We start from the raw sequence: 112,325 nt of genomic DNA on the forward strand, positions 1-112,325 counted from the left end.
CATTCAGCCGGCAAGGCGGCCCGCCTGGCCCCTTCGACACCAGCGCCTCGGCCCCTGCCGTGCGCCATGCCTTGTGCCAGACATAGGCCGACTTACGTGAGACCCGCAGCTTCCTGGCCACCGCAGGCGGCGACATGCCCGCGGCGAACAACCCGGCAGCCTCCAAGCGGACTTGTTCACGCTTGGCTCGCGCCGCCGGGGTCAGACCACCACCATCCGGGTAACGCATCCCACCGGCATACTCCCGAACCCCGCCGCGAGCAGGCAACCGCGCGGTGACACCTCAGTTTTTCAACCTCTGTACCGCTATGGCTACCCCGCGAACCACACCTGGACTACTTGCTACCGACCATTGACCTGCCCCAGCAACATCACCCCCGCCGCTCAGAGCGCGGCAGAGACCAGCCCACTCTCGTAGGCAGCAATCACCAACTGCGCCCGATCCCGAGCCTCCAGCTTGGCCAGCAGCCGGGTGATGTGCGTCTTCACCGTCGCCAAGCTCACTTGCAGATGCAGAGCGATCTCTCCGTTCGACAACCCACGCGCGATCAGCAAAAGCACGTCGCGCTCCCGCTCCGTGACCCCATCGAGCCCTTTCACCTGGGGAACCACCGGACTACGAGCGAACTGCTCAATCAACCGCCGTGTGACCGTGGGAGCCAGCAGGGCTTCTCCGCCGGCCACAATCCGAATGGCAGCCAGCAGATCGGCGGGAGGGGTGTCCTTGAGCAAGAACCCGCTCGCCCCTGCTCGCAGGGCATCGTAGACATACGCATCCAAGTCGAACATGGTCACGACCAGAACCCGAGAGACATCTCTGATCTGTCGCGTGGCCTCAATGCCGTCCATCTCCGGCATCCGTACGTCCATCAGGACCACGTCTGGCTTCTGCCTCAGGGTTACTGCGACCGCCTCCACCCCGGTGGCCGCCTCTCCCACCACAGCGAGGTCCGGCTCGGAGTCGACCAGCACCTTGAAGCTGCCCCGAAGCAATGCCTGATCGTCGGCGATGACCACTCGAATCACGTGATCTCCTCCCCGTACGGCAAGCGTGCGAAGACCCGAAATCCTCGTCCAGGCAGGCCACCGGCCTCAAAGGCACCGCCATACATCATCACCCGCTCTCGCATACCGATGAGCCCGTGACCGGCCCCCGCAGAGGGCAGCGTTCTCCTGCCTGGCCCGTCATCGACGACTTCGATCCTCACGTCCCTTCCATCACCGAGAACGGAGACCCGGCACCGGGCCGGTGCGGCATGTTTGATGACATTGGTGAGCGCCTCCTGCACGATCCGGTACACCGCCAACTCGATACCTTCAGGCAACCGCGCTGCTGAAGACCCGACGGCCCCAGGCGCGCCACCAACGCCCTCACCACCAACTCTTTCCTCAGCAATGCCCTCGCCCTCAGGCGCGCAGCCACCAACAACAGCGCCATCAGCACAGGGGTCGGAAGCCACGACGCCAGAAGCCGCTGTGTCAGAAGCCGCAGCGCCAGAAGTGACGGTTCCAGAAGCAACGGTGCCGGAAGCCGCGGGGCCGGAAGCAACAGTGCCAACTGGTGCACCATTGACCCACGCACCCTTGGTCCGCACACCGTCAACTGCAGTGCCGCCTCCACCAGCACCGTGAGCCGTAGTGCCATCAGTCACAGAGTCACCAGCAGTGGCGCCGCTCATGCCGTTGCCGCCCCCGCCGTTGCCGCGCGTATCGCCATGGTCGATGCCATCGATGCCGTTGCGCCGCTCGACGTCCCGGTCATCGTTATCTCGACCGGCAGCACCTCGGCCTACAGCACCTCGACCGTCAAGACCATTGCCACCGACGTGCTTTCCATCCGAATCGTCCTGGTCTTCACCCCGACTCCCGGCCACGCTTCTCTCCCCAGTGGCAACGTGGAAGCGCGCCTCGAACTGCACCTCAATCCCTGCGGAACGAGCCTGTCGGACAAGACCGTCGAGCCCAGCAAGCCCTGGCGCCGGAGTCCGTTCGGCCGCATCAGAAGTCGATCGCAACATCCCGAGCAGGTGCCGCATCTCGATCAAGGCGCCTCTGCTGGCGGTCTCGATCACGCGTAAGGCGTCCTGCGCTTCCTCCGGCCTGGTCGCGATCACGTGATTCGCCACCCCCGCCTTGACCGCGATCAGGCCGACGCTGTGCGTGACGACGTCGTGAAGTTCTCGGGCAATGCGTAGCCGCTCCTGTGTCACCGCCTGCGCGGCCAACCGCTCGGCGTTGCGTGCCGCGTACAGCCGGCGCTCGTACACGGCTCTGCCGATCGTCCAGGCGCCGCCTAGCGCCGCGATGCCCATCAACGGCTCGTCGAGGTTCAGGACCCATGAGGGGACGGCCTGCGGCGTGCCCGCCACCACCAGCCCCGCGACGGTGAGCAGACTCAGCGACCCGATGGCCGAGACCGGCACCAGACTGCCGGCTCGCTCGTTCAGCGCGACCACGTAGAGCGCGTACGCGGGCGCGAAGTAGGAGAACGTGACAGCGCCCGTGATCTGAGCTACGACCGCGAGCGCCAGCGTGAACAGGAAAACAGGCATCGGCCACACCCTCCGCAACGCCACGGGCAGCCCGAGCCCGAGCGGCAGTGCGACCTTCGCCCACGATGGAAGCTGCGCCGCGGCGGCCGCGGACGTGAGGAACACGAAGGCGATGACGAGCCCCGCCACCAGATCGAGCATGACCAACTGTCCGCGCCCCAGGCGTCTGGCGAAGAAGGGGCCGCGGTCCTTGCTGCTCACGGTGTCGGGGATCTCGTCCACGCGAGGAACCGTAGCCGCTGCGGCGGCGTGCGCACATCAACCCGGGGTCTGACCTTGAAGTTCGGACCGTGGTCCGACGCGCTAGCCACGCGCCGTCCGGCAAGCTGCACGCCGTGATCGAGCTTCAGCACCTCACCAAGCGCTATGGCGGCACTCTCGCCGTCGACGACCTGTCCTTCAACGTCGAGCCCGGCCATGTGACGGGTTTCCTGGGCCCCAACGGCGCAGGCAAGTCGACGACGATGCGCCTGATATTGGGCCTGGACACCCCTACTTCCGGGCAGGCGCTGATCAACGGACACCGCTACACGTCGTTGCGCAAGCCGATGCGCGAGGTCGGCGCGCTGCTGGACGCCGGCGCGGTTCACGGTGGCCGCAGTGCCTACAATCACCTGCTCGCCCTAGCCCGCACCAACGACATCGGCCCGCGGCGCGTTGCCGAGGTATTGGAGGAGGTAGGTCTGGCAGGTGTGGCGCGAAAACGCCTGTCCGGTTTCTCCCTCGGGATGAAACAACGGCTGGGCATCGCCGCCGCGCTACTGGGAGATCCGGGCGTGCTGATGTTCGACGAGCCGGTCAACGGCCTCGACCCTGACGGCGTGCGCTGGATCCGCGACCTCATGCGTTCCCTGGCCGCCGAGGGCCGGACGATCCTGCTGTCCAGCCATCTGATGAGCGAGATGGCCCTCACCGCCGAACGCATCGTCATCATCGGCCGAGGCCGGCTCATCACCGAGGCCACGGTCGCGGACCTGACCAGTCGTTATCCGTCCCTAGAGGACGCCTACATAGCCCTGACGGCCGACAGCGTCCAGTACGGAGCAACCAGATGACGACCGCCATCCCCGCGGAGCGGCTCACGCCACGTTCACTGCCTGCCGCCCTTACCGCCTACCCCGCCTCCGCCCTTACCGCCGGCCACCATCTGCTTCAGGAGAAGAGACGCATGATCCCCCCGGAAGACCGCCGCACGGCCCCATGCCCCGCCGCAGACGGCTTCCAGCACCGCACCCGTCTCGCCACCTTCCAGGGAGCGGCGTCATGAGTGTTCTTGCCGCCGAATGGTTGAAAGTCCGCTCAGTCCGCTCCACCTACCTGATCCTCGGCATGAGCCTGGGGACCATCCTCCTGGGCCTCGGGCTTGCCGCGATGGCCGCGGGGATGTACGACAGCGCGCCAGTGGACAAGCGCCCGGACGCGCGCATCGCGGATCTGGAGGAAGTCCTGGTGATCGTGCCTCAACTGTGCCTGGGCATCCTGGGCGCGTTGGCCGTGACCTCTGAGTACGCGACAGGGCTCATCAGAACAAGCCTCGCGGTCGTCCCCCGACGTTGGCCGGTTCTCGCTGCCAAAGCGGCCACTGTCGGCGCAGTGGGCCTGATCATCGGTCCGATCGCCGTCTTCGGCACTTACGCCGTGTCCCGAGCGGTGCTCGGCGACCGCTTCTCCGGTGCGTACGCCGGCCCGTTCGTGGACAGGTTGCCAATTCTGGCCGTTCTCAGCCTCACGGTTCCGGTCTTCGCGCTGCTCGGGCTCGGTCTGGGCGCTCTGCTCCGCTCCACCGCCGGATCGATCGCGATCATCGCCGGGCTCGTCTATGTGATCCCGATCATCATCGGCAACATCCCCGAGCCATGGAGTGAACGGCTCGGTTCGGTCATGATCGGCGCTCTCCCCCGGCAGATCACCAGCGACGGCAATGCCTCCTCGGTGTTCGGCTCCCTCCTGTCACCCGCGACCGCCACCGCAGTCCTGCTCGCCTATGCGGTCCTGCCTCTTCTCGCCGCCATCTGGGCGATCCGCAGAAGGGACGTCTGACCTGGGCCTGCGCGGCCCATTGCGACACATCGAAGCGGACGTCTGAAGTGGCGTCGAATGGAGGTCTGCATGCATCCACCATCCTCGCAGTCGTGCCTGCTTCCTGGCCGCATGCTCCGGCTACGCGGAACAACGCACCGCCGCATTCGATGCGTTCGGCGCGGCATTCGACGACTCCTCGGATGGGTGTACACGGCTTGTGCCTGGCGGACATCGCCTGCCGGAACTGTCCGCCCCCTGATCAAAGGAATGTTTCGCAGGCTCTCCGACAGTCTCAGCCGCGGTCGCAGTGGCGTCGCCACGGTGTCCGGCGAAGGCCTTGGCGCATGCAGCATGACCGACGGCGGAGGGCTCAGTTCGACGCCGAGGTTCTGTTGGCGTTCTCGTACCGGGATAAAAGCCTGTCGCTGCTCACGAACAGCAGCACGATCGCAGTCCCCGCGGGAAGCAGGGCCGCGCCGGCGGCTCCAGACAGCAGAACTGAGGTGCCCACCGCAAGTGATGGAGTCTCAGATACGGTCTTCCGCGACGCCTGCACAGGCGTGACCATCTGCAGCAGAGTCACCGCGTTGTCCGCCAGCCTCGACATCACTCCACCAGGACTGGACGGCGGCGAGGACCTGCCCTCGGTACGGCAAGAGCGAACGGCGTCGGTACGGCAGACGATGGTGGCGTCTGCCGTACCGCCGGGGTGGTCAGACTTCGACCACCACAGGAATGATCATCGGTCGGCGCCGGTAGGTGTCGCTCACCCAGCGTCCCACCGTACGCCGGACCACGCGGCGGATCTCCTGCATGTCCACCACGCCGTCGGCGGCCTTGTCCTCAAGCGCCCGCTCGATCTGCGGGATGAACTCGTCGAACTGCGCCGGATCGATACCCGAGCCGCGAGCGTGGATCTCGGGACCGGCGGTGAGTTTGCCAGTCGCCGAGTCGACGACCACGACCACGGAGATGAATCCCTCGTCGCCGAGAATCCTGCGATCCTTGAGCGAGGTGTCGGTGATCTCGCCCACGGAGGTGCCGTCCACGTACACGTAGCCGGCATGCACCGCGCCGGCGATCCTCGCCCTGCCGTCGACCAGGTCGACCACGACCCCGTCCTCGGCGATCACGATGTGGTCGTCGGGAACGCCGGTGAGGGCGGCCAGCTTGGCGTGAGCGCGCAGGTGGCGCCACTCCCCGTGCACGGGCATGAAGTTCGAGGGGCGGGTCAGGTTCAGCACGTACAGGAGCTCGCCGGCGGCCGCATGGCCGGAGACGTGCACCTTGGCGTTGCCCTTGTGAATGACCCGGGCACCCCACCTGGTCAGCCCGTTGATCACCTTGTTGACCGCCGTCTCGTTGCCGGGCACCAGCGACGAGGCCAGCAGCACGGTGTCGCCTTGAGCGATGCGGATCGGGTGGTCACGATTGGCCATCCGCGACAGCGCCGCCATCGGCTCGCCCTGCGAACCGGTGCAGATGAGCACCACGTCCTGCGGCGGCCACTCCTCGATGTCCCGGGAGTCGACGATCAGCTCCGGTGGCACCTTGAGGTAGCCGAGGTCGCGGGCCACACCCATGTTGCGCACCATCGACCGGCCGACCAGGGCGACCTTGCGGCCGTGCTTGGCGGCGGCGTCCATGACCTGCTGGATGCGGTGCACGTGGGAGGCGAAGCTGGCGACGATGACCCGTTGCTCGGAGGTGCGGATCACCTCGTCGATGACGGGTGCGATCTCTCGCTCACTGGTGACGAATCCGGGCACCTCGGCGTTGGTGGAGTCGGACATCAGCAGATCGACGCCCTCGCTGCCGAGCCTGGCGAAGCCACCGAGGTCGGTGAGCCGGCCGTCACTCGGCAACTGATCCATACGGAAGTCGCCGGTGTGCAGGACGATGCCGGCCGGCGTCCTGATCGCCACGGCCAGTGCGTCCGGGATCGAATGGTTGACCGCGAGGAACTCGCAGTCGAAAGGCCCGAAGACGTGCCGCTCGCCCTCGACGACCTCCAGCTTCTTCGGCTGGATCCGGTGCTCGCTGAGTTTGGCCTCGATCAGGGCCAAAGTGAGCTTAGAACCGATCAGAGGGATGTTGCGTCGTTCACGCAACAGGTACGGCACCGCCCCGATGTGGTCCTCGTGGGCGTGTGTCAGCACCATGGCCTCGATGTCGTCGAGGCGGTCCCTGATGTACTCGAAGTCGGGCAGGATGAGGTCGACGCCCGGCTGGTCGGGTTCGGGGAACAAGACCCCGCAGTCGACGATCAGCAGCCGGCCGTCGTATTCGAAGACGGCCATGTTTCTGCCGATCTCTCCCAGCCCGCCGAGCGCGACGATGCGCAGGCCGCCGTCAGGCAGCGTCGGCGGGGGGCCAAGCTCAGGATGCGGATGGCTCATGCGCGGCCCCCACTATCAAATGGTCTGTACAAAACTGCCAGTTCCTCCCCGTTCCTATACGTCTGTCAACTTCACCCCGCCGGCCACCAGGCAAGCACGCAGCTCGGCGATTTGCTGTTCTGTGGCGTCCACGAGCGGCAGCCGTACCGGTCCCACCGGCACGCCGACCATGCTCAATGCCGCCTTTGCCATGATCGCGCCACCCGCGCGCAGCATGATGCCGTCCACCACGGGCGCGACCTGAGTGTGTACGGCCAGCGAGCCGGTGACGTCACCGCTCTTGTGCAGGCGGATCATCCGTGCCAGTTCGGCACCCACCACGTGTCCCACCACGCTGACGAACCCGGCCGCGCCGAGCGAGAGCCAGGCGAGGTTGAGCAGGTCGTCGCCGGAGTAGAAGGCGAGATCGGTCGCCGTCATCACCTGGCTTGCGGCGAACAGGTCACCCTTGGCGTCCTTCACGGCCACGATGCGCTCGTGTTGCGCGAGCCGGATGAGCGTTTCTGTCTTGATCGGCACACCGCTGCGGCCCGGGATGTCATAGAGCATCACGGGAAGGTCGGTCGCGTCAGCGACGGCGGTGAAGTGCCGGTAGAGCCCTTCCTGCGGAGGCTTATTGTAGTACGGCGTCACCACGAGCAGCCCGTGCGCGCCGGCGCGAGCTGCCTGTTTGGCAAGCTCGACGCTATGGCGGGTGTCGTTCGTGCCCGCTCCCGCCACCACGGCCGCGCGGTCGCCGACCGCGTCGAGGACTGCGCTGACGATGCGCTGCTTCTCCTCGTCCGAGGTGGTGGGGGATTCCCCGGTCGTCCCGTTGACGATCAAACCGTCGTTGCGCTGCTCGTCCACGAGGTAGGTGGCGAGCCGACGCACAGCACCGTAATCGACTTCGCCGTCGGCGGTGAACGGTGTGACCATGGCGGTCAGCATGCGGCCGAAGGGCGCATCGGTGGTTCCAGTTGGCGATGCCATAGTGCGAACGCTACCTGGATTCGGAAATCCATTGGACGCCGCCACCCCGCTTTGCCTGCCTGGAGCCGCTTTTTGCCCGCTTTCGCGGGCATTTCAGTGAGGGGTCCCCCGAGGCTCGGCTCACAAACCACCCGATCGGGCAATCTGCTCCTGACTCCGTACCAACCGGGCTATGTCCAACAGGTCGATCTGGGGGGCGCCGAAGCACTGGTCATCGGCCGCCTTGGTCGGTTATTGAGGCGCCGCCGCGCCGAGCCGGGCTGGCTTGGGCCCCTCCGGGCCGGCTTGGGCAGGCCGGCCGGACCGCTACGGGCCAGGCCGGTTGGGCCGGCTTGGCCGGGCCGGTTGGGTCGCCTCGCGTCGGCTTAGGCCGGGGTAGTCCGGGCCGGCTGGGCCTGTTCGGGCCGGTTGGGCCGCCTCAAGTCGGGCTGGCTGGGCAGCCGCCAGCCAGGCCGGTTGGGCCGCCTCGCGTCGGCTTGGCCCGGGCTTAACCGGGCCTGCCGGACCGGTTCGCCTGTCCTGAGTGGTTGGGCTGCGCCGGGCTGGTTGGGCTGCGCCGACCTGGACGGTGACGTTGGTTCGCGTGGGTTCCGAGGCAGCCCCGTTCCCGCGCCCCTTCGATCACCGTGGCGCGAAGAGGGCCTGTCTCATGCCCTTGCCTCGCATCTCCGCCCCCGGACAGGCCCTACAGGCAGTCGTCGGCATCAGCCACTTGTGCACACCTAGAGAGGGAACGGACCAGCCTCGCTAGGCTCCGCGGCGTCTGGCTCCGCTCCACCTGTCGACCTCCCTCGAAGGCTGCCTCGGATGTCCGCCTGGAACACATCCCCATCCCTGGCCGACAACTCGTCCGGACTGCATCGCTCGTACAGATGGATGTCCGACTCGAACAGCCCTTACTCGGCATCACAGTCAGCGGGAAGGACGTTGCCTAGGCCGATCGTCACTGTCCCGTACGTTACGGGGAGTCATATGGGCGCAGTTGGAGCAAATAGGGACGAATCACGTTCCTTGGGCGATGTTCATCAACAGCGAGACAAGATGAACGCTTCCCTCTCCGCATGCGGACGGGGAGGACATGCTTGACCGGAACATTACCGCGAACCATTCCATACACAGGGTTACCGGGCCGGTCGTTGAGCGTGGCGTCGTCACGTCCCAGGAGGTCACGGCAGGTCGCGCTGATCAAGCAGACAGGACCGGACAATGGAAGAGGCCGCCGATATGTGCTCGGGGGTACACACATCGACGACCTCTACCGGAGAATCGGGGACCCTTACGGCTGCGTTACAGAGTTTCTCCGATAATTTTCCGCCATCGCAAAGTTGGGGCTCCAGCAGCCTTCGATGACGGTCGGTTACCTGCCGAATACGGCAACATGGGGCAACGCCTCACACGAACCCCCCAGGGATGGACTAGTGGCCACCTCAGATCCGGTCTACCTGCGTGTCGTCGAAGACATCCGGCGACAGATCACCGACGGCACCCTTCCGCCTGGTGCGCCCATTCCCTCGCGGGCGCAGCTGACCCGCAAATACCAGGTGGGCGAGACTGCCGCTCGTCATGCGCTGCGTGTGCTCGCGAGCGAGGGTCTCATCATCGGCCGCGTCGGCTCTGGTCATTACGTCAGGGAACGCCCCGTTCTGACCTCTCTCCACCGTTGGCGTTACCTCGATCACCCGGCCCCGATAGCGGCCGACCTGCAATCTCAGGGCAGACGCGTGACCTGGGAATGGCACAGCGAACCGGCCGAGGCGGGGCCCGAGATCGCACGCCGCCTCCGGGTCAGGGAGACGACGACGCTCACCAAGACGCACTACGTCTTCCGGGGCGACGGAAGACCGCTCCAACTCGCGACCTCGTACGAGCCGATGGACTTCGCGCCGCACACCGAGGAGGAGCGGCGCAGCCTGTTCGCGAGGCTGTACGCGCACGGCATCAAGGTCACCGAGGTCGTCGAGAGCGTCAGCACCCGCGTTCCCCGCCCAGCCGAGAGCGACGCACTTGACCTGTCGGCGGGGGTGCACGTGCTGCATGTGGAGCGTACGCATTGGGCGGGCGATCGTCCCGTCGAGACGAGCGACATCGTCATTCCCGGCGACCGGTTCCGGGTGACGTACAGCATGCCCGCTTAGGAGCTGCTCAGCCGACGCGGAAGGCTCCGGGCGAGCCCCACCATCTCCTCGCCCGGAACCTCCTACCGTCCATACTCCGCATCGGTACGTCGAAGCCCAAGACGAGCAAGGCAGACCTCACCCCCACCCCGCCCATTCATCGCCTGTGATGTCGCAGCGCCGAGGGGCCCTTTGGTCGGCGAGTGCCGGCGGCACGGCACGCCTGAACGTCTCATCTTTCCGCTGAAGATGCGTGAATACGTACTGGCGGGATGGGTGCTTATGCAATCGCCTGACGTTCCGCGGCGCGGGGTTGCGACGCCGTGTCTCCGTGAACGGCAGGTCAGGGAGTTGAAGCTGGTTGCGGTCAGGCCCTCCGCCCGCGTTCAGGGCTCGGGGCAGGGGACGGCAGGAGGTCCGTCTTGTCCGACCGCGCGAGTTGCGTGATCTTATTGAGGCAGACGGTAGGGTGGAGAGGCCCTGCTCGTGGGCAGACTCGGCAGGCGTTGAGGCGGTAGCGAGGCTCCGGTTGGGGCATCAGCTCCTGATCAACTGGCGCCTGGTCGCGGGCCTCCACCCATTCGCGGCGCGGCGACCATCCTGCGCACGTTCATCGTGATCAGGGCCGTACCAGATGAGAGAGTCCGCTGCTCTGCAACGCTCTGGTCGACTTGAGCCGAGCAAAACGACTTCGCACTGCTCAGCGTAGACAAATGACTGATGGCTGTCGCTGCACCTTCCGAGGGCGGCATTTGCCGACATATCTCCGGTAGGCGGCGGGTAGACGATCGTGCACGTCGTCGGCTGATCACTGACGACGGCACGCTTTCTCCGCTCTCCAATGCGCATCGTATCGGCCGCATATTGGGCGCTTCTCTTGATCGTAAACAAAATATACAAGACGTAACAATCGTCCAGTAACGAGCAGAACGCATGGCAGCAGGAGCGGGCCGGAAATTGTCGGTTGTCGTTGATAGAACGGTCGCGGAGGTTGCCGATGCGTCTCAAAGACTTGTCCAAGCAAGACCGGCCCCGCGAACGCCTTATGTCCAGGGGTGCGAGTGCCCTGGCGGACCGGGAGCTGCTGGCCGTGATCCTCGGCTCCGGGTTCCGTGGCTCCAGCGCCCTGGATCTGGCCACACAAGTCATCGATCACTGTGGAGACCTCGACAGGCTGGGCCGTTCCGACCCGCATCGGCTGCTCACCGTACCGGGCATCGGCCCTGCCAAGGCGGCGAGGGTGGCGGCGGCCTTCCACCTCGCCCGGCGGGCCGAGGCCGAGCCCGAGCGCGCACGCATCACCAGCACCACCGACCTGGCCCGTCACTGCGCCCCTCTCCTCCGCGGGCACACACAGGAACGCCTGGTCATGGTCGTGTGTGACACGGGCGGACGGGTGCTGAAACGGTCAGTCGTCACCGAAGGCGGCGCCGATCACACGGCGATGCCGGTTCGGGAGATGATCACCGAGGTGCTCACCACGGGCGGCGCGATGTTCGGCCTCGCGCACAACCATCCGAGCGGATCCCTGGATCCGAGCAGCGCCGATCGGGAGGCGACCGCCCGCCTCATCGAGGCCGCCGAAACAGTCGGATTGCGGCTGCTCGACCACCTGATCATCACGGACACCGCTTGGCGGCGAATCCCCACATAAATGCCATCCACTCGCCCACCGAACGCTAAAGGGAATCATCTTGTGTATAGCGTCGAACGGCTATTTTCCAAGCTCGGCCCATGAGAATCTAATGCCGCGGGTAGGCCGTTACGGACGTCAGCCGGCCAGTGCTCGTCATGGGTGTGGTCCTCCGCCTTCTGGGCGAGGGTCGTGTCCATGCTTCCGCGCCGATCCCAGGCGAAGTGTTCTCGGTCGCGTCGATGGTTTTCTGACCGGGGCGTTCCCGCCTGAGGTTGCGGTGCGAAGGCGCGCAGCGCGTGAAGGATGGTCTACTTCACGTGCGCACGGCAGAGGTGCCCGTATTCCGGGTCCGCGGCTTCGGCTTGGAATACGGGCACCTCTGCCAACACCTACCGGTCGGTGCCGGCAGGTCGTGTTTCGTCAGTGCAGACAGCAAAGAAGAGTGCGATTCCCGCCGCAGTGCGCCCTCCTGGCCTCTGAGAGGGCTAGACCCACCGCGGCGTCGATCCTCATAGTCAGCTGGGCTCGGTGCTGTTTGGGTCGACGGTCCGTTGAGGGGAGGAGGTGATCGTGAGTGGCGTCGGCGATCGCTCTCGTCGGCGAAGTCCCGCCCAGCGTTGAGGTCGGTCGGGCGAGTTTCGAGGCGATCTCCGGTACTGCGGCTGAGCCGGGGCCTCGTGATCGTGGGCGTGGCCGACGGCAGGTGCGGTGCAGAGGGAACACCTGCCGTGTACGGGACAAATGAGTGCAGTTCACCTGTCTCCGTTCAACGGGCGCGGTGGTACCCGCGGCCGTGGAACACGACATCGTGAGCACCTTGATATCCCTGAGTACGAATGTCGTGTCAGACCCGGCTCGGCGGCGGCGGTGGAGCCGGGAAGCGGGGAGCGGGGAGCGGGGAGCGGGGATTTCGTTCCGAATGACCCAGGAGTTCAGTCAGGCAGGGAACCTGGGTCGTTCGAGAAGCCCGGGTACTTCACGGGCATGTTGGTTCGGCGGGTGCAGGGTGCGCACCTGTGTTCCGAACGGCGGGGTCGCTTCGGTTCGGGTGTAGATAGTGCCGACGCAAGAGGTCGAGGCGGCGCAAGAGGTCGAGGCAACGGTCAACGCATAGATTTCGACACAAGACGTTATCGAGACAGCAGGTTTCCGCGCAAAAAGCGTCGGTCGCTACATGCTCAATGGTGTCGGGGTGGGGCCATGGGTTTGATGTGGGGTAATTAGGTGGCTCTGCCCTGTAGGAGCCTCATCCACATCGTCGTTATGCCGGCCGGGCTGAATCGAGGGCACTCATCGATCAGGATGCCTCCATCATCTCTGCGCGTTCTGCGGATGAAGAAGAGGCCGCCTGTCTGGCAGAGCTCATAGGAGACGAGCTGACAGGTACATGTGTAGTCGCGCACGCGTACACGTTCCCAAGGTGCACGGGGTGGCGCCCACTGCAGAGAGACATGGCCGGGGCGGGGTCGCGGGACATGCGCGGCTAGGCAGGCGGCGCGCGGGGAGAGGGCGAGCTCGGTCATGACTTGATCATACGTCTAGTTGTATCTGCTTGTGCGCTCAGTAAGGAGCATCTGTCTAAACGGGCAGGACAATATGCCAGGTCTTGTACCTCTTCGCCTATGTTTCATGTGTGCTCGACTACGACGGCGACACCCACATCTACCTCCAGATCGCCGACATCATCCGGCGGCGCGTTGCCGGGCTCTCGTCCGGACACCCAGTGCCCAGCGAGGCCGACATCCAGCAGGAGTTCGGCGTTGCGAGGACCACGGCCAGACGGGCGATTCACGTCCTGCGCGAAGAGGGGCTTGTCTACACCGTTCAGGGCGAAGGGGCATTCGTCGGCACACCCGACGAAGCTCCTCGCAAGAAGCGAAAAGTGCCGCTGTATCAGCAGATTGCCTCGGACATCGCGGAACAGATCAAGTCAGGTGAGTTCGCCCCTCGGCGTCCTATCCCGGGCGAGGCTGCCCTGGTCAACCAGTACGGCGTGGCGCGTGAGACGGTGCGACGGGCCATGGCGCTCCTGCGAGAGCAGGGCTGGGTCTACACCGTTGCTCAGCGTGGCAGTTATGTCTCACCGAAAGAGTCGTGGCCCCAGGCTTGAACTCACTCAACTGCTTGTATCGAGACGTCTACGCTGGGAACGTGCTCGACCGTAACGGGCCTGTCCCGCTCTACATCCAGGTCGCTGAGGTCATCGAGGAACGGATCGCCAGCGGTGAGCTGACCCATGGCGACGCCGTGCCGAGTGAGGCTGCCATGGAGGAGGAGTTCGAGATCGCGCGCACCACGGCGCGCAACGTGGCGCGGGAGCTTCGCAGGCGCCGGCTGGTTCACACCGTTCAGGGAGAGGGCACGTTCGTGGGGCCGCCCGGAGTGCCGTTGCGGAAGCGTTCGAGGGCCATATACGTACGGATCGCGGACGAGATCGCGCTCCGGATTCGGCGGGGTGAGCTGCGGCCCCACCGGGCGATTCCGAGTGAGGAGTCGTTGATGCGGCGGCATGGGGTCGCCAAGGTCACCGCGCGAAAGGCTGTGGCGCGTCTGCGGGAGTGTGGCTGGGTGTTCACGGTGCCTCAGCGCGGGACCTACGTCTCGGCGCGGGAGGAGTGGCCGGTCGAATGGCGCTGATCGTCGGGGCCGGCTCGATGGCGCCGCAGGGATCGGCCAAATGAGCGTTCATCAGGGCTGAGGCTTGCTGGGCGAGGCGTCGGTCGAGTGCGGACGGCGGGAGGCCTGGCCTGTCAGGTGCTTCTCGACGATTGGTTCGTCGGCCCCGGGAAGGCATCATGCGGCGGGTCTGGGTCGCGGTCGGGCGCTCGGCTCTTCTCGTCCGGATTTCGTTTGTCGGGGATCGGCTGTGCTCCTGCGAGGCAGTGCGCTCAACCGCCGATGGCGGGCCATGGAGCGACGCTCGCTTCGGTGATGTGCTCGATGAGCTCGTCTACGGGGTGTCGACAACGTGGAAGCGTACGCAGACGACGATCGTGGTGTCATCGACATCGAAGCCCTGCGACGACCAATAGTCGCGGTGGACCTCGCGCCAGTTCTCGATCGAGGTGTAGCCCTCGCCTTCCGCGTGGGCGAAGTCCCACGGAACGTTCGCGAACGGGACGAGGTCGACTCGGGTGATCTCCAGTTCGGCCGCCCGGTCCCCGGCGTCGGTCAGCAGGATCAGGCGTTCGCCGACGTGCTCGACCTCCTCGCCCTCGGCCTCGTAGTCCAGGGCGAGGAGGCCGGCCGTCGCGGTCTTACGGCCGATGAGGACCAGATTGGTGAGCCGGGTACGAAGTTCGCCCGGAGTGCCGAGTTCGAGCGTCCGGAGCCCATCGAATCGAGGCCACATGGGCAATACCGTACGGGACCGTACCGGTCAGAAGACCGGGATGATGTCCTCCGGGTCGAGGAAGTCGACCTCGACCCCTTCCAGGTCCAGCTCGGGGATGGCGGGAAAGGCGATGCCCCACCGCTCGACGATGGCGCGGACGCGGGCCATGGCGACGCGCCAGTTCTCCGCCTGCTCCTCGTACGACAGCACCCCCAGCCCCGCCTCCCTCGCGTAGTCCATGAGGACGCGGTGGTTGTGCAGGAAGTACGGCGGCAATTCCCAGAAGCCCCCGGGCGGCTCCCAGAGGATCATGCTGAGGAAGACGAAGCCCGCCCGGAGCTGGCGTGTGATGAGGCCGCGGGTGTCGTCGGTGAGGCCGGGCCATTCGTTGTCCAGGATCGTCATGCAGATCTGGAGATGGCGGGACTCGTCGCGTCCGATGCGCTGGAACATCTCGCTGAAGACCGGGTGCTGCGTGCCCGACGACATGCCTCTGAACAGTGTCGAGGCCGCCATCTCGCCCATCATGAAGCTGGTGAACAGCACCGGCAGCGAGTACTTGCCGACGGCCGAGTTGTAGCCGTTCCAGTAGCGGCCGCCGTTGTGGTAGAGCCAGCCGATGTTGTTGTGGGCGGCGTGTTCCAGGTCGTCGGACGGGGTCCAGTCGAGCGGGCCGCCGGGCCAGAGCTTGGCGATGGAGCGCTGGCAGCACTCCTCGTGGTTCATCTCGTCGCGGGTGATCGAGAAGAAGCACTTCCTGACCGGGTCTTCCTCGTGCTTCTCGAAGGCGCTGATGGTGGCGCGGGCGAAGACGGCGGGCCCCGAGGCGTCGAAGTTGGCCAGGACGGCGAACCAGTACATGATCCCGAGGCGCTGCTCACGGGTGAAGTCCTCGGGCTTGAGCTGGTCCCAGGGCAGGTCGGCCGGGTTCCAGACCATGCGTTTGGACTTCTCGTAGATCGCGGCGAGTTTCTCCGTCTCGACGCGCCACTCCATCGGATAGATGTTGGGCTGCGGGATTTCCGGTGCGGGCCAGAAGCCGCCCTCCGGGATCGTGAGGTCCGCCATAGTTTGTGACACCTCCTCTTCCAATCCTGCGCGGAGGCGTCACGGCTTTCAAGTACGGGCGCGCTGGGTGATGGCGACACAGACGAGTACGGCGAGCGCGGCGGCCACCGTCACCGGACCGAACCGTTCGCCCATGAGGAACCACGCCCAGATCAGGGTGAGGAGCGGCTGGGTGAGCTGGGTCTGGCCGGCGCGGGCGATTCCGCCCTTGGCGAGACCCGCATACCAGGGGAAGAAACCCAGGAACATGGAGATGACCGCGACGTAGGCGAAACCGGCGAGCGCCCCGGGGGTGACGGTGACGGGCGTGAGCACGGTCAGCGCGGCCGTGACGGGGGCGGTGACGGGCAGGGACAGAACGAGGGCGTGGGAGATCACCTGCCAGCCGGGGGTGTCACGGGCCAACCGGCCGCCCTCGGTGTAGCCGATCGCGGCGGAACCCAGCGCGGCCAGGAGAAGCAGGTCGGGCCAGGCCGCGGCTGCCGTACCTTCCTGCTGGAGGAGGGTGAAGGCGGTGACGGCTGCGGCGCCCGACAGGCAGGCCGCCCAGAACAGCGGACGCGGGCGTTCACCGGCGCGCAGCACGGCACAGGCGGCGGTGGCGGCCGGGAGGAGCGCGGTGATCACGGCGGCATGGGACGTGCTGGAGCCCAAGGCCAGGGCCAGACCGCTGAAGACGGGGAAGCCGAAGACGACGCCAAGGGAGATCAGCGCGTACGGGCCCCAGAGGTGGCGCGGCGGGAGAAGAGGGCGGCGGGCGGCTCGCAAGCAGACGACGGCGAGCACGCCGGCCACGGCGGCCCGGCCGATGGCCACCAGCCACGGGTTGAAGCCCTCCATGGCGTAGACGGTGCCGGGGAAGGAGCCGGAGAAGGCGAGCACGCCGAGAAGGGCCAGAAACGTCCCCCCAGTACGGGCCCTACGGGCGTTCAAGGCCCGAGCGTTCAAGGCTCGAGTGTCGAGGTCCTGAGCGTCCTGACCCTGAGCGTCCTGACCCTGAGCGTCCAGGTCCTGAGGGGCGGGCCCAGGAGCACCGGATCTCCGAACGCCGGGCTTTCGGGAGACCCCGGCAGGGACGCGCGGGCCGCCAGAAGCAGCGACTTCCGAAGTGGCCGCTGCGCCGGGCGCAGCGGGCGCAGCGGAGGAGACCGCTACTCCCTCCCCATCAGTAGCGCTATCATCATTCTTCATGACCAACGATAGCAGTATCGCCCACATCGCCGCGATACTGCGCGAAGAGGCCGCCCGCCTCGGCCCCGGCGCCCGCCTCCCCTCCAGCCGGGAGATCATGCGCACCCACAACGTCTCCCCCGTCACCGTCTCCCGCGCGATCGGCCAGCTGGCCGCCGAGGGCCGGGTGGTCAGCAGGCCAGGGAGCGGGGCCTTCGTCACCCACCCCCAGAAAACGACCGGCGGGGAGTCCGCTGACCTCTCCTGGCAGACGGTCGCGCTCGGCGACCGCGTCGTCGACGAGGGTCCCGTCGCCGCCCTCCTGGCCGAGGCCCCCGACGGCGTGGTCCCGCTGACCGGCGGCTACCTGCCGCCCGGCCTGCGCCCCGACCGGCAGCTCGCGGCGGCCGCCGCGCGCGCCGTACGCCGCCCGGACGCCTGGGCCAAGCCGCCGCTCGCCGGTCTCGCCGAGCTGCGGCGCTGGTTCGCCGACCAGACGGGCGGCGACGTGACCGCGGCGGACGCGCTGGTCGTCAGCGGCGGGCAGGCCGCGCTCACCCACGCCTTCCGCGCGCTGGCGGCTCCGGGGACGCCGGTGCTGGTGGAGACGCCGACGTACCCGGGAGCGCTGGCCGCGGCGAAGGCGGCCGGGCTGCGGGCGACGGCCGTGCCCGTGGACGCGTCCGGCGTCCGCCCGGAGCTGCTGGCGGAGGCGTTCGCGGTGACCGGCGCCCGCGTCTTCTTCTGTCAGCCCACGCTGCACAACCCGACCGGCGCCACCCTTCCTCCCGAGCGCCGCCGGCAGGTGCTGGAGGTGGCGCGGGCGGCGGGCGCGTTCGTGATCGAGGACGATTACGCCCACTACCTCAGTGAGCAGCCGCCGCCCACGCTGGCCGCGATGGACGAGCACGGCACGGTGGTCCATGTCCGGTCCCTGACGAAGATCCTCTCCCCCAGCATGCGGGTGGCCGCGGTGATCGCGCGCGGCCCGGCCGCGCACCGGCTGCGGGCCGGGCAGCTCGTGGAGTCGTTCTTCGTGGCCCGTCCGCTGCAGGAGACGGCGCTGGAGCTGGTGGGCTCGCCGGCCTGGCGGCGCCATCTGACGGCCGTCCACGCCGAGCTGCGCGTTCGCAGGGACGCTCTCGCCGCCGCGCTCGCCGCCCGCCTGCCGGAGGAGGCCGAGGTGCACCTGCTGCCCGCGGGCGGCATGCACCTGTGGCTGCGCCTGCCCGCCGGTCTGGACGAGGACGCCCTGGTGGAGGCGGCGCGGCGGCATGGCGTGCTGGTGAGCCCCGGGCGGATGTACTACCCGTCCGAGCCGCCGGGACCGCGGCTCAGAGTGACGCATGCCGCCGCGGCCCACCTGGCGGAGCTGGACGAGGGGGTACGCCGCCTGGCCCGGGCGTTCCAGGACCTCGCCCACCCGGACGCGTGAGCCCAAGACCCGCCCGCACGTACGCGCGACCCCAGGACCTCGTCCGCACGTACGCGGGACCCCAGGACCTCGCCCACCCGGACACATGACCCCCGGACCTCGTGCTGGGCGGAGGCGCGATCATGAGGTTCATGATCGCCCGCTAGAGTAGGGACATGTCGTCCCCCGCGGAGCTCGTCCGAGACTTCGTGAACACCTACGACGTCGCAACCGACACCGACGAGCTCTCCTCCCCCGCCGAGCTGGCCGTCTGGCTGCGCGAGCGTGGCCTGACCGGCCCGCGCGAGCGCGCCACCGACGACGACCTGCACACCGCGCACGCCCTCCGCGAGGGCATGCGGGCGGCGCTGCGGCGCGAGCCGGCCACTCTGCCCGGCCTGCCGCTACAGGTCAGGGTGGGGGCGAGTGGTGAGCCGGAGCTGGTGCCGGCCGGGGCGGGCGTCGCAGGCGGGCTGGCCGCGATCGCGGCCGCGACGCTCGGCGCCGCGTGGGACCGGCTGAAGGTGTGCGCGGAGGGAACGTGTCAGCGGGCGTTCATCGATTCGTCCAGGAACCGTTCCCGCTCGTGGTGTTCTATGCGTGTATGCGGCAACCGCACCAAGACACGGGCTTACCGGGCGAGGAAGCGGGGTTCGCGTCGTCTCCAAGCCTCAAACACCGATACGGTGTAACTCGTGCCTTGTGGCATGAACGGCAGGCGAAGGAGCGGGCCGAGATGGCAGACGTAGGCGTCCGGGCGGCCCGGCGCGAGGATGTGCTCCAGGTTGCGAATTGTCAGATTCGCGCCTGGCGCTACGGCTACCGGGACTTTCTCCCGGAAGGGCCGCTTGAGCAGATGACGGGCCCCGCGGCCGAGAAGATGTGGCTGCGCCAGTGGGACGAGGCGATCGTCGCCCCGCCCAGCCCCATGCACCGGGTGCTGGTCGCGGTGGAGACCATCCTCGACACCGAGGGGTTCCCCGCCCTGGGCGCGGGCGGCAGTGCGGCGCTCGTCACGCCGCGCGGCGGCGAGCGCGTGGTCGGCCTGGCCTCGCACGCTCCCGCCGAGGACCCCGACCTCGACCCCAGCGTCGTGGCGGAGATGCTGACGCTGCTGGTGGACCCCGACTTCGTCCGTCGCGGGCACGGCAGCCGGCTGCTCAACGCCACCGTCGACTACCTCCGCGATGACGGCTTCCGGCAGATCGTCACCTGGGTGTTCGCCGACAACTACGCGGTGCTCGGCTTCCTGGAGTCGGCCGGCTGGGGCGAGGACATGGCGGAGCGCGTGCTCGACATGGGCCGCCCCATCCGCATGGTGAGGCTCACCACAGACATCAGTTAGGCAAGGACGAGGCAGAGGACGACGAGGCAGAGGAAATGGCAACACCCGGCCAATGGATCGCCGGCGCCCGGCCCCGCACGCTCCCCAACGCCGTCGTCCCCGTCATGGTGGGCACGGGCGTGGCGATCGGCGAGGGCGGCTTCGTATGGTGGCGGGCCCTGCTGGCGCTGCTCGTGGCGCTCGCTCTGCAGATCGGCGTCAACTACGCCAACGACTACAGCGACGGCATCCGCGGCACCGACGACCAGCGGGTCGGCCCGATGCGGCTCGTGGGCTCGCGCGTGGCCACCCCGCGCCAGGTGCTGACGGCCGCGCTGAGCTGCTTCGCCGTCGCCGCGGTGCTGGGGCTGGCGCTGGTCGTGGTCACGCGGGCCTGGTGGATCCTGCTGGTGGGCGTGGCCTGCATCGCCGCCGCCTGGTTCTACACCGGCGGCAGACGCCCTTACGGCTATCGCGGGCTGGGCGAGGTGGCCGTGTTCGTGTTCTTCGGCGTGGTGCCGGTGGTGGGCACGACGTACGTGCAGACGGAGTCGCTGAGCTGGGCGGCGCTGTTCGCCTCGATCCCGGTGGGCCTGCTGTCGTGCTCGATGCTCGTCGTCAACAACCTGCGCGACGTGGGCACCGACGGGCAGTCGGGCAAGCGCACGCTGGCGGTCGTGCTGGGCGCGCAGCGCACGAGGGCACTGTACGTGGCCTGCCAGGTGCTGCCGTTCGTGGTGGCGCTGGCGATGATGGCGGTCACGCCGTGGGCGGCGCTGGCGCTGCTGGCGGCCCCGCTGGCGGTGGCGCCGATCCGGGCCGTGCTGGGCCGGGCGGTCGGGCCCGCGCTGATCGCGGTGCTGCAGCAGACGGGCAAGCTGCAGATGGCGTACGGGCTGCTGTTCGCGGTGGGTCTCGCTCTGGTCTTCTGAGGGCGGCGTTCTAGTCTGGGCAGATGAAGGACTTCATCGCCGGGCTGCCCAAGTGCGAGCTCCACCTGCACATCGAAGGAACTCTGGAGCCGGAGCTCAAGTTCGAGCTGGCCGCGCGCAACGGGCTCGGACTGCCCTACGCGTCGGCCGAGGAGATGCGCGCGGCCTACTCCTTCGACAGTCTGCCGTCCTTCCTCACCGTCTACTACGAGGGCATGCGGGTGCTGCGCACCGAGCCCGACTTCTACGACCTGGCCATGGCCTACCTCCGTAAGGCCGCCGCGCAGAACGTCCGCTACGCGGAGATCTTCTTCGATCCGCAGGCGCACACCGGGCGCGGGGTGCCGTTCGACGTGGTGATCCGGGGGCTGCGGCGGGCGCTGATGGACGCCGAGGCGCAGCTCGGGGTGCGGGCGCAGCTCATCATGTGCTTCCTGCGCGACTTCCAGGCCGAGTACGCGATGGCGACGCTGCTGGAGTCGCTGCCTTACAAGGAGTGGATCGCCGGCGTCGGCCTGGACTCCGACGAGAAGGGCAACCCACCTTCGAAGTTCGCCGAGGTCTACGCCCGTGCCCGCGCGGAGGGCTATCTGCTGACCATGCACTGCGACGTCGACCAGGACGACGCGGTCGAGCACATCCGCCAGGCGATCGAGGACATCGGCGTCGACCGGATCGACCACGGCGTCAACATCCTGGAGGACCAGCGGCTGGTGGAGCTGGTGCTGGCGCGGGGCATGGGGCTCACCTGCTGCCCGATCTCCAACGGCTTCGTCACCGACTCGATGAAGGCCGAGGGCATCCGCAAGCTGATGGACCTGGGCGTGCGGGTGACGATCAACTCCGACGACCCGGCGTACTTCGACGGCTACGTTCAGGAGAACCTGATCGCGCTGCACAAGGCGCTGCAGCTCAGCGAGGAGGAGCTGGCGGGGCTGGAGCGCAACGCGTTCGAGGTGACCTGGCTCCCCCGTCCGGTCAAGGACGCCTACCTCGCCGAAGTGGACGCCTACCTCGCCTCACGGGCCCGCTGAGGGGTGGCGTAAGGCCCGTACCGCAGGGCAGTCTTATCGTTACGGACGGTCCGGACAACCGAGGGCGAGGGATCTTCGTTGAACCGGCCTAGTGTCCCCATGGACATCGAGGAGTTCGAACGGGCGCTCGGCGACTGCCTCTCCATCGCCGGCCGCGCCATGCCCGATTCCCCCATGATGAGCATCGCGCTGCGCGACGAGGGCGGGCTGCGTACGGTCGCCTGCTCCGACGCGCGCGCCGAGCTGCTCGACGAGCTGCAGTCGGTCACCGGTCAGGGGCCCTGCGTCGACGCGCTCGACACGGGCGAGCCCGTCACCTCGGCCGACCTGGCGGCCGACCCCCGCTGGTCGCGGTTCTCCGCCGAGGCCGGGCTGCGCAGCCTGCACGCCGAGCCGCTGAAGTCCGAGGGCCTGCTGCTGGGCGTCCTGACGCTCTACTCGGGCGAGCGGGGCGGCTTCGCCGAGGCGACGCGCGTGACGGCGCGGGTGACGGCCGAGCACATCGGCGTGCTGTTCCGCACCGCGCTCGGCGCGGCCCGGATGAAGGAGGTGGCCGCGCAGCTCAAGGAGGCGCTCAACACGCGAGCGGTGATCGACCAGGCGCTCGGCATCGTGATGGCGCAGCGCCGCTGCACCTCGCAGCAGGCGTTCGAGATGCTGCGGCACGTCTCCCAGGACCGCAACATCAAGGTCTACCAGGTGGCGGCGGGCATCGTACGGAAGGTGACCGGGGAGGCGCCGCAACGCCCGCGTTTCGAGGATCCGCCGCCGCGGGTGCGTCCCCGGACGCGGTGAACACCCTTCCGCCCCAAAAATCCACGATATTTATCGACTTTTCCGGGAATGGCGTCATAACCCGGGAGCATTCTTTTCTTGACGTCGTGAATCTTGACTGTTCGGCAAAGTGGGTGAAAATAGAGCGGGGTGCATCACGACGCTAAGAGGTAGCCGTTGTCACTCAGCCCTGAGCCGGAACTCTCGCACGCCACAGGGTTCCCGGACCTCCTCGACGTCGACGCGTTATTGGCGGGAGGCTGGCGCCCGCTCGCCTTCCAGCAGTTCATCCTCAAGGTCCACAGCCGCTGCGACCTGGCCTGCCACCACTGCTACGTGTACGAGATGGCCGACCAGAGCTGGCGCGAGCAGCCGCGCAGGATGTCCGACGCGATCGCCGACCGCGCGATCGAGCGCATCGCCGAGCACGCCGCCGCGCACGACCTCGGCGAGATCGACGTCATCCTGCACGGCGGCGAGCCGCTGCTGGCCGGCCCCGAGCTCATCGCCCGGATCGTACGAGGGGTGCGCGGCGCGGTGGCCACGGGCACCCGCGTCAACGCCCACATCCAGACGAACGGCGTACGCCTGCACGACGACTACCTACGCCTGTTCGAGTCGCTGGAGATCCGGATCGGGGTCAGCCTGGACGGCGACGCGGAGGGCCAGGACCGCCACCGCCGCTTCGCCGACGGGCGCGGCAGCCACGCCCTGGTCAGCGAGTCGCTGCGGCGGCTGAGCGAGGGGCCTTATCACCATCTGTTCAGCGGCCTCCTCTGCACTGTTGACGTGCGCAACGACCCGATCCGCACCTACGAGGCGCTGCTGGAGTTCGACCCGCCGGCGATCGACTTCCTGCTGCCGCACGGCAACTGGGCGGAGCCGCCGCCGTTCCGTGAGCCGGACTCCCCCGGCACCCCCTACGCCGACTGGCTGATCCAGATCTTCGACCGCTGGTACGACAGCCCGGTGCTGCAGACCGACGTCCGCCTGTTCAGGGAGATCATGCGGCTGCTGATGGGCGGCCAATCGCGTGCGGAGAACGTGGGCCTGTCCCCGGTGCGCATGGTCGTCATCGAGACCGACGGCGGCATCGAGCAGTCCGACAGCCTGAAGAGCGCTTTCCAGGGCGCGGCCAGGACCCCGCTGCACGTGCTGCGCGACCCCCTGGACCACGCCCTGCTGCATCCCGCCATCGTCGCCCGCCAGATCGGCGAGCTGGCGCTGTCGTCCACCTGCCGCCGCTGCGACCTCGTCTCGGTCTGCGGCGGCGGCCAGTACGCCCACCGCTACAGCCCGCTCACCGGCTTCGCCGAGCCGTCGGTCTACTGCCCCGACCTCTACCGGCTGATCAGCCACATCGGGGCGCGCTGCGGGCGGGACGTGGCCCGGCTGAGAGCAGGGCGATGAGACCCGTCACGCACCGGTTGTCCGCCGCCGCGTTCGCCGAGCTGGCCACGGGCGGCGGCGGCGCGGACGCCCTGGCCGAGCTGCGCGCCGCCCAGACGAGCAAACATCGCCTGCTGGTACGCCTGGCCGCCGAGGAGTCCGGCACCGCCGCCCGCGCCTACGAGGCGCTGGCCGAGCTGGAGGCGGGCGCGCCCGCCGAGGTGAGCGCCTGCCTGTGCCATTCCGCGGTGGGCGCGTGGGCGCTGCGGGCCTGCCGTGGCCAGGCCGACCCCGGCCGGCTGGCCGCGGTCGCGCTGGCCGCGGCCGTGCGAGCCGGGGCGGCGTGCCGGCTGGAGGTCCCGGTGCCCGGCGGCCGGCTCGTGCTGCCCTCCCTCGGCCTGCTGACCCTGCCGCCCGGCGGCCCGGACCGGATCACGGCCGCCGTCGAGCCGACGGACGGCGGCGCGCGGATCCACGCCGGGGGGCGCGCTTTCCCGGTGCGTCCCGGCCGCGACGGGCAGGACTGGCAGGCCCTGCACCGGATGTCCTTCGGCCCGGACACCACCATGACCGTGGACGACCTCGACCCCTATCGGTGGCTGGGCGACGACGTGGCAGGCCGCCTGCCCCCGGCCCGGCGGCGGCGCTGGAGCACCTGTCTCGGCCAGGCGTGGGAGATCCTGCGGGCGCGCCACGCCACGGTGGCCGAGGAGGTCGGCGCAGTTGTCTCGGTGCTCACGCCGATCCTCGGCACCGCCCTGGAACAGCGCAGCGCCTCCGCGCGCGACCTCTTCGGCACGATCGCCCTGTCCGACCCCGTGGACGGGATCGGCATGGCGCTCACGCTGACGCACGAGCTCCAGCACATCAAGCTGTACGCGCTGACCGACCTCGTCACGCTCACCCTGCCGGACGACGGGCGCCGCTTCTACGCCCCCTGGCGGCCCGATCCGCGTCCGCTGCACGGGCTGCTGCACGGCGCGTACGCGCATGCCGCCGTCGCGGCCTTCTGGCGGCGGCACCTCGCCGACCCGGAGCACGGGGCGAAGGCCGAGGTGGAGTTCGCCCGCTGGCGCGAGGCTTCCACGCAGGTCACGGCGACGCTGCTGGACAGCGGCGGCCTGACCGAGGAGGGCACGCGTTTCGTCGGCACGCTGCGCGACACGCTCGCGGGCCTGGACGGCGAGCCCGTGAGCGCGGGCGCGGCGGCGCGGGCCCGCCTGATGGCTGAGGCCCACCGCCGCTCCCACGGCCCCGGATGAGGCAGGCCGGCTCCGCCCCCGGGGTGAGGTGGGTCAGCCCGGGTGAGGCAGGTCAGATGGGCGGCGGGTCGAAGTCGCAGTTGAGCCGTTCGCCCGCGAGCAGCCCCAGCGCGTCGGGATGCTCGCGCCCCATGGCCAGCTCGAAGCGCTGCGTCGTCTCGGCGAGCAGCCGTTTGGATTCCTCGCTCGCCCCGACGGCCTCCAGGTCGAGGCAGAGGTTGGCCGCGCAGATGAGGCTGAGGTAGTGGTCGGCGGAGAAGCCGGCCTGGACGATCCGCAGGTTCTCCTCGCCGACGGCGCGCGCGTCCTCGTGCCTGCCGAGCGCGGCGAGGTCGTTCTGGAGGTTGATCGCGCAGCTCACGGTGTAGTCGTGGTCGCGGCCGACGCGGGCGGTGAGCCCGGCCAGCGCCCGCTCGTCCAGCGCGAGGGCGGCCTCGGGGTTGCCCGTGAGGCGGAGGAGCAGGGCGTGGTTGATCCGCGCCGCGTGGGTGAACGGGTGATCGTCGCCGAAGACCGCCGGGTAGAGCCGCAGGGCCCGCTCGGTGATCTCCAGCGCCTCGTCCAGCTCGCCGACGGCGCGCAGCACGTTGGCCAGGCCGAAGGCGGCGGCCAGTGTGTAGGCGTGCTCGTCGCCGAACAGCCGGCGCGAACGGATGTGGGTGTCCCGCATGAGCTGCAGGGCCTCGGGCAGCCTGCCCACGCGGCGCAGGCAGACCGCGAAGTCCTTGGCCGCGAGCAGCGTGCTCGGGTGGTCCTCGCCCAGGCTCGCCACGCCGTAGGAGTAGGCCTCCTCGGCCAGGTCGGTGGCCACCTCGAACTGGCCGTTCAGGCGGACGGCCCGGCTGAGGTTGGTCCACGTGAGCAGCAGCACCCGGCGGCCGATGCCCTCCATGCTGCTCTGCTTGAGGTAGACGTCCTGGAGCAGCTCGCTGGCCCGGTCGTAGTCGCTGGTCAGGGTGTAGTCGAGGGCGAGGCTGTGGCGGGCGCGCAGGGTCAGCGGGTCGCTGTCGCCGTAGAGGCGCTCGTAGGTCTCGGACGCCTCCGCGTCCAGCTTCTGGGCCTGGGAGAACTCGCCCCGGCCGCGCAGGGCGCCGGCGTAGCCGATCTTTGCCCACAACGTCTCGGAGTGGTCGGCGCCGAGCGTGTCGGTCATCAGGGCGAAGGTCTCGGCGACGAGCTGGACGGACTTGGTGTACTGGGCGAGCTGCAGGTAGACGTTGGACAGGTGGACGCGGGCGACCAGCACGTCCTTGTGGTCGAGGCCGTCTACCTGGGTCCACTTCGCGATGTACTCGTTGATCAGCGCCTGCGCCTGGCGGTAGCTGCCGCGTACGTACAGGTAGCGCACCAGGTCGAGGGCGAACCTGCGGACGCTCGGCACCGTGCAGTCGATCAGGCCGGACGGCTCCAGGTGCGCGGCCAGCTCCTCGTAGCGGGGCCAGTTGACCGTGTCGTCGGGGTCGGCGGGTGCGGTGCCCGACAGCAGCAGGTGGACCTCGTGGCGCAGCTCTGCGCGGTCCTTCTCCGGGGTCTCGTCGCGCAGCAGGGCCTGGTTGAGCCGGTGGACCTGGAGGGTGCGTACGGACGGCTCCACCTTGACCAGGGCCAGCCGCTCCAGCTGGCTCAGCGCGTTGGTGAGCGTGATCGGGTCGGAGAGGATGGGCCCGAGACGCGGGCCGACCGCGCGGTTGCCCCGGCGGAAGACGTCGCGCGGGATGGGCTCGGGGCCGAAGAACGCGCAGCAGCGCAGCACCTCGACGGCGGCGGGAAGGGTCTTCTGCAGCTGGTCGACCGACAGGCGCCACGCCGCCGTCATGGAGGTCGGGTAGGTGGGTGACTTCTCCAGCTCCAGCAGCCTGCTGGTCTGCTCCTGCAGCAGCTCCAGGTAGTCCTCCACCGGCATCAGGGTGCGGACCAGCAGGGCCGCGGCCTGTTCGAGCGCGATCGGCAGGTCTCCGAGCTGCTCGGCGATGCGGTCGGCCTCGTCGAGGCTGACCGTCTCGTTGAGGCGCCTGCGGAGGAAGGCCACGCTCTCCTCACGCCTGAAGACGTCCACCTGGATCGTGGGCTCGTGGTCGCTCCAGCGCGAGTTGCGCGAGGTGATGATGACGTGGCCGGGGCCTCGCGGGATGAACTCCTTGACGAACTCGGGTTCTTCGGCGTTGTCGAAGATCACCAGCCAGCCGCGGTACGGTGACCCGCTCTCCAGCGCGCGGATGACCTCCTGGGCGGTCTTCTCCACGCCGGTGCTGCTCGCGGGGGGCAGGCCGAGCTTCGGCGCCATGTCCGCCAGCGTCGAGGGCACCAGCAGGGGCTGGTCGGCGGAGACCCAGAGGACCAGGTCGTAGTGGGCGCGGTATTGCCAGGCGTACTCGATGGCCAGCTGCGTCTTGCCGACGCCGCCGAGGCCCTGGAGCGCCCGCGGCTGCGCGACGACCGCGGTCACGGTGTTGATGCTTTTTCTCAGTGCCGTGAGGAGGTCCTTGCGGCCGGTGAAGTTCGGATTGCGATTGGGCACGCGTTCCCAGACCTGAGAGCTCTGCGGCGGCAGGAAATTCTCCGACACGTCGGTCCTCCGCTTCATATCCGAAGAGGTGAGGCAACCGTAGAACCCCATACTAGAGGTTGATTAGCGCACCGCGCTGTCACAGAATGCTAAATAGCCCCAATGAAGAACGCGCCCGCGCATCGGTTCCTGTGCGGGCGACCGAAACGGATGGAGTGCGCATGCGTGACGGGCATCAGAAGCAGGGCACGTTGATCGACGTCAGCGCTCTTTCCTTGGCGGACATGCTGTCGGTGGAAAGCGCGGCGCTCCGCGCGGCGATGACGTCCTGCCTGGACGAGGGCGGCGACGTCGCGGCCTTCGGCAACTCCCTGGCGGGGCTGTCCACCGAGCTCCGCGCTCGATGACGGCACGCGGGATTTCCGCGACGCGCCTTTTTTGATGAATGGCCGGGGAAACTCACCTTTCGACCCCGGGCGAGGGCACGAGGTCCCGAGACGGGCGGTGTGCCCCGAGCAGCTTCGGCAGTCTCGGCAGCTCGGGCCTCGGCAGGTCGGGCGGCAGCAGCGGGGTCAACCGCGCGCCTATCGGCGGCCAGCCGCTCAGTGCCGCCGCGGTCAGCATGAGCAGGCACAACACCGCCGAGCCGCCCTGCACGTCGCCCCAGGCCACCATGAAGCCGCCCAGGGGCGCGGCGAAGCAGAACGCACCGTACGAGGAGAGGCGTGACACGCCGACGACCCGGGCCAGCGTCGCCGGATCGACCTTGTGGACCTCCACCGACCTGATCGCCACGTTGCTGAGCGCGCCCCCGATGCCCGTGGCCACCAGAGCCAGGGCGAAGAAGTAGGACGGCAGGCTCACGTACGTGCCGAACGCCGCCAGCACGAGCGCGAACGCCCAGATCCACAGGTGCAGCCGCAGCACGCCGCGCAGAGGCGGCAGGACGACCGACAGGGCCGAGCCCAGCACGCCGCCCACCCCTCCCGCCGCCAGCACGATCCCGACCTTGAGCGAGGACATGTCCCCGGACCCCGCGACGTAGATCATGATCAGGGTGTTGACCATGAGGTTGGTGAAGGTGGTCACCACGATCGAGCCGCCCAGGAACGGCAGCTTGGTGAGCTCGCGGAAGCCCTCGGCCAGGTCCCGCAGCCGTGACGGCCGGTTGGGGCCCCGGCCCGTGTCGCGCCCCCAGCCGAAGAACAGGGCGTAGGAGACCGCGAAGAGGACCGAGTTGACCACGAAGGGAACGAACCGGCCGACCCCGAAAAGATAGCCGCCGAGCGGCCGGCCGGCCAGCGAGGCGAAGTGGCTCGCGGCCTCGCTCTTGGCGAGCGCGTTGTGCATCCTGGCCGGCTGCACCATCGCGGGCAGCAGGGCCGACTCCGCCAGGGTGTAGAGCACCCAGAGGCTGCCCTCGACCGCCGCGGCCAGCAGGAGGTGCGTGAGCGACGGCCCGCCGAACATCATGGCGACCAGCACGGAGGCCACGCTGAGCAGGCGACCGGCCTCCACGCACAGGATGACCCGGCGGGGTGAGATCCGGTCGACCAGAAAGCCGCCGGGCACGTAGAAGAGCAGGATGGGGAGGGTGAGCGCGAATCCGGCCCAGCCTGCGGCGGCGGGTGAGGACGTCTGCACCAGGGCGAGAAGCGGATAGGCGACACCGAGCGTGCGCGTACCGACTGTCGAAATGGCCGAACCAGCCCAAATCGGGGCGATTCCGGACCTTATCGGCATTTTTTGCGCTTTATGCCGCGTTTGGCCAACCGTCTCGTCCACGCCCCCTGCCTTTTCGAACCCGACCTTTCGGTCATAAGCGGTCGAGCATGACACAAGCCGCCTCTTACATGGGGGATGGGACTACTTACCAGCTATTTACCAGCCGCGACCCGTTGCAGTATAGGGGACAACACCCTGCCGTACGCATCCGGCACCCCTTCTGGTCCGTCACTATACCGTCGCCAGCGTGGCATTTATGCCGCCATGATCAACAGAACGGCTAAGAATGACCAAACAGCCTCGACAGCACCCCCTGCGCCTGATCGGATGATCTTGTGACCACTAAGAGCCTTAAGTGCCCGATATACACCTTTAACGCCCTGAGTCGTGATTTTTCAGCTCTTGGTGTGGCTTTCGGTCAGGTCGTGATGCTGCACTCCTCGCTGCGCCAGGTCGGTCCCACCGAAGGCGGGGCCGCCACCGTGGTCGCGGCCCTGCGCGGGCTGCTCGGCGACGGCGGCACGCTCGCCGTCCCCGCCGGCACCGCCGGGAACTCCGACACCTCGCCCCTCTACCGGGCGGCGGTGGCCGGGATGACGCCCGAGGAGGTCGCCGCCTACCGCGAACGCATGCCGGCCTTCGATCCCGCCACCACGCCGTCGCAGGGGATGGGAGTGATCGCCGAGCACGTACGTACGCTGCCGGGAGCGCGGCGCAGCGCGCACCCGCACACCTCGATCGCCGCCGTCGGGCCCAGGGCGGCGGAGATCACCGACGGGCACGCGCGGGACTGCCTGCTCGGCGAGCGCTCCCCCCTCGCCCGCCTGTACGACGCCGACGCCCAGGTGCTGCTGCTCGGCGTCGGCTACGACCGGTGCACCGCCTTCCACCTGGCCGAATACCGGTGCGCCGACCACCCGCCACGGCGCACCTACCGGGCCGTGGTGGACGACGGGGACGGGCGACGGTGGGTCGAGTTCGAGGACCTGAAGCTGGACGCGAGCGACTTCAGCACGCTCGGGGCCGCGTTCGAGCGGACGGGGGCGGTGCGGAGGGGACAGGTGGGGGCGGCCGAGGCGCGGCTGTTCTCCCTACGGGCCGCCGTGGACCACGCCACCGGTTGGCTCACCACCCACCGCCCCCGCCCTTAGACGCCCATGGCAGTCAGGCAGTGGCGGCGCTCATCACCACGCGGGGCGCGACCTCCAGGCCGAGCTCGCGCTCGTGCTCCACCAGCGCGCGCAGCTCCGGCCCCCACTCCTCCGGCGGGAGGACGGCGAAGCCGTGACGGGTGTACCAGGGGGCGTTCCACGGGACGTCGCGGTAGGTGGTCAGCGTCACGCGCGGGGCTCCGACGGCGCGGGCGTGGTCGAGGACGGCCGTCACGAGCCGCCCGCCGATGCCGCGGCGCATGCTCTCAGGGTGCACGGCGAGCTGGTCGAGATGGAGGTGCCCGTCCACCTGGCCCATCAGCGCGAACCCGGCCGGCGGCTCGCCCTCGACCAGGACGCGCCCGGGATCGCCGGCCTCCTCGATCATCGTCGTGCCCGGCGGGAACGTGATGCCGACCTGCTCGAACAGCCGGTCGGCCGCCAGCTCGACCGACACCAGACCGGGGAGTTCTTCCGGATCAGCCCATCGCACCACGCCGACACGATCTCATCCTTCGGGCCGATCGCGCACGCCGTTATTAATGTGGGTGATCGTAGGCCCGGCTGTGCGGAGTCGGGACCCTCTCCTCACGGCGTGCCCACCGGCCCATCGCCTGGTGGGCACGTCGTGCGGCCGTGCCGGTCGCAGGTCGGGCCGGTCACAGGTCGAGCAGGGGCTCCAGGCCGATCGTGAGGCCGGGAAGCTCGCGCACCCGGCGGACCCCGAGCAGGACGCCCGGCGTGAACGCCGACCGGCTCATCGTGTCGTGGCGGATCGTGAGGATCTCGCCGTCGCCGCCCAGCAGGACCTCCTGGTGCGCGATGAGGCCGGCCAGGCGCACCGCGTGCACGCGCACACCGCCGACGTCTGCCCCGCGGGCTCCGTCGAGCGAGGTGCTGGTCGCGTCGGGCATCGCACCCGTGCCGGCCTTGGCGCGGGCCTCGGCCACCAGCTCCGCGGTACGGCGGGCGGTGCCGGACGGGGCGTCGGCCTTGTTGGGGTGGTGCAGCTCGACGATCTCGACCGACTCGAAGTAGCGGGCCGCCTGCTGGGCGAAGTGCATCATGAGCACGGCGGCGATGCCGAAGTTGGGGGCGATCAGGCAGTTGGTGCCGGGATTCTCGCCCAGCCAGGCGCGTACGGTCGCCAGCCGCCCCTCGTCGAACCCCGTCGTCCCCACGACGGGATGGATGCCGTGGGAGATCGCCCATTCGAGGTTGCCCATGACGACGTCGGGGTGGGTGAAGTCGACCACCACCTCCGCGCCCGTGAGCCCTTCGACGGGGTCGTCCTTGTCGAGCGCGGCAACCAGCTCCATGTCGGGGGCCGCCTCGACCGCCTTGCACACCTCGACGCCCACGCGCCCGAGCGCGCCCAGCACACCTACCCTGATCACAGGGCAACCCTATCCCAAGGCACGCGAACGGCCCCCGCGCCGGGCGGGCGCGAGGGCCGTCCACCGCCGTCCACCGCCGTTCGACAGCCGTTTCGCTGCCGATCCGCCGGCGTTCAGCGGATCGCGTCGGTGAAGTCCTTGTCGCCGTACGGGCCGATCACGGCGAGCGTGAGCGGCCGGTTGAGCACGTCGCGGGCGATCTCGTCGATCTCCTCGGAGGTGACCGCCTCGATGCGCGCCAGCACCTCGTCCACCGACATGAGCTCCTCGTAGACGAGCTCGTTCTTGCCGATCCTGGACATGCGCGAGCCGGTGTCCTCCAGCCCGAGCACGAGGCCGCCGCGCATCTGGCCCTTGCCGCGCCCGATCTCCTCCTCGCTCAGCCCTTCGGCGACCACCCGGGCCACCTCGTCCCGGCAGATCTTGAGCACGTCGTCGATCTTCGTCGGCAGGCAGCCGACGTAGATGCCGAACTGCCCGGTGTCGGCGTAGGCGGAGGTGTAGCTGTAGGCGGAGTACGCCAGCCCGCGCTTCTCCCTGATCTCCTGGAACAGCCGCGACGACATGCCGCCGCCGAGCGCCGCGTTGAGCACGCCCAGCGCGAAGCGGCGGTCGTCGGTCCGGGACAGGCCGGTGGTGCCGAGCACCAGGTTGGCCTGCTCGGTGGGCCGGTCGAGCACCCGCACGCCGGGACGCGGGCCGGCGCCGGGGCCGCTGGTGCGCGGCGGTTCGTACTCGGCGGGGCCGCTCAGCGCGCCGGCCCGCTCGTACGCCCGCGCGACCAGCTCGACGACCTCCTCATGCCGGACGTTGCCGGCGACGGAGACCACGGTGCGGCGCGGCCGGTAGTAGCGGTGGTAGTACTCGGCGATGCGCTCGCGCCCGAGCGTGTTGATCGACTCGACCGTGCCGAGGATGGGCCGGCCGATCGGCGAGTCGCCGTAGAGCGCCGCGGCGAACTGCTCGTGCACGACGTCGGACGGGTCGTCGTCGTGCATGGCGATCTCCTCCAGGATCACGCCCCGCTCGGACTCCACGTCGTCCTCGGTCACCAGCGAGCTGGTCACCACGTCGGCGAGGACGTCCACCGCGAGCGGCAGGTCCTCGTCGAGCACCCGCGCGTAGTAGCAGGTGTATTCCTTGGCGGTGAAGGCGTTGATCTCGCCGCCGATGCCCTCGACGGAGGCCGAGATCTCCATCGCGTCCCGCGTGGGGGTGCCCTTGAACAGCAGGTGTTCGAGGAAGTGGGTGGCGCCCATGTGCTCGGGGGCCTCGTCCCGCGAGCCGATGCCGACCCACATGCCGACCGCGACGCTACGCACGGTCGGCATGGTCTCGGTCACCACACGCAGCCCACCGGGGAGGACGGTGCGCTTGACTTCCCCGGCTCCGTCCTTACCGGGGTGCAGCGTGGTGGTGTTCACGAGTTGCGGTCGTCCCCCTCGCCGTTGGCCGAGCCGCGGGTGCGCACGCGGGTGCGGGTGCGGCGCGGGCGCTCCGAACGGTCCTCGGCGGGCGCGGCGTCGGCGTCGGCCTGCGGGGCCTCGCCCTCGTCGCCCTCGCCGGCCGTGGCGGCCTTGGCCTCGCGCTCGGCGGCCTCCTTCTCGATGACCTCGACCGGAACCAGGGACAGCTTGCCCCGGCCGTCGATCTCGGCGATCTCGACCTGGATCTTCTCGCCGACGCCCATGACGTCCTCGACGTTCTCGATCCGCTTGCCGCCGTGCAGCTTGCGGATCTGCGAGACGTGCAGCAGGCCGTCCTTGCCGGGCATGAGCGAGACGAACGCGCCGAAGGCGGCGATCTTGACGACCGTGCCCAGGTAGCGCTCGCCGACCTCCGGCATGTGCGGGTTGGCGATGGCGTTGATCGCCGACCGGGCCGCCTCGGCGGACGGGCCGTCGGTGGCGCCGATGTAGATCGTGCCGTCGTCCTCGATGGTGATCTCGGCGCCCGTGTCGTCCTGGATCTGGTTGATCATCTTGCCCTTCGGGCCGATGACCTCGCCGATCTTGTCTACCGGGACCTTGATCGTGATGATGCGCGGCGCGGTCGGGTTCATCTCGGCCGGCCGGTCGATGGCCTCCTGCATGACGTCGAGGATCGCCAGGCGGGCGCCCTTGGCCTGCTTGAGCGCGCCGGCCAGCACGGAGGCCGGGATGCCGTCGAGCTTGGTGTCGAGCTGCAGGGCGGTGATGACGTCACGGGTGCCGGCGACCTTGAAGTCCATGTCGCCCATGGCGTCCTCGGCGCCGAGGATGTCGGTGAGCGTGACGTAGTCGTCGCCCTCGCCGATCAGGCCCATCGCGATGCCCGCGACCATCTCCTTGAGCGGCACGCCGGCGTCCAGCAGCGACATCGTCGAGGCGCAGACCGAGCCCATCGAGGTCGAGCCGTTGGAGCCGAGCGCCTCGGAGACCTGGCGGATGGCGTACGGGAACTCCTCGCGCGTCGGCAGCACGGGGATCAGCGCCCGCTCGGCCAGCGCGCCGTGGCCGATCTCGCGCCGCTTGGGCGAGCCCACGCGGCCGGTCTCGCCCGTGGAGTAGGGCGGGAAGTTGTAGTTGTGCATGTAGCGCTTGGTGCGGTCGGGGTTGAGCGTGTCGATGACCTGCTCCATGCGCAGCATGTTGAGGGTGGTGATGCCCATGATCTGGGTCTCGCCACGCTCGAACAGCGCCGAGCCGTGCACCCGCGGCACCACGTGGACCTCGGCGGACAGCTCACGGATGTCCTTGGTGCCGCGGCCGTCGATGCGTACGCCCTCGCTGACCACGCGGGCGCGCATCAGCTTCTTCATCACGGCGCGGAAAGCGGCGCCGATCTCCTTCTCGCGGCCCTCGAACTCGGGCAGCAGCTTCTCGGCGGCGAGCGCCTTGACCTTGTCGAGCTCGTTCTCGCGCTCCTGCTTGCCTGCGATGGTGAGCGCGGCGGCCAGCTCGTTCTTGATCGCGGCCTCGACGGCGGCGTAGGTGTCGTCCTGGTAGTCGAGGAAGACCGGGTATTCGGCGGTCTCCTTGGCCGCGACCTGCGCGATGCGCGACTGCGCCTCGCACAGCACCTTGATGAACGGCTTCGCGGCGTCCAGGCCCTGCGCCACGGCCTCCTCGTTGGGCGCGACCGCGCCCTCGGCGACCAGCTTGAGCGTGTCCTTGGTGGACTCGGCCTCGACCATCATGATCGCGACGTCGCCGTCGGCCAGCACCCGGCCGGCCACCACCATGTCGAACGTGGCCCGCTCCAGCTCGGGATGCGTCGGGAAGGCCACCCACTGGCCGTCGATCAGCGCGACCCGCACGCCGCCGATCGGACCGGAGAACGGCAGCCCGGCGAGCTGCGTGGACAGCGAAGCGGCGTTGATGGCGACCACGTCGTAGAGGTGGTCGGGGTGCAGCGCCATGACGGTGGCGACGACCTGCACCTCGTTGCGCAGGCCCTTGACGAACGACGGGCGCAGCGGCCGGTCGATCAGCCGGCAGGTGAGGATGGCGTCCTCGGACGGCCGGCCCTCACGGCGGAAGAACGAGCCGGGGATGCGGCCCGCCGCGTACATGCGCTCCTCGACGTCGACCGTCAGCGGGAAGAAGTCGAACTGCTCCTTGGGGGTCTTGGAAGCCGTGGTGGCCGACAGGACCATGGTCTCGTTGTCGAGATAGGCGACCGCGGAGCCGGCCGCCTGACGCGCGAGACGACCGGTCTCGAACCGGATCGTACGCGTGCCGAAAGAGCCGTTGTCTATGACGGCTTCAGCGGTGTGGACACCCTCCACGGGGGACCTCCTTGTGGTCGGTCTCCCGCGCCCTTTTCTCACCGGCACCCTCGTTAGGTGCAGCGCCGGTCTTCGATCGAAGCGCCCGGTCACGTGCGTTCTTACCGGAAGCCACTACCGAGGACCGGCCCGCAGGCGTCGCGGGTCGCATGGTGCTGAGCGGACGCGGGGGCTGTGTGTCTCGGATCTTCAGTTGTACGTCAGGCGCGGGGCTGTTTTCACCTCGCCACGCGCCTCACGCTGTTGCTCTACCCATATGAAGAAGGGAGCGGCGTGCGCGCCGCTCCCTTCCCATGCTATCGGCGCAGACCGAGGCGCTCGATGAGCGTCCGGTAGCGCTGGATGTCGACCTTCTGCAGGTACTTCAGCAGACGGCGGCGACGGCCGACGAGCAGCAGCAGGCCGCGACGGCTGTGGTGGTCGTGCTTGTGCGTCTTGAGGTGCTCGGTCAGCTCGCTGATGCGCTTGCTGAGCAGCGCGATCTGCACCTCGGGCGAGCCGGTGTCGCCTTCGGCGGTGGCGTACTCGCTGATGATGTTCTTCTTGGCAGCGGTGTCGAGGGACACGGCTCTCCTTCGATCTTCGGGCACGCGTGAATGTGACAAAAGCGCGAACGACCGTGCGTGCCTACAGTCGCCGCGAGGATGGCCGACGTGGGCGAAGGCGCGAAAGCGCTGCCGTCACAGAGCCGACATGCCACGTTACCATCTCGTGCACGGTGCTCGGGCGAGCGCCGCGCCGGAGCCTCACGCGGTCAGCCGGCGGGCGGCCTCGACGTCGGCCTGGATCTGCTCGACCAGCGCCTCGATCGACTCGAAGCGGGTGTTGCCGCGCAGCCGGGCGGCGAAGTCGACCGCCACGTGCGCGCCGTAGAGCTCGAGGTCGTCGCGGTCCAGCGCGTACGCCTCCACCGTGCGCGGCACCCCCTCGAACGTCGGATTGGTGCCGACCGAGATGGCCGCCGGCCACCGCTCGCCGGGATAGAGCGCGGGCAGGTTGGCCACGGGCACGCACTCCAGCCAGCCGGCGTAGACGCCGTCGGCCGGGATCGCGGTGTGCGGGGGCGTCTCGACGTTGGCGGTGGGGAAGCCGAGCTGCCGGCCCCGCTGGTAGCCGCGCACGACGACGCCCTCCACCCGGTGCGGGCGGCCGAGCAGCGCCGCCGCGCCCTCGACGTCGCCGGCCACGATGCGCTCGCGTACGCCGGTCGAGGACACCCCGGCCACGCGGGGCAGGACCTCGACCGTGAAGTCGTACTTGTCGCCCAGCGCCCGCAAAGTCTCGACATCGCCGCCGGCGTCCCGCCCGAAGGTGAACCCCTCCCCCACTACCACGACCGCCGCCCGCAGCCGCTCGGCCAGCACCGTACGCGCGAACTCGGCCGCGTCGGCGCGCGACAGCTCCAGCGTGAACGGCACGACCTCGACCACGTCCACGCCGAGCGCGCGCAGCAGCTCAGCGCGGCGTCGGGCACCGGTCAGCCGGGCCGGATGCGTCCCGGGGCGCACGACCTCGTCGGGGTGCGGTTCGAAGGTGACGGCCACGGCGGGCAGCCCCCGCTCGCGCGCGACGGCCACGGCCCGTCCGAGGACACGCTGGTGGCCCCGGTGCACTCCGTCGTACACGCCGACGGTGACGACAGACCTACCCGAACCCTGCACGCCGGACCCCATTCGCTCGTCGCGGATCGAACCACACAAGCCTGCCACGCGCCTGGCCGTGACCTCCAACCGAGGGGGCTACACTCGGCCATCATGCCTCGATACGCGCTTCTGATCCTGCCTGCGTTCAACCGGGTCTACGCCGACAGCTCCGTCCGGCTGACGAGGAGCGAGCTGGCCGTCTTCGGCGCGCGGGGGCTGCGGGCGGAGATTTCCGGGAGTGAGGAGCGCGTGTTCGGTGGCGTCCCCTACGTCACGTTCGAGACGGCCGCGCCGCTGGCGGAGCAGGACGTCGCGCTGCTGTCCAACCTGTCGTCGGTCTACGCGCTGTTCGGTGTCGAGGGTGTCGAGGGTGAGGACGAGCAGCAGCCGCTGCTGCGCCCGCTGCCCGTACGGCCGCTCGACCGGCTGAGCAGCGACCTCATCACCATCCAGAAGTACGCCGGCAAGACCAACGAGCACTTCACCAAGCTGCTGCTCAACGTCACCGCGCTGGCCTCGGGCAAGGGCCTCGGCGAGCGGCTGTCGGTGTTCGACCCGCTCTGCGGCCGGGGGACCACGCTCAACCAGGCCCTCATGTACGGCTACGACGCCTACGGCCTCGACGTCGACGCCAAGGACTTCGAGGCATACACCGGCTTCATCAAGACCTGGCTGCGCAACAAGCGGCTCAAGCACACCGCCGAGACCGTGCCGGTGCGCCGGGAGCGGGCGCTCGTAGGGCGGCGGCTCAACGTCACGTTCGGGCCGTCGAAGGAGGCGGTCAAGCACGGCGACGTGCAGCACCTCGCCATGGTCAACGGCGACACGCTGCGGAGCAGGGAGTTCTTCAAGCCGCGCTCGTTCGACCTGGTGGTCACCGACGCGCCCTACGGCGTCCAGCACGGCAGCAAGGGCGGCTCGGGCCTGTCGCGCAGCCCGCTGGAGCTGCTGCGCCGGGCGGTGCCGATCTGGGCGGAGCTGCTGCGGCCCGGCGGGGCCATGGGCATCGCCTGGAACACCTACGGCGGCAAGCGCGAGGAGCTCGCCGCCATCCTGACCGGCGCCGGCCTGGAGGTCATGGACTACCCCGACTTCGAGCACTGGGTGGACCAGGCGATCGTGCGCGACATCATCGTCGCCACCAAGCCCGCCTAGACGAAGCCGACCTAGACGAAGACAGCGAGCGGCCTGGCCGTACGGCCCTGCTCCTCCATCAGCGCCAGCAGCGTGCCGTCCGGGCCGAACACGCCGATCGGCCCCTCGCCCAGCCCGGCCGCGGCCAGCCGGCCGCCGTGCCCGATGACCCTCGCCTCCTCGGCGGTGACGTCCCTGCGCGGGAACGCCGCGGCGACCGCCTCCCCGATGGGCAGGATCACGCACCGCTCGGCGAGCTCGTCGATCGTCCTGGCCAGCGACAGGTCGTACGGGCCGACGCGGGTGCGGCGCAGCCGCGTCAGGTGGCCGCCGACGCCGAGCGCGGCCCCGAGGTCGCGGGCCAGCGAGCGGATGTAGGTGCCGCTGGAGCAGGTGACCACGGCGTCCACGTCCACCACATCGTCATGGGCGCGTACGTCGAGCACGTCGAAGGCCCGCACCGTGACGGGCCGGGCGGCCAGCTCGACCTCCTCGCCCGCGCGCGCCATCTTGTAGGCCCGCTGCCCGTTGACCTTGATGGCGCTGACCTGCGGCGGAACCTGCATGATGGCGCCCGTCAGCGCCTCGACGCCCTTGCGGATCTCTTCGGCGGCGACGCCGGACGCCGACGCGGTCGCGGTGATCTCGCCCTCGGCGTCGTCGGTGTTGGTGGTGACGCCGAGCCGGATGGTGGCCTCGTAGACCTTCTCCGTCAGCGTCAGGTGACCGAGCAGCCGGGTGGCCTTCTCCACGCCGACCACCAGCACGCCCGTCGCCATCGGGTCGAGGGTGCCGGCGTGGCCCACGCGGCGGGTGCCCGCGAGGCGCCGCATCCTGGCCACCACGTCATGGGAGGTCCACTCGCCCGGCTTGTCGACGATGATCAGACCGCTCTCGGCCATCTACGCCTTTCCCAGCTCTCTCCTGAGGGCGGCCATGGTGTCCTCGACGCCATCGTGCGAGGTGTAGCCGGCCGCGTTGTGATGGCCGCCGCCGCCCAGGGCCGCGCACGCGGCGCCCACGTCGACGGCGCCCTTGGACCTGGTGGACACCTGCCAGGCGCCCTCGTCGTCTTCCTTGAGCACGACCGCCACCTCGGCCTCGTCGGTGCGGCGCACGACGTCGATGATGCCCTCGATCTCCGCGTACGGGAGCCCGTGCGCGGCCCGGTCGACCCGCGTGACGTACGTCCAGACCAGGTCGTCCTCCAGCCGCACCCGGTCGAGCGCCGCCGCCAGCACCTTGAGGTAGCCGAACGGCGAGCGGTCCCACAGCTCGCGGGCGATCTCGTCGGTGCGCAGCCCCGTCGCCACCAGCCTCGCCGCCATCTCATGCACGGCAGGCGTCGTGGAGGAGTAGCGGAACGAGCCGGTGTCGGTCACCAGCCCGGCGTAGAGGCAGGTGGCGATGTCACGGTCGAGCCGCCCGCCGAGCCGGTAGATGAGCTGCTCGGCCAGCATCGCCGTGGCGGCGGCGTGGGAGTCGACGAGCCCCAGCGTGCCGAACCCGGCGCCGGCCGGATGGTGGTCGACCACGATGACCTCGGCCGCCCGCGCGGTGTTGCCGCTGAGCAGCCCCAGCCGCTCGAACGTCGACGAGTCGAAGGTGATCACCAGCTCGGGCGCGGCGGGAAACTCGGCCGGCGGCACCAGCATCTCCTGCCCCGGCAGGAACCGCAGCAGGCGCGGCACCTCGAACTGCCGGTCGCCGAACGACGCGCGCACCCGCTTGCCCATCGCGCGCAGCGTGAACGCCACCGCCAGCATGGAGCCGAGCGCGTCGCCGTCGGGCGTCACGTGGCAGGCCAGCCCGATCTCGTCGGCCGAGTCGATCAGCCGCAGCGCGCGCTTCCACGCGCTCTCGGGGATGCCGTGGCCCGCGCCCGCCCGGGTCCGCGGCGGCCGGTCGGCCCGGTCGCGTACGTCCGGCGTCACGCCTGGTCGTCCCCGGCCGCGCGTTCGCTCCCCTGGAGGTCGGCGAGCTCGTCGTCGTCCTCCTCCTCTGGCTTGCGGTAGGGGTCCGGCTCGCCGGCGTAGGAGGCGCCCTGCGCCTGCCGGGCCACCTCGGCGTCGCGCGCCCGTGCCGCGCTGATGAGGTCGTCCAGGTGGCGGGCGCTGTCGGGCAGCGGGTCGTGCTTGAAGGTCAGCGTCGGGGCGAAGCGCACACCGGTCTGGCGGCCCACCTCGGAACGGATGATCCCCTTGGCGCTCTCCAGGGCGGCCGCGCTGTCGGCCCGCTCGGCCTCGGAGCCGAAAACCGTGTAGAAGACCGTCGCCTCGCGCAGGTCAGCGGTGACGCGCGTGTCGGTCACGGTGACGAAGCCGAGACGCGGGTCCTTGATCCGTCGCTCCAGCATCTCGGCGACGATCTGCTGGATGCGGTCGGCGAGCTTGCGCGCTCGTGCGGCATCCACCATGTTGGCTCCCCCTCACGCACGATCTGGCCGTGCTAGTCGTTCAATCCTCGTCGTGGTACAGACGCTGCCTGGCCGACAGCAGCTCGATCTCCGGGCGGAAGGCCACCATCCGCTCGCAGGCGTCCATCACCTCTTTGCAGTTACCCGCGGAGGCGGAAAGCACCGCGATGCCGACCTCGGCTCTGCGATGCAGATCGTGACGCCCGGTCTCGGCGACCGCTATGGCGGGGTAACGGCGCCGCAGCTCGGCGATCAGCGGCCGTACGACGGAGCGCTTCTGCTTCAGCGAGCGAACGTCGCCGAGCAGGATGTCCAGGGTCAGAGCACCCACATACATCGTTGGTCACCACCGCTTGGCCTGGTGTGCTGAGCGCGCGCCCGTCCTGCCGCGGTGGGGAGCAGGCCAGGACGCGCGAGAGGCGCCCGGCGGAGGTCCCGCCGGGCGCCCGGCCGCGTGTCACACGCGCGGCTTCTCCCGCATCTCGAACGTCTCGATCACGTCGTCGATCCGGATGTCGTTGTAGCCGACACCGATGCCGCACTCGAAGCCCTCGCGGACCTCGGTCGCGTCATCCTTGAAGCGACGCAGCGACGAGACGGTCAGGTTGTCGGCGATGACGACGCCATCGCGGATCACCCTGGCCTTGCTGTTGCGGACGATCACACCGGAACGGACGAGAGTACCGGCGACGTTGCCGATCTTCGGCACCTTGAAGACCTCGCGGACTTCGGCGGTGCCCATCTGGACCTCTTCGAACTCCGGCTTGAGCATGCCCTTGAGGGCCGCCTCGATCTCCTCGATCGCCTGGTAGATGACCGAGTAGTAGCGGATGTCGACGCCCTCGCGCTCGGCCAGGTCGCGTGCCCGCGGCTCGGGCCGCACGTTGAAGCCGATGATGACCGCGTTGTCGTCGGCGACCGCCAGGTTGACGTCGTACTCGGTGATCGCGCCGACCGCGCGGTGCAGGACACGGAGCCTGACCTCGTCGCCGACGTCGATCTTGAGCAGGGCGTCTTCCAGGGCCTCCACCGAACCGGACACGTCACCCTTGATGATGAGCTTGAGCTCGTCGACGCGGCCCTTCTCGAGGTCGCTGAACAGCTCCTCGAGGGTGCGGCGACGGCTCGACTTCGCCATCTCGGCGCTGCGCTTGCGCGCCGCGCGCTGCTGGGCGATCTGCCGGGCCATCCGGTCGTCGGTGACGACGATGAAGTTGTCACCGGCGCTCGGCACGGCCGTCAGACCCATCACCAGGACCGGACGCGACGGCGTGGCCTCGTCGACCGGCTCGCCGGTGTCGTCGAGCATCGCCCGGACGCGGCCGAAGGCCTCGCCACAGACGATCGAGTCGCCGACGCGCAGCGTGCCGCGCTGGACCAGGACGGTCGCGACCGGGCCGCGGCCCTTGTCGAGGTGCGCCTCGATGGCGATGCCCTGGGCGTCCATCGTCGGGTTGGCCCGCAGGTCGAGCTCGGCGTCGGCGGTCAGCAGGATCGCCTCGAGGAGGCTCTCGATGCCGATGCCGTTCTTCGCCGAGATGTCGACGAACAGCGTGCTGCCGCCGTACTCCTCGGCGACCAGGCCGTACTCGGTGAGCTGGGCCCGCACCTTGTTGGGGTCGGCCCCTTCCTTGTCGATCTTGTTGACCGCGACCACGACCGGCACGTCGGCCGCCTGGGCGTGGTTGAGCGCCTCGATCGTCTGCGGCTTGACGCCGTCGTCGGCCGCGACCACCAGCACCGCGATGTCGGTCGACTTCGCGCCTCGGGCACGCATGGCGGTGAACGCCTCGTGACCCGGGGTGTCGATGAAGGTGATCTTGCGCTCTTGGCCCTCGTGCTCGGCGGCGACCTGGTAAGCACCGATGTGCTGGGTGATGCCACCCGCCTCGCGCGACACCACGTTCGTGTTGCGGATGGCGTCGAGCAGCCTGGTCTTACCGTGGTCGACGTGACCCATGACGGTCACGACCGGCGGACGCGCGGCGAGGTCGGCCTCGTCGCCCTCGTCCTCGCCGAACTCGATGTCGAAGGCCTCGAGAAGCTCGCGGTCCTCCTCCTCCGGGCTCACGACCTGGATGTCGTAGTCGAGCTCGGCGCCGAGCAGCTGCAGCGTCTCCTCGTTGACCGACTGCGTGGCGGTCACCATCTCGCCGAGGTGCAGCATGATCTGCACGAGCGAGGCGGGGTTGGCGCCGATGCGGTCGGCGAAGTCGGACAGCGACGCGCCGCGCGGGAGGCGGATCGTCGCGCCGTTGCCGCGCGCGACCTGCACGCCGCCGATCGACGGCGCCGACATGTTGTCGAACTCCTGGCGCCTCTGCCGCTTCGACTTGCGCCCGCGGGCCGGACGGCCACCGGGACGGCCGAAGGCACCCGCGGTGCCGCCGCCACGACCACGGCCACCGCCGCCGGGACGGCCGCCGAAGCCACCGCCGCCGCCACCGGGACCACCGGTGCCGGTGCGCGGACCCGCGCCACCGCCACCGGGACGGCCGGCGAAACCGCCGCCGCCGGGACGACCGCCGCCACCACCGGGACGGCCACCGCCGCCACCGCCGGGACGACCGCCGCCGCCACCCGGGCCACCGCCCGGACGGCCTGCGCCGGGACCGGAAGGACGGCCCTGCGGCATCATCATCGGGTTGGGACGCGGACCACCGGGACGCGGACCACCGGCGCCACCGGCGCCGGGACCCGGACGCGGGCCGCCGGGGGGCGGACCGGGACGCGGGCCGGGAGTGGGCCGGTCGCCGCCGCGACCCTGCGGCGGACGCGGCATCGCGCCGTCGCGCGGCGGGCCGTCACGGCGCTCGCCACGCGGGCCGGGGCCACCGTCACGCTGGCCGCCGCCCGGACGCTGCGGCCGGGGCGCCTGGCCCATGCCGCTGGCGTTGGACGAGAACGGGTTGTTGCCCGGACGCGGGCCACGCGGGCCCGGCTTGGGGCCGGGACGCGGGCCGCCGCCGGTGGGCGCGCCGCCAGGACGCGGCGCCTGCGCCGCGCCGCCGCCGCCCTGCTGGGCGGGACGCGGGCCCGGCTTGGGGCCGGGACCCGGACGCGGAGCCGGGCCGGGACGCGGACCCGGGGTCGGCCGGGCCGGCGCGCCGCTCTCGAAGCGCGCCTGCGGAGCCGGGGACGCCTCACCGCGCGCGGCCTGCGGCTGCTGCTGGTGAGGCATGGGAACCGGCGGGCGGGGCTGGCCGCCGCCCTGAGGACCTTGCGGACCCTGCGGGCCCTGGGGCCCCTGCGGACCCTGAGGGCCGCTCTGCGGGGCCGGACGCGGACCGGGCCGGGGGCCCGGACGCGGAGGAGCAGGCACCGGGGCCTGCCCGGAACCGTTGCCGGCCTGGCCTTCCGCCGGCCGGTGCGCAGCCCTTGGCGGCTGCGGCCTGTTGGACGGCTGTCCGCCGCCCCTGGAGGGCCCACCCTTCGATGCGCCCAGAGCTTCGGTGAGCCTGCGGACCACCGGCGCCTCGATGGTGGAGGACGCCGAACGGACGAACTCCCCCATCTCTTGGAGCTTGGCCATGACGACCTTGCTCTCGACGCCGAACTCCTTAGCGAGCTCGTATACCCGGACCTTCGCCACTGCACTCCCTTACTCGGCCCGGGAGGCTGGCTGTGCCGTCCGGACCGTCGCTACCTTGACGTCTTCATCGCCGCGTGCTCATCAGGCGCTCATAGCAATCTGACTCCGCCCATCAACTCGGCGTCCTACATGACATTGGGTTCTCCCTCCAGGTGTGCCCGCACGGGCGAGACGTCGAGCGGCCCCGTCACGCGAAACGCGCGAGGGAACGCCCGCCGCCGCTCGGCGAACTCCAGACAGCTCAAGGCCGGATGCAGCGACGCACCTCGGCCTGGAAGCCGTCCTCGCAGGTCGGGGACCACATGGTCTCCTACCCGCACCAGGCGGAGCAGCTCGGACTTGGCCGTGCGAACCCTGCAGCCCACACACGTGCGCTGAGGGCCCCTAAGGCCACCATATTCCAGCTTACCGCTTTGACGCATCTACGGAACCGGCGGCATCCTCCGCCTGTGTGTCCGGCCGGATGTCGATCCGCCATCCGGTGAGCCTCGCCGCGAGCCGGGCGTTCTGCCCCTCTTTGCCGATGGCCAGGGAAAGCTGGTAGTCGGGCACGGTGACCCGCGCGACCCGGCCGTCGAGATCGAGAACCTCGACATGGGAAACACGCGCAGGGGACAGGGCATTCCCGACGAACTCGGCAGGGTCCTCGGACCAGTCGATGATGTCGATCTTCTCGCCGTGGAGCTCGGTCATCACGTTGCGCACCCGCGAGCCCATGGGGCCGATGCAGGCGCCCTTGGCGTTGACACCGGGCTTGCGCGACCGCACCGCGATCTTGGTGCGGTGGCCGGCCTCGCGGGCCACGGCGGCGATCTCCACGGTGCCGTCGGCGATCTCCGGCACCTCCAGCGCGAACAGCTTCTTCACCAGGCCGGGATGCGTGCGCGAGAGGGTGACGGAGGGACCCTTGTGGCCCTTCTTGACCTGCACGACGTAGGCGCGAATGCGCTCGCCGTGCACGTAGTCCTCCCCGGGCACCTGCTCGGCGTGCGGCAGGACGGCCTCGATCTTGCCGAGGTCGACCAGCACCACGCGAGGGTCCTTGCCCTGCTGGATGACGCCCGAGACCAGCTCGCCCTCACGGCTGGCGAACTCGCCGAAGTTGATCTCGTCCTCGGCGTCGCGGAGCTGCTGCAGGATGACCTGCTTGGCGGTGGTGGCGGCGATCCTGCTGAAATTGCCAGGGGTGTCGTCGAACTCCCTGACCACCTCGCCCTCGTCGCCCAGCTCGGCGGCCCAGATCGTGACGTGACCGCTGGCGCGGTCGAGCTCGGCCCGCGCCTTCGAGGCCGCGCCCTCGGTGCGGAAGTAGGCGATCAGCAGCGCGTCCTCGATCGCCTTGACCACCAGGTCGAAGGAGATGTCCTTCTCCCGTTCGAGGCTGCGCAGGACGCTCATGTCGATGTCCACGGCGGCTCCCCCTTAGCCCTCGTCGCCGTCGACGTCGTCGATGCGGCGGAACTCCACCTGGACCCGTCCGCGGGCCAGGTCCTCGTACTCAAGCCGGCGCGGCGCGCCCTCGACGTCGAGATCGACGCCGGCGTCGTCCGCGGCCGTGATCCGGCCCTCCACCACGCTGCCGTCGCGCAGCTCCGCCTTCACCAGACGTGTGGCCGCGCGACGCCAGTGGCGCGGCTCGGTGAGGGGGCGGTCGACACCCGGCGAGGAGACCTCCAGCGTGTATGCCGCCTGTCCCATCGCGTCGTCGTCGTCCAGCGCCGCGGAGACGGCCTGGCTCACGTCGGCGACGTCGTCGAGGCTCACGCCGCCGTCGCGGTCGACGATCACACGCAGCACGCGTCTCCTGCCCGCCTGGGTGACCGTGATGTCCTCCAGATCGAGGCCCTCCGCGCTGACCACGGGCTCCAGGAGCTTCATCAGGTGGTCGCGGGGTGATGCGCTGCCCATATCGACCTCCCCTATTGTCAAGTCTCAGCCGGGCGGACCTCGCCACTGGCTCCTCGTCGCCCGGCCGCTCGGCCAGCGACGACAGTTGACACCCTATCCGTACGAGGGCACAGAAAGAGCGCCACTCGTCCCGGCCGAATGGCGGAGCGTCGCCTGGCGGCGATCGCGGGCTCAGACCGTACGATGCTATCTGCGTCAGTGACAACAGGAGGTTCCCGCTCGTGCGCCCGCGTCACCTCTCCCGTCGTGGCCTGCTGGCGGGCGGAGCGGCCGCGCTCGCCGCCTGCAGCGCCTCCGGGCCGGCCCAGCCGTCCGCGCCCGCCCCCGACTCGCCCGAGACGGTCCTCGTGAAGCAGCTGATCGCGGAGAAGGAGCGGACGATCGCGCTCTACTCGGCGCTGATCGCGGACGGCGGCGAGCGGCTCGTGCCCTTCCGCGACCGTCACCAGGCGCACGTCAATGAGCTGCGCAAGCACGTGACCGGCCCCGGCGCTCCCGCCACCGGCGCGACCGGCTCCCCCGCCCCTTCGGGCTCGCCCGCCCCCTCCGGCTCCGCCGAGCCGGACAAGCCGTCGCTGTCGCGGCTGCGCGAGCTGGAGCGGAAGGCGGCGGCGCTGCGGCCCAAGCAGCTCGCGGGCCTCTCCCCCGGGATGGCGCAGCTCATCGCCAGCATCGGCGCCTGCGAGGCGGCGCACGTCGTCGCCCTGCCGAAGTCACTGTGAACGCGGCGAACGGGGTGACCGTGAACGGGGACGATCTGGAGAAGCTGCGCAAGGCGCTGGCGGCCGAGCACGCCGCGCTGTTCGCGTACGGGCTGCTGGGGGCGCGGACGTCAGGGGAGCTCCGGGAGCGGATGACCGCGGCCTACGACGCCCATCGGGCGCGGCGCGACCAGGTCCGCGCGCTCATCACGGCGCGCGGCGGCAAGCCCGTGGAGGCGGAGGCGTCGTACGCGCTGCCGTTCTTCCCCTCGGACGCGAAGCTGGCGGCCCGGCTGGCGGCGCACCTCGAAGGCGGGGTGACGGCCGCCTATCTGGAGCTGGTGGCGGCCGGGGACGCCGCGCTGCGGCGGTTCGCGGCCCTGGCCATGCAGCAGGCCGTCACCCGCTCGTACGCCTTCCGCCCGGCCCAGCCGGCCGCGTTCCCCGGCATGCCGGCGGCCCCCGCGCCCGCCACACCCACCGCCCAGGGCGGCAGCTGAAGGGTGGGCGCCCTGGCGGTCAGGGCGCCCACGGCGCGGGTCAGGCGGCGGTGACGGCCATGATGCGGTCGGCGGCCTCCGCGAGGGGGATCTCCGACTTCTCGCCGGTCACCCGGTCGCGGAGCTCGATGACGCCCTGGGAGAGTCCGCGGCCGATGACCACGACGGTCGGGACGCCCAGCAGCTCGGCGTCCTTGAACTTGACGCCGGGCGAGACCTGCGGCCGGTCGTCCACGAGCACGCGCAGGCCGCGCGACTCCAGCTCGCCGGCCAGCTCCAGGGCGGCCTCGACCTGGTTGTCCTTGCCGGTGCCGACGATGTGCACGTCGGCGGGCGCCACCTCGCGCGGCCAGACCAGGCCGAGCTGGTCGTGGGCCTGCTCGGCGATGACGGCGACGGCGCGCGAGACGCCGATGCCGTAGGAGCCCATGGTGATGCGGATGGGCTTGCCGTCGGGGCCGAGGGCGTCGAGGCCGGCGGCGTCGGCGTATTTGCGGCCGAGCTGGAAGATGTGGCCGATCTCGATGCCGCGGTCGATGGACAGCTCGGCGCCGCAGCGGGGGCAGGGGTCGCCGGCGCGGATCTCGGCGGCCTCGATGGTGCCGTCGGGGGTGAAGTCGCGGCCCGCGACGACGTTGGCGGCGTGCCTGCCGGGCTCGTTGGCGCCGGTCACCCAGGAGGTGCCGGTGGCCACGCGCGGGTCGACGAGGTAGCGGATGCCGAGCTCGCGCAGGATCTGCGGGCCGATGTAGCCGCGCACGAGGCCGGGGTGCTTGGCGAAGTCGGCGGCCTCGAAGATGGCGGGCTCGCCGGGGGCGAGCGCGGCCTCCAGGCGCTTGAAGTCGACCTCGCGGTCGCCGGGGACGCCGATGATGAGCGTCTCGGTCTTGTCGGAGCCCGGGGTGGTGACCTTGACGACGACGTTCTTCAGGGTGTCGGCGGCGGTGACGGAGAGGCCGTGGTGCTCGTTGACGTACGACACCAGCGTCTCGATGGTCGGGGTGTCGGGCGTGTCCATGACGGCGAGCGGGGGCAGGTCGTCGTAGGGGCGGGCGGCGGGCGCGGTCGTGGTGACCGCCTCGGCGTTGGCCGCGTAGCCGCAGGAGTGGCAGGCCACGAAGGTGTCCTCGCCGGTGGGCGTGGGGGCCAGGAACTCCTCGGAGGCCGAGCCGCCCATGGCGCCCGACTGGGCGAAGACGATCTTGTAGTGGATGCCGAGCCGGTCGAACGTGCGGATGTAGGCCTCGCGGTGCTGCTCGTAGGAGTGCTTGAGGCCGTCGTCGTCGAGGTCGAAGGAGTAGGAGTCCTTCATCAGGAACTCCCGGCCGCGCAGGATGCCGGCCCTGGGGCGGGCCTCGTCGCGGTATTTCGTCTGGATCTGGTAGAGGGTGACCGGGTAGTCCTTGTAGGAGGAGTACTCGCCCTTGACCATGTCGGTGAAGAGCTCCTCGTGCGTGGGGCCGAGGAGGTAGTCGGCGCCCTTGCGGTCCTGGAGGCGGAAGAGCGTGTCGCCGTATTCGGTCCAGCGGCCGGTGGCCTCGTAGTACTCGCGGGGCAGCAGGGCGGGGAAGAGCACCTCCTGGGCGCCCATCCGGTTCATCTCCTCGCGGACGATCCTGGTGACGTTCTCCAGCACCAGTTTGCCGAGCGGCAGCCAGGAGTAGATGCCGGGGGCCACGCGGCGGACGTAGCCGGCGCGGACCAGCAGCTTGTGGCTCGGCACTTCCGCGTCTGCCGGGTCGTCCCGCAGGGTGCGAAGAAACAACGACGACATGCGCAGCAACACGGCTACTCCTTGCTCGAACCTGGATGAGGACTTACAGGCTATCGAGTCGAGGTGACCGCCCGCTCGGGCTTAAACGCTGCGCCCCTCAGGCGGCCCTCAGGCGAGGGCCGGGAGCCAGCCCGTGACGAACACCGCCAGCCACGCCGTGAACAGCACGGAGAAGAGCGTGGAGAGGGCGAGGGCGCGCACGCGGGAGCGGGCGTTCCTGCGCAGCGTGAGCACCACGGCGACCGACAGCACGCCGACCAGCAGGGCCGGGCCCGGCCAGAAGGAGCCCTCGACGCCGATGAGGCCCGGCGTGGCGCGGTCCACGACGTCGGCGATGAGCGCGGCTCCGATGCCGCCCGCGGCCAGGTCGCCCCAGCCGTCGTCCCTGCGGGTGACGTAGGCCAGCAGGCCGAGCCCCACGAGCAGGGCGAGGACCCAGTTGAGCCCGGCGGCGCCACCGCCGCCGAGGTCGGCGAGGGCCAGGTCGCCGCGGACGGCGCCCGTGCCCATGGCCGCGACCAGGGTGGAGACCGCGGCCAGGAACGTGGTCACCAGCGCCCATCCGAACCCGGTGGCGGTCGCGCCGACGGCCAGCGCCAGGGCGAGGTAGGCGTAGGGCTCGTAGAGGTGGTCGATCCAGCCGGGGGCACGACCGGAGACGAGCGCGCCGACGATGCCGACGGCCAGTCCACCGAGGAAGGCCGCGACCAAATGGCGCTCGATGCCGCGCTGGCGCCGGTCGTATTCGGCGAAGTCGGCGTAGTCGATCGTGGTGTTGTTCATGTCCCTTTCCCTGGTCAACCCCTCCCCTGGAACCTTCTGGAATTGACCTGTTTCAGATTATGTGAACCTACACAAAAGGCAAAAATCGGTCATTCCTCTACCAACTCAAGCAAGTGCTTGGTTAGCATGACGGCGTGTCGCTTCCCGAAGAACTCGGCGCCCTCGTCCGCGAACACCTCGCCGCCCGCCCCGGCGCGTCCTGGGCGGAGCTCGCGCGGGAGGTGGGGGTGGCCGGGCTGCTCGTCCCCGAGGAGCACGGGGGCGCGGGCTGCGGTCCCGCCGAGCTGGCCGCCGTGGCCGAGGAGATGGGAGGGGCGCTCTCGCCGCACCCCTTCCTGCAGACCGCGGTCATGGCGGTGACCGCCGCGACCGCCTGCGGGGCCGCCGACCTGCTGAAGGCCGTCGCCGACGGCGGCGTGAGCGCGACCGTGGTGCTGCCGGGCGAGGCGGAGCTGCGACTGGCGGGCGGGCGGCTCAGCGGGGTGGCGCCGTACGTCATGGCGGGCGAGCTGGTGCTGCTCTACGCGGGCGGGCAGCTCGTGGAGGCCGTGCCGACGCGGCGGGAGGCGTACCTGACGATGGACGAGAGCCGGCCGCTGGAGCGGCTGACCTTCGAGGACGTGCCCGTACGGCGGCTCGGCGACGGCACGTCGGCGGGATGGGTGCGCGACCTCGGGATCGCGGCCCTGGCCGCCGAGCAGGTGGGCGGGGCGCAGCGGTGCCTGGACATGGCGGTCGCGTACGCGCGCACGCGGGTGCAGTTCGGCCGGCCGATCGGGGCCTTCCAGGCGGTCAAGCACAAGCTGGCGGACGTGCTGCTGCTGGTGGAGTCGGCCAGGTCGGCGGCGCGCGCCGCGGCGGATCACGAGGTAGCGGCGGCGGTGGCGGGGTCGTACTGCACGGAGGCTTACCTGGCGGCGGCGGGCGAGAACATCCAGATCCACGGAGGGATCGGGATCACCTGGGAGCATCCGGCGCATCGCTACTTCAAGCGGGCCACCTCCGACGCCCAGCTCTTCGGCCCGCCCCAGGCGCACCGCGCCCGCCTCGCCGAGTTGGTCTTCGGCGGGCCGTGAGCCCGAGATCAGCCGCCGAGCAGCTCTTCCCAGGGGTGGCGGGTGTTGGTGCGGCGGGTGGTGTCGAGCGCCTCGGCGAGACGCCAGAGGCCGGGCCGGGCGCGGGAGGCCGCGCGGCCCATGGGGTCGATGGCGCGCAGCTCGACGCGGACGCCCATCACGTCGAGGATCGCCGTGGCGGCCCCGCCGGGTCCGGCCTCGGTGACGAGCGGCTCTTCGTCGTCGGGGTCGAGGACCCGCTCGGTCAGCAGGCCGGCCACCTCGGAGGCGTAGGGCCCGTCGCGCCACTCGATGTGCCAGGTGTGGTCGCCACCGCGCCACCAGGTCAGGTCGCGGCACGACTCCATGAAGTCGGCCTCGGACGCCAGCGCCGCCATGACCCGTCCGAACGCCTCGTAGCGGCGGGCACTCGTGAGCGAGAGGTCGTCGCCGTCGAGGCCGGGATCTTCGGCGTCCTTCGGCCGTCTCAGCGCGTGCTTTCGCTTCACGAGCAACCACTCTGATCGCGCCCGCGCCCTTCCCGCAAGTCCTCGCCGCTGATACGCTCTACCAAGCGAGCGCTTGGTTTCCTACTGTGCCGGAGGCGCGATGACGTCCCTACGGATCAGCCTGGGGTACGAGCTGGAGGTCCGCGGACGCACCCGCGACGTCGAGCAGCAGGCGTTCCACAACGTGGTCGAGCAGGTCGTGCTGGGCGACCGGCTGGGGTTCGACACCGCCTGGTTCGTGGAGCACCACTTCACCCGGGGCTTCTCCCACTCCTCGGCCCCCGACCTGGTCCTCGCCGCCGTCTCCCAGCGGACCGAGCGCATCCACCTGGGGCTCGGCGTGGTGCTGCTGCCGTTCCAGTCGCCGATCCGCACGGCCGAGCGCGTCGCCACCCTGGACGTGCTCAGCGGCGGCCGGGTCGAGTTCGGCACCGGCCGCGGTGCCTCCCCCCTGGAGTACCAGGCGTTCCAGCGGCCGTTCGAGCAGTCCCGGCGGATCTGGGAGGACTCGCTGGAGGCCGTGCTCGCGATCTGGAACGCCGACGGCGAGCCCGTCAGCCGCTCGACCGAGTTCTTCGAGATCCCCGACGTCGCCGTCTACCCGCGCCCGGCCCAGCGGCCCCACCCGCCGGTGTGGGTGGCCTCCACCTCCCTGGACGGCTACCTCGCCGCCGCCAGGCACGGCTACAACCTGCTCGGCATGACCATGCTCAAGGGCATCGACGACGTGGCCGCCGACATCGCGCGCTACCGCGAGGGCCTGGCCGAGCACGGCTTCGACCCGGACACCCGCCGGGTCGCCCTCATGATCCCCTGGTACGTCGCCCCCACCCGCGAGGCCGCGACCGCCACGGCCGCCGACCCCGTCCTGTGGTACATCCGCCGCCAGGTCAACCTGGTCACCCCGCCCGACTACTACGACGCCCGCCACGCCACCCACCGCGTACTCGGCCAGCTCGCCGCCGGGCTGCCGCCCGAGGAGGCGATGGCCACGCTGCGCGAGCACCTCATGGTCGTGGTGGACGACGTGGCGGGCTCGCGCAAGGCACTCGCCAGGATCGCCGAGGCCGGGGCGACCGACCTCATCATCCAGGCCCAGGTCGGCGGGCTCGCGCACGAGCAGGTGTGCGAGTCGATGACGCTGTTCATGACCGAGGTGGTGCGCTGATGGGCCGGTGGCTGACGCGGGACGACCTCGGGGCCGCCGCGGGCTCGGCCGCCGGGCTCCTGCTGGTCTCCCCCGACGCGGCCAGTGCCTTCCCGCTCGGCCCCGAGGACCGGCGGACCGCCGCCGGGCTGACCGCAGCGGCCCTGCGCGCGGCCGGGGTGGGCGAGCGGGACCGGGTCGCCGTGGCCCTCGCCGAACCGGCCGGCTCGCTGTGGGCCGCCGCCGCGGCCGAGGTCGCCCAGGCCGCCGCCGGGCTCGGGCCGCGCGGGCGCATGCGGCTGCACCACGCGCTGTCGGCGCTGCGGGCCACGACGCTGGTCGCCACCCCGACCGGCGCGATGGACCTCCTGGCCCGCCTGCACCTGGAGTTCCTGCTGGACCCGCTGGACCTCGGGCTCGCCCACATCGTCCTGACCGGCGAGATCGCCTCCAGGAGCACGCTGCGGCACCTCGCGGGCGAGTTCGGCGCCCGGGTCACCGAGGTGTACGCGAGCCCGTTCGGCGGCACCGCGCTGGCCTGGCGGGCCGCCGAGGAGGACCCGCTCACGCCGCTCGCGGACGGCCTGCTGGGCCTGGCCGCCCTGGGCAAGGACGCCCCCGCCGACCCCGGCGCCCCGCTGGCCGAGCTGATCGTCACCCCGCGCGGGCACGCCACGCTCGGCGACGCGACGCTGAGGACCGGCCACGTCGTACGCGGCGGCGAGGGCCTGCCCGCCCCCGCCCACACCGTGGGCGACCACGTGCTGGTCAGGGGCGTGTGGCTGGCGCTGCCCCGGCTGGAGAAGGCGCTGGCGAAGATCGACGGCGTGGCCGGCTGGGACCTGACCGTCAGCCGTCCGGGCACGCTGGACTCCGCCGTGCTCACCGTGACGTTCGGCCGCGAGAGCCTCGTCGGCAACCCCATGTGGCGCTCGCGCGTCCAGGAGGCCGTACGGGCGCTGACGCCGGTCTCGATCGGCGTGGAGATCGCCCCGGAGGCGGCCGAGGGGCCGCGGCCGGGCACGGTGACCGACCTGCGCGGCCACCATCTGGGCAGGGACCGGGCGCTCGTCACCTAGCTCGTCACCTAGGGGTGGACATGGCACCGATGCCGGAGTGGGGGACGCTCCCCCGCATGCTGCGCGACCAGGCCGAACGGCACCCCGGCGGCACGGTCGTGGCCGGACGCGGCGGGCACGGCACGCTCGCCGGGCTGCGCGAGGCCGCCTCCGCGGTCGCCCGCGGCCTCATCGCGCTCGGCGTCGAGCCGGGCGACCGGGTGGCGCTGTGGGGGGTGAACTCGGCGTACTGGGTGGAGCACGTGCTCGGCGTCTGGGACGCGGGCGCGGTCGTCGTGCCGCTGTCGCCGCGCTTCAAGGGCATCGAGGCCGCCGAGGTCGTCACGAGGACCGGCGCGAAGGTGCTGATCACGGGTGACGGCCCTGCGGGCGTGCGGCTCGCCGGGCTGCTCCCGCCGCTGCCCGGCCTGCGGCACACGCTCGTCCCGCCGGCGACGGAGCTGCGCGCGCTCGGGGAGCGGGTGCCCCGGCGCGAGGCCGAGGAGCGGGCGCTCGCCGTCCGGCCCGGCGACCTGTGCGAGATCATGTCCACCTCCGGCACCACGGGCACGCCCAAGGGCGTCATGCTGGACCACTCCCAGGTCCTGCGCGGCTACTGGGACTGGTCGGAGATCGTCACCCTCGACGAGCACGACCGTTATCCGGTGATCGCCCCGTTCAGCCACGGGTTCGGGCTGAACGCCGGACTAGTGGCCTGCGTGCTGCGCCGGGCCACGATGCTGCCGATCCCGGCCTTCAGCCCGGACGCGCTCATGTCGCTGATCTCCCGCGAGCGGGTCACCGTGCTCGCCGGGCCGCCCACGCTCTTCCACCGCATCCTGGACGAGCTGGAGCGCGGCTCCTGGGACGTCTCCTCGCTGCGCGTGGCCATCTGCGGCGCCGCCGCGGTGCCCGCGTCCCTGATCACCCGGCTGGTCGAGCGGGTCGGACTGGAACGGATGATCAACGCGTACGGGCTGATGGAGGGCACGGTCGTCTCCATGACCCGGGCCGGCGACCCGATCGAGGTCGTCGCGGGGACCACCGGCAGGCCCGTGCCCGGCATCGCGGTCAAGGTCGTGGACGGCGACGGCAAGGAGGTCGCGCCCGGCGAGCGCGGCGAGATCCTGCAGCGCGGCTACGGCGTCATGCGCGGCTACTGGGACGACCCCGTGCGGACCGCCGAGGCCGTGGACGCCGACGGCTGGCTGCACACCGGCGACATCGGCGTCCTGGACGAGCGGGGCAACCTCGCCGTCGTGGACCGCAAGAAGGAGCTCTACATCGTCAACGGCTTCAACGTCTCGCCCGCCGAGGTCGAGTCGCTGCTGCTGCGTGAGGGGTCGCCGGCCCAGGTCGCCGTGGTCGGCGTGCCGGACGCGTCGGCGGGCGAGGCCGGGGTGGCGTTCGTGGTGCCCAGGCCGGGCGCGCGCGTGGTCCCCGAGGAGCTGATCGCCTGGGCGCGGGCCAACATGTCCGACTACAAGGTCCCGAAGCGGGTGGTCGTCGTGGACGCCCTGCCGGCGAACGTCAACGGCAAGATCGACAAGCGGGCGCTGCGGAAGCGGGCGGCCGGGTAGCCGCGCGGGGTGTTTCTTCCGCCCGGCGGCGGGCGTGAGCGGCTACGTTGGCAGGAGCACGGATCAAGCTGTTTTCGCCGGGGATGGGTTCACCCGCGCCGGCGATCGGGGATACATCGATCACACCGGCCGGTTACGTCTAATGGGGCCCAGTTGATGGAGCCCGGTGAGGCGCCTGCCCCGGGCGGCCGGCTCTGAGGAGGCAGCGTGGCGTTGCGTGTGGCGGTCATCGGATCGGGACCCGCCGGCATCTACACGGCGGAGGCGCTGGTCAAACAGTCGGCCGGTGGGGTGCGGGTGGACGTGCTCGAACGCCTGCCCACCCCGTACGGGCTGGTGAGATACGGGGTCGCCCCCGACCACACCTCGATCAAGTCGATCGCGAACTATCTGAAGCGGGTGCTCGAGCTGCCCGAGGTGCGTTTCCTCGGCGGCGTCACGCTGGGCGAGCACCTGTCGGTCGCCGACCTGCTCGGCCACTACGACGCCGTGGTCTACTGCACCGGCGCGATGGTCGACCGGCGGCTCGGCATCCCCGGCGAGGACCTGCCGGGCAGCGTGGCCGCCACCGACTTCGTCAACTGGTACTGCGGCCATCCCGACGTGGACCCCTCGCGCTTCACGCTCGACAGCTCCGAGGTCGCGGTGATCGGCGTCGGGAACGTGGCCGTCGACGTCGTACGGATCCTCGCCAAGACCGCCGACGAGCTGAGCCGCACCGACGTGCCCCACGACGTGCTCCAGCGGCTGTCCGAGAGCCAGGTCAAGGCCATCCACATGGTCGGCCGGCGCGGGCCCGAGCACGCCAAGTTCACCCTCAAGGAGCTGCGCGAGCTGGGCGAGCTGGACAACGCCGACGTGGTGGTGCGGCCCGACGAGGCCCAGGTGCTCGGCTCCGGCTTCTCCCGGCAGGTGCAGGGCAACGTGGACGTCATCAGGTCGTGGGCGGCCCGCGAGCCTGTCGGCCGGGCCCGCCGCCTCGACGTGCGCTTCTGGCTGCGGCCGGTGGAGATCCTCGGCGCCGAGCGGGTCGAGGGGCTGCGCCTGGAGCGCACCCGGCTGTCGCCTGAGGGGCGCGTGGTCGGCACGGGCGAGTTCGAGACGCTGCCGGTCGGCATGGTGCTGCGGTCGGTGGGCTACCAGAGCGTGCCGCTGCCGGGGGTGCCGTTCTCGGAGGACACCATGACCGTGCCCAACCAGGCGGGGCGGGTGCGCGAGCGCGAGTACGTCGCGGGCTGGCTCAAACGCGGCCCCACCGGCGTCATCGGCACGAACAAGTCCGACGCCGCCGAGACGGTGCGCACCCTGCTGGCCGACCTGGAGGGCCGCGAGCGGGTGCCCGCGACGGCGACGATCGACGCGCTGCTGGCCGAGCGGGGCGTGCGGCCGATCACCTACGACGAGTGGCAGGCGATCGAGGCGGCCGAGACCGAGCTGGCCAAGTCGCTCGGGCGCGGCGACCGGGTCAAGCTCGTCGGGCTGGAGGCCATGCTCCGTGCCTGCCGTCCCTGATCCGCCGGTCCCCGCGGGGTTCGCCGCGGCTTACCAGGCCCAGCGGGCGCGCTTTCCTGGCCTCTCGGGTTGGCAGCCGGTCCACACCGTGTACGTGCCCGCCGACCGGTTCTCCTCCGGGACCGTCGGCGCGTGGCGGGACGAGGCCCTGGGCCTGGTCCACGCCCATCTGGCCGGGCCGGGCGAGCTGGCCGAGGTGTTCGGCGTCCCGCCGGCGACGGCCGCCGCCGTGCACGCCAAGCTGCTGGTCAAGCTCGGCCGCGAGCCGATCGAGGACCTGCGGATCGACTTCGAGGACGGCTACGGCACCCCGCCGGACGCGGTCGAGGACGGGCACGTCGAGCAGGCGGCCGAGGCCGTGGCCGCGCTGCACGCCGCCGGGGCGCTGCCGCGCCGCTGGGGGCCGCGGGTGAAGTCGTTCGCGGACGGCGACCCCGAACGCTCGATCAGGACGCTCGCCGGGCTGGTGCGCGGCGTGACGAAGCGGGCCGGCGAGCTGCCTGCCGGGTTCACGGTGACGTTCCCCAAGGTGCTCATGGAGGACTACCTGCGGCAGTTCGCGGACGTGCTGGCCCGCCTGGAGGCCGGGCTCGGGGTGCGGCTGCGGTTCGAGATGCAGGTGGAGGCGCCGCAGACGCTGCCGTTCCTGCGGGCCGAGCTTCCCGGGGCGCTGGACGGGCGGCTCGCGGCGGCGCACTTCGGGGTGTTCGACTACACGGCCGCGCTCGGGCTGCCGCCGCACGAGCAGCGGCTCGACCATCCGGCCTGCGACCACGCCCGGCACGTCATGCAGACGGCGTTCGCGGGCACGGGGGTGGAGCTCTCCGACGGCTCGCTCGCCGCCTCGCCCGCCTCCGGGCGGGCCGAGGACGTGCACGCCTTGTGGCGGCGGCACGCCGAGCTCGTACGGCACTCGCTGCGGCACGGCTTCCACCAGGGCTGGGACATGCACCCGTCGCATCTGGTCAGCCGCTTCGCCACCGTGTACGCCTTCCACCTCGCCGACTACGACGCGTACCGGGAGCGGGTTCGGGCGTGGGAGGAGCGGCGGGAGGCCGGGGGCGGGGTCATGGACGAGCCCGCCACGATCCGCACCCTCGCCGCGGCGCTGCGCCGGGCCGACGCCGTGCTGCCCTGACGGCGGCACGGCGCACGCTCCGGGCCTCCCCCGGCCGAGGGGCAGCGGAGGGCACGGGCGGGCAGACAGGGCCTTAGACGACGGACCAGGGCCGTACAGGCGGCTTTGACAGGTCCCGGGACGCGGGGTCAGTCGCGTGGGCGGTGTCAGTCTCGTTCGACGAGGGTGCGCCAGCGGCGGACCAGGCGCCGCTCCACGGGGTCGGACCAGCTCGCGCGGGCCGCCGAGCCGATGTGGAAGGCGCGGATGCCCTGGTCGAGCAGCACCGGCACGTGGGCGGGGCGCAGCCCGCCGCCGGCCAGGATGATCGAGCCGTCGCCCGCCTCCGCACGCGCCCGCAGCACCGCGAGGCCGTCGCCGACCCCGGTGGGGGCGCCCGCGGTGAGCACGGTCGCCAGGTTGGGCAGCAGCCGCACCGCGCGCCAGGCCGCCTGGACGTCGGCAGCGTGGTCCACGGCGCGGTGGAACGTCCACGGGAGGGGGGAGACGGCGTGGATCAGGGCCTCGGTGGCGGCCAGGTCGACCGCTCCCGCGCCGTCGAGGAAGCCGAACACGAACCCGGCGGCCCCGGCCTGGGCCAGCGCCTTGGCGTCGCGGGCCAGCCGGTCGAGGGTCTCCGGGGCGGCGGTGAACGTGGCGTCGCAGCGGAGCATCACCATCTGCGGGAGAGGGCACTCGGCCGCGATCGCGGCGACCGTCTCCGGTGAGGGGGTCAGCCCGTCGGCCGCCATGTCGGCGACGACCTCCAGCCGGTCGGCTCCGCCCTGTTCGGCGGCCACGGCGTCGCGCACGTCGAGCGCGATCACCTCGAGCAGGGATCCGGTCATGCTGCAGAGGTTATATGGCGCTCTGTACCGTTGCGCCCCAAACTGGCCTCCCACCTGCGCAGAACCCCGCGCCGGGGGGCCGGCCCGGCCTCCGAGGGAGGCCGGGCGGTCGGGCGGTCAGGCGGCGGTGATCAGCTCGGCGAGGGTCAGGTCGCGGAAGGGCATCGCGACGAGATCCTCGGACCGGCGCTGGAAGAGGGCGCCGCTGGCGCGGTGCGGCAGGTCCACCGTACGGAGGTGCTGGAAGCCGCGGCTGCGGTAGTAGTGCTGCAGGCGCGGGTTCGCCTTGGCGCAGTCGAGCCGCACGTACGGCAGCCCGGCGGCGAAGGCGCTGGCCCCGGCCCAGTCCAGGAGGGCGTCGCCGAGGCCGCTGCCGGACCACGGCCGGGCCACGGCGAGCTTGTGGACGTACAGCGCCGCCCCGGGTTCGTCGGCGGGTGTCCAGAACTCCGGGTCGGCGTGCCCGTCCAGGGCTATGGTGGCCACAGGAGGCGCCGCCAGGTCCGGGTCGAGATAGCGCAGTTCGTCGTCGAGCAGGTAGAGCACGCGGTCCTCGATCAGCGGCATGATCCGCTCAGGCCCGAAGCCCTGGCGGGGCCACTGCCGCACCCCCTGCCGGTACAGCCATTCCGAGGTGTCGGCGAACAGCGTCAGAACGCCGGGAAGGTCGCTGGGCTCGGCACGGCGGAGTGCGAGGGGGTGAAGCAGCGTGTTGGTGTGCATAGTAAAACTCCCGTTGCATTGGGCGTTCACGCGCACGCGCACAGTGATGACGCGTTGTCGCGTAAGGGTGATGTGGTGCCTCAATCCGATATATCCGAGATATCCGATATATGGGAATTAAGGCGATTTAGGGGAGTATGCACGACTCCCCCAGGCCAGCGAGGCGGCTAATTCTCGCTGCACCCGGCCGGCGGGATCACCCCTTCTTACGAGCTCTCCAGCGGCGAATCGAGCTCGTATCTGATCAAATGTTTGTCGGCTGGCAACACCGACACGGCGACACGCACAGGCATGTCGGCCCCGTCGTACCCCACTCGGACGTAGACCATTACTGGTGTGCCGAGTTCTAGCTGGAGGCGTTCGGCCTCCTCCTGGTTGGGCATGCGCGCCCAGATGTCGTCGACGACGCGCACCTGGGCATGGCCCAGCTCCTCCAGGACCCGGTTCGCCCCTCGGGCGATGTCGCCGGGCCTGGCGATCTCGGAGTCGGCCACGAGATCACGGGGGAAGTAGGAGTCGTTGGTGTTGTACGGCTGCCCGTCCACGAACCTCAGACGGCGTCTCACCACGGCCAACTCCCCGTCGGCCAACTCCAGCCTGCTGGCGATCTCCTCGACGGGAGACACCGTCAGCACCTCGATGTACTGGCTCGGCTCGCGGCCCTCCTGCGCCACGGCGTAGGCGAATGCCTCGCGCAGTTCACCGCGCGAGCGCGGCTCAAGCTCGCGCTGGGGATAGATGAGCAGCGGCCGCCGGTCCCTGACCACGGTTCCGCGTCGCGGCGTGCGCGTGACGAGCCCCTCGTTGACGAGCTCTCCGAGGGCCAGTCTGACGGTGTTCCTGCTCACCCCATGGTCTTCCATGAGTTGTGCCTCGGTCGGAAGCTGCGCCCCGGGGCCGAGGACACCCGAGTAGATGGCTCGACGCAACTCCGCCGCCACCTGCTGATACAGCACCGACCTTGCCACTTTCACCCCTTTTGTTCCAACAATTTAGACGATCTGGTTCTAGCAGGCCACAACCCCTTGACCGAACCCCCTCGATCGGCCCATCATCCATTCGTTGGTACAAATCCATCTAAAGGCCGGTGAGGGGGTGAAGGCCAATGCCGCCGGTCAGCACGGGTGAGTCGTACCTGCCCTGGAAAGACCTTGGCGAAGCAACACGTTTACTGCGTTACGCGTTGCCGCGCCAGGGTTTCACCCACACCTACCAGAGCAACCGGCACGGCGCGTCCGCGCACTCGGCGTCCACTGAGCTGACCGCGAAGCGCGAAGACGGATCCTTAGTCGCAGTTGAGGAGGGTGGCGCCCCCGTCACGCGCTTCATCGATGACCCGGTCGGTGCAGCTCGACGCATCGCCGCACGTTGCCGGCAGCAGGAGCCCTCACACTCCCCCATCGACTCCGTGAGCGCATCCGCGGTCTAGGACTCCATCCCTCGCCGGAGTCCTGGCGCCGCCGCTCACGGGGCAGGAAGCGCGTCCTGGCGGGTCCCCCACGCCCGCCAGGGCGCGCTTTCCTCTTGAGGGGGACCGTCATGTGGAACGCAACAACCTCTCGACAGAGTGCTTCCTCCCGCTGGACCACCGCCGCGCACGGCGGCGGCCGGGCCCGCGGGCGCAGCCGGACGGCCGGCGCGAGCGCGGCCCGTGGCCGCCCCGCCGCCGCCGAGCCGGTTCCGCTCACGTGCGCCGCCCCGTTCGTGTCGTCCGCGCTGACGTCTACAGACTCATCATCTGCCTTCTCGCGCGCGACGTGGGGCCGATTAGGCGTTGTGGGACTCGTGGGATTGGTGGGTACGAAACCAAACCGAACGGGTTCCTTATCCGGCCGGCCCCCAGTCCACCAGCGTCAGGTCCGCGTCCACGCGCCGGAAGACCCCGTGCACCCGCTCCCCGCCCCGGGGCTCGCGCCCGCCCCGCCAGTTCCCGTGCACCAGGCCGTCCGGCACCGCCGCGAGGCGCACCAGGACGACCACGTACGGCGTCGCGAGCCCCGGCACGAACGGCTGATGGCTGACGATCCAGCTCTCCACCCGCCCCTCGGGCGGCACCGCCCGCCACTCCCACTCCTCGCTCCGGCACGCGGGGCAGAACGCCCGCGCGGGGAAGCGGTCCGCGCCGCAGCCGGCGCACCGCTGCACCGTGAACTCGCCCCGGGCCACCCGCTCCCACCATTCGCGCGAGTCCCGGTCCGGCTCGGGCCGGTGGACGGTCATCACGCCCTCCTGAGGATCAGCGCCGACGTGGCGGGGAGGATGTATCCCGGTTGCGCCGTGGACAGCGCCACCTCCGCGCCCGGCACCTGCCGGTCCCCCGCCTCCCCCCGGAGCTGGGACACCGCCTCCGCGATGTGGTTGACGCCATGCACGTAGCCCTCGGACAGGAAGCCGCCGTGCGTGTTGACCGGCAGGGGGCCGTCGAGCGCGGTGGCCCCGGAGGCGACGTACGGGCCGCCCTCCCCCTTGGGGCAGAACCCGTAGTCCTCAAGCTGCACGATCACCGAGTACGTGAAGCAGTCGTAGATCTCGGCCACGTCCACGTCCTCCGGACCGAGGCCGGCCTGGGCGTACAGGCGCGGGGCCAGCCCGGCCGCGGCGGTGACCGTCGGGTCGCCTCCCGACAGGTGGGACTGGCCGCCGCCCCAGGCCGCCGCGGAGATCAGCACCGGCGGGCGGCGCAGCTCGCGGGCGCGTTCGGCGGTGGTGACCACGACGGCGCAGGCGCCGTCGGTCTCCAGGCAGCAGTCCAGCAGCCGGAACGGCTCGGCGATCCACCGGCTCGCCAGGTAGTCGTCCAGGGTGATGGGCGAGCGCATGAGGGCGCGGGGGTTCTTGGCGGCGTTGGCGCGCTGGGTGACCGCGAGCGTCCCGAAGTGCTCGGCGGTGGTGCCGTACCTGAGCATGTGGGCGCGGGCGTACATGGCGTACTGCTGGGGCGGGGCGACGTAACCGTACGGGGCCTGGTACTGCACCTCGGGGCTGACCGGCAGGCCGCGCCCGGTGCCGCCCATGCGGAACTCGGAGCGGGCGTTGATCGCCCGGTAGCAGACGACGGTCTCGGCCATCCCGGTCGCGACCGCCAGCGCGGCCTGGCCGACGACGGCGTGGGAGACGCTGCCCCCGCCGAACTGGTCGAGGTGCCAGGACAGGTCGGTCAGGCCGAGCGCGGGGCCGACCAGGGTGGGCGGGGCCGAGTCGCCGACACGGTGGGTGGCGAGGCCGTCCACGTCGTCCGCGGTGAGCCCGGCGTCGGCCAGGGCGGCCAGCACCGCGCGGCAGGCCAGGGTCAGCGTGCTGGCCCCGGAGTTCTTGGTGAAGGGGGTGTATCCGACGCCGGCGATCGCCGTCGCGTTCCGGAATTCAAGCAAGCGCTTGGTCACAACCAGCACGTTAGGCCGGACATTTCACGCATGTCAACGCGGGCTCCCGCGCGTCCGGCCGGGCTACTTGACACCTTTTCCGGCTTCCCCCTACCGTCCAAGCAAGCGCTTGGTATAGTAGGCGCAGCCGGTGAACTAGGAGGCGGACCCCCCATGAGCACACACGCTGCCCGGCTCGTAGCGCCGGAGAGCTGTCGCGGCCTTCCGACGCCACCTCAGCGCAGGATTCGCAACGGAGCCACCATGCCGACGGGCCCAACCCCCCAGAGCGCGAACGGCCACCTCGACAGCCGCCGCTTCCGGCAGGTCCTCGGCCGCTTCGCCACCGGCGTGGTGGCGATCACCGCGCTCGACTCCCACGACGGGCGGCCCTGCGGCCTGGCCGCCAACTCCTTCACCTCGGTCTCGCTCGACCCGCCGCTCGTCGCCTTCTGCGTGGCCCACACCAGCACGAGCTGGCCACGGGTGCGCGGCGCCCGCGTCGTCACCGTGAACGTCCTCGCCGAGCACCAGCAGGAGGTGTGCGCGCAGATGGCGTCGAGGGGCGGCGACAAGTTCGCCGGCCTGGAGTGGACCGGCTCGCCCGGCGGCAACCCGGTGCTGGAGGGCGCGCTCGCCTGGCTCGACTGCGTCGTCGAGGCCGAGCACCCGGCCGGCGACCACAACATCGTGGTGGCCCGGGTGCTGCAACTCGACACGCACGCCGACGGCGGCCCGCTGGTGTTCTTCCAGGGCGGCTACGGCGGCTTCCGTTGATCCCTGGGGAGACCCCCGGCTTCCGCGAGCGGGCGCGGGCCTGGCTGGAGGAGGCGCTCGGCGGCGAGTTCGCCGCGGCCCGCGGCCTCGGCGGCCCCGGCCGCGAGCACGAGGGGCACGACCTGCGCCTGGCGTGGGAGCGGCACCTCGGCGCGCACGGCTGGACCTGCCTCGGCTGGCCCGAGCGGTACGGCGGGCGCGCCGCCCCCCTCGCCGACCAGATGGCCTTCCACGAGGAGTACGCGCGGGCCGACGCCCCCGCCAGGGTCGGCCACATCGGCGAGACCCTGGTCGGCCCCACCGTCCTGGAGTTCGGCGACGAGGGGCAGAAGGAGCGCTTCCTGCCCCCGATCCGCCGCGGCGCGGAGCTGTGGTGCCAGGGCTACTCCGAGCCGGACGCCGGCTCCGACCTCGCCGCCGTCCGCACCAGCGCCCGGCTGGAGGGCGGCGAATGGGTGATCACCGGGCAGAAGGTGTGGACGTCGCTCGCGCACGTCGCCGACTGGTGCTTCGTCCTCTGCCGCACCGAGCCGGGGTCGCGGCGGCATCAGGGGCTGTCGTACCTGCTGGTCCCGATGCGCGGGCCGGGCGTCACGGTCCGGCCGATCACGCAGCTCACCGGGACGTCGGAGTTCAACGAGGTGTTCTTCGACGGCGCGCGCACCGCGGCGGGGAACGTGCTCGGCGCGCCCGGCGACGGCTGGCGGGTCGCGATGGCCACCCTGCGGCACGAGCGCGGCGCGTCCACACTCGGCCAGCAGCTCGGCTTCCGCCGCGAGCTGGCCAAGGTCGTCGAGACCGCCCGCCGCACGGGCGCCGCCGACGACCCGGTCCTGCGCGACCGCCTCGTACGGGCGTGGCTGGAGCTGGAGGTCATGCGGCTCAACGCGCTGCGCATGCTGGGCCCCGACCCGGGGCCCGAGGCGTCGATCGCCAAGCTCTACTGGTCGGAGTGGCACCGGCGGCTCGGCGAGCTGGCGCAGGCCGTCCAGGGGAAGGCGGGGCTGGTGGGCGAGCTGAACGAGCTCCAGCGGCTCTACCTGTTCAGCCGGGCCGACACGATCTACGCCGGCTCCAGCGAGATCCAGCGGAACATCATCGCCGAGCGCACCCTGGGGCTCCCCCGCTGACCGGCGCGCGCTGATTGGAGAGAGAGCCGATGCTCCCGCCCCCCAAGGCACACGGACTGCTCGACGGCAAGGTGACGCTGGTGACGGCCGCCGCGGGCGCGGGCATCGGCTACGCGACCGCGCGCCGCTGCGCCGAGGAGGGCGCCACCATCGTCCTGTCCGACCGGCACGAGCGCCGCCTCGCCGCCGCCGCCGACTCACTGACCGAGCTCACCGGCGTCCGGCCGCTCGCCGTGCCGTGCGACGTGACGTCGGAGCCGCAGGTGCTGGCGCTGTTCGACGCGGTGGCCGAGGCGCACGGCCGGCTCGACGTGGTGGTCAACAACGCCGGGCTCGGCGGCACGGCGGAGCTGGCCGGGATGACCGACGAGCAGTGGCACGCGGTCCTCGACGTCACGCTCAACGGCACCATGCGCTGCACCAGGGCGGCGCTGCGGCAGATGTACGGCCAGGGCTCCGGCGTCATCGTCAACAACGCCTCCGTGGTCGGCTGGCGGGCGCAGCGCGGCCAGGCGCACTACGCCGCGGCCAAGGCCGGGGTGATGGCGCTCACCCGGTGCGTCGCGCTGGAGGCCGCCGAGCACGGGGTGCGGGTCAACGCCGTGGCGCCGTCGCTGGCGGTGCACCCGTTCCTCGCCAAGGTGACCGGCGAGGAGCTGCTGACGGAGCTGGCGGCGCGGGAGGCGTTCGGGCGGTCGGCGGAGCCGTGGGAGGTGGCCAACGTGATCGTCTTCCTGGCCAGCGACTACTCCTCGTACATGACGGGCGAGGTCGTGTCGGTGTCGTCGCAGCATCCCTGAGTCCGGGGTGGTCGAGAGCCGCTTGCGGGGTTACCGTCCGTGGCATGGGCTCACGCACCAGCTTCCTGCTCGACGTCCTCATGACCGAGTTCGGCGACTCGATCGCCCGCGACCCGGCCGCGTTCCGCCGCAAGTTCCGCAAGATGGCGGCCTCGCCGTTCGCCTTCTACCGGGGCAGCGCGTGCCTGTTCTACGCCGACATGACCGGCCCGTACGCCGACGACGCCTACCTCGACGGCCCGACCGGGCGCGTCTGGATCCACGGCGACCTGCACGCCGAGAACTTCGGCACGTACATGAACGCCTCCGGCGAGCTGGTGTTCAACGTCAACGACTTCGACGAGGCGTACGTGGGGCCGTACGTCTGGGACCTCAAGCGCTTCGCGGGCAGCGTGGCGCTGCTCGGCTACGCCAAGGCGCTGTCGGACGAGGCCATCGGCGGGCTGGTGGCCGACTTCGCGGGGGCGTACGTCGAGGAGCTGACCGCCATCGCGGCGGGCGGCGACGACGCGATCGGCTCGCTCACCCTGGGCACCACGACGGGCGTGCTGCACCGGGTGCTCCAGACCGCCCGGCTCAGCACGCGGGTGGCGCTGCTGGACGTGGAGACCGTGATCGACGACTACGACCGCCGCTTCGCGCTCATGGACGGGCGCGAGCCGGTGGACGGGCCGACGCGGGAGGCGGTGCTGGCCGCGTTCGCGCATTACCTGACGACGTTGCCCGGTCACGACGGCCCGGCCGAGCGGGCGGTCGAGCACGTGGTCAAGGACGTGGCGCTGCGCAAGGGCGTGGGCATCGGGTCGGCGGGGCTGCCGTCGTACAACCTGCTGCTGGAGGGGCGCTCGCAGGCGCTGGAGAACGACGTCATCCTCTACATGAAGCAGGCGGCGGCGCCGGCGGTGGCCCGGCACGTCGCCGACGACAAGGTGGCCTCCTACTTCCTGCACCAGGGGCACCGCACGGCCGAGTCGCAGCGGGCGCTGCAGGCGTACGCCGATCCGTGGCTGGGCTACACCACGCTGCACGGGGTCGGGCAGCTCGTCGCCGAGGTCTCGCCGTACTCGGCGGACCTGGACTGGGACGACGTCAACGAGCCGGGCGAGCTGCGCTCGATCATGCGCGACCTGGGGCGGGCGGTGGCGCGCATGCACTCGGTGGCCGACGACGAGTCCAGCCACGACCTGGTCGACTTCTCGACGGAGGAGGCGATCGTGGCGGTGATCGGCGGGGACCGGGCGGGGTTCACGGCGATGCTCGTGGAGTTCGCCCACCGGTACGGCGCCCAGGCCCGCGGCGACCACCAGCGGTTCGTGGACCTGTTCCGCAACGGCCTCCTGCCCGGGGTGTGAACCGACCGGCCGGTATGGCATGCTCCGGACCATGACTCTGTTCTCGGTGGAAGGCAAGACGGTCGTGGTGACCGGCGGCTCGCGCGGCATCGGCCGGATGATCGCGGCGGGGTTCGTGGCGGCGGGCGCGAACGTCTACATCTCGGCGCGCAAGACGGCCGAGGTCGAGAAGACGGCCGCCGAACTGGGCTGCGCCGCCGTGCCCGCCGACCTGTCCACGGCCGAGGGGCGCGAGAGCCTCGCCGCGGCCGTGGACGGGCCGCTGCACGTGCTGATCAACAACGCGGGCGCGACCTGGGGCGCGCCCCTGGAGGAATATCCCGAGTCCGCCTTCGACAAGCTCTGGAACATCAACGTCAAGGGCGTGTTCGCGCTGACCCAGCGGTTCCTGCCGCAGCTCAGGCAGGCCGCCGGTCCTGACGACCCGGCCCGGGTGATCAACGTGGGCTCGGTGGACGGCATCCGGGTGCCGGTGCTGCCGACGTACGCCTACTCCTCCACGAAGTCGGCGGTGCACATGCTCACCCGGCATCTGGCCCGGCACCTGGCGAAGGAGCACATCACGGTCAACGCCATCGCGCCGGGGCCGTTCGAGTCGAAGATGATGGCCTTCGCCCTCGACGACCCCGGCACCCGGGAGGCCATCGAGACCGGCGTGCCGCTCGGGCGCATCGGCCGGCCCGACGACATGGCGGGCACGGCGATCTTCCTGGCCTCGCGGGCGGGGGCTTACCTGACGGGCACGGTGATCCCGGTGGACGGCGGGATCACCGCCTGATTACAGCAGCTCGACCAGGGCCTTGGCGAACGCCTGCGGAGCGCCGGGGTCGTGGCGCAGGAACAGGTAGGGCTCGGTCAGCTCCAGCTCGATGACCGCGGGCTCGCCGCCGGGCAGCCGGACCAGGTCCACGCGGGCGTACAGCAGCGGGCCCGGCACCGTGGCGAGCACCCGCTCGGCCAGCTCGACCTGGTCGGCGTCGGGCGTGCGGGCCTCGGCCAGCGAGGCGTCGGCGTCGCCGCCCGCCAGCATCGGGTTGCGGCGCACCGCGTGGCTGAGGCGGCGGTTGAAGTAGAGCAGCGAGGTCTCGCCCTCGGTCTCCACCATGTCGAGGTAGGGCTGCACCATCGGCGTGCGCCCGGCGGCCTCCAGCGCGGCGGCCAGGGCGACGGCCTCGCCGCGGTCGCGGGTGCGCGTGGTGTCGCGGGCGCCCGCCGAGATCGCGGGCTTGACGACGTACTCGGGCCAGTGCGGCAGGTCCTCGGACGACCAGTGCGTGGGCACCGACGGCAGGTCGCGCAGGTAGGTCTTGTCGGTGTTGGCCGCGATCACGGCGGCCGGGTTGAGCAGCCGGCTGACCGACTCCACGTGGCGGGCCCAGGCCAGGAACTCCGCGCGCCGCGGCACGTAGTCCCACACCGAGCGGACGACGACCGCGTCGTAGGCGCTCCAGTCGGCGGCGGGGTCGTCCCAGCGCTCGGCGCGGCCCTCGACGCCGGCCGCGCGCCAGGCCGCGAGGACCGGGTCGAGCTCGTCGTCGCTGTCCTGACCGTCAAAAGTGGCATACGCGCAGATAGTCACCCAGAGATGCTAATACGGCACGAGCCAGACCGTTTCCGGCCTGGCTCGTGCGTGACGGGGTGCGCGGCGGCTACCAGTCGACGACGTCGTCGACGTAGGCGCCGCTGCGGTGCGCCGTCGTCACGGCGTTGCCGTTGACGGCGTTGACGCTGGTGGCGCTGGCGCCGGAGGTGTTGCGGTTGCCGACGTTGCCGAAGTTGTTGCCGGACTGGGAGGCGTTGGTGTTGCGGCTGGCGTTGCCGGCGTTGGTGTCGGCGTGGGCGGGGGCCGACAGGAAGGCGGCGCCCGCCGCGGCCGCCACGAGGACACCGGTCACGCAGAGCTTCTTCATCATCGGGTGGAGGTCCTTTCGATCGCTGGAACCGGGCGTGAGCCGGTCAGTCGAAGACGTAGGTCACGACGATGCCGCCGTGCGCGGCCGTCGAGGCGATGCCATTGACGTTGTTGACGTTCGTCGAGGCGCCCTGGCCGCGGTTGACCGTGGCGACGTCGCCGAAGTTGTTGCCTGACTGGGAAGAGTCGCTGTTGGCGCTGCCGTTCGTGGCCCAGAACCAGCCGCCGGGCCAGACGTCGGCGTACGCGGGGACAGCGGCCGGAAGAGCAAGGAAAGCGCCGCCGGCGACCGCTGTCACCACTGCCGCGGCGGCGCACACTCTTCGGATCAACTCTGCTCCTTCGCCGTCGGGAAGACGTTCTCGTGGCGAGCCTATAACTCACAGTTGCCGAAAAGTAGCTTACAGTAGTCAGAATTTTGTTCGGGGCGGACGGGACACTGACATGGGTTGTCAGCGAACCGGTCCTACCGTCGCCTGCCATGACGATCTACGAACTGCGGCGCTACACCCTGCACCCCGGGCGGCGCGACGCCCTCATCGACCTGTTCGAGCGGGAGTTCGTCGAGCCGCAGGAGGCGGCCGGCATGCGCGTGGCCGGCACCTTCCGCGACCCGGACGCGCCCGACACCTTCACCTGGCTGCGCGGCTTTCCCGACATGGCGGCGCGGAAGGAGGCGCTGGAGAGCTTCTACTCGGGGCCGGTGTGGCTCGCCCACCGGGAGGAGGCCAACGCCACGATGCTCGACTCCGACGACGTGCTGCTGCTGCGGGCGCTCACGGAGCCCGCCCCGCTGCCACGGCCGCCGGTGGGGGCCCCGGAGTCGCCGGCGGCCACGTACGTCGCCACGATCTACCCCGCGGACGGCGACCTCGCCGATCATTTCGCCGCCGTGGTCGCGCCCACGCTGACGGAGGCCGGGGTGCCGCCGGTCGCGGCCTTCGCCACCGAGCACGCCGAGAACACCTTTCCTCGGCTGCCGGTGCGGAGCGGGGTGAACGTTGTTGTGTGGTTCGTCCGATGGGAGGAGGACGTGCCGGACCTCGGGGCCGTGGACCTGCCGCTGGTGGAGTCGCGGCTGACGGCGGCGCCCCAGCGGCTCCGCCTGCGCCCCACGGCGCGCTCCGCCATGCGCTGATCATCCTCGCGGGGACTGCTCGCGCCGGCGTCTGCGGCGCAGCAGCCCCCAGATGATCCCGGGTTGCGCGAGGCCCGTGAGGAGCAGTGTCGCCCACAGCAGGAACGGGACCAGCCACCACAGCTCGTCGGGCACCGCGTCGAAGGTGGCCAGTTCGCCCCAGAGGACGCTCAGGGGAAGGCTGACCAGCGCCAGCGGCCACAGCACGACGGTGTCCTTGCCCATGAGCACGCCGGCGAGGGAGACCGCCCCGGCCGCCACGATGACGGCCGCGTAGACCATGACGGCGATCTCGGCGGCGCTGAACCGCGGGTGCGGACGTCGAATCATGAGCGCTCCTCCTCGGCCGCGTTCTCCGCGAGGCTACGCCAGAGGGGGATCTCGCCGCCGCCGTCCACCCGCACCTCGGCGCCCGTGACGTAGCCGGGGGCGGCGAGCCACAGGCACGCCTCGGCCACGTCGGCGGGGGTGGCGAGGCGGCCGGCCGGGATCGCCGCCCCCAAGCCCTGGTCGCCGTAGTGGCCGGTGGCGGCGGCCTCGGTCGCGGCCAGGCCCACCACGACCGTGTTGACCCGCACCTCGGGCGCCCACTCGGCGGCGAGGCAGCGGGCCAGGTGGTGCAGCCCGGCCTTGGCGGCACCGTAGGCGGAGGTGCCGGGCGAGGGACGCACGCCGCTGGCGCTGCCGATCATCACCACCGCCCCGCGCGCGGCGGCCAGCAGGGGCCGGGCGTACTGCGCGACCAGGAGCGGAGCCGTCAGGTTGAGCTCGATGACCCGGGCGTGCAGGCGCGGCGAGGTGCCCGCCAGCGGCGCGTACGGCGACCCGCCCGCGTTGTTGACCACCACGTCGAGCCGCCCGAACCCGGCCATCAGCCGCTCGACGTCCTCCGGCGCCCGCACGTCGGCGGGGACGAACCGGAACTCCGCCCGCTCGGGCGGGTGCCGGGCGCACACGGTGACGTCGGCGCCGGCCCGCGCGAAGGCGCGCGCGACGCCGAGCCCGATGCCCTTGGTGCCGCCGGTCACCAGGACGGACCTGCCCGTGTAGTCGTAAGTGACGGTCACGGGTGCTACCGTACCAAGCAAGCGTTAGGTGCAACCAGGAGGTGGGGCGGCGGGATGGGGATCACGCTGCGGGCCGGGCCGGTCGCCGAGGTCGTCATGGACGTCCCCCCGGTGAACGCGCTGACCGTACGGGCCTGGGAGGAGCTGGCGACGACCCTGCGGGCGGCCGGGGACGACCCCGCGACCCGGGTGGTCGTGCTCCGGGCCGAGGGACGCGGCTTCAACGCCGGGGTGGACATCAAGGAGCTGCGGGACGCACCCGGCCACGAGGCGCTGGTCGCCGTCAACCGGGCCTGCTACGCCGCCTTCGCCGCCGTCTACGAGTGCGCGGTCCCAGTGATCGCCGCCGTGCAGGGGCACTGCCTGGGCGGCGGGGTCGGCCTGGCAGGCAACGCCGACGTCGTGGTCGCCGCCGAGGACGCCTACTTCGGGCTGCCCGAGGTGGACCGGGGCGCGCTCGGCGCGGCCACCCACCTCGCCCGGCTGGTGCCGCAGCACCTGATGCGGGCCATGGTCTACACGTGCAGGAACGTCACGGCGGCCGAGCTGCACGCGTTCGGCTCGGTGCTGGAGGTCGCGCCGCGCGACAAGCTGCGCGAGGCGGCGCTGGAGGTGGCGGGGCAGATCGCGGCCAAGGACCCGTACGTCGTCCGCCGCGCCAAGGAGTCGCTCAACGGCATCGACCCGGTGGACGTCCGGCGCAGCTACCGGTTCGAGCAGGGGTTCACCTTCGAGCTCAACCTGATGGGCGCGGGCGATCGGCACAGGGAGCGGTTCAGGTGACCGGGGCGAGCGGGGCCGGGACGAAGGTGATGACCGCCGAGCAGGTCGCGGCCGGGCTGGAGAGCGGCATGACCGTCGGCATCGGCGGCTGGGGGTCGCGGCGCAAGCCGATGGCCCTGGTGGCCGCCGTGCTCCGCTCCCCCGTCCGTGACCTGACCGTCGTCTCCTACGGCGGGCCGGACGTCGGCATGCTGTGCGCGGCCGGGAAGGTGCGCCGGGTGGTGGCCCCGTTCGTCACGCTCGACTCCATCCCGCTGGAGCCGCACTTCCGCCGCGCCCGGCAGGCCGGGGAGATCGAGTTCACCGAGTACGACGAGGGCATGTTCATGTTCGGCCTGCTGGCGGCGGCGCACCGGCTGCCGTTCCTGCCGACGCGGGCGGGTCTCGGCTCGGACGTGCTGCGGGTCAACCCGGAGCTGCGCACGGTGTACTCGCCGTACGGGGACGGGGAGGAGCTGGTCGCGGTGCCCGCGCTCACCCTGGACGTGGCGCTGGTGCACCTCAACCGGGCCGACGCCCGGGGCAACGCCCAGTATCTGGGGCCCGACCCGTACTTCGACGACCTCTACGCCAAGGCGGCGGCCCGCTGCTACGTCTCCTGCGAGCGCCTGGTCGACACCGCCGACCTGCTGAAGGAGGGGCCGGTGCAGTCGCTGCTGATCAGTCGGTCCATGGTGACAGGCGTCGTGGAGGCGCCCGGCGGGGCCGGGTTCACCGCGTGCGAGCCGGACTACGGGCGCGACGAGGAGCGGCAGCGGCGCTACGTGGAGACGGGGCGTGATGACGAGCAGGGCTGACGTGTGTGTGCTGGCCTGCGCGGAGGCGTTCCGCGGCGACGGCGAGATCCTCGCGGCCGGGATCGGTGGGGCGGTGACGGTGCTGGCGGCGCGGCTGGCGCGGCTGACGTTCGAGCCCGGCCTGCTCACCCACGACGGTGTCTGCCTGCTCACCGGCGACGTGCCCGCCCTGGGGCGGCCTCCGGAGGTCGTGGAGGGGTGGCTGCCGTTCCGCGACCACCTGTGGCTGGTGCTGAACGGCCGCCGGCACGTCATGCTCGGCGCGAGCCAGATCGACCGGCACGGCAACACCAACATCTCCTGCATCGGCGACTGGGCCCGGCCGAAGGCGCAGCTCCTGGGCGTGCGCGGCGCGCCGGGCAACACCCGGTGCGACCCGACGAGCTACTGGATCCCCCGGCACACGCCGCGCGTGTTCGTGCCGCGGGTGGACATGGTGAGCGGGATCGGCACCGACCGGGGAGCCTGCGACCTGCGCCGCGTGGTGACGAACCTCGCCGTGCTCGACTTCGCCACCCCGGACGGGTCGATGCGGCTGGCGTCCACGCACCCGGGGGTGAGCGTGGCGGAGGTGGTGGCGGCGACCGGCTTCGAGCTGACCGTGCCCGCCGAGGTGCCGGTGACGCGGGAGCCCACCGCCGGGGAGCTGGACGTGCTCGACCGGCTCGATCCCGGCCGGGCCCGCGAGCGCGAGGTCGCGGCGTGAGGACCGCGCTGACCTCCCTGGTCGGCTGCCGGCATCCGATCGTGCAGACCGGCATGGGGTACGTCGCGGGCGCCCGGCTCGCGGCGGCCGCCTCCCGGGCCGGGGCGCTGGGCGTGATCGGCGCGGCCACCCTGTCGGTCGAGGAGATGACCGCGGCCATCCGCCGCGTCAAGGAGCGTACGGACCAGCCGTTCGGCGTCAACCTGCGCTCCGACGCCGACGACGCGGCCGAGCGGGTGGAGGTGCTGGTGCGCGAGGGCGTGCGGGTGGCCTCCTTCGCGCAGGCGCCCCGGCGGGACCTGATCGCCCGGCTCAAGGACGCGGGCGTGGTGACGATCCCGTCGGTGGGCGCGCGCCGGCACGCCGAGAAGGTGGCCGCGTGGGGCGTGGACGCCGTCATCGTGCAGGGCGGCGAGGGCGGCGGTCACACCGGCCCGCTCGCCACGACCCTGCTGCTGCCCCAGGTGGTGGACGCGGTGGACATCCCGGTGATCGCGGCCGGCGGCTTCTTCGACGGGCGCGGCCTGGTGGCGGCGCTGGCGTACGGGGCCTGCGGCGTCGCCATGGGCACGCGTTTCCTGCTCACCGCCGACTCGCCCGTGCCGGACGAGGTGAAGAAGGTCTATCTGGCCGCCCGCGAGACCGTGGTGACCACCAAGGTGGACGGGGTGCCGCACCGGGTGCTCGCCACGCCGTTCGTGGCCGGGCTCGAACGCCTGCGCCTGGCCCGCGCGCTGCTGAACGGGGCGCGGTTCAAACGGCTGTCGGGCCTGTCGTGGGCGGCGATGCTGCGCGAGGGCCGCCGGATGCGCCGCGGCAGGGAGCTGACCTGGGCGCAGGTGCTGCAGGCGGCCAACACCCCGATGTTGCTGCGCGCGGCCATGGTGGAGGGCAGGGCGGACCTCGGGGTGATGGCGTCGGGGCAGGTCGTGGGGGTCATCGACGACCTGCCGACGTGTCAGGAGCTCGTGGAGCGGATCATGGCCGAGGCGGCGGAGGCGCTAGGGCGGCTGGGACGTTCTTGAGCGCCTCGCGGCGGCTCAGGCCCGACAGGCCCTTGGCGCGGACGTAGCGGACGACCTCGGCCGGGTTGGTCTTGGCGTATTCGCGTAACGCCCAGCCGATCGCCTTGCGGGCGAAGAAGTCGTTGTCCGACAGGCTGGGCTCGATGCAGGCATAGAGGAGCGCGGTGTCGGTGCGGGACCTGAAGCGGTTCTGGCAGAGGATCGCGGTGCGGCGCTTCCACAGGTCGGCGTCGTGCGCCCACTCCAGCATGAGGGGGCGCATCGAGTCGGGGTAGGCGGCGAGCAGGGCGCCGACGCGGTGGGTGGCCAGCTCGTCCACGAGGTCCCACCAGGCGCCGGTGACGATCATCTCCTCGTACATGGGGATGGTGTAGAGGGTCTGGAAGCGCCGGTAGTAGTGGTGGCCGGACAGGTCGACGGCGGCGTAGCGCTCCTCGCGGTATTCCGCCTCGCGCCACAGCGCGAGCACCGCGCGCCGCCACTCGGGGGCGCTGTCGATGCGGTGCTCGGCGAAGACGCGCCGGAGCGTGGCCCGCCGCGGCACCGCCTGGACGCCCAGGAACGGCATGGGGGACTTCATGTAGGCCCGCATGGTCTCCGCCTTGTCCGGCTCGGCCGCCTCCTGGAGGGCCAGCCGGACCGCTTTGCCGAGGCTCATCCCTGGGGCTGGGTCGTCCGCTCGCCGGTGGCGAGGCCGTCGAACAACACCGTGATGTAGTGCTCGGCCAGGCCGTTGGTGTTGAGCCTGCCTCCCGGGCGGAACCAGCGGACCGCGACCCAGATGGTGTCGCGGATCATCCGGTAGGTGAGCTTGGGGTCGACGTCGGCGCGGAACTGCCCGGCGGCCTGGCCGGCCTTGATCTGGGTGACCCAGATCTGCTCGACCTCGTCCTCGGCCTTGACGAGGTAGTTGAAGCGCTCGAACTGACGCAGGTAGTTCCAGTCGTTCTGCATGACCGTGATGGCGGCGCGGTGGGGCTCCAGGGTGCCGAAGCCGATGCGGACCATGTCCGACAGCACCGTGCGCGGGTCGGCGCTGGTGTCGACGGCGGCGCGGTAGCGGGCGATGAGGTCGTCGAGGAAGGTGGACAGCACCTCGTCGACGATCGTCTCCTTGGAGTCGAAGTGGTGGTAGAGACTTCCGGAGAGGATGCCGGCCTCGTCGGCGATCTCGCGTACGGTCGTGGCCTGGAAGCCCTTGCGCGCGAAGAGCTCCGCGGCGAGCTTGACGAGGTGGTCGCGGCGCTCGGAGGCCGAGCCTGATGCGGCCCGCTGGCGCTTCGCCGGTGTGGTGGTGGTGCCGGAGTTCTTTCGCGTGGTCACGTCACCATTATGAGCCCTCGCACAATCGCTTGTTCACACTACGAGCCCAGCTCATCCGGCATTCCGCGCTTTACCAAGCGCTTGTTAGGATGCCGGGATGAGAGAGGCGTACATCGTCGGCGCCGTCCGCAGCCCCGTCGGGCGCAGGAACGGCGGCCTGGCCCGCACCCATCCCGCCGACCTCGGCGCCCACGTGCTCAAGGAGCTGATGAGCGGCGTGGACGCCGACCCCTCGGCCGTCGAGGACGTGATCTTCGGCTGCGTGGACACCGTCGGACCGCAGGCGGGGGACGTGGCCCGCACCTGCTGGCTGGCCGCCGGGCTGCCCGAGGAGGTGCCCGGCGTCACCGTGGACCGCCAGTGCGGCTCGGCCCAGCAGGCGCTGCACTTCGCCGCCCAGGCCGTGCTGTCGGGCACGAGCGACCTGGTCGTGGCAGGTGGCGTGCAGAACATGAGCATGATCCCGATCTCCTCGGCCATGCTCGCCGGGCAGCCGCTCGGCCACGCGGACCCGTTCACCGGCTCCAAGGGCTGGGCCGCCAGGTACGGCACCCAGGAGGTCTCCCAGTTCACCGGCGCGGAGCGGATCGCCGAGCGGTGGGACCTGTCGCGCGAGGAGATGGAGCGGTACGCGTACGAGTCGCACCGCAGGGCCCTGCGCGCCATCGACGCCGGACACTTCCGGCGGGAGATCGCCCCCTGCGACGGCGTGACCGACGACGAGGGCCCGCGCAGGGACACCACGCCGGAGCGGATGGCCGCGCTGAAGCCCCTCGTCCCCGGCGGCCGGCTGACCGCCGCGCTCGCCTCGCAGATCTCCGACGGGGCCGCCGCCCTGCTCATCGCCTCCCCCCGCGCGGTACGCGACCACGGCCTGACCCCGCGCGCCCGCATCCACCACCTCTCGGCCCGCGGGGACGACCCGATCACGATGCTGACCGCGCCGATCCCGGCCACCGCGTACGCGCTCGGCAGGACCGGCATGTCCATCGACGACTTCGACGCCGTCGAGGTCAACGAGGCGTTCGCCCCGGTCGTGCTGGCCTGGATCAAGGAGACCGGGGCCGATCCCGCCCGGGTCAACCCGAACGGCGGCGCGATCGCCCTCGGCCATCCGCTCGGCGCGACCGGCGCGGTGCTCGCCGTCAAGCTGCTGCACGAGCTGGAGCGGACCGGCGGCAGGTACGGCCTGCAGACGATGTGCGAGGGCGGCGGCCAGGCGAACGTCACCATCATCGAACGCCTGACGTCAGAAGATGCCACTAGCAAATAAGAAACTTTCCTATTAGATTCGGAGGCATGCCACAGAGCGGTGACCTGCTGCGCCTCGCCGACGCCGTACTCTTCCCGGGCTTCGCCGGGCGGACGCCACCCGACTGGCTCCGCCGCAGGCTCGGCGAAGGGCTGGCGGGGGTGGCGCTGTTCTCGCGCAACATCGCCGATCCCGGCCAGCTCGCCGGGCTCACGGCCGCGCTGCGCGCCGAGAACCCCCTGGTGCTCGTCGGCACCGACGAGGAGTCCGGCGAGGTCACCCGACTGGAGGTCGCCGACGGCAGCAGCCGGCCCGGCGCGTACGCGCTCGGCGTCGTGGACGACGAGGCCCTGACCGAGGCCGTCGCCCGCGACCTCGGCGCGGACCTGGCGCGGGCCGGGATCACCATCGACTTCGCGCCGTCCGCCGACGTCAACGCCAACCCCGACAACCCGGTCATCGGGCTGCGGGCGTTCGGCTCGGAGCCGGAGCTGGTCGCCCGGCACACACGGGCGTTCGTCCGCGGGCTCCAGGCGGCGGGCGTCGCGGCCTGCGCCAAACACTTCCCCGGGCACGGCGACACCTCGGTCGACTCGCACCACGGCGTGCCCGTGGTCGCCGGCGACGGCGTCGAGGACGCGCTGCTGCCCTTCCGCGAGGCGATCAAGGAGGGCGTCAGGACGGTCATGACGGGGCATCTGCTCGTGCCGTCGTACGACGCCGAGCTGCCCGCCACGCTCAGCCCCAAGCTGCTCACCGGGCTGCTCCGCGAGGAGCTGGGCTTCGACGGCGTGATCGTCACCGACGGCATCGAGATGGCGGCGGTTTCCGGGGCGTACGGGATCGGAGGCGCCGCCGCCCGCGCCATCGCGGCCGGGGCGGACGCGATCTGCGTGGGCGGCGAACGGGCCGACGAGGCGACGGCCGTGGAGATCCGCGACGCCATCGCCGCCGCCGTGGCCGGCGGACTGCTGCCCGAGGAGCGGCTGGCCGACGCCGCACGCCGGGTCCGCGAGCTGGCGACCTGGGCCGCCGCCTCCTCGGGCGGCTCGGCCGCGGCCGGGACCGGCTCGCGGGACGGCGGGCCGGGATCGGGCGGCTCGCGGGACGGTGTGCCGGGACCGGGCGATGGGCTCGGGCTGGTCGCGGCCCGCCGGGCGGTGCAGGTGACCCGCCGCTCCGCCGCCCCGGTGCTGCCGCTGTCCGGCCCGGCGTCCGTCGTGGAGCTGGCGCCCGAGATGAACCTCGCCATCGACAAGGGCACCCCGTGGGGCGTCGGCGAGCCGCTGTCGCGCCTGCTGCCCGGCACCACCGTCGCCCGGCTGACCGCCGCCGAGGCGACGGGCGCGGCGCTGGAGCGCCTGCTCGGCGCGGCCATCGGCCGCCCGCTGGTGGTCGTGGTGCGCGACGCCCACCGCTACGCCTGGCAGGGCGAGGCGCTGCGGCACCTGCTGAGCGCCCGCCCGGACGCGGTCGTGGTCGAGATGGGCCTGCCCGCGCGGGCGGACCTCGGCGCGGCGCACGTCTCCACGTACGGCTCGGCCCGGGTCTGCGGCCAGGCGGCGGCGGAGGTGCTGACCGGTAGGCTCTGAGCCGTGGAGTTCGACGGCGAGGACCTTTCACGCAAGGCGCTGAGCGAGCGGCTGCCGCCCGGCGAGCCGCACGTCTTCCGCGGCTGCGACCTCACCGAGACCGACCTGTGGGGCGCCTCGCTGGCCGGGGCCGTCTTCGACGCGTGCGTGCTCGACCAGACCGACTTCCGCCGGGCCGACCTCGACGGGGCGGTGTTCACCGGCGGGGGCGGGATGCGCGTCCGCTTCAACGACGCCGACCTCATCGACGCCTCCTTCACCGACGTCGATCTGTCCTCGGCACAGTTCGCCGGGGCGCTGGTCACCGACGCCTCCTTCACCGGCTGCCGCATGATCGGCGCCTCCTTGACCGCCTCGCGCGGCACCGGCTTCCGGCTGTCCCGCTCCAACCTCACCCTCGCCAACCTCGGCGGCTGCTCGCTGCGGGGCGAGCTGGTCGAGGGCGTGCGCTTCGACGACGCCGACCTGTCGGGCTGCGACTTCACCGGCGCCACCTTCAGCGACTGCCGCTTCATCGGCACCCGGCTGCTCGGCACCACGTTCGCCAAGGCCGACCTGCGGGGCGCCGACCTCGGGCAGCCCGACGACGCCAAGCTGCGCGCCTTCGCGGGCGCGGTGATCAACCAGACCCAGGCCAACGCCATCCTCGCCGCCCGGGGCATCACCGTCCTCTGACGCCGATCGCCGGAGTCGACGACTACTGGAGGCCGCATCCGGAGCAGATCGAGCCGGGTCAGACGCGCTACCGGGTGGCGACCGGCCCGGTTGCGCCCTGCGAGGTCGTTCCCGGCGGGCCGGTCATGGAAGAGGGCCCGGAGGGCGGCATCGGCGGCTGACGTGACTCCTCGTCGAGCAGCCGGCGGCACGCGGTCAGCCGGCGCACGAAACCGGCGGTCACCGCGCCGACGAGGCGTCCGTCGCGGTGGTACTCGGCGAAGAAGCGGCCGTCAGGTTCCCTGGTGACCAACCGCAGGTCGTAACCGGCCCCGGTGAAGCCGACGGACTGCAGCCGGTGGCCGTACAGGTGGCACCAGAACGACGGGACAGGGTCGAAGGGGGCGGCGACGCCGAGCAGCGCCCGGGCCGCCTGCGCGCCCTGTTCGAGTGCGTTGCCGTGATGCTCCACCCGGACGAGCTCCCCGCCGAGCAGCGCGGACGGCCGGCGGGCGACGTCGCCGGCGGCGGCCACCCGTGGCGCGGCCAGCCCGAGGTGATCGACGACGACGCCGTGGTCCAGGCGCAGGCCGCAGCCGCGGAGCCACTCGGTCTCGGGTTCGGCGCCGAGTGCCACGACGAGCAGGTCGGCCGGCAGCGCCGTGCCGTCGTCGAGGTGCACCCGCTCCACCCGCCCGGCGCCGGTGACGCCGGCGACGCGCCGGCCGAGCCGCAGGTCCACGCCGTGGGCGCGGTGCAGGCCGGCGACGATCGCGCCGACCTGCTCGCCCAGCGGCCGACGCAGCGGCACCGAGTCCGGTTCCACCAGCGTGACCGGCAAGTCCAGGGCGCGCAGGGTGGCCGCGACCTCGGAGCCGAGGAACCCGGCTCCGGCGACGACCACGCGGGGACGGCCGGCGAGCGCGGCGCGCAACGCCAGGGCGTCGTCGAGGCCGCGCAGCGTGACCACGCCGCGCAGCTCGCCGGCGCCCGGCAGGGTGCGGGCGCGCACCCCGGTGGCGATCACCAGGGCGTCGAAAGGGACGGGCGGCAGGGCGCCGCGGCGCACCCGGCGGCCGGCCAGGTCCAGTCCGGTCGCCGGGTGGCCCAGCAGCCAGGTCGCGCTCAGCTCGTCGGTCCCGGCGAGGGCGACGTCGGTGGTGTCGTCGAGAAGGTACTCCTTGGACAGCGGCGGCCTCCGGTAGGGCCGGTGGCGCTCGGCGCCGATCATGCTGATCTCGCCGTCGTGGCCGAGCCGGCGGAGCTCCTGTGCGGCGGTCAGTCCGGCGAGGCCGGCGCCCGCGATCGCGACGCGGCGCATGGGTCAGTCTCCGTCCAGGAAGATGGCTTGTACGGGACACGCCCGAGCGGCCTGCTCGACGGCGGGCCACGACGCGTCGCCGGGTGTGGCGTCGTACACCAGCTCGTCATCGTCGTCGAGGGCGAACACCTCCGGAGCGGCGAACACGCATTGGGCGTGGGTCTGGCACAGGGTCAGGTCGACACGGACACGCATGGTTGCCTTTCAGCGGGTCAGGCGGGGTTGAAGCGGGAGTACTTGCCGAACGACCACCGTTGGGGGACGTCGCCGGCGATGTGGACGACCTTCTCGACGTCGAAGTCGATCAGGCGCTGCGCGCCCGGCACGGCGGCCGCCCTGTCCGGGTCCCAGTCCACGTGGGCGCGGCCGGTCAGGTGCAGGGTGTGGCCGTTCTCCCAGTCGAGGAAGAGCAGCCCGCAGCGCGGTTCGAGTTCGAGGTTGCCCAACGTCATGTACATCGCGTTGCCCACGTAGTCGGGCCAGGTCAGCCGGCGGTCGCCGGTCACGCGGACGAAGCCGGGGTTGCCGCCCCGGTGCGAGGCGTCGGCCCCCAGCCCGGCCGCGTAGGTGGCGACGAAGAACGTGTCGGCTTCGGCGATCCACCGTCGGTGGCCGGCGGCGAGCTCGTCGGTGACGAGCACTGTCCTGCTGACCGAGGGGGCGTCGTCGGCGTGGGCGCGGGTCTGGATGTACTTCGGACAGTTCGAGTACACCTGTTCGGTGTGGATCGCCAGGCGGCCGTGGTCGTCGTGGGCGCGGCCGTTGACCCGCATCCTTCTCCGGGTGGCCGGCTCGATCGCGAGCAGGCCGACCGGCCGCTCGGCGCCGAAGAGGCCGGCGAGCGGATCGCCGGCTCCGGGCAGCCGGTCGGCGATGACGGTGCGGTCGTCGGGCACGGTGACGAATCCCGGCGGCCCGGTGAGCGCGCCGGCCCACGCGGCGCCCGTGTCGTCCACGGCCGCGATGACCACCAGGCGCTGCTGACCGAGGAAGTCCGCGGCCACCTGGGGGATGGTCGCGCCCACGCCCGCCGACCCCCAGCCGTCTACGGTGATACCGGCGCGGCGCTGGACGGCATGCTCGCCTCGATGGAACATGCGAACCCTTTCCTTGGCGGGGCCCGGGCCGCGGCGCGCGGCCCGGGCGGTCTTTTAGAAGAAGCCGCAGGTGGGGGCGCCCTGCACGGGCGCCGCCGCGGTCTCGGCGCCGGTCGGCGCGTAGATCTCCAGGCGGATGCCGTCCGGGTCGGTGAAGAAGACGCCGCCGGAGGACGCGCCCTCGCCGTGCGGGACGACCCCGTCGTAGGCGAACTTCACGCCGAGGTCCCGCAGGACGGCCTCGTGGCGGCGGACCGCCTCGAGGTCGGGCACCTGGAACGACAGGTGGTGCAGTCCGGGGCGGTCCGTGGGGAAGGCGCCGTCGCTCTGCTGCCACAGCGTCAGCACGAGGGCTCCGTCGCGGCCGAGGAAGGCGAACCTGCGCTCGCCCTCGGTCTGCTCGCCCAGGGTTTCGAAGCCGAAGACCTGACGGTAGAAGGCGGTGGAACGTGCCAGGTCGGTCACGTTCAGGGCGACGTGTCCGGTCTGCAGGGCTGACGTGGTCATGAGGATTCTCCAGAGTGAGCGCGATTTCTAACGGACTACCGCCGTTGGAGGCGTTAGAAATATGGCAGACGGTTTCTCATGGTGTCAACTCGCGGGTAGCGTTAGAAAAGTGGAAGTGGCTCACCTGGCAAGCGGCGGCGCCCCGCTCCTCGGCGAACCGCCGCCGATCGAACTCGCCAACACCTCGTACGCGGCGAGAGGCCGCCCCAAGGACGGCCTGCAGAGCACCGAGCACCTGGCCGCGTGGCTGCGCGACATGCGCCCGCGCCTGGCGGTCCCGCTCACCGACGCCGACCTGCGTGAGGTGAGCGACGGCGACCTGCACACCGCCAGGGAGGTCCGGGACGCCGTCCGGGCCCTCGCCGTCGCGACCGTCGCCGGTCGTGATCCTGACCCCGCCGCCGTGGCGGCGCTCAACGGGCACGCGCGCCGGACCCCGCGCTGGCACGAGTTGCGCACCACTCCCGAACCGCACCTGACGGTCTGCACCGCGGGCCGGCCCGTCGCGGCCGCGATCGCCGCGCTGGCCGAGGAGGCCGTCGTCCTGTTCGCCGGACCGCTCCGCCACGAGCTGCGCGCCTGTCACGGCCCCGGCTGCGTGCTGCACTTCGTCCGCGACACCACGCGGCGCGAGTGGTGCTCGGCCGGCTGCGGCAACCGGGCGCGCGCCGCGCGCCACTACGCCAAGGTGCGCGGCCAAGGCTGAGGAGTCAGGCCCCTACCTGGTCCACAGAGCGTCCTGGACGGCCTGCACCAGGGCCATGAGCTCGGGCGTCACCCGTTCCCTCGACCACGCCAGCGCGTACGTGATCCGCAGCTCGCCCGCCTCCAGCGGCACGAAACGCACGTCGTCCCTGCGCACGGCGCGGACCAGGAGCTGCGGGATCGGCAGCACGCCCGCGCCGGCCGCGACCAGGTCGAGGCCGGCGGCGAAGTCGTCGTCGGGCACCAGCCGGACGTGGCCTGGCAGCCCGGCCCACGGGCGGGCGGACGGGGTGAGCAGGGTCTGGCCGGCCAGGTCGTCCGGGGCCAGCCGGGACCGGGCGGCCAGGCGGTGGCCGGCGGGCACCGCCACATGGTCGACGGTCACGTGGAAGCGGGCCGCCGTGACGAACGCGGCCGGGGCCGGCGTGGCGAGGATGGCCGCGGAGACCTCGCCCGCCGCCAGCGCCCGCGCGGCCTCGGCGCGCCCGGCCGCCCGCAGCTCCACCCCGATCGAGGGCCCCATCGACGGCCCGCGCCCGGCGAGGCGGCGGGCGACGCGGGCGGCGAGCGTCCCGACGAGCGGTGGATAAGCCAGGTGAATGGTCGGGCGGGCGAGCCTGGCGGCCTCGGCGGTGAACGCGGTGACCGACTCCAGCGCCTGCTCGGCGTAGGGCAGCAGGGCCTTGCCCGCCGCGGTGAGGCGCACCTCGCGGGCCGAGCGCTCGAAGAGGCGGACCCCGGCGGCGCGCTCCAGGCGGGTGATGGCCTGGCTCATCGCCGGCTGCGACATGCCCAGGTCCGCGGCGGCGGCCGAGAAGCTCAGCCGGGCGGCGACCCGCGTGAAGCAGTGGATCTCCCTGAGCATAAGCAGCATCGATCCATGGTGCACCACCCGGTCCCGGGTCGGCACGATCACGGCGATCACTCGTACGCAGAAGAGGAAGCCGAGGACAAGATGACGCCGTTTCCGACGTCCACCGTGCTGGGATATCCGCGGATCGGGCCGCGCAGGGAGCTGAAGCGGGCGCTGGAGTCGTACTGGGACGGGAAGAGCACGCGGGCCGAGCTGGAACGGGCCGGGGCCGAGCTGCGCGCCCGGACCTGGCACAGGCTGGCCGGGCTGGGGCTGGAGGGGCTGCCGTCCAACACGTTCTCCCTGTACGACCACGTGCTCGACACGGCCGTGCTGCTCGGCGCGGTGCCGGAGCGCTACCGGGAGGCCGCCGACCCCTACTTCGCGATGGCCAGGGGCACCGACGGGCTCGCGCCGCTGCGGATGACGAAGTGGTTCGACACGAACTACCACTGCCTGGTCCCCGAGCTCGGCCCGGAGATCACGCTCAAGCTGGACGCCGCCAAGCCGCTCGGCGAGATCCGGGAGGCGCGTGCCCTCGGCTTCGAGACCCGGCCCGTGTTCGTGGGACCGGTGACGTTCGTGCTGCTCGCCGGGGCGCTCGACCGGCTGGACGACGTGCTCCCCCTCTACGAGGAGCTGCTGGGCGAGCTGGCCGCCGAGGGCGTGGCCTGGGCGCAGCTCGACGAGCCCGCGCTGGCGGCCGACCGGACGCCGCAGGAGCTGGCCGCCGTGCGCGCCGCCTACGAACGGCTGGGCGCGGTGCGGGCGCGGCCCCGGCTGTTCGTGGCGTCGTACTTCGGCGAGCTGGGCGCGGCGCTGCCCGCGCTGGCGGCCACGCCGGTGGAGGCGATCGGCCTGGATCTGGTACGGGGCGGCGTCCCCGTCGCCGACCTGACGGGCAAGACCGTGGTCGCGGGCGTGGTGTCCGGACGGGACGTGTGGCGGACCCCGGCGGAGCGGGCGCTCGCCGCGCTGGCGGCCCTGTCGGCGACCGGGGCGGAGCGGGTCGCGGTGAGCACGTCGTGCTCGCTGCTGCACGTGCCCCACGACGTGGCCGACGAGCCGGAGCTGGATCCGGCGCTGCGGGCCCGCCTCGCCTTCGCCGACCAGAAGGTGGCCGAGGTCGTCGCGCTGGCGGCGGCGCTGGACGACCTGCCCGCGACCCTGTCCCAGGAGTACGGGCCGTCCGTGGCGCTGGCCGACCCGCCGCCCTCGGAGGGCCGGGCCCCGTACCCGGTGCGGGCGGCGGCGCAGGCCGCGCGCCTCGGGCTGCCGCCGCTGCCGGTCACCACGATCGGCTCGTTCCCGCAGACCGGGGAGCTGCGCGAGGCCCGCGCCGCCGTCGCGGCGGGCACCCTGGCCGAGGACGCCTACGAGCGGCGCGTCGCCGCCGAGATCGAGCGGGCCATTCGGCTGCAGGAACGGCTCGGCCTGGACGTCCTCGTGCACGGCGAGCCCGAGCGCAACGACATGGTGCAGTACTTCGCCGAGCGCCTCGACGGCTTCGCGGTCACCAGGAACGGCTGGGTCCAGTCCTACGGCTCGCGCTGCACCCGCCCGCCGATCCTGCACGGCGACGTGCGCCGGCCGGCGCCGATCACCGTCCGGTGGGCCGAGTACGCGCGGTCGCTGACGGACCGGCCGGTCAAGGGCATGCTGACCGGTCCTGTGACGATCGTGGCCTGGTCGTTCCGCCGCGACGACCTGCCGCTGCGCGACGTGGTGTTCCAGGTGGCGGAGGCCGTCAGGGAGGAGGTGGCCGACCTGGAGGCGGCCGGGGTGCCGATCATCCAGGTGGACGAGCCGGCGCTGCGCGAGCTGCTGCCGCTGCGGCGGGCGGCCCAGGAGGAATACCTGGAGTGGGCGGTGGCGGCGTACCGGAGGGCCACGTCGGGGGCCGGTGACAGCACGCAGATCCACACGCACCTGTGCTATTCGGACGCCGACCAGATCCTGGCCGCGATCGACGGGCTGGACGCCGACGTGACCACCATCGAGTCGGCCCGGTCGGGGGCGCGCATCCTGGACGCGGTGGAGGGGTTCGGGCGCGGGCTCGGGCCGGGCGTCTACGACATCCACTCGCCCCGGGTGCCCTCGGCCGAGGAGGTCGAGGAGCTGCTGCGCAGGACGTTGCGGGCGCTGCCGGCCGGCCGGGTGTGGGTCAACCCGGACTGCGGGCTGAAGACGCGGACGTACGAGCAGGTCGAGGCGGCGCTCGCCAACGTGGTCGCGGCGGCCCGCCGCCTGCGCGCCGAGGTCTGAGCCGGGCCGGAGGTCAGGCGAACGTCCAGGGCAGGTGGGCGAGGGCGGCGTCGGCATAGTGGCGGGGGCCGGTGCTGAGGCCGTAGGCGAGGTCCTCGATCAGCGCGCAGCGGGCGTGGAAACGCACGCGGGCGCGGTCGTCCTCGTCCAGAGAGGGCGGGTAGTGCGCGACGACCAGCTCGAAGACCTCGGGGCCGAGGTCGCGGTAGAGCCGGGCGAAGTCGTGCGCGGGATCGGTGACGGCGGCGTCGCTCCAGTCGATGACGCCGGTCACCGCGCCCGTCGCGGCGTCCACCAGGATGTGCTCGGCGCCGAGGTCGTTGTGGCAGAAGCGCGGCGAGCGGGGCTCGCCCGGCGGCTCCTCGGCCAGGAACCGCTCGACCAGGGGACGCTGGTCCTCGGGGACGTGCCGCTCGACGTCGCGGTAGTCCAGCTCGGCCTCCTCAAGAAGGGTCGCGGCCGGGTAGAGGTCGAGCGGGGCGAGCTCGCCCATGCGGCCGGGGTCGGCGGCGTGCAGGGCGGCGAGGAAACGCCCCAGCGGCTCGGCGAGCCGCTCAGGACGCTCCGGCGGGCACGTGTCGAGCGACTCGCCGGGCAGCTTGCGGTAGGCGATGGCGCCCGCCTCTGCGTCGGCGAAGACGACCTCGGGCACCGGCAGCGGCGACAGCCCGGCGACGGCCGCCAGGAGGTCCACCTCCCGCCGGAGCGTCTGAGGGTCGGCCGCCCTGGGCAGCCGGATCAGCAGCTCGCCGTTGACCTCGTGCACGGTGTGGTCGAGGCCCCGGCCGAGCGGGCGGACGGAGCCGACCTCGTAGCCGGGGAGGTGGCGGGCCAGCAACGCGCGGATGTCGCCAGTCACATCCGGCACCCTAGAGCGGGCGGGCCGGGCGCGCGAGCCATTTGCGCGCACCGGCCCAACTCATCACATCCCGCCTATTTCACCGCGCCTGCGGTCAGACCCGCCTGGATCTGGCGCTGGAAGACCGTGTAGACGATCAGCATCGGCAGGATGGCGAGGGTCAGCGCGGCGAACAGGGCCGACCAGTCCTGGTCGTAGCCGGCGGCGGTCGAGATGTCGGCGATGCCCTGGGTGAGCACCCACTTGTCCCGCTCCTGGAGCAGCACCAGCGGGAGCTGGTACTGGTTCCACTGGCCCAGCACGTTGAAGATCGTGATGCTGACGATGCCCGGCCGCGCCATCGGCAGCATGATCTGGAAGAACACCCGCGTGTGCGACGCCCCGTCCACCATGGCCGCCTCACCCACCGCCGTCGGCAGCGTACGGAAGAAGGCCGACAGGAAGAAGACGGTGAACGGCATCGAGTACGCGATGTAGACCAGCACGAGCCCGGCGTGCGTGTTGAGCCCGATGAACGGCCCGACGACCGGCACGTTGCCCATGTTCTGGACCACGAAGAACAGCGGCGTCAGCGCCAGGTAGACGGGGAAGGCCAGGCCCGACACGAACAGCAGGTAGACCGCCCGGTTGCCGCGGAAGGGGTAGCGGGCCAGCACGTACGCCGCCATCGACCCGACGAGCATCGTGCCGAACGTGCTGAACGCCACCACGACCACGCTGTTGAGCATGTACTGCCCGATGTGCGCCTGCTCCCAGGCCCGCGCGAAGTTGTCCCAGCGCAGGGCGGCGGGCAGCGACCAGGCGTCGCCGAAGATCTCGTCCTCGCTCTTGACCGAGGCCAGGAACGTCCACACCATCGGCACGATCACCAGCAGCGTCCAGACCAGCAGCGCCACGTGCGTGAGCACGCCCAGCGGGCCGAGCCGCCTCCTGCGCTCCCGCCGGGCGAGCCTGCGCGAGTTCGCCACCGTCCATGACGTCGTCGTCGTGCTCATCTCTAGTACTCGATTCGTTCGCGCCTGGACAGGCGCAGCGACAGGACGGAGAACCCGACGATGAAGACGAACATCATCACGCCGAGGGCGGAGGCGTAGCCGAAGCGGAAGTACTGGAAGGCGTTGCGGTAGATCTCGGCGGCCATGACCGTGGTGGACCAGTCGGGGCCGCCGTGCTGGTCGGTCATCACCCACACGATCGCGAACACGTCCAGGGCGAGGATGCCGAGGTAGACCCAGGCGACCTGAAGGGTGTCCCAGAGCAGCGGGAGCGTGATGCGGAAGAAGAGGCTGAGCCGGCCGGCGCCGTCGATCTGCGCCGCCTCGAACATGTCACGGGGGATGCTCGCCAGGCCCGCGGAGAACAGCACGACGTAGAAGCCGACGGCCTGCCACACCATGACGCCGAGCACCGACCAGAACGCCACGTCCGGGTCCGACAGGAACCCGATCGGCTTGATGCCGAGCGCCATGAGCGGGCCGTTGAGCATGCCGCTGCCGTCCGGCCGGAACACCTGCTGGAACAGCACCGCCACCACGGCGACGGCCAGCACCTGCGGGAAGAAGAACACCACGCGGTAGAACTTCGACCCGCGGATGCCGGTCACGCCCTGCGCGCCGCCCACGTTGAGCAGGAAGGCGAAGAACAGCGCGATGACGATCGTGCTCAGCGGCAGCAGCACCAGCAGGGCCGCGTTGTGCGTGACGGCCTTCCAGAAGATGTCGTCGCCGAACAGCCGGACGAAGTTGTCCAGGCCGACGAAGGCGGGCGTGGCCGTCACGCCCCGCCAGTCGGTCATCGCGATGTAGAACGCCTGGGCGTACGGCGAGATCACGTAGACCAGGTAGAGAATCACCGGGGCTGCCAGGAACGAGGTGATGAACAGCCCACGGCGATATCTGTTGAACAGCATCAGCGCTTGTACTTCTTGACGGAGGAGTCCTTCTTGATGTCGTCGGCCTTCTTCTGCAGGCGCTCCAGGTAGGCCTCCGGCTTGAGCCCGCCGGTCATGAGCTCGCCGGTGGCGGCGACGGCCTCGTCCTTGAGCTGGGCGTACCAGGTCTGCCAGCGGTAGTAGACGACGTTCTGCCCGGCGTCGGCGAACGCCTTGGTGGCGCTGGCCGCGCCCGGGGAGAGCTGACGGCCATCGCCCGCGCCCTTGACCACCGAGACGGTCTTGACCAGCTCGCTGAAGTCGCCGGCCGCCTTCTTCGACAGCATGGCGCGCAGGTACTCCATGCCGCCCTGCGGGTTGGCGGACCTGGACGGGACGATGAAGTTCTCGCTCGGCTGGCTGTGCAGGGTGCCGTACGGCATCGCGTCGGAGCCGGTGATGTCGGGGATGGGGAACATGCCGTACTCGAAGTCGGCCGGGGTGGTGGTCTTCTGCTCGTTCTCCAGCCAGGAGCCGGACGGCAGCATGGCGACCTTGTACTTGTTCTGGGCGGTCTGGGTCTGGACGTGGTCGAGGCCGGGGGTGCCCTCCAGGAGGTATTTGGCGCCGATCTCGGCCCAGGCGGTGGCCGAGGTCTTCATGGCCTCGCTGGTCCAGGCGCCGTCCTCCAGGTTGTCGATGTTGACCAGCACCTCGTTGCCGCCGATCTTGGCGGCCATGGTGAGCAGCGGCTCGTACAGGTATTGGGGGAACTTGCCGGCGTAGGTGAAGGGCGCCATCTTGCCGGACTTCTTGATGGTCTCGCAGAGCTTGAGGAACTCGTCCCAGGTCTTGGGCGGCTCCCAGCCGTTGTCGCGGAACGCCTTCTGCGAGTACCAGATGCCGAAGATGTAGTTGACGTAGCCGAGCACGCTGAAGGTGCCGTCGTAGGTGCCGAGGTCGATGACGGCCTGGTCGATGGTGTCGCGGACCTTGACGTTGGGGTCGTCCCAGCTCGGGGCGTCGAGCAGCGGCGTGAGGTCCTGGAGCTGGGAGTCCTGGGCGAGCGCGCCGAAGTCCATGGCGTTCGCGCCGGAGTTGTCGATCACTTCGGGCGGGTTGCCGCCGGCGAAGCGCGGCTGGAGGACCTTGGTGATCTCCTTGGTCGCGTTGTGCTTGATCGCGACCTCGGGATATTTGGCGGCGAACAGCGGCTGGTGGATGTTCTTGGCGTAGTCCTGGCCGAAGCCGCCGTCGAAGATCCACACCTCCAGCGGCTTCTTGCCGTCCACGCCGAAGGGGTTGGCGGCGCTGGTCGCGACCGGCGCGGCCGAGCCGGACGCCGCGGGCTTGGCGGCGGGGGTCGCGCACGCGGCGAGCGCGCCGGCCACGGGCACGAGGGCCGCGCCACGGAGGAGTTCACGCCTGCTGATATGGGGGGTGGGCATAACGGCTACTCCTGACTTCTTACGATTCGCGGATCGTCACGCTCCGCGCCTGATGCGGCCCTGGTAGCGGCTCTCCAGGGCCTTGTTGTGCTCGTCACCGCCCGTCACGTTCACGGACAGGTAGACCGGGGGCGTCTCCCCCAGCGCGACGAGCTCGTCCACCGCCTCGGTGACCACCATCTGCGCCAGCAGCGCCGAGGTGATCGTGGACACCGCGCCGTAACTGCCGCCGCCGGGCAGGTCGAGGATCGCGTCACCGTACGGCGCGCCGTTGTCCAGCACGACGTCGGCCAGGTCCATGAGCTTGGATCCTGACGGGTGACGCGAGGTCATCCCGGCGCTGTGCGCGACCGAGGTGAGGGCGATGAGGGGGTGGCCGCGGTCCTTGACGAGCCGGGCGAGCTCGACGACCGCGCCGTTGATGCCGGAGCTGGAGATCAGCACGAACACGTCCTGCGGCGCGACCGGCGCGAGCGCGTAGATCTCGTGCGCGACGGCGGGGTCGCGTTCCAGCTCGGGAGTGAGCACGCCCGGCGGGCGGCCGCCGTACAGGACCAGGTCGCGGGGCGAGAGGCGGTTGCTCGGCACGAGGCCGCCGGCCCGTCCGGCGATCTCCATGGCGACGGCCTCGGAGTGGCCGGAGCCGAACGCCTGGACCACCCCGCCATCCCTGAGCGCGGCCACCAGCAGCGCGGCGGCGCGCCGGACGGGCTCCGCCTGGCTCTCCGCGACCCGCCGGGCCAGCTCCAGGACCTCGTTGACGTACGACATTCAGCCTCTTTCCACCCGGTGACTCTCCACGGCGCTGATCGTGCGCTCGAACGCCTCGTTCGTGCGCTCGTAGGTGCGCTGGGCGACGGCCACGTACACGGCGTCCAGCACGAAGACCTGTGAGTGGACGGCGGCCAGCCCGCCCAGCCGGAACGTCGTCTCCCTGCTGGCGGTGGTCAGCACCAGGTCGGCCAGCTCGGCCAGCGGGCTGCGCGGGAAGGAGGTGACCGCGACCGTCAGCGCGCCGTGACTGCCCGCCTCGGCCAGCGCCTCCATGACCTCGCGGGTGCGGCCCCGGTGGCTGACGCCGACGGCCACGTCGCCCTCCTTGAGCAGCGCCGCCTCCGCCAGGGCCACGTGCGCGTCGCCCGCGCTCCAACCGGGGACGCCGATCCTGCGCAGCCGCCCCTCCAGCATCCTCGCGACGTCGCCGCTGGTGGAGACGCCGACCAGGAGCACCCGGGGAGCCGCCACGATCGCGTCGGCGACCCGGGCCACGGTGTCCAGGTCGAGCTGGGCGGCGGTGTCCTGGATGAGGCGGGTGTCGGCGGCGGCCATGACCTCGATGGCGCTGTCGAGCGGGTCGTCGGGCCCGATCTCGTGGCCCACGCCCGCGCCCCAGCCCGCCTGGGCGGCGCGGCCGGTCTCGGTGGCGAGGGCGACGCGCAGCTCGGCGTAGCCGGAGAAGCCGAAGGCCCGGCAGAACCTGGTCACGGTCGCGGGCGAGCTGCCGGCCCGCTCGGCCAGCGCGATGATCGTCGATCGCGCGGCCTCGGCGGGGTCGCCGAGTATCACCTCGCCGACCCGGCGCAACGCCTCCGGCAAACCGGGTAGTTCTGTCTCGACGCGTCCGAGCGCACCTGAAGTCACGAATATTCCTTCCGAATACCCGGCCTTGCGGCGAAAATTATTCTTGCTAACCGGCGTAGTCAACCCCCAGACTCGGACCGTGACGAAATCGGGAGTGGGCGGAGCGCTGGTGATCGGCGTGGACGCCGGAGCCACCTCCACCCGGGTCGCCGTGCACACGCTCGACGGCACGCGGGTGGGCTACGCGCGGGCCGGCGCGGGCAACCCCACCGCCCACGGGATGGTCAAGGCGGTGGCCGCCGTCGAGGAGGCGCTGTCGGCCGCGCTCGCCGGGCTCGACAGCGGGCGGGTCGTGGCCTCGCTGGCCGGGGTCGCCGGGCACGTGCCCGAGCTGACGCCGGAGCTGGCGAAGGTCTGGGCGGACCACGGCGTCGCCGAGGGGCCGCGGTGCGAGGGCGACCTGCTCATCGGGTACGTCGCCGGCTCCGCCGAGCCCGACGGCGCGCTGCTGCTGTCCGGCACCGGCGCGGCGGCGGCCAGGATCGCCGATTTCCGGCTCGACGCCGTCGCCGACGCGCTCGGCTGGCTGCTGGCCGACGCCGGCTCCGGGTTCTGGATCGGGCGCGCGGCGGCGATGGCCGTGGTGGACGCCTTCGACCGCGGCCTGCCGGTCACGGCGATCGACGACCCGGCGGAGCGGCTGGTGCCCCTGGTCGCGCGCGACTTCCTCGGCGCCGAACGGCCGGACACGCCGCGCGCGGTCGCCTCGCGGATCGTCCGGCTGGCGCAGGCCGACCACATGCGGCTGGCGACCCTCGCCGCGCTGGTCAGCAGGGCCGCCGCGGCGGGCGACCCGATGGCCGTCACGATCGTCGAGGACGCCGCCGACCGGCTGGCCGCCACGCTGCGCCGGGTGCACGTCTCCGGCCCGGTGGTGCTCGCCGGCAGCGTGCTGACCAGCGAAGGGCCGGTGCGCGCGGCCGTGACCGCGCGGCTGCCCGACGTGCCGATCGGCACCGCCCGCGACGCGGCCGGGGCGGCCGCCTGGCTGGCGGCCCGCCCGCTGCTGGAGGAGGGCGAGGCGAAGGCGCGGCACGGCGCCTTCACGGGGCTCAGTCCGTAGGGAACGCCTCGCCGCGGACCGGGTTCCTCGCCAGGTGCTCCTTCGTCACCAGGAGGCGGACCGCGCCGTCGCGGATGGACTCGGCGTCCCAGACGTACCAGCCTGGTCCCACCCCGGACGCCTCCTGTCCCGGCCGCGCCGAGAAGCCGCCGTTCGGGGACGGCGTGATGAGCTGGTAGACGACCTCCAGGCCGCGAGCCCGCGCCGCCGCGCTCACCTCGCCCACGGTCCGCCCGCCGATCTCGACGCCCTCCAGGGGCTCGCCCTCGGCGTCCGCGCGTCCCGGAGCCTCGTACGCCTCCCCCGGCCGCGCGGCGCGGCCGAGCTTGACCCAGGCCCGCCCCTCGAACGTGACCGGCAGCCTGATCACCAGCACGCAGCCGGGCCGCCCTACGACACATCCCGACGGCTCGCTGCCGGTCCTCATCGCCGTGCTCTCTCCCGTGGCGCCGCCCGCGCTCTCCACCCCGCTCTGCACCACGCCACCGGCCCGGCTCGGCCCGGCCGGCACGATCTGCAGGTGCACGTCGAGGCCCACAGCGGCGAACCCCCGGGTGTAAGCGTCGTACTGGGCGTAGGCGTCCTTGACGCGGGCCACCCACTCGCCGCCCTCCCTGGTGATGTCCAGCTCGGTGCTGGCGTAGACGGCGGTGCCGCCCGGACCGGACAACAGGCCCGGGCCGAGCACCGCCCCGGCGGCGAGCACCGCCGTGGCGGCGGCCCCCGCCAGGAGCCGCCTGGCGGGTGTACCGAGCCGGCGGGCACGGGGGGCCGGAGCGGGCTCCACGTGACCGGCGGTGATCGCGGCGAGCAGGGCCCGCGCCCCCTCCGTGGACGACTGCCCGGTCAGTTCCTCGTCGCGCACCCGCGCGAGGCGCGTCAACTCGTTCATGCGGTCTCCATCACGATGCGGCCTGCGGGAACGCCGGCCGCGGCCAGCGCCTTGGTCAGCCGCCGGCGCGCCCGGTGCAGCCGGATGCGCACGGCGTTGCGCGAGCAGCCCAGGACGGCGGCGATCTCGCCGTGGTCCAGCCCCTCCCAGGCGACCAGCGAGATCAGCTCGCGGTCGTCGTCCGACAGCACGGCGAGCGCCTGAACGACCGCCTCCAGGTCGGCGGGCGGGTCGTGGGCGGGCGAGTGGGCGCGGGCGTACAGATCGGCGAGGCCGGCGTCGAACGCCACCAGACGGGCGTGGCGGCGGTGCTCGCCGCGGCGGTGGTTGGCCAGCACGTTCCTGGCGACGCCGTAGAGCCACAGCCGGGCCTCGTCGCCGGGCGGCAGCGCGTCCACGCGCCGCCAGGCGATGGCGAAGGTCTCGGCCACCACGTCCGCGGCGTCCTCGGGAGAGTCGCAGCGGCGGACGGCGTAGCCCAGGATGCGGTCGTACGTCTGTCTGTAGACGGCCTCGAACCGGATCTTCCGGTCATCGTCCACGGGCAGTCCCCATGGTCGGCCTCCTCGGGGTCGGTGTCGGGACACCCTCTACATGTCGCCGGCCGCGTCGGCATTTCGCCCTGTTTCAGCCCTTGACCGCCCCCGCCGTCATCCCGGTGCCCACCCGCCGCTGCAGGAACAGGAAGAGCAGCAGCGCGGGCAGCGCGAACAGGCTCGCCGCCGCCATCGTGGCGCCCCAGTCGGTGCCGAAGACGTCGCGGAAGGACGACAACCACACCGGCAGCGTCCGCTTGTCCTGGTCCTTGATGATGAGCACGTTGACGAAGGCGAACTCGTTCCACGCCGTGATGAAGCCGAACAGGGAGGTCGCCATCAGCCCCGGCGCGAGCAGCGGGAAGATCACCCGGCGGAAGGCCACCAGCCGCGAGCAGCCGTCCACCTGCGCCGCCTCCTCCAGCTCCGCCGGGATCGCGGCGAGGAACCCGCGCAGCGTCACGATCGTGAACGGCAACGTGATCATGAAGTAGACGCCGCTCAGCATGGCCAGCGAGTCCAGCAGCTCGCTGTCGCGGGCGATGATGAACACCGGCACCAGCAGCGCCTCCCACGGCGCCATCTGCGCGGCGAACACCGCGACCACGAACGCCGAGCGCCCCCGCCACCGCATCCGCGCCACCGCGAACGCCGCCAGCAACGCCACCACCAGCGCGATCACCACCGCCGCCGCCGTCACCACGAGGCTGTTGCGCCAGTAGACCCAGAAGCCCGGCGCCTCGACCGCGGTGACGAAGTGCTCCAGGGTCGGATGCTCCGGCCAGAACGTGGGGGTGGCCGACTGGATGTCCCTGGTCGGCTTGAACGCGGTCAGAAACATCCAGTAGACCGGGAAGACCGTCGTGGCGAGCACCGCCAGCGCCGCCATATTGAGCAGGAGCCGCCTCACTGGCGCACCATCCTTCGCAGATTGCTGACCAGGGCCACGGCGAGCAGCACGACCGTGAGCATGGCGACCGCCGAGCCGAGGTCGTAGCGGTGCAGCACGCGGGCGACCTTGAACGCGTACACCGGCAGGGTCGTCGTGGCGCCGTCCGGGCCGCCCTGGCTGAGCACCCAGATCTGCGGGAAGCACTTGGCCACCCAGATCACCTCCAGCGAGGCGACCAGCGCGAAGAGCTGCCTGAGCATGGGCAGGGTGACCTTCATGAAGATCTGCGGGCCGCTGCCGCCGTCGATCCTGGCCGACTCGTACAGCTCGGACGGGATCGTGGTGAGCCCGGCGTAGAGGGTGAGCGCGGCGAACGGCACCGACTGCCACACCACGAGGATCACCAGCACCGCGAACGTGGCCGTGCCGTCGGCGAACCAGGTGTAGCCGCGGAAGGAGTCGAACCCGAGCGTGACCAGCAGCCAGTTGACCACGCCCAGCTCCGACTGGAACAGCCACTGGAACACGGTCGTGGCCGCGATGATCGGCGTGGCCCAGGCGAGGGCGAGCGCGCTCATCAGGGCCAGGCGCAGGCCGCGGCGCAGCCTCACCAGCATGAGGGCGACGCCCGTGGACAGCGTCACGATGAGCACGACGTTGATCGCCGTCCAGACGGCGGTGCGCCCCAGCACCCGCCAGAACTCCTCGCCGGCCAGCAGCTCGGCGTAGTTGTCCAGGCCGGCGAGGGTCGCCCCGCCCCGGATCAGCTCGCCCATCCGGAAGTGCTGGAACGAGATCACCGTCGCCTTGAGCAGCGGATACAGCAGCAGGAAGGCCCCGCCTGCCACCGCGGGCGCGATGAGCAGGTAGGGCCAGAGCGAGGTTGTGCGCTCCCGCATCAGGATCCGCTGTTCAGGGTCGTGGTGATGGTGTCCGAGACCTTCTTCGCCTCCGTCGCCGGGTCGGCGCCGGTGAGCACGGCGGTCATGTACTGCTTGATCACCGAGGTGGCCTCGACGGCGGCCCAGTTGGGGGTGTTGGGGGTGGCGCGGCCGTTGGCCGCCCCGGCCGCCATGGCGGCGGTGCCCTCGTCACCGGCCAGGACGCCGGCCAGCGAGGTGCGGTTCGGCACGAAGCTCATCGCCTTGGCCAGCTCGGTCTGGAACTTCTCCCCGGCCAGGGCCTTGACCAGCTCGTACGCCTCCTCCTGCCGTTGGGACGCGGCCGGGACGATGAGGTCGGAGCCGCCGGTGAAGACCGTGCCCGGCTTGTCCGCCGTCTTGCCGGGGATGGGGAAGAAGCCCATCTTGCCGGCCAGCTTCGGCTCCACCTCCAGCACGCGGGCGGCGACGCCGGGCACGGCGATGATCTGGGCGACCTTGCCCTGCGCGAACACCTCGTGCTGCGGCGGGTTGGCCTCGTCGGCGTCCTTCGGGCCCTTGCCGAGCGCCTGGAGCCGCCGGTAGAAGTCCATGCCGGCGAGGGCCTGCGGGGTGTCGAGGGCGCCCTTCCACCTGCCGCCCTCCTGGACGGCCAGGTCGCCGCCCTCGTCCCAGATGAAGCCGGCCAGGGCGTACCAGGTCTGGCCGGTCAGGTAGATGCCCTGGTCGCCGCCCCGGTCGAGCTTGGCGGTGATCTCCAGCCACTCGTCGCGGGTCTTCGGCGGCTCCTTGACGCCGGCCTTGGCCCAGAGGTCCTTGTTGTAGACGACGACGCGGTTGGCGGCGTACCACGGGATGCCGTACTGGTGGCCGTCGACGTTGCCCGGCTGGGCCAGGCCGGGCAGCCAGTCCTCGCCCTTCAGCTCGGCGATCTTCGCGGTCAGGTCGGTGACGCCGCCGCTCGCGGAGTACTGGGCGACCTGGGTGTTGCCGACCTCGATCACGTCGGGGGCGTCGGTGCTGGCCAGGGCCGCGGTGACGCGTTCGCCGATGCCGTCCCATGCCTGGATCTGCAGGTCGAGGTCGATGCCCTGGTGTGCGGCCTCGTACTCGGTCTCGAACGACTTCAGCAGGTCCTTCGTGACGCTGCCGTCCATGATCCAGACGGTCAGCTTGACCGGGCCCGCGGCGTTCTGGGGCTGCTCCGTGGCGCCGCAGGCGGCCAGCGCGAACACGGCCGCCAGCGCCAGGATGCGGTTGTTCATGGCGCTTCCTCTTAGGAGTTGGGGACGGTGTCGCGGAAGGCGGTGCCGGCGGCGCGCAGGGCGCCGACCCGGCTCACCACGTCGGCGGGCGGGACGACCTCGTTCTTGCTGTAGTAGAGCCAGTCGACCTGCTGGCGGTAGGTACGCGTGCCGGTGGCCGCCTGGAGGTCGATGAACCACTGGTTGAACATGATCCACATCGGGGTCTCGGGGTAGTAGATGTCCCCGTGGTCGGCGAAGAGCCGGCCGTCCACGTAGTAGCGGATCCGGCCGCCGGAGACCTGGATGACCAGGTCGTGCCAGCCCGCGAAGCTCGCCCGCTCCTCGGTGTGGGTGTTCACGGCCTGCCAGGGGTCGCCCTGGTAGGTCTCCCAGCTCGTGGTGTAGAGGATGTTCGACGGCTCGCCCCAGCCGCCGTTCGGGAGGTACTCGAAGTCCAGCTCGCCGTAGTCGGGGTCCAGGTTGAAGCGGAGCGGGGTGATGGTGAAGAACGTCTGCACGACGTGCTCGCCGTCGGGGCCGCTGGTGGGCGCGTCGGTGAAGCGCACACGGGCGCCGTAGGTGCCCTCGAAGAACTTGCGGTTCGCGGTGGACAGCTCGGCCTGTACGGTGCCGGCGGCGGTGCCGTTCGTGGTGGAGTCGAGCGTCAGCAGGCCGCCGGGGAACGAGACGGCCGACGGCGACCAGGTCGCGCCGGGCACGCCGGGACCGCCGGAGCTGGAGCGTACGTTCCAGCCGCGCTGGGCGAGCAGCGGGTCGGAGGGGCCCGAGTAGGTGAAGTCGTCGAACAGCACGCCCGTCGAGCCGGGGCCGGTCGGTGTGATGGTGGGCGTCGGCGTCGGCTCGGTGCCGTGGGGCTTGCCCCAGGCGAGCGCGCCGTTGACGTGCACGGTCGCCTTGTCCCAGTTCGCGTAGGCGGTGCCGGGGCCGTAGGAGTAGTCGTCGCTCTGCGTGAACGTCTGCCAGTCGGCGCGGTAGAAACGCAGTTGCAGGTCGCCGGTGTCGGCGCCGGGGGCGAGGGAGCCCGAGGTGAAGCCGACCTCCAGATACTGGTCGGCGCCCGACTGGCGGACGAACCGGCCGGTCACCGTCGAACAGCTCACCACGGCCCAGGAGCAGGCGAAGCGGTAGGTCTCGGTGCCCGTGAGGTAGTAGCGGATGACGACCTGGTTGAGCTGGATGGTGGTGGTGCCGTCGTTGAAGAGCTTGAACCAGGGCTCGGACTGGGCGGTGGTCGCGCCGGGGGCGCTGGTGCGGTACTGGAGGCGTACGGACTGGGCGGCGCCGGCCGGGGTGACGAGGGCGCCGACGAGGAGGACGAGCGGGAGGGCTAAGGAGAGGACGATTTTGGCGATTTTTCTGGACATGGGGGGTGTCTCCTTGCATGCCGGACTGGCCTCATGGCGAGGCCCGGAGGAGCAGGGTGATCAGGCTGGGTGATCAGGCGCCGCGCCGGATGCGGCCGGCGTAGCGGGCTTCGAGCGTGAGGTTGTGGGCGTCGCCCTCCGGGACGTTCGCGGAGAGGTACACCGGCGGGATCTCGCCCGCGTCGAGCAGGTTGCGCACGGTGCGGGTCACGACGAGCTGGGCCAGCAGCGCCGAGGTGATGGTGGAGACGGCCCCGACGGCGCCGCCGCCGGGCAGAGGGAGCACGGCGTCGCCGTAGGGCGCGCGGTTGTCGAGGACGACGTCGGCGAGGTCGGCGAGCCGCCGGCCCGACGGGTGACGGGAGGGGACGGCTTCGGTGTGGGCGCGCGAGGTGATCGCGACCAGGTCGTGACCGCGCTCCTTGACCAGCGTGGCGAGCTCGACGACCACGCCATTGACGCCCGAGTTGGAGATGAGGACGAACAGGTCGTGCGGCTGCACGGGGGCCAGGTCGAGGATCGTGCGGGCAACGGCGGGGTCGCGTTCGAGGTCGTAGCGGTCCAGCTCGGCGCGGGGCGCGTCGCCGTACAGGACGATGTCCCTGAGCGCGAGCCGGTTGGTGGGGACGAGGCCGCCGGCCCGGCCGGCGATTTCCATGGCGACGGCCTCGGAGTGTCCCGAGCCGAACGCCTGGATGACGCCGCCCGCGGTCAGCGCCTTGGTGAAGAGGTCGGCGGCGCGGTCGAGCTCGGGGTCGGCGGGCAGCTCGTGGACGAGGGCGGCGACCTGCGCGGCGTATTGTTCCGGATCTATTGTCATGAATCCCCTTCCGGTAGGCGGTGTCCGGCGACGGCGCGGACGGTGACGTCGAACGCCTGCTTGGTGCGCTCGTACGTGCGCTGCGCGACCGACACGTACACGACGTCGAGCACCAGGAGCTGCGAGTGGATCGCGGCGAACCCCTCCGATCGGAAGCTCGTCGCCCGGCTGGCCGTGGTCAGCACCAGCTCTGCCACCTCCGCGAGCGGCGAGCGCGGCTGCGAGGTGACCGCCACGGTGATCGCGCCGTGGCTGCCCGCCTCCGCCAGCACCTCGATGACCTCGCGGGTGCGCCCGCTGTGCGAGATGCCGATCGCCACATCGCCCTGACCGAGCAGCGCGGCGTCGGTCAGCGCGCTGTGGGCGTCGGACCTGCTCCAGGTCGGCACCCGCATGCGCTGCAGGCGGTACTCCATCTCGCTGGCCACGGCCGCGCTGCTCGACACCCCGAACAGCAGCACCCGCCCCGCCCGCGCCACCGCCTGCGCGACCTTCTCCACCACGGCGAGGTCGAGCTGGTCGGCGGTCTCCTGGATCAGGCGGATGTCGTTGCCGGACACCACGCCGAGCACCTTGTCGAGGCTGTCGTCGGGGAGGATCTCCTGGCCGATGTCGGTCTGCCAGGTCTGCCGCGCCTGCCGGCCGGTCTCGGTGGCGACGGCGACGCGCAGTTCGGCGTACCCGGCGAAGCCGAGCGCGCGGCAGAAGCGGGTGATGGTCGCCGTGGAGGTCCCGCTCCGCTCGGCGAGGTCCACGATCGTCAGCCGGGCAGCCTCGGCGGGGGCGGCGAGGATGGTCTCGGCCACCTTGCGGAGAGCGTCGGGCAGATCGGGACGTTCGGCCTGGATGCGGGTGAGAAGTTCCACGCCGTGAAAATTATGCACAGCATCTGGTGCCGTCAAGGTGTTCGGGCGATAATTTTTGACATGTCATTCCGGGCGGCGCTCTCAAGCGGTGAGGAGGGCCGCGCTGCCGTAGCTGCCGCCGAAGCCGGTCACCAGGGCCACCTCGTGGCGGCCCGCCCGCAGCTCCCTCACTGCCTGGGCCACGTTGTTGAGCCCGTGCACGTAGCCCTCCGACAGCAGGCCGCCGTGCGGGTTGACCCAGGCGTGGTGGCGCTCCAGCAGGTAGTCCCCCAGCTCCTCGCGGACGACCAGCCCGAAGTCCTCCAGCTGCCTGGGCACCAGCCACGAGTACGCGTCGTAGGGCAGCATCACGTCCACGTCCGCGGGCCGCAGGCCGGAGGCGTCCCAGAGCATGGGGGCCACGTACGCCGAGAAGATCGCGCTCACGTCGGCCGCCCGGTCCATCGACGAGCAGCCCGGCCCGCCCCCGCGCACGACCGCCCGCACCCGTGGCCCGTCCAGCTCGCCGCTCACCAGCAGCGCGCAGGCCCCGTCGGTCTCCTGGCAGCAGTCCACGGTGCGCAGCGGCGTGGCGACGTACGGGCGGGCGAGGTAGCCGGCGAGGTCCAGCGGCTCCCGCCGCGGCGCCCGGGGGTTGTCCCTGGCGTTCTCCCTGGACTGGGCGACGACGGCGTGCAGGTGCTCCTCGGTCAGGCCGGTCTCGTGCAGGTAGCGGGTGGCGGCCAGGGCGAACAGCGGGATCGGCCCGGCGAGCCCGTACGTGAGCCGTTCCTGGGGGCCGGTGGAGACGGTGTTCATGCGCCGGCCGGACCGGCCGTTGAGCGCGCGGTAGATCAGGACGTGCCTGGCCAGCCCGGCGTGGATCAGCATGGCCGCGTCGCCGAGGATCGAGGCCGCCTGCGTGCCGCCGCCGGCGATGTCGTTGTGCCAGCCGAGCCGTTCGACGCCGAGGGCGCGGGCGACCTGGACGACGGGCGCGGAGTCGCCGAGGTGGTAGCTGAGCATCGCGTCCACGTCGCCGGGCCGCAGGCCGGCGTCGGCGCAGGCGGCGCGGCACGCCTCGACGGCGAGCTCCAGCTCGGCGCGCCCGGAGCGACGGGTCAGCGCCGTCATCCCGATCCCGGCCACGGCGGCCCGCCCGGCGAACGCCTGGGTTCCCACCCGCCCACGCTATCCGGCCAAGCGCTTGCTAGGCAAGCGCGTATCGGCCGGCCGCAATCCCGCCCCCGGCCCGCCCGGAGCCCGCCCTCCGTGACGGCCCGGCACCATCGGCGGCGCCCGCCACCAGCCCGTACGGCCCTGTCCCCGGCGAGGTCACGCTCCCCTGGTGACTGAGCGTCTTCACGGGAGCTGTCGCGTCTTGTAATACGGAGGTGCGATCTTCCGACAGCCCATCACCATCACCCCGAGGTGAGCGATGGATCTACGCTACGTCCGGTACGCCATGGCGATCGCACGGGCGGGCAGCCTGCGCCGCGCCGCCGCCGCGCTGCACATCGCCCAGCCCACGCTGTCGGAGCAGCTCCGGGCGCTGGAGAAGGAGGTCGGCGTCGAGCTGTTCAGCCGCTCCTCCAGCGGCGTGCAGCTCACCGAGGCCGGCGAGGCGTTCCTCGCCCAGGCCACGGTCGCGGTGGACGCCTTCGAGCGGGCCGTGGCGGCGGCCAGGAGCGGCGGCAGGGACGCCCGCCTCGGCGTCGCCGACGGCCTGGCCGACGTGGTCGCCCGCGTGCTGTCGCAGCTCCACGGCCTGCGGCTACGCGTGGCCCCCATGAGCACCGCCGAGCAGATCGTCTCCATCGTGGACGGCACCCTGCAGGCGGGCCTCGGGTACGCCCCCGGCTCGCTGCCGCGCGGCGTGGCCCGGATGCTGGTCCACCGCTTCCCCGTGCGCGCGCTGATGCACCGCGACCACCCGCTCGCCGGGGCGGACGCGGTGTCGCTGGCGGACCTCGCCGCCGAGCCGCTGGTGATGCCGGAGTCGGACGCGGTGGCGGGCGCGCGGCGGTTCCTGGAGGGCTTCGTCCGCCATCGCCTGCATCCCCGGCTCGGCCCGTCCGCCGCGACCCACGACCTGGCGATCACGATGATCAAGCGCGGCGCCGGCTACACGCTCTGCGTGCACGAGGGGACGCCGGTGCCGGACGCCCTGACCTTCCTGCCGGTGAAGGAGGACGTGCCGCCGCTGGAGGTGGTCTTCCTCTGGAACCGGCAGGCGGACGTTCCTGAGCTGGTCAGCGCGGCCCGCCACGTCGCCCGTACTGGATAGCTGTATTATCCAATGGCGCTATCATCCAGGGATGCGCATCTCCGAACTCAGCTCCCGCTCCGGCGTCGCCATCCCCACGATCAAGTACTACCTGCGCGAGGGGCTGCTGCACCAGGGCGCGCAGACGGCGGCGACCCGCGCCGAGTACGACGACTCGCACCTGCGCAGGCTCCGCCTCGTCAGGGCGCTGCTGGAGGTGGGCAAGCTGCCGGTGGCCTCGATCAAGACGATCATCGAGGCCGTGGACGACGAGGCGCTGCCCATCCACGAGATGCTCGGCACCGCCCACTACGCCCTCGGCCCCACGGTCGAGCCGGAGCCCGGCGAGGAGTGGCGCACCGCCCGCGCCGACGTGGACGCCCTCATCGACGACCTCGGCTGGCGGATCCACCCGCAGGCCCCGACCCGCGACGAGCTGGCCCAGACGCTGGTGCGGATGCGCCAGCTCGGCCTCCGCGTCGACCTGCGGCCCTACGTCGAGGCGGCGCGCCGGCTGGTCGCCGAGGTCGAGATGGACACCATCCCCTTCGACGGGCCGCGCGACGCCGCCGTGGAGGCGCTGGTGCTGGGCTCGGTGCTGTACGGCAAGGCGTTCGACGCGCTGCGCCGCATGGCCCAGGAGTCGGAGTCGGCCCGCCGGTTGACGTAGCTGTTCAGAGCAGACCGTTGGCCCGCAGGAGCCGCACCGCCCGCACGGTGACCGCGCCGCGCCACTCCAGGGACCCGGCGGGCGAGATCCGCGCGAAGTCCACCGTCCAGCCGCCGTCGTCCTGCTGGCCCTCCGCCAGGCGTACGAGGTCGGCGGCGATCACCTCCGGCGCGAACAGCTCGCGGACCGGCCGCCCGGGGAACGGCGCGAAGTCGAGCGGCCGCAGCGCCTCGTCCGCCGTGCCGCCCTCGACGGGCACCCGGCCGTCCGCCGGGATGTACCCGGCCAGCCGCTTCAGCAGGTCCGCGGCGCGGGGCTCGGTGTCGTGCACGGCGTCGAGGAAGCCGACGGCGAACGACAGCACGTACGCGTGCGGCCGCTCCTCCAGCGCCTGGATCGCGTCCAGGCAGTAGCGGGTGGCCCGGGCCAGCCACGGGTGAGCGGCCACGGCCGGGTCGTGGGCGGCCACCCGGTGCGCGGCCGCGGCCGACACGGCGGTGGTCTGCAGGGACGACACGGCCGGATCGGCGCCCGCCCACCAGGGCGCGGTGCCGTCGGCCACGGTCAGCGGCAGCGCGAACGGCAGCCCGCCGTCCGGCAGCGTCACCGACTCCAGGTAGTCGCAGAGCGCCACGGCCGCCGCGGAGGTGCGCGGCGCGACCTCCTCGAACACCTCGAAGGCGTGCAGCGCGGCGCCCGGCTGACTCTCCGGCGAGCGCAGGTCGGGCTCCAGTCCCCACCCGTAGCCGCCGTCCGCGTTGCGGTAGCCCTCCAGAGCGGCCAGCACGCCCGCCTCGCCGCCGCCACCGCCCATGAGCGACGCGTACCGTCTGCGGTCGAGCAGCCGTGCGTGGGTCGCGAGGAAGCCGGGGATCAGGTCGAGGTTCACGTTCATGGGCCCATCGTGCCCGGGGCCGCGACGTGCAGTCTTGTAGGTTCCGGACACCGGCCGCCCAGCCGCCCGGCACGGCTCAGCCGCCGAGTGCCTTGAGGAGCGGCAGCGGGTTGATGTAGTCGCGGTAGGAGACCACCTGCCCGTCGCGCACGCGGATCACCGCCACGGGCCGCTGCTCGAAGGGCGCGCCGGTGGCGGTGACCGTGCCGCGCGCGGTGTACTCGACGATCACCACCTCCGCCGCACCCGGGCCGAACAGCGCCGCGACAGTGAGGAGCGCATCCTCGCCGCGGCCCGCGAGATCTTCGTCGAGCGCGGCTACGAGCGCACCACCATCCGCGCGGTGGCCGCCGCCGCAGGGGTCAACGCCGGGCGGGGGCCCGCCGATGGCTGGAGGACATCGAGGAGGCCGTTCCCGCCGCCGACGCCGACCTGCGCGCCGGGCTGATCGGCGCGATCATGACGGGCGTGGTCGTGGACCGCTACCTGCTCAAGCTCGGCGCGGTGGCCGACGCGCCCGCGGAGGACATCCTGGCCCTCCTGCGCCCCTGCTTCGAGAGCCTGACGAGAGACTAGGACGAAGGACCAGGACGAGGGGCTGGGCGGATGAACGAGGAGGAGGCGCGGCGCCGGTTCGCCGCGGCGCGGGTGGCGCGGCTGGCCACGGTGCGCGGCGACGGCACGCCGCGCCTGGTGCCCGTCGTGTTCGCCGTGATCGGAGGGCGCGTGGTGAACGCGGTGGACCACAAGCCGAAGACGACCACCGACCTGCGCCGGCTGGCCGACATCCGCGCCGATCCGCGCGTCACCCTGCTGGCCGACCACTACGACGAGGACTGGTCGCTGCTGTGGTGGGTCCGCGCCGACGGCCTGGCCAGAGTCGCCGCGGCCGGCACGGAGCGCGAGGAGGCGCTGGACGCGCTGACGGCGAAATACCCGCAGTACCGCGAGCGCCGCCCCGCCGGACCCGCCGTCGTGGTGGAGGTGACCCGCTGGCGCGGCTGGGCGGCTACTCCGCCACCGTGACCGGCTGTTTGAGCAGCCAGAGCGCGGCCCGCTTGAGCATCGTCCTGTGCACCTCGTTGTCGTAGGAGCGGGTGTCGTGGCCGAGTGCGTCGTAGAAGACCCGGCCGCGCCGCACCGGCCGCGCCCACACCAGCGGCTGGCCGTTCGCCGAGGCCAGCGGCTCGACGTCGGGCAGGAGGTCGAGGTCGCTGTAGACCTCGTCCACCACGTCGAAGTCGCGCAGGCCCGCCACCACCGGATGCGAGCCGTGGACGCGCACGCTCGTCCAGCCGAGCGCCGGATGGTGCGACTTGGGCCAGACCCAGCGTCCGCCGAGCACGCGCGGCCAGCCCTGCCAGTCGTCGAAGCAGATGGACGCCGCGTGCATGCACAGCAGTCCGCCGCCCCGGTCGAGATGGTCGAGGATCGCGGTGCGGGCCTCGCCCGGCAGCTCGAAGCGCCACTGGGGGCGTAGGTCGGCGAAGCGGTCCTGGCCCATCCCCCAGCGCAGCGCGTTGACGGTGATGAGCTGGACCTCCGGCGGCTCGCTGAGCGCGCCCGCGATGTCCTCGGTGATCTCGGAGTCGACCCCCACCTCGGTCAGCAGCTCCGCCAGGGCGGCCGACGTGGCGGCGAAGTCGTGGAACAGGCCTCCCGACAAAATCAGATTTCTTGCCACTCGCCCAGCTCATCACGGTTGTGGCGGCATTACCATCCCGGGACGTCACCGCCGGCGACGGCCGAACCGGCGGCCCCGGCGTTCCACCTGCCGGGAGGAGACGGCATGATGCCTGGCGTGGAGACCCGAACGGACGCCGAGTTGGACTTCGAACAGCACCGGCCGATGCTGCTCGGGCTGGCCTACCGCCTGCTCGGCAGCATGTGGGACGCCGAGGACGTGGTGCAGGAGGCCTGGCTGCGCTGGCAGGGCACCGACCGGGACCAGGTCAGGGAGCCGCGGGCGTTCCTGGTGACGGTGGTGTCGCGGCTGGCGCTGGACCAGCTCCGCTCGGCGCGGGTGAAACGGGAGGCGTACACCGGGCCGTGGCTGCCCGAGCCAGTCGCGACGGGCGAGGCCGGGCCCATGGACACCGCCGAGCTGCGCGACACCGTCTCCTACGCGACCCTGCACCTGATGGAGCGGCTGTCGCCGCCGGAGCGGGCGGTGTTCGTGCTGCGGGAGGCGTTCGAGCTGCCCTACGACCAGATCTCCGAGATCGTCGACGTCTCGGTGGCCAACGCCCGCCAGCTCCACCGCCGGGCCTCGGTGCGGCTGGCCGACGGCCGCGACCGGTTCACGCCCTCGGCGGAGGATCACACGCGGCTGCTGCGCAGGTTCGTGGCGGCGGCGTCCGGCGGCGACCTCGACGCGCTGAAGGACCTGTTCCACGAGGACGTCGTGGCCTGGAACGACGGCGGCGGCAAGGTGCGCGCCGCACTGCGCCCGATCCTCGGCCGGCACAAGGTGGTGGCCTTCCTGGGCGGCCTGCTCAGCCGCTACGACTACAGCGGCGCCCGCATGCTGGACGTCAACGGCCAGGCGGCTGTCTGGACGCGGTTCGGCGAGAGCGACCAGCTCACCATGATCGAGATCAGGGACGGCCGGATCCACGGCATCTACAGCGTCCTCAACCCGGACAAACTCGCCCGGGTCCGCCCGGGCGATCAAAACGCCCTATAGTCAGCCCATGGATCTCGGCATCTCGGGCAAGGTCGCCCTGGTCACCGGAGGCAGCGCGGGCATCGGACTCGCCACGGCCAAGAGCCTCGCGCGCGAGGGCTGCGACGTCTGCGTCGTCGGCCGCACCCCCGAACGTCTCGCGGACGCGGTGGTGGAACTCCAGGAGTTCGGCAAGGTCGTGCACGCCGTGCTGGCCGACGTGGAGGACCCGTCGGCCGCCCGGCGCGTCGTGGAGGAGACCCGCGACGTGCTCGGCCCGGTGGACATCCTGGTCGCCAACGCGGGCGGCCCGCCGCCCGGCCGCTTCACCGACGCGAGCCTCGCCGACTGGGACGTCGCCGTCCAGCGCAACCTGCTCGGCACCGTACGCCTGATCCACGCCGTGCTGCCGGAGATGCGCTCGCGCGGCTGGGGCCGGATCGTGACGATCACCAGCCGGTCGGTGCGCGAGGCGCTGGACGGCCTCGCCCTGTCCAACGCCACCCGCTCGGCCGTGGCCGGGGTGGTGCGCACGCTCGCCCGCGAGGTCGCCGGCGACGGCGTGCTGGTCAACAACGTGCTTCCGGGCCCCATCGACACCGACCGGCTGCGCGAGACGTCGGGCGGCGAGGAGAACCTCGCCGAACGCGGCAGGTCGGTGCCGGTGGGCCGGATCGGGCGGCCCGAGGAGGTGGGGGACGTCGTGGCGTTCCTGGCCAGCGAGCGGGCGTCGTTCGTGAACGGCGTGTCGCTGCTGGTAGACGGCGGCGAGAGCCGCGTCATCGCCTGAGCCCGGATCAGCGCCCGAGCCCGGGTCAGCGCCTGAGCAGCGTGCGCACGATCGAAGCGGCCCAGGTGGCGTCGTCGTCCGGCGGATCGACGTAGTAGGACAGGTTGGCCCGGTGGAAGCAGGCGCCCATGAGCATGGACGCCGCCGCGCCCGCGTCGATCTTCCGGTCGATCCGGTCGCGGTCCTGCTCGCCGGCGATCACGTCGGCGAGCGCCAGGATCGGCAGGTGCGGGCCCGACCCGCTCCTGGCGAGCATGGTACGGAACCCCTCCGTGAGCGAGGGGTCGGCCAGCACGCCCGCGGCGATGCCCGCCGCCCGCGTGTAGAACTCCAGCGCGGCCAGCGTGAACGCGGTGAGATGGTCGGCCACGTCGCCGGTGCCGGCCGCGAGCCGCAGCCGGGTGAGCGCGGGGCCGAGCGCGGGCAGCCGCTCCAGCAGCACCGCGAGCAGCAGCGACTCCTTTCCGGGGAAGTGCTTGTAGAGCAGCGCCTCGGAGCAGCCGGCCGCCGCCGCGATGCGCTTGGTGGTCGCGCCCACGATGCCGAACTCGCGGACGACCTGCTCGGCGGCGTCGACGATGCGCTCGCGGGTGCCCATCCGCCCATCATAGGAGCGCTGACCTGAGCGGGTTCCCGCCTGGTCGCCCGCGCATGACATGCTTCCCATAGGGGCCGTTTCAGGGACCAAAGGGGAGAGGCAAAACGCATGGACAAGCCGGTCATCGTGACGGTGGACGACGACCCGGGCGTCTCGCGGGCAGTGGCGCGCGACCTGCGGCGCCGCTACGGCCAGGAATACCGCATCGTCCGTGCCGAGACCGCCCTCGACGGCATCGAGGCCGTCAAGGAGATGCGGCTGCGCGGCGACGACGTGGCGGCCATCCTGGCCGACTACCGCATGCCGCAGATGAACGGGGTGCAGTTCCTCGAAGCCGCCATGGACATGTACCCGTACGCGCGGCGCGTGCTGCTGACCGCCTACGCCGACACCGAGGCGGCCATCCAGGCCATCAACGTCGTGGACCTCGACCACTACCTGCTCAAGCCGTGGGACCCGCCGGAGGAGAAGTTCTACCCGGTCATCGACGGGCAGCTCGACGCGTGGCTGCGCACCGACCGGATCGAACGCTCCGAGCTGCGGGTCGTGGGCGACCGGTGGTCGGCGCAGTCCTACCAGGTGCGCGACTTCCTGGCCCGCAACCACGTGCCCTACCAGTGGATGCTCTCCGAGGACCCGGAGGGCGCGCAGCTCGTGAAGGCGGCCGGCGAGGGCTGCCACCTGCCGCTGGTGGTCACCACCGACGGCACCACGCTGGAGTCGCCCGACCAGGCCACGCTGGCCACGGCCGTCGGCCTGTCCACCACCCCGGCCACCGACTTCTACGACCTGATCGTGGTCGGCGGCGGCCCGGCCGGGCTGGGCGCGGCCGTCTACGGCGCCTCGGAAGGGCTCAACACCGTGCTCGTCGAGTCGCACTCCTCGGGCGGCCAGGCGGGCCAGAGCTCCCGGATCGAGAACTACCTGGGCTTCCCCGACGGCGTCTCCGGCCAGCAGCTCGCCGACCGGGCGCGGCGGCAGGCGCTGAAGTTCGGGGCCGAGCTGCTGACCGCGCGCAAGGTGACCCTGCTGGAGCCGCGCGGCCAGGCCCGGGTGGTCGGCTTCAAGGACGGCGGCGAGATCGCCGCGCACGCGGTCATCCTGGCCACCGGCGTCACCTACCGGCGGCTGGACGCGCCGGGCCTGGACGAGTTCGTCGGCCGGGGCGTCTTCTACGGCGCCGCGCTCACCGAGGCGCCCGCCTGCTCCGACGCCGAGGTCCACATCGTGGGCGCGGCCAACTCGGCCGGGCAGGCCGCCGTCTACCTGGCGGGATTCGCGAGCAAGGTTCACTTGTTGGTGAGGGGTGATGGTTTGGAGAAGTCCATGTCCCACTACCTCATCGAGCAGATCGCCGCGATCCCCAACATCGAGGTGCACCTGGAGACGGAGGTCGCCGGAGGCGGCGGCACCGGTCACCTGGAGCGGCTGACGCTGTCCACCAGGGGCGAGGAGCGCACGGTCGACGCCCAGTGGCTGTTCGTCTTCATCGGCGCGGAGCCGTTCACCTCGTGGCTGGGCGAGACTGTCGAGCGCGACCCGCGCGGGTTCGTACTGACCGGGCCCGACCTGGTCCAGGGCGGCCGGCGGCCGCGCAACTGGCCGCTGCGGCGCGAGCCTTACTACCTGGAGACCAACGTGCCCGGGGTGTTCGCCGCGGGCGACGTACGGGCCGAGTCGATCAAGAGAGTGGCCTCCGCCGTCGGGGAGGGCGCGATGGCCGTCGCGCTCGTGCACCGCTACCTGGAGAAGCAATGACCGAGACAGACGCCCGCGTCGACATCGACGAGCTGCGCAAACTCTTCCTGTTCGAGCGGCTGAACGACGCCCAGCTCGCCAAGCTCGCCGACAGCGGCCGGATGGCGACGTTCGCGGCGGACGAGGACATCGTCCGGCAGGGCGATCCGGCCGACTGTTTCGCCGTGCTGATCGAGGGCGAGATCCAGATGATCAGCGAGACGGTCAGCGCCGGCACCGTCGCCATGCCGCGCGTCTCCCAGCCCGGCGTGTACGGCGGCGCCACCAGCGCCTACCTCGGCGACCGCGCCCCCCAGACCTACCAGCACACGCTGCGCGCCACCGCGCCGTCGCGGATGTTCATCCTGCCCGCCAGGAAGTTCGCCTACATCGTGGCCGAATGGTTCCCGATGGCGATGCACCTGCTCGACGGCATGCTGTCGGGCGGGCGCATGCAGCGCGAGATCATCGACCGGCGGCAGCGGCTGACCGCACTCGGCACCATCACCGCGGGCCTCACCCACGAGCTGAACAATCCGGCCGCGGCGGCCGTACGCGCCGTCGGCGAGCTGCGCCAGCTCATCAAGAACTCCCGGCTGCAGCTCGCCCAGCTCGCCGAGGACGGCATCCCGCCGGAGAAGCTGCGGACGCTCATCGAGGCGCAGGAGGCGTGCACGAGCAAGCTGGGCAGGCAGCCGCAGCGTTCGCCGCTGGAGATCTCCGACGCCGAGGACGAGCTCGGCGAGGCGCTGGAGGAGCTGGGCGTGGAGGACGCCTGGGACCTCGCCCCCGCGCTGGTCCAGGCCGAGTTCTCGCCCGAGGACCTGGAGAAGATCCGCGGCAAGGTGGGCGAGGAGCACGCCCCGGCGGCGGTGCGCTGGCTGGCCGAGGCCGTCGAGATCTCGCAGATGCTGAGCGAGGTGGGCGAGGCGACCGAGCGCATCACCACGCTGATCCGCTCGGCGAAGCAGTACTCCCAGATGGACCGGGCGCCGTTCCAGAACGTGGACGTGCACGAGCTGCTGGACAGCACGCTCGCCATCTTCCGCGGCAAGATCCCGCCCGGCATCACGGTGGTCACCGACTACGACCGTACGCTGCCGCCCATCCCCTGCTACGCGGGCGAGCTCAACCAGGTGTGGACGAACCTCATCCACAACGCACTCGACGCCATGGAGGACGTCGGCACGCTGACCGTCCGCACGGCGTACGACGAGGACGAGGCGATCGTCGAGATCGGCGACACCGGCCACGGGGTGCCCGAGGCGATCCTGGACCGCATCTTCGAGCCGTTCTTCACGACCAAGAGCGTGGGCGAGGGCACGGGGCTCGGCCTGGACATCTCCTACCGCATCGTGGCCGGCCGGCACGGCGGCGAGATCAAGGTGCGCTCGGTGCCCGGCGAGACGTGGTTCGAGGTGCGCCTGCCGCTGCGGGAGCCGGTGCCGGCGGCCTGAACTGCCGCGCCGGCGATGAGTTTCGGGGCCCGCGCCGGTCTTCTCTCTTGAATACCTGGAAGGGAGAACGGCATGAAGATCACTCTGGCGACGTTCCTGACGATGGACGGGGTCATGCAGGGGCCGGGCGGCCCCGAGGAGGACACCAGCGGCGGCTTCGAGCACGGCGGCTGGCAGTTCCCGTACGCCGACGAGGAGATCGGGGCACACATCACCCGCTGGTTCGGCGAGGCGGACGCGTTCCTGCTGGGCCGGCGGACGTACGACATCTTCGCGAGCTACTGGCCGGACGTCACCGACCCTGACGACCCGATCGCCGGGCCGCTCAACGCGCTGCCGAAGTACGTCGTCTCGACCACGATGGAGAGCGCGGCCTGGCACAACACGACGATCGTGCGCTCGCTGGACGACATCGCCGCGCTGCGCGCCCGCCCTGGCCGTGAGCTGCAGATCCACGGCAGCGGCGTGCTCGCCCAGGCGCTGCTGGACCGAGGGCTGATCGACGA

General features: G+C 71.5%; 113 protein-coding genes and 1 pseudogene (1 of these 114 running past the window's edge). 51 read left to right on the forward strand and 63 right to left on the reverse strand.

What is annotated here, in order from left to right; translation table 11 throughout:
- From BMW85_RS40040 to BMW85_RS40050, 3 genes are all read right to left on the reverse strand, one after another.
- On the reverse strand, positions 1-229 hold a 229-nt coding region (locus BMW85_RS40040; protein WP_143082571.1), incomplete at its 3' end, for a helix-turn-helix domain-containing protein.
- 155 nt (positions 230-384) lie between these two features.
- The gene (locus BMW85_RS40045) at positions 385-1,026 is read right to left on the reverse strand and encodes a response regulator (protein WP_091092288.1); all 642 of its coding nucleotides are present in this window, start codon (positions 1,024-1,026) and stop codon (positions 385-387) included.
- Entirely contained in the window at positions 1,023-2,774 is a 1,752-nt protein-coding gene (locus BMW85_RS40050) for a sensor histidine kinase (protein WP_091092290.1), read from the reverse strand. The genes BMW85_RS40045 and BMW85_RS40050 overlap by 4 nt, the downstream gene beginning before the upstream one ends.
- A 113-nt stretch (positions 2,775-2,887) precedes the next feature.
- Here BMW85_RS40050 and BMW85_RS40055 point away from each other — a divergent pair.
- Together BMW85_RS40055 and BMW85_RS40060 are read left to right on the forward strand one after the other, a co-directional pair.
- Positions 2,888-3,541 (forward strand): annotated as a pseudogene (locus tag BMW85_RS40055) (ABC transporter ATP-binding protein); the annotation flags it as partial.
- Between the two features lie 274 nt (positions 3,542-3,815).
- Complete coding sequence (locus BMW85_RS40060) at positions 3,816-4,592, forward strand: ABC transporter permease subunit (protein ID WP_177241125.1); 777 nt, start codon at positions 3,816-3,818, stop codon at positions 4,590-4,592.
- Between the two features lie 695 nt (positions 4,593-5,287).
- On the opposite strand, the gene BMW85_RS40070 is transcribed toward BMW85_RS40060, so the two are convergent.
- Together BMW85_RS40070 and dapA are read right to left on the reverse strand one after the other, a co-directional pair.
- Positions 5,288-6,973: a ribonuclease J gene (locus tag BMW85_RS40070; protein WP_091092293.1), complete on the reverse strand. Its 1,686-nt coding sequence runs from the start codon at positions 6,971-6,973 to the stop codon at positions 5,288-5,290.
- A gap of 54 nt (positions 6,974-7,027) precedes the next feature.
- A complete protein-coding gene (dapA, locus tag BMW85_RS40075; protein WP_091092295.1) occupies positions 7,028-7,945 on the reverse strand; it encodes a 4-hydroxy-tetrahydrodipicolinate synthase in 918 nt (305 codons plus the stop codon).
- A 1,418-nt stretch (positions 7,946-9,363) separates the two neighbouring features.
- Between dapA and BMW85_RS40080 the strand changes: the two genes are divergently transcribed.
- The 4 genes from BMW85_RS40080 (at position 9,364) to BMW85_RS40095 (ending at position 14,332) form a co-directional block, all read left to right on the forward strand.
- Complete coding sequence (locus BMW85_RS40080; RefSeq protein ID WP_091092296.1) at positions 9,364-10,080, forward strand: GntR family transcriptional regulator; 717 nt, start codon at positions 9,364-9,366, stop codon at positions 10,078-10,080.
- A gap of 976 nt (positions 10,081-11,056) precedes the next feature.
- Complete coding sequence (radC, locus tag BMW85_RS40085) at positions 11,057-11,713, forward strand: RadC family protein (protein WP_091092299.1); 657 nt, start codon at positions 11,057-11,059, stop codon at positions 11,711-11,713.
- 1,615 nt (positions 11,714-13,328) lie between these two features.
- On the forward strand, positions 13,329-13,805 hold the full coding sequence (locus BMW85_RS40090) for a GntR family transcriptional regulator (RefSeq protein ID WP_245775342.1): 477 nt from the start codon (positions 13,329-13,331) through the stop codon (positions 13,803-13,805).
- Positions 13,806-13,846: 41 nt separating this feature from the next.
- Entirely contained in the window at positions 13,847-14,332 is a 486-nt protein-coding gene (locus BMW85_RS40095) for a GntR family transcriptional regulator (RefSeq protein ID WP_245775343.1), read from the forward strand.
- A 313-nt stretch (positions 14,333-14,645) separates the two neighbouring features.
- Here the strand turns inward: BMW85_RS40095 and BMW85_RS40100 are convergent, their stop codons facing one another.
- The 3 genes from BMW85_RS40100 to BMW85_RS40110 are packed head-to-tail and all read right to left on the reverse strand — an operon-like array spanning position 14,646 to position 17,030.
- Positions 14,646-15,047 carry an ASCH domain-containing protein gene (locus BMW85_RS40100; RefSeq protein WP_091092303.1) on the reverse strand — a complete coding sequence of 134 codons (402 nt, stop codon included), beginning with the start codon at positions 15,045-15,047 and terminating at the stop codon, positions 14,646-14,648.
- Positions 15,048-15,074: 27 nt separating this feature from the next.
- A complete protein-coding gene (locus BMW85_RS40105; RefSeq protein ID WP_091092305.1) occupies positions 15,075-16,097 on the reverse strand; it encodes a hypothetical protein in 1,023 nt (340 codons plus the stop codon).
- Positions 16,098-16,145: 48 nt separating this feature from the next.
- Complete coding sequence (locus BMW85_RS40110; RefSeq protein WP_091092307.1) at positions 16,146-17,030, reverse strand: DMT family transporter; 885 nt, start codon at positions 17,028-17,030, stop codon at positions 16,146-16,148.
- 256 nt (positions 17,031-17,286) lie between these two features.
- Between BMW85_RS40110 and BMW85_RS40115 the strand changes: the two genes are divergently transcribed.
- The 8 genes from BMW85_RS40115 to BMW85_RS40150 all read left to right on the forward strand — a co-directional run bounded on the left by BMW85_RS40115 (position 17,287) and on the right by BMW85_RS40150 (position 25,396).
- Complete coding sequence (locus BMW85_RS40115) at positions 17,287-18,702, forward strand: aminotransferase-like domain-containing protein (RefSeq protein WP_091092308.1); 1,416 nt, start codon at positions 17,287-17,289, stop codon at positions 18,700-18,702.
- Positions 18,703-18,857: 155 nt separating this feature from the next.
- Entirely contained in the window at positions 18,858-19,373 is a 516-nt protein-coding gene (locus BMW85_RS40120; protein ID WP_091092310.1) for a CGNR zinc finger domain-containing protein, read from the forward strand.
- A gap of 164 nt (positions 19,374-19,537) precedes the next feature.
- The gene (locus BMW85_RS40125; RefSeq protein WP_020545748.1) at positions 19,538-20,026 is read left to right on the forward strand and encodes a GNAT family N-acetyltransferase; all 489 of its coding nucleotides are present in this window, start codon (positions 19,538-19,540) and stop codon (positions 20,024-20,026) included.
- A gap of 35 nt (positions 20,027-20,061) precedes the next feature.
- Complete coding sequence (locus BMW85_RS40130; RefSeq protein ID WP_091092311.1) at positions 20,062-20,937, forward strand: 1,4-dihydroxy-2-naphthoate polyprenyltransferase; 876 nt, start codon at positions 20,062-20,064, stop codon at positions 20,935-20,937.
- A gap of 23 nt (positions 20,938-20,960) precedes the next feature.
- Entirely contained in the window at positions 20,961-21,971 is a 1,011-nt protein-coding gene (locus tag BMW85_RS40135) for an adenosine deaminase (RefSeq protein WP_091092313.1), read from the forward strand.
- 99 nt (positions 21,972-22,070) lie between these two features.
- On the forward strand, positions 22,071-22,766 hold the full coding sequence (locus tag BMW85_RS40140) for a GAF and ANTAR domain-containing protein (RefSeq protein ID WP_091092315.1): 696 nt from the start codon (positions 22,071-22,073) through the stop codon (positions 22,764-22,766).
- A gap of 156 nt (positions 22,767-22,922) precedes the next feature.
- The gene (locus BMW85_RS40145) at positions 22,923-24,155 is read left to right on the forward strand and encodes an FxsB family cyclophane-forming radical SAM/SPASM peptide maturase (protein ID WP_342743492.1); all 1,233 of its coding nucleotides are present in this window, start codon (positions 22,923-22,925) and stop codon (positions 24,153-24,155) included.
- Positions 24,152-25,396: an HEXXH motif domain-containing protein gene (locus BMW85_RS40150; protein ID WP_091092319.1), complete on the forward strand. Its 1,245-nt coding sequence runs from the start codon at positions 24,152-24,154 to the stop codon at positions 25,394-25,396. The genes BMW85_RS40145 and BMW85_RS40150 overlap by 4 nt, the downstream gene beginning before the upstream one ends.
- 52 nt (positions 25,397-25,448) lie before the next feature.
- On the opposite strand, the gene fxsT is transcribed toward BMW85_RS40150, so the two are convergent.
- A complete protein-coding gene (fxsT, locus tag BMW85_RS40155) occupies positions 25,449-27,962 on the reverse strand; it encodes an FxSxx-COOH system tetratricopeptide repeat protein (protein ID WP_177241127.1) in 2,514 nt (837 codons plus the stop codon).
- A gap of 161 nt (positions 27,963-28,123) precedes the next feature.
- On the opposite strand from fxsT, the gene fxsA reads away from it, so the two are divergent.
- A complete protein-coding gene (gene fxsA / locus BMW85_RS40160; protein ID WP_091092323.1) occupies positions 28,124-28,309 on the forward strand; it encodes an FxSxx-COOH cyclophane-containing RiPP peptide in 186 nt (61 codons plus the stop codon).
- 52 nt (positions 28,310-28,361) lie between these two features.
- On the opposite strand, the gene BMW85_RS40165 is transcribed toward fxsA, so the two are convergent.
- Positions 28,362-29,645, reverse strand: coding sequence for an MFS transporter (locus BMW85_RS40165; protein ID WP_091092324.1), 1,284 nt, complete (start codon positions 29,643-29,645; stop codon positions 28,362-28,364).
- A 389-nt stretch (positions 29,646-30,034) separates the two neighbouring features.
- On the opposite strand from BMW85_RS40165, the gene BMW85_RS40170 reads away from it, so the two are divergent.
- Positions 30,035-30,778 (forward strand): AAC(3) family N-acetyltransferase, encoded by a 744-nt coding sequence (locus BMW85_RS40170; protein ID WP_091092326.1) that lies wholly within the window; start codon positions 30,035-30,037, stop codon positions 30,776-30,778.
- Positions 30,779-30,791: 13 nt separating this feature from the next.
- Here the strand turns inward: BMW85_RS40170 and BMW85_RS40175 are convergent, their stop codons facing one another.
- From BMW85_RS40175 to BMW85_RS40200, 6 genes are all read right to left on the reverse strand, one after another.
- Positions 30,792-31,274: a GNAT family N-acetyltransferase gene (locus tag BMW85_RS40175; protein WP_091092328.1), complete on the reverse strand. Its 483-nt coding sequence runs from the start codon at positions 31,272-31,274 to the stop codon at positions 30,792-30,794.
- Between the two features lie 163 nt (positions 31,275-31,437).
- The gene (gene dapB / locus BMW85_RS40180) at positions 31,438-32,175 is read right to left on the reverse strand and encodes a 4-hydroxy-tetrahydrodipicolinate reductase (RefSeq protein ID WP_091092330.1); all 738 of its coding nucleotides are present in this window, start codon (positions 32,173-32,175) and stop codon (positions 31,438-31,440) included.
- A 113-nt stretch (positions 32,176-32,288) separates the two neighbouring features.
- Positions 32,289-33,599 (reverse strand): M16 family metallopeptidase, encoded by a 1,311-nt coding sequence (locus tag BMW85_RS40185; RefSeq protein ID WP_091092333.1) that lies wholly within the window; start codon positions 33,597-33,599, stop codon positions 32,289-32,291.
- Positions 33,596-35,944: a polyribonucleotide nucleotidyltransferase gene (locus tag BMW85_RS40190; protein WP_091092334.1), complete on the reverse strand. Its 2,349-nt coding sequence runs from the start codon at positions 35,942-35,944 to the stop codon at positions 33,596-33,598. Before BMW85_RS40190 ends, BMW85_RS40185 begins: the two co-directional genes overlap by 4 nt.
- Positions 35,945-36,240: 296 nt before the next feature.
- Positions 36,241-36,510, reverse strand: a complete 270-nt coding sequence (rpsO, locus tag BMW85_RS40195; RefSeq protein ID WP_091092336.1) for a 30S ribosomal protein S15 — start codon at positions 36,508-36,510, stop codon at positions 36,241-36,243.
- 180 nt (positions 36,511-36,690) lie between these two features.
- Entirely contained in the window at positions 36,691-37,617 is a 927-nt protein-coding gene (locus BMW85_RS40200) for a bifunctional riboflavin kinase/FAD synthetase (protein ID WP_091092337.1), read from the reverse strand.
- Between the two features lie 81 nt (positions 37,618-37,698).
- On the opposite strand from BMW85_RS40200, the gene BMW85_RS40205 reads away from it, so the two are divergent.
- Positions 37,699-38,742, forward strand: a complete 1,044-nt coding sequence (locus BMW85_RS40205) for a TRM11 family SAM-dependent methyltransferase (protein ID WP_091092339.1) — start codon at positions 37,699-37,701, stop codon at positions 38,740-38,742.
- An 11-nt stretch (positions 38,743-38,753) separates the two neighbouring features.
- Here the strand turns inward: BMW85_RS40205 and truB are convergent, their stop codons facing one another.
- From truB to rimP, 8 genes are all read right to left on the reverse strand, one after another.
- Positions 38,754-39,623 (reverse strand): tRNA pseudouridine(55) synthase TruB, encoded by an 870-nt coding sequence (gene truB / locus BMW85_RS40210; RefSeq protein WP_091092340.1) that lies wholly within the window; start codon positions 39,621-39,623, stop codon positions 38,754-38,756.
- Positions 39,624-40,655, reverse strand: a complete 1,032-nt coding sequence (locus BMW85_RS40215; RefSeq protein WP_091092342.1) for a DHH family phosphoesterase — start codon at positions 40,653-40,655, stop codon at positions 39,624-39,626.
- Positions 40,652-41,137 carry a 30S ribosome-binding factor RbfA gene (gene rbfA, locus BMW85_RS40220; protein WP_091092344.1) on the reverse strand — a complete coding sequence of 162 codons (486 nt, stop codon included), beginning with the start codon at positions 41,135-41,137 and terminating at the stop codon, positions 40,652-40,654. Before rbfA ends, BMW85_RS40215 begins: the two co-directional genes overlap by 4 nt.
- A 40-nt stretch (positions 41,138-41,177) precedes the next feature.
- Positions 41,178-41,474, reverse strand: a complete 297-nt coding sequence (locus BMW85_RS40225; RefSeq protein WP_091092345.1) for a DUF503 domain-containing protein — start codon at positions 41,472-41,474, stop codon at positions 41,178-41,180.
- A 120-nt stretch (positions 41,475-41,594) separates the two neighbouring features.
- Positions 41,595-44,729: a translation initiation factor IF-2 gene (infB, locus tag BMW85_RS40230; RefSeq protein WP_091092347.1), complete on the reverse strand. Its 3,135-nt coding sequence runs from the start codon at positions 44,727-44,729 to the stop codon at positions 41,595-41,597.
- 125 nt (positions 44,730-44,854) lie between these two features.
- On the reverse strand, positions 44,855-45,151 hold the full coding sequence (locus BMW85_RS40235; protein ID WP_091092349.1) for a YlxR family protein: 297 nt from the start codon (positions 45,149-45,151) through the stop codon (positions 44,855-44,857).
- Positions 45,135-46,139 carry a transcription termination factor NusA gene (gene nusA / locus BMW85_RS40240; RefSeq protein ID WP_091092351.1) on the reverse strand — a complete coding sequence of 335 codons (1,005 nt, stop codon included), beginning with the start codon at positions 46,137-46,139 and terminating at the stop codon, positions 45,135-45,137. The genes BMW85_RS40235 and nusA overlap by 17 nt, the downstream gene beginning before the upstream one ends.
- Before the next feature lie 12 nt (positions 46,140-46,151).
- Complete coding sequence (gene rimP / locus BMW85_RS40245) at positions 46,152-46,637, reverse strand: ribosome maturation factor RimP (RefSeq protein WP_091092352.1); 486 nt, start codon at positions 46,635-46,637, stop codon at positions 46,152-46,154.
- Positions 46,638-46,858: 221 nt separating this feature from the next.
- Between rimP and BMW85_RS40250 the strand changes: the two genes are divergently transcribed.
- Together BMW85_RS40250 and BMW85_RS40255 are read left to right on the forward strand one after the other, a co-directional pair.
- Positions 46,859-47,359: a hypothetical protein gene (locus BMW85_RS40250; RefSeq protein ID WP_091092354.1), complete on the forward strand. Its 501-nt coding sequence runs from the start codon at positions 46,859-46,861 to the stop codon at positions 47,357-47,359.
- 20 nt (positions 47,360-47,379) lie between these two features.
- Positions 47,380-47,838 (forward strand): ferritin-like domain-containing protein, encoded by a 459-nt coding sequence (locus BMW85_RS40255; protein WP_245775344.1) that lies wholly within the window; start codon positions 47,380-47,382, stop codon positions 47,836-47,838.
- A 40-nt stretch (positions 47,839-47,878) separates the two neighbouring features.
- On the opposite strand, the gene BMW85_RS40260 is transcribed toward BMW85_RS40255, so the two are convergent.
- Entirely contained in the window at positions 47,879-49,624 is a 1,746-nt protein-coding gene (locus BMW85_RS40260) for a proline--tRNA ligase (protein ID WP_091092355.1), read from the reverse strand.
- 96 nt (positions 49,625-49,720) lie between these two features.
- Positions 49,721-50,395 (reverse strand): hypothetical protein, encoded by a 675-nt coding sequence (locus tag BMW85_RS40265; RefSeq protein WP_091092357.1) that lies wholly within the window; start codon positions 50,393-50,395, stop codon positions 49,721-49,723.
- 134 nt (positions 50,396-50,529) lie between these two features.
- Here BMW85_RS40265 and BMW85_RS40270 point away from each other — a divergent pair, with 134 nt between their 5' ends.
- Positions 50,530-51,471 carry an acyl-CoA dehydrogenase family protein gene (locus BMW85_RS40270; RefSeq protein ID WP_091092359.1) on the forward strand — a complete coding sequence of 314 codons (942 nt, stop codon included), beginning with the start codon at positions 50,530-50,532 and terminating at the stop codon, positions 51,469-51,471.
- Positions 51,472-51,479: 8 nt separating this feature from the next.
- Here the strand turns inward: BMW85_RS40270 and BMW85_RS40275 are convergent, their stop codons facing one another.
- A complete protein-coding gene (locus tag BMW85_RS40275; protein WP_245775345.1) occupies positions 51,480-51,959 on the reverse strand; it encodes a hypothetical protein in 480 nt (159 codons plus the stop codon).
- 100 nt (positions 51,960-52,059) lie between these two features.
- Here BMW85_RS40275 and BMW85_RS40280 point away from each other — a divergent pair, with 100 nt between their 5' ends.
- From BMW85_RS40280 to BMW85_RS40300, 5 genes are all read left to right on the forward strand, one after another.
- Positions 52,060-53,127: an LLM class flavin-dependent oxidoreductase gene (locus BMW85_RS40280; RefSeq protein ID WP_091092362.1), complete on the forward strand. Its 1,068-nt coding sequence runs from the start codon at positions 52,060-52,062 to the stop codon at positions 53,125-53,127.
- On the forward strand, positions 53,127-54,185 hold the full coding sequence (locus BMW85_RS40285) for a phenylacetate--CoA ligase family protein (protein WP_091092363.1): 1,059 nt from the start codon (positions 53,127-53,129) through the stop codon (positions 54,183-54,185). Before BMW85_RS40280 ends, BMW85_RS40285 begins: the two co-directional genes overlap by 1 nt.
- A gap of 20 nt (positions 54,186-54,205) precedes the next feature.
- Positions 54,206-55,744 carry an AMP-binding protein gene (locus BMW85_RS40290; protein WP_245775346.1) on the forward strand — a complete coding sequence of 513 codons (1,539 nt, stop codon included), beginning with the start codon at positions 54,206-54,208 and terminating at the stop codon, positions 55,742-55,744.
- Positions 55,745-55,951: 207 nt separating this feature from the next.
- Positions 55,952-57,256, forward strand: a complete 1,305-nt coding sequence (locus BMW85_RS40295) for an FAD-dependent oxidoreductase (RefSeq protein ID WP_245775347.1) — start codon at positions 55,952-55,954, stop codon at positions 57,254-57,256.
- Positions 57,240-58,394: a DUF6986 family protein gene (locus BMW85_RS40300; protein ID WP_091092366.1), complete on the forward strand. Its 1,155-nt coding sequence runs from the start codon at positions 57,240-57,242 to the stop codon at positions 58,392-58,394. The genes BMW85_RS40295 and BMW85_RS40300 overlap by 17 nt, the downstream gene beginning before the upstream one ends.
- Positions 58,395-58,540: 146 nt before the next feature.
- Here the strand turns inward: BMW85_RS40300 and BMW85_RS40305 are convergent, their stop codons facing one another.
- The 5 genes from BMW85_RS40305 to BMW85_RS40325 all read right to left on the reverse strand — a co-directional run bounded on the left by BMW85_RS40305 (position 58,541) and on the right by BMW85_RS40325 (position 63,327).
- Positions 58,541-59,221 carry a copper homeostasis protein CutC gene (locus BMW85_RS40305; protein ID WP_091092368.1) on the reverse strand — a complete coding sequence of 227 codons (681 nt, stop codon included), beginning with the start codon at positions 59,219-59,221 and terminating at the stop codon, positions 58,541-58,543.
- Between the two features lie 117 nt (positions 59,222-59,338).
- Positions 59,339-59,944 (reverse strand): GNAT family N-acetyltransferase, encoded by a 606-nt coding sequence (locus BMW85_RS40310; protein ID WP_091092370.1) that lies wholly within the window; start codon positions 59,942-59,944, stop codon positions 59,339-59,341.
- Positions 59,945-60,150: 206 nt separating this feature from the next.
- Entirely contained in the window at positions 60,151-60,918 is a 768-nt protein-coding gene (locus tag BMW85_RS40315) for a GntR family transcriptional regulator (RefSeq protein WP_342743496.1), read from the reverse strand.
- Between the two features lie 850 nt (positions 60,919-61,768).
- Positions 61,769-62,164 (reverse strand): Zn-ribbon domain-containing OB-fold protein, encoded by a 396-nt coding sequence (locus BMW85_RS40320; RefSeq protein ID WP_091092373.1) that lies wholly within the window; start codon positions 62,162-62,164, stop codon positions 61,769-61,771.
- A complete protein-coding gene (locus tag BMW85_RS40325; RefSeq protein ID WP_245775348.1) occupies positions 62,164-63,327 on the reverse strand; it encodes a thiolase C-terminal domain-containing protein in 1,164 nt (387 codons plus the stop codon). Before BMW85_RS40325 ends, BMW85_RS40320 begins: the two co-directional genes overlap by 1 nt.
- Before the next feature lie 243 nt (positions 63,328-63,570).
- Between BMW85_RS40325 and BMW85_RS40330 the strand changes: the two genes are divergently transcribed.
- The 5 genes from BMW85_RS40330 to BMW85_RS40350 are packed head-to-tail and all read left to right on the forward strand — an operon-like array spanning position 63,571 to position 68,143.
- Entirely contained in the window at positions 63,571-64,083 is a 513-nt protein-coding gene (locus BMW85_RS40330; RefSeq protein ID WP_091092375.1) for a flavin reductase family protein, read from the forward strand.
- Complete coding sequence (locus BMW85_RS40335) at positions 64,080-65,213, forward strand: acyl-CoA dehydrogenase family protein (protein WP_091092376.1); 1,134 nt, start codon at positions 64,080-64,082, stop codon at positions 65,211-65,213. The genes BMW85_RS40330 and BMW85_RS40335 overlap by 4 nt, the downstream gene beginning before the upstream one ends.
- Before the next feature lie 29 nt (positions 65,214-65,242).
- Positions 65,243-66,013, forward strand: a complete 771-nt coding sequence (locus BMW85_RS40340) for an SDR family oxidoreductase (RefSeq protein ID WP_091092378.1) — start codon at positions 65,243-65,245, stop codon at positions 66,011-66,013.
- Between the two features lie 44 nt (positions 66,014-66,057).
- A complete protein-coding gene (locus BMW85_RS40345) occupies positions 66,058-67,365 on the forward strand; it encodes a DUF2252 domain-containing protein (protein WP_091092379.1) in 1,308 nt (435 codons plus the stop codon).
- A 31-nt stretch (positions 67,366-67,396) separates the two neighbouring features.
- The gene (locus BMW85_RS40350) at positions 67,397-68,143 is read left to right on the forward strand and encodes an SDR family oxidoreductase (RefSeq protein ID WP_091092582.1); all 747 of its coding nucleotides are present in this window, start codon (positions 67,397-67,399) and stop codon (positions 68,141-68,143) included.
- Here the strand turns inward: BMW85_RS40350 and BMW85_RS40355 are convergent, their stop codons facing one another.
- From BMW85_RS40355 to BMW85_RS40365, 3 genes are all read right to left on the reverse strand, one after another.
- Positions 68,144-68,944, reverse strand: coding sequence for an ATP-grasp domain-containing protein (locus BMW85_RS40355; protein ID WP_091092381.1), 801 nt, complete (start codon positions 68,942-68,944; stop codon positions 68,144-68,146).
- A gap of 70 nt (positions 68,945-69,014) precedes the next feature.
- Positions 69,015-69,278: a hypothetical protein gene (locus BMW85_RS40360; RefSeq protein WP_091092382.1), complete on the reverse strand. Its 264-nt coding sequence runs from the start codon at positions 69,276-69,278 to the stop codon at positions 69,015-69,017.
- Positions 69,279-69,321: 43 nt separating this feature from the next.
- Complete coding sequence (locus tag BMW85_RS40365) at positions 69,322-69,609, reverse strand: hypothetical protein (RefSeq protein WP_143082573.1); 288 nt, start codon at positions 69,607-69,609, stop codon at positions 69,322-69,324.
- A gap of 149 nt (positions 69,610-69,758) precedes the next feature.
- Here BMW85_RS40365 and BMW85_RS40370 point away from each other — a divergent pair, with 149 nt between their 5' ends.
- A complete protein-coding gene (locus BMW85_RS40370; protein WP_091092385.1) occupies positions 69,759-70,415 on the forward strand; it encodes an NIPSNAP family protein in 657 nt (218 codons plus the stop codon).
- Here BMW85_RS40370 and BMW85_RS40375 read toward each other — a convergent pair whose 3' ends face one another.
- Complete coding sequence (locus BMW85_RS40375; RefSeq protein WP_091092387.1) at positions 70,416-70,745, reverse strand: hypothetical protein; 330 nt, start codon at positions 70,743-70,745, stop codon at positions 70,416-70,418.
- Entirely contained in the window at positions 70,742-71,482 is a 741-nt protein-coding gene (locus BMW85_RS40380) for an SDR family oxidoreductase (protein ID WP_091092388.1), read from the reverse strand. Before BMW85_RS40380 ends, BMW85_RS40375 begins: the two co-directional genes overlap by 4 nt.
- A gap of 54 nt (positions 71,483-71,536) precedes the next feature.
- Here BMW85_RS40380 and BMW85_RS40385 point away from each other — a divergent pair, with 54 nt between their 5' ends.
- Genes BMW85_RS40385 through BMW85_RS40400 form a run of 4 tightly spaced genes read left to right on the forward strand, consistent with a single transcriptional unit; the run spans position 71,537 to position 74,793 of the window.
- Complete coding sequence (locus tag BMW85_RS40385; RefSeq protein WP_091092390.1) at positions 71,537-72,265, forward strand: enoyl-CoA hydratase family protein; 729 nt, start codon at positions 71,537-71,539, stop codon at positions 72,263-72,265.
- A 29-nt stretch (positions 72,266-72,294) separates the two neighbouring features.
- Positions 72,295-73,062: a CoA transferase subunit A gene (locus tag BMW85_RS40390; RefSeq protein ID WP_091092584.1), complete on the forward strand. Its 768-nt coding sequence runs from the start codon at positions 72,295-72,297 to the stop codon at positions 73,060-73,062.
- On the forward strand, positions 73,046-73,768 hold the full coding sequence (locus BMW85_RS40395) for a CoA-transferase subunit beta (RefSeq protein ID WP_091092391.1): 723 nt from the start codon (positions 73,046-73,048) through the stop codon (positions 73,766-73,768). The genes BMW85_RS40390 and BMW85_RS40395 overlap by 17 nt, the downstream gene beginning before the upstream one ends.
- Positions 73,765-74,793 (forward strand): NAD(P)H-dependent flavin oxidoreductase, encoded by a 1,029-nt coding sequence (locus tag BMW85_RS40400; protein ID WP_091092393.1) that lies wholly within the window; start codon positions 73,765-73,767, stop codon positions 74,791-74,793. The genes BMW85_RS40395 and BMW85_RS40400 overlap by 4 nt, the downstream gene beginning before the upstream one ends.
- Here BMW85_RS40400 and BMW85_RS40405 read toward each other — a convergent pair.
- Together BMW85_RS40405 and BMW85_RS40410 are read right to left on the reverse strand one after the other, a co-directional pair.
- Entirely contained in the window at positions 74,747-75,451 is a 705-nt protein-coding gene (locus BMW85_RS40405) for a DNA alkylation repair protein (RefSeq protein ID WP_091092395.1), read from the reverse strand. The genes BMW85_RS40400 and BMW85_RS40405 overlap by 47 nt on opposite strands.
- Complete coding sequence (locus BMW85_RS40410; RefSeq protein ID WP_091092396.1) at positions 75,448-76,116, reverse strand: TetR/AcrR family transcriptional regulator; 669 nt, start codon at positions 76,114-76,116, stop codon at positions 75,448-75,450. The genes BMW85_RS40405 and BMW85_RS40410 overlap by 4 nt, the downstream gene beginning before the upstream one ends.
- A gap of 97 nt (positions 76,117-76,213) precedes the next feature.
- Between BMW85_RS40410 and BMW85_RS40415 the strand changes: the two genes are divergently transcribed.
- From BMW85_RS40415 to BMW85_RS40425, 3 genes are read left to right on the forward strand one after another with little or no spacing between them, the layout of a single operon-like run.
- Positions 76,214-77,389 carry an acetyl-CoA C-acetyltransferase gene (locus tag BMW85_RS40415; protein ID WP_091092398.1) on the forward strand — a complete coding sequence of 392 codons (1,176 nt, stop codon included), beginning with the start codon at positions 76,214-76,216 and terminating at the stop codon, positions 77,387-77,389.
- A 26-nt stretch (positions 77,390-77,415) separates the two neighbouring features.
- Entirely contained in the window at positions 77,416-78,960 is a 1,545-nt protein-coding gene (locus tag BMW85_RS40420) for a glycoside hydrolase family 3 protein (RefSeq protein ID WP_091092400.1), read from the forward strand.
- A gap of 3 nt (positions 78,961-78,963) precedes the next feature.
- Entirely contained in the window at positions 78,964-79,635 is a 672-nt protein-coding gene (locus tag BMW85_RS40425) for a pentapeptide repeat-containing protein (protein ID WP_091092402.1), read from the forward strand.
- 67 nt (positions 79,636-79,702) lie between these two features.
- On the opposite strand, the gene BMW85_RS40430 is transcribed toward BMW85_RS40425, so the two are convergent.
- From BMW85_RS40430 to BMW85_RS40445, 4 genes are read right to left on the reverse strand one after another with little or no spacing between them, the layout of a single operon-like run.
- Entirely contained in the window at positions 79,703-80,935 is a 1,233-nt protein-coding gene (locus BMW85_RS40430) for an NAD(P)/FAD-dependent oxidoreductase (protein ID WP_091092403.1), read from the reverse strand.
- Between the two features lie 3 nt (positions 80,936-80,938).
- Positions 80,939-81,130 (reverse strand): ferredoxin, encoded by a 192-nt coding sequence (locus BMW85_RS40435; protein WP_091092405.1) that lies wholly within the window; start codon positions 81,128-81,130, stop codon positions 80,939-80,941.
- 17 nt (positions 81,131-81,147) lie between these two features.
- On the reverse strand, positions 81,148-82,032 hold the full coding sequence (locus BMW85_RS40440; protein ID WP_091092407.1) for a pyridoxamine 5'-phosphate oxidase family protein: 885 nt from the start codon (positions 82,030-82,032) through the stop codon (positions 81,148-81,150).
- A 54-nt stretch (positions 82,033-82,086) separates the two neighbouring features.
- The gene (locus tag BMW85_RS40445) at positions 82,087-82,539 is read right to left on the reverse strand and encodes a VOC family protein (RefSeq protein ID WP_091092408.1); all 453 of its coding nucleotides are present in this window, start codon (positions 82,537-82,539) and stop codon (positions 82,087-82,089) included.
- 115 nt (positions 82,540-82,654) lie between these two features.
- On the opposite strand from BMW85_RS40445, the gene BMW85_RS40450 reads away from it, so the two are divergent.
- The gene (locus BMW85_RS40450; RefSeq protein ID WP_091092410.1) at positions 82,655-83,245 is read left to right on the forward strand and encodes a CGNR zinc finger domain-containing protein; all 591 of its coding nucleotides are present in this window, start codon (positions 82,655-82,657) and stop codon (positions 83,243-83,245) included.
- Positions 83,246-83,257: 12 nt separating this feature from the next.
- On the opposite strand, the gene BMW85_RS40455 is transcribed toward BMW85_RS40450, so the two are convergent.
- Positions 83,258-84,118 (reverse strand): LysR family transcriptional regulator, encoded by an 861-nt coding sequence (locus BMW85_RS40455; RefSeq protein ID WP_143082574.1) that lies wholly within the window; start codon positions 84,116-84,118, stop codon positions 83,258-83,260.
- Positions 84,119-84,199: 81 nt separating this feature from the next.
- Between BMW85_RS40455 and metE the strand changes: the two genes are divergently transcribed.
- Positions 84,200-86,362: a 5-methyltetrahydropteroyltriglutamate--homocysteine S-methyltransferase gene (metE, locus tag BMW85_RS40460; protein WP_091092414.1), complete on the forward strand. Its 2,163-nt coding sequence runs from the start codon at positions 84,200-84,202 to the stop codon at positions 86,360-86,362.
- 13 nt (positions 86,363-86,375) lie between these two features.
- On the opposite strand, the gene BMW85_RS40465 is transcribed toward metE, so the two are convergent.
- The 6 genes from BMW85_RS40465 to BMW85_RS40490 all read right to left on the reverse strand — a co-directional run bounded on the left by BMW85_RS40465 (position 86,376) and on the right by BMW85_RS40490 (position 92,180).
- A complete protein-coding gene (locus BMW85_RS40465) occupies positions 86,376-87,221 on the reverse strand; it encodes a phosphotransferase family protein (RefSeq protein WP_177241130.1) in 846 nt (281 codons plus the stop codon).
- A gap of 74 nt (positions 87,222-87,295) precedes the next feature.
- The gene (locus BMW85_RS40470; protein ID WP_218156151.1) at positions 87,296-88,216 is read right to left on the reverse strand and encodes a carbohydrate ABC transporter permease; all 921 of its coding nucleotides are present in this window, start codon (positions 88,214-88,216) and stop codon (positions 87,296-87,298) included.
- Between the two features lie 2 nt (positions 88,217-88,218).
- A complete protein-coding gene (locus tag BMW85_RS40475) occupies positions 88,219-89,130 on the reverse strand; it encodes a carbohydrate ABC transporter permease (protein ID WP_091092417.1) in 912 nt (303 codons plus the stop codon).
- Positions 89,130-90,539 (reverse strand): N-acetylglucosamine/diacetylchitobiose ABC transporter substrate-binding protein, encoded by a 1,410-nt coding sequence (gene ngcE, locus BMW85_RS40480; RefSeq protein ID WP_091092419.1) that lies wholly within the window; start codon positions 90,537-90,539, stop codon positions 89,130-89,132. Before ngcE ends, BMW85_RS40475 begins: the two co-directional genes overlap by 1 nt.
- 36 nt (positions 90,540-90,575) lie before the next feature.
- A complete protein-coding gene (locus tag BMW85_RS40485) occupies positions 90,576-91,310 on the reverse strand; it encodes a sugar isomerase domain-containing protein (RefSeq protein ID WP_091092420.1) in 735 nt (244 codons plus the stop codon).
- Positions 91,311-92,180, reverse strand: coding sequence for a MurR/RpiR family transcriptional regulator (locus tag BMW85_RS40490; protein ID WP_091092422.1), 870 nt, complete (start codon positions 92,178-92,180; stop codon positions 91,311-91,313).
- Between the two features lie 79 nt (positions 92,181-92,259).
- On the opposite strand from BMW85_RS40490, the gene BMW85_RS40495 reads away from it, so the two are divergent.
- A complete protein-coding gene (locus BMW85_RS40495) occupies positions 92,260-93,243 on the forward strand; it encodes an N-acetylglucosamine kinase (protein ID WP_177241131.1) in 984 nt (327 codons plus the stop codon).
- On the opposite strand, the gene BMW85_RS40500 is transcribed toward BMW85_RS40495, so the two are convergent.
- The 9 genes from BMW85_RS40500 to BMW85_RS40540 all read right to left on the reverse strand — a co-directional run bounded on the left by BMW85_RS40500 (position 93,233) and on the right by BMW85_RS40540 (position 101,923).
- Complete coding sequence (locus tag BMW85_RS40500; protein ID WP_091092423.1) at positions 93,233-94,135, reverse strand: hypothetical protein; 903 nt, start codon at positions 94,133-94,135, stop codon at positions 93,233-93,235. The genes BMW85_RS40495 and BMW85_RS40500 overlap by 11 nt on opposite strands.
- The gene (locus BMW85_RS40505) at positions 94,132-94,677 is read right to left on the reverse strand and encodes an RNA polymerase sigma factor (RefSeq protein WP_091092425.1); all 546 of its coding nucleotides are present in this window, start codon (positions 94,675-94,677) and stop codon (positions 94,132-94,134) included. The genes BMW85_RS40500 and BMW85_RS40505 overlap by 4 nt, the downstream gene beginning before the upstream one ends.
- An 85-nt stretch (positions 94,678-94,762) precedes the next feature.
- Positions 94,763-95,581: a carbohydrate ABC transporter permease gene (locus BMW85_RS40510; protein WP_245775349.1), complete on the reverse strand. Its 819-nt coding sequence runs from the start codon at positions 95,579-95,581 to the stop codon at positions 94,763-94,765.
- On the reverse strand, positions 95,578-96,462 hold the full coding sequence (locus BMW85_RS40515) for a carbohydrate ABC transporter permease (RefSeq protein ID WP_091092428.1): 885 nt from the start codon (positions 96,460-96,462) through the stop codon (positions 95,578-95,580). The genes BMW85_RS40510 and BMW85_RS40515 overlap by 4 nt, the downstream gene beginning before the upstream one ends.
- Positions 96,462-97,709, reverse strand: a complete 1,248-nt coding sequence (locus tag BMW85_RS40520) for an extracellular solute-binding protein (protein WP_091092430.1) — start codon at positions 97,707-97,709, stop codon at positions 96,462-96,464. The genes BMW85_RS40515 and BMW85_RS40520 overlap by 1 nt, the downstream gene beginning before the upstream one ends.
- 11 nt (positions 97,710-97,720) lie before the next feature.
- The gene (locus BMW85_RS40525) at positions 97,721-99,076 is read right to left on the reverse strand and encodes a cellulose binding domain-containing protein (protein ID WP_091092431.1); all 1,356 of its coding nucleotides are present in this window, start codon (positions 99,074-99,076) and stop codon (positions 97,721-97,723) included.
- Between the two features lie 73 nt (positions 99,077-99,149).
- Positions 99,150-99,896 (reverse strand): sugar isomerase domain-containing protein, encoded by a 747-nt coding sequence (locus BMW85_RS40530; protein ID WP_091092433.1) that lies wholly within the window; start codon positions 99,894-99,896, stop codon positions 99,150-99,152.
- A complete protein-coding gene (locus tag BMW85_RS40535) occupies positions 99,893-100,762 on the reverse strand; it encodes a MurR/RpiR family transcriptional regulator (RefSeq protein WP_091092434.1) in 870 nt (289 codons plus the stop codon). Before BMW85_RS40535 ends, BMW85_RS40530 begins: the two co-directional genes overlap by 4 nt.
- Positions 100,763-100,843: 81 nt before the next feature.
- Positions 100,844-101,923: a thiolase C-terminal domain-containing protein gene (locus BMW85_RS40540; RefSeq protein WP_425434411.1), complete on the reverse strand. Its 1,080-nt coding sequence runs from the start codon at positions 101,921-101,923 to the stop codon at positions 100,844-100,846.
- A 256-nt stretch (positions 101,924-102,179) separates the two neighbouring features.
- On the opposite strand from BMW85_RS40540, the gene BMW85_RS40545 reads away from it, so the two are divergent.
- Complete coding sequence (locus BMW85_RS40545) at positions 102,180-103,028, forward strand: LysR family transcriptional regulator (protein ID WP_091092435.1); 849 nt, start codon at positions 102,180-102,182, stop codon at positions 103,026-103,028.
- Positions 103,029-103,059: 31 nt separating this feature from the next.
- A complete protein-coding gene (locus BMW85_RS40550; RefSeq protein ID WP_091092437.1) occupies positions 103,060-103,677 on the forward strand; it encodes a MerR family transcriptional regulator in 618 nt (205 codons plus the stop codon).
- A gap of 4 nt (positions 103,678-103,681) precedes the next feature.
- Here BMW85_RS40550 and BMW85_RS40555 read toward each other — a convergent pair whose 3' ends face one another.
- Positions 103,682-104,572: a hypothetical protein gene (locus BMW85_RS40555; RefSeq protein ID WP_091092439.1), complete on the reverse strand. Its 891-nt coding sequence runs from the start codon at positions 104,570-104,572 to the stop codon at positions 103,682-103,684.
- A gap of 76 nt (positions 104,573-104,648) precedes the next feature.
- A complete protein-coding gene (locus tag BMW85_RS48905) occupies positions 104,649-104,807 on the reverse strand; it encodes a nuclear transport factor 2 family protein (protein WP_177241132.1) in 159 nt (52 codons plus the stop codon).
- A 45-nt stretch (positions 104,808-104,852) separates the two neighbouring features.
- Between BMW85_RS48905 and BMW85_RS51615 the strand changes: the two genes are divergently transcribed.
- From BMW85_RS51615 to BMW85_RS40565, 3 genes are read left to right on the forward strand one after another with little or no spacing between them, the layout of a single operon-like run.
- Complete coding sequence (locus tag BMW85_RS51615; RefSeq protein ID WP_281249677.1) at positions 104,853-105,020, forward strand: TetR family transcriptional regulator; 168 nt, start codon at positions 104,853-104,855, stop codon at positions 105,018-105,020.
- Positions 104,972-105,148 carry a TetR/AcrR family transcriptional regulator gene (locus BMW85_RS50620; protein WP_245775357.1) on the forward strand — a complete coding sequence of 59 codons (177 nt, stop codon included), beginning with the start codon at positions 104,972-104,974 and terminating at the stop codon, positions 105,146-105,148. The genes BMW85_RS51615 and BMW85_RS50620 overlap by 49 nt, the downstream gene beginning before the upstream one ends.
- Positions 105,149-105,178: 30 nt before the next feature.
- Entirely contained in the window at positions 105,179-105,598 is a 420-nt protein-coding gene (locus BMW85_RS40565) for a TIGR03668 family PPOX class F420-dependent oxidoreductase (protein ID WP_091092442.1), read from the forward strand.
- On the opposite strand, the gene BMW85_RS40570 is transcribed toward BMW85_RS40565, so the two are convergent.
- The gene (locus tag BMW85_RS40570; RefSeq protein ID WP_218156152.1) at positions 105,582-106,238 is read right to left on the reverse strand and encodes a ThuA domain-containing protein; all 657 of its coding nucleotides are present in this window, start codon (positions 106,236-106,238) and stop codon (positions 105,582-105,584) included. The two genes, BMW85_RS40565 and BMW85_RS40570, sit on opposite strands and share 17 nt — an antisense overlap.
- A gap of 126 nt (positions 106,239-106,364) precedes the next feature.
- Between BMW85_RS40570 and BMW85_RS40575 the strand changes: the two genes are divergently transcribed.
- Positions 106,365-107,258: an RNA polymerase sigma-70 factor gene (locus tag BMW85_RS40575; protein WP_245775358.1), complete on the forward strand. Its 894-nt coding sequence runs from the start codon at positions 106,365-106,367 to the stop codon at positions 107,256-107,258.
- 7 nt (positions 107,259-107,265) lie between these two features.
- On the forward strand, positions 107,266-108,027 hold the full coding sequence (locus tag BMW85_RS40580; RefSeq protein WP_091092448.1) for an SDR family NAD(P)-dependent oxidoreductase: 762 nt from the start codon (positions 107,266-107,268) through the stop codon (positions 108,025-108,027).
- A gap of 25 nt (positions 108,028-108,052) precedes the next feature.
- Here BMW85_RS40580 and BMW85_RS40585 read toward each other — a convergent pair whose 3' ends face one another.
- Complete coding sequence (locus tag BMW85_RS40585) at positions 108,053-108,625, reverse strand: TetR/AcrR family transcriptional regulator (protein ID WP_177241133.1); 573 nt, start codon at positions 108,623-108,625, stop codon at positions 108,053-108,055.
- A 108-nt stretch (positions 108,626-108,733) separates the two neighbouring features.
- Between BMW85_RS40585 and BMW85_RS40590 the strand changes: the two genes are divergently transcribed.
- From BMW85_RS40590 to BMW85_RS40600, 3 genes are all read left to right on the forward strand, one after another.
- Complete coding sequence (locus BMW85_RS40590) at positions 108,734-110,383, forward strand: NAD(P)/FAD-dependent oxidoreductase (RefSeq protein ID WP_091092451.1); 1,650 nt, start codon at positions 108,734-108,736, stop codon at positions 110,381-110,383.
- Complete coding sequence (locus BMW85_RS40595; protein ID WP_091092452.1) at positions 110,380-111,819, forward strand: ATP-binding protein; 1,440 nt, start codon at positions 110,380-110,382, stop codon at positions 111,817-111,819. The genes BMW85_RS40590 and BMW85_RS40595 overlap by 4 nt, the downstream gene beginning before the upstream one ends.
- A 72-nt stretch (positions 111,820-111,891) precedes the next feature.
- A protein-coding gene (locus BMW85_RS40600) for a dihydrofolate reductase family protein (RefSeq protein WP_091092454.1) crosses the window boundary here: on the forward strand, positions 111,892-112,325 show its 5' portion. The gene runs 166 nt beyond the window's last position; 434 of the gene's 600 nt are visible here — the first part of the coding sequence; its start codon is at positions 111,892-111,894; its stop codon lies off the right edge, out of view.

It is taken from the genome of Nonomuraea wenchangensis, from assembly GCF_900111685.1.
Taxonomy (GTDB): domain Bacteria; phylum Actinomycetota; class Actinomycetes; order Streptosporangiales; family Streptosporangiaceae; genus Nonomuraea; species Nonomuraea wenchangensis.

Coding starts and splice junctions, on each gene's coding strand:
- BMW85_RS40525 (WP_091092431.1), bottom strand. CDS start 99,076: ATGTCCAGAAAAATCGCCAAAATCGTCCTCTCCTTAGCCCTCCCGCTC.
- BMW85_RS40440 (WP_091092407.1), bottom strand. CDS start 82,032: ATGTTCCATCGAGGCGAGCATGCCGTCCAGCGCCGCGCCGGTATCACC.
- BMW85_RS40445 (WP_091092408.1), bottom strand. CDS start 82,539: ATGACCACGTCAGCCCTGCAGACCGGACACGTCGCCCTGAACGTGACC.
- BMW85_RS40140 (WP_091092315.1), top strand. CDS start 22,071: ATGGACATCGAGGAGTTCGAACGGGCGCTCGGCGACTGCCTCTCCATC.
- BMW85_RS40375 (WP_091092387.1), bottom strand. CDS start 70,745: ATGATTCGACGTCCGCACCCGCGGTTCAGCGCCGCCGAGATCGCCGTC.
- BMW85_RS40520 (WP_091092430.1), bottom strand. CDS start 97,709: ATGAACAACCGCATCCTGGCGCTGGCGGCCGTGTTCGCGCTGGCCGCC.
- radC (WP_091092299.1), top strand. CDS start 11,057: ATGCGTCTCAAAGACTTGTCCAAGCAAGACCGGCCCCGCGAACGCCTT.
- BMW85_RS40330 (WP_091092375.1), top strand. CDS start 63,571: ATGCCGACGGGCCCAACCCCCCAGAGCGCGAACGGCCACCTCGACAGC.
- ngcE (WP_091092419.1), bottom strand. CDS start 90,539: ATGCCCACCCCCCATATCAGCAGGCGTGAACTCCTCCGTGGCGCGGCC.
- BMW85_RS40530 (WP_091092433.1), bottom strand. CDS start 99,896: ATGACAATAGATCCGGAACAATACGCCGCGCAGGTCGCCGCCCTCGTC.
- BMW85_RS40130 (WP_091092311.1), top strand. CDS start 20,062: ATGGCAACACCCGGCCAATGGATCGCCGGCGCCCGGCCCCGCACGCTC.
- BMW85_RS40105 (WP_091092305.1), bottom strand. CDS start 16,097: ATGGCGGACCTCACGATCCCGGAGGGCGGCTTCTGGCCCGCACCGGAA.
- BMW85_RS40285 (WP_091092363.1), top strand. CDS start 53,127: ATGGGCCGGTGGCTGACGCGGGACGACCTCGGGGCCGCCGCGGGCTCG.
- BMW85_RS40320 (WP_091092373.1), bottom strand. CDS start 62,164: ATGACCGTCCACCGGCCCGAGCCGGACCGGGACTCGCGCGAATGGTGG.
- BMW85_RS40420 (WP_091092400.1), top strand. CDS start 77,416: ATGCCACAGAGCGGTGACCTGCTGCGCCTCGCCGACGCCGTACTCTTC.
- BMW85_RS40565 (WP_091092442.1), top strand. CDS start 105,179: ATGAACGAGGAGGAGGCGCGGCGCCGGTTCGCCGCGGCGCGGGTGGCG.
- BMW85_RS40545 (WP_091092435.1), top strand. CDS start 102,180: ATGGATCTACGCTACGTCCGGTACGCCATGGCGATCGCACGGGCGGGC.
- BMW85_RS40595 (WP_091092452.1), top strand. CDS start 110,380: ATGACCGAGACAGACGCCCGCGTCGACATCGACGAGCTGCGCAAACTC.
- BMW85_RS40350 (WP_091092582.1), top strand. CDS start 67,397: ATGACTCTGTTCTCGGTGGAAGGCAAGACGGTCGTGGTGACCGGCGGC.
- BMW85_RS40475 (WP_091092417.1), bottom strand. CDS start 89,130: ATGCTGTTCAACAGATATCGCCGTGGGCTGTTCATCACCTCGTTCCTG.
- BMW85_RS40150 (WP_091092319.1), top strand. CDS start 24,152: ATGAGACCCGTCACGCACCGGTTGTCCGCCGCCGCGTTCGCCGAGCTG.
- BMW85_RS40580 (WP_091092448.1), top strand. CDS start 107,266: ATGGATCTCGGCATCTCGGGCAAGGTCGCCCTGGTCACCGGAGGCAGC.
- dapA (WP_091092295.1), bottom strand. CDS start 7,945: ATGGCATCGCCAACTGGAACCACCGATGCGCCCTTCGGCCGCATGCTG.
- BMW85_RS40205 (WP_091092339.1), top strand. CDS start 37,699: ATGCCTCGATACGCGCTTCTGATCCTGCCTGCGTTCAACCGGGTCTAC.
- BMW85_RS40120 (WP_091092310.1), top strand. CDS start 18,858: ATGTCGTCCCCCGCGGAGCTCGTCCGAGACTTCGTGAACACCTACGAC.
- BMW85_RS40435 (WP_091092405.1), bottom strand. CDS start 81,130: ATGCGTGTCCGTGTCGACCTGACCCTGTGCCAGACCCACGCCCAATGC.
- BMW85_RS40415 (WP_091092398.1), top strand. CDS start 76,214: ATGAGAGAGGCGTACATCGTCGGCGCCGTCCGCAGCCCCGTCGGGCGC.
- truB (WP_091092340.1), bottom strand. CDS start 39,623: ATGGCCGAGAGCGGTCTGATCATCGTCGACAAGCCGGGCGAGTGGACC.
- BMW85_RS40590 (WP_091092451.1), top strand. CDS start 108,734: ATGGACAAGCCGGTCATCGTGACGGTGGACGACGACCCGGGCGTCTCG.
- BMW85_RS40290 (WP_245775346.1), top strand. CDS start 54,206: ATGGCACCGATGCCGGAGTGGGGGACGCTCCCCCGCATGCTGCGCGAC.
- BMW85_RS40390 (WP_091092584.1), top strand. CDS start 72,295: ATGACCGCCGAGCAGGTCGCGGCCGGGCTGGAGAGCGGCATGACCGTC.
- BMW85_RS40430 (WP_091092403.1), bottom strand. CDS start 80,935: ATGCGCCGCGTCGCGATCGCGGGCGCCGGCCTCGCCGGACTGACCGCC.
- BMW85_RS40360 (WP_091092382.1), bottom strand. CDS start 69,278: ATGATGAAGAAGCTCTGCGTGACCGGTGTCCTCGTGGCGGCCGCGGCG.
- BMW85_RS40550 (WP_091092437.1), top strand. CDS start 103,060: ATGCGCATCTCCGAACTCAGCTCCCGCTCCGGCGTCGCCATCCCCACG.
- BMW85_RS40345 (WP_091092379.1), top strand. CDS start 66,058: ATGGGCTCACGCACCAGCTTCCTGCTCGACGTCCTCATGACCGAGTTC.
- rbfA (WP_091092344.1), bottom strand. CDS start 41,137: ATGGTGGATGCCGCACGAGCGCGCAAGCTCGCCGACCGCATCCAGCAG.
- BMW85_RS40115 (WP_091092308.1), top strand. CDS start 17,287: ATGACCAACGATAGCAGTATCGCCCACATCGCCGCGATACTGCGCGAA.
- BMW85_RS40370 (WP_091092385.1), top strand. CDS start 69,759: ATGACGATCTACGAACTGCGGCGCTACACCCTGCACCCCGGGCGGCGC.
- BMW85_RS40060 (WP_177241125.1), top strand. CDS start 3,816: ATGAGTGTTCTTGCCGCCGAATGGTTGAAAGTCCGCTCAGTCCGCTCC.
- BMW85_RS40340 (WP_091092378.1), top strand. CDS start 65,243: ATGCTCCCGCCCCCCAAGGCACACGGACTGCTCGACGGCAAGGTGACG.
- BMW85_RS40165 (WP_091092324.1), bottom strand. CDS start 29,645: ATGCCGATAAGGTCCGGAATCGCCCCGATTTGGGCTGGTTCGGCCATT.
- BMW85_RS40385 (WP_091092390.1), top strand. CDS start 71,537: ATGGGGATCACGCTGCGGGCCGGGCCGGTCGCCGAGGTCGTCATGGAC.
- BMW85_RS40500 (WP_091092423.1), bottom strand. CDS start 94,135: ATGAACGAGTTGACGCGCCTCGCGCGGGTGCGCGACGAGGAACTGACC.
- BMW85_RS40455 (WP_143082574.1), bottom strand. CDS start 84,118: ATGCTGCTTATGCTCAGGGAGATCCACTGCTTCACGCGGGTCGCCGCC.
- BMW85_RS40225 (WP_091092345.1), bottom strand. CDS start 41,474: ATGTATGTGGGTGCTCTGACCCTGGACATCCTGCTCGGCGACGTTCGC.
- BMW85_RS40125 (WP_020545748.1), top strand. CDS start 19,538: ATGACGGGCCCCGCGGCCGAGAAGATGTGGCTGCGCCAGTGGGACGAG.
- BMW85_RS40310 (WP_091092370.1), bottom strand. CDS start 59,944: ATGCACACCAACACGCTGCTTCACCCCCTCGCACTCCGCCGTGCCGAG.
- BMW85_RS40265 (WP_091092357.1), bottom strand. CDS start 50,395: ATGAACAACACCACGATCGACTACGCCGACTTCGCCGAATACGACCGG.
- BMW85_RS40280 (WP_091092362.1), top strand. CDS start 52,060: ATGACGTCCCTACGGATCAGCCTGGGGTACGAGCTGGAGGTCCGCGGA.
- BMW85_RS40305 (WP_091092368.1), bottom strand. CDS start 59,221: ATGACCGGATCCCTGCTCGAGGTGATCGCGCTCGACGTGCGCGACGCC.
- BMW85_RS40485 (WP_091092420.1), bottom strand. CDS start 91,310: ATGTCGTACGTCAACGAGGTCCTGGAGCTGGCCCGGCGGGTCGCGGAG.
- BMW85_RS40100 (WP_091092303.1), bottom strand. CDS start 15,047: ATGTGGCCTCGATTCGATGGGCTCCGGACGCTCGAACTCGGCACTCCG.
- BMW85_RS40585 (WP_177241133.1), bottom strand. CDS start 108,625: ATGGGCACCCGCGAGCGCATCGTCGACGCCGCCGAGCAGGTCGTCCGC.
- BMW85_RS40070 (WP_091092293.1), bottom strand. CDS start 6,973: ATGAGCCATCCGCATCCTGAGCTTGGCCCCCCGCCGACGCTGCCTGAC.
- BMW85_RS40135 (WP_091092313.1), top strand. CDS start 20,961: ATGAAGGACTTCATCGCCGGGCTGCCCAAGTGCGAGCTCCACCTGCAC.
- BMW85_RS40515 (WP_091092428.1), bottom strand. CDS start 96,462: ATGCGGGAGCGCACAACCTCGCTCTGGCCCTACCTGCTCATCGCGCCC.
- fxsA (WP_091092323.1), top strand. CDS start 28,124: ATGCGTGACGGGCATCAGAAGCAGGGCACGTTGATCGACGTCAGCGCT.
- rimP (WP_091092352.1), bottom strand. CDS start 46,637: ATGGGCAGCGCATCACCCCGCGACCACCTGATGAAGCTCCTGGAGCCC.
- BMW85_RS40235 (WP_091092349.1), bottom strand. CDS start 45,151: ATGCGTCAAAGCGGTAAGCTGGAATATGGTGGCCTTAGGGGCCCTCAG.
- metE (WP_091092414.1), top strand. CDS start 84,200: ATGACGCCGTTTCCGACGTCCACCGTGCTGGGATATCCGCGGATCGGG.
- BMW85_RS40405 (WP_091092395.1), bottom strand. CDS start 75,451: ATGAGCCTCGGCAAAGCGGTCCGGCTGGCCCTCCAGGAGGCGGCCGAG.
- BMW85_RS40395 (WP_091092391.1), top strand. CDS start 73,046: ATGACGAGCAGGGCTGACGTGTGTGTGCTGGCCTGCGCGGAGGCGTTC.
- BMW85_RS40555 (WP_091092439.1), bottom strand. CDS start 104,572: ATGAACGTGAACCTCGACCTGATCCCCGGCTTCCTCGCGACCCACGCA.
- BMW85_RS40200 (WP_091092337.1), bottom strand. CDS start 37,617: ATGGGGTCCGGCGTGCAGGGTTCGGGTAGGTCTGTCGTCACCGTCGGC.
- BMW85_RS40470 (WP_218156151.1), bottom strand. CDS start 88,216: ATGAGCACGACGACGACGTCATGGACGGTGGCGAACTCGCGCAGGCTC.
- BMW85_RS40575 (WP_245775358.1), top strand. CDS start 106,365: ATGCCTGGCGTGGAGACCCGAACGGACGCCGAGTTGGACTTCGAACAG.